We start from the raw sequence: 95,071 nt of genomic DNA on the forward strand, positions 1-95,071 counted from the left end.
TTCAATGCTAAGAGATGGTGTTATGTGGGATACAGATAGCCTCAAAAATTAACTATTGACGCCATAGTCTCTTGTTAGGCGACATTTCTACGTTTAACTTCTTTCTCATACGAAGATTCGTTGTATAACCAGATAGCCCAAAATGTGAAAAACATCCCGATCGTGTAAATTGAGTAATTAAGAGCATTATCCGATAAGAAAATCGTAATGCTTGCCGCATTAGAAGATGGGTAAAGGAAAGTAACATTAAAAATCATGTACAAAATGGCTGTGACGAAAGTGGTTCTAAAAAGCCAATTTAAACATCCTTTCTTTCGAGATTTTTGCCAATTATCAAATGCTTTACCATTCATTAATCCACTCCTTTTCTGTTAACTGAAGCTAGATTCACGCCAAGATACTACCCACTAGTCTATCGTTTGTCTCATGTCGCCTAACGCTTTCTATATGGCGAGATGCCGTATTTATACGTTGATTTATGCCTATTTAATATTTCATGGTCAACATAAGATCAAAGGCTTAAAACGATTTTTGAATGTTAGACGGCAACATGTAGCTTAATGTGATGAGTTGAATTTAACGTAATGTCACTTTGTGCGCATCAAGCCAAAGCCTAATCTTGAGGCAATCCTTTTAGCTAGCGCTATCTTAACCGAAGCGCTAGCTCTCCCAAACTCACTTTGCCATACAAAAAGTAATTTATGAATTGCTAATTTAAGTAGATGCTCTAGCTGATTTCTGTCCAGAAGCGACTTACCAATCCAATTAAAATTTCACTCTCACCGCATAACTATTATTAACGTCACATGAGTTATATTTGGGTAAATTACGACTGATTGAAATCGCAAATTTGTTAGACGAAACCAATAATGGGGCATTTCTGTGTTTCATGCCCCATCAGCAAGCCTCTAGATATAAGTTTTCCTGAGCATCGTTTCTTTAACGTCACACAGAAGGGTGATTTACCATCCACGAATGCAACTGCTGGGCTTTATTTAGTGCGATACTAATTTCTTCCAATACTGAGTCAAAACTCTGTTCTGCGATTGATATTTGAGGTAATGGTGTTTCTATGTTTACTGATTTTCCCGACTTTATGATTCGATATCCACTACGTTCCAAACCTTCAAATTGACTTTTGATATCGGCTTTGTTGCTTAAATCGATGGAACTAAATCAAGAAGCTACGATCTGATCGGCTACACCCATTAATCGTCGTAGCCTCATGCCTAAACCTCGTTACAAAACAACTAACTGGACGCAGTACAACAAAGCCTTAATAAACCGTGGCTCTCTGACCTTTTGGATTGATGAGGAAGCGATAGCCGAGTGGAAGCAAAACAAACAAGGCAAGCGCGGCAGACCTCGCCAATTCAGCGACTTAGCCATTACTACTGCACTGATGGTGAAACGCATATTCTCTATGCCGTTGAGAGCACTGCAAGGATTTCTAGACTCGGTATTTAAGCTGGCTAACATCCCGCTAGTTTGTCCCCACTACACCTGTATAAGCCGTCGAGCTAAGGAAGTTGAGGTTTCATTTAAAACTAAAACCAGAGGTGCGATACAACACCTAGCCATTGATGCCACTGGCCTCAAGGTTTATGGCGAAGGCGAATGGAAGGTCAAGAAGCATGGTACTGACGGGAAGCGTAGGGTTTGGAGTAAGCTGCATATCGCAGTAGATACTAGCACCCACGAAATAGTCGCAGCAGAGCTGAGCTTATCTAACGTAACCGATGCCGAAGTACTTCCCAACTTGCTTAAGCAGACACGCCGTAAAATCATTGAGATATCAGGCGATGGTGCTTATGACACAAGGAATTGCCATGATGCCATACGGCTCAAGCGAGCTGTTCCGCTCATTCCGCCACGAGAAGGGGCAGCCTTCTGGGAACGAGGACATCCTCGCAACTTAGCAGTGGGTTGCCAGAAGCTCTACGGCTCTAACAAGAAATGGAAAAAGCGGTATGGTTATCATAAGCGCTCGCTCTCAGAGACAGCAATGTATCGGGTAAAACAGTTGTTAGGTGGGAAATTAAGCCTGAGGGACTACAACGCTCAAGTTGGTGAGACTTACGCTATGATCAAAGCGCTGAACAAGCTTACAGGGCTAGGTATGCCTGAAACTCAGTATGTTGTTTAAGAACTGAACAACATGGGGCTACCATGTCTTCTCATCGAATTAAGCAACAAAGCCTGTTGTTTTGTTCGAGTCATAAGTAAGAGTCCTGTTTATAGTTATGTACACAAACTTTGTGTGGGCAAATCTGACACAGAAGAGCACTCTCGAAAATCGAACAAGGAAATTTATGAGCGTTCGAGCACAAGTTTGTTAATGTCAAACTCGTTTTTTGTTAATTGGCGCATCATTTTGATCATTTCATCAGTAGGGTTAGTTTTTATCGCGCCATTTTCTAATCAAGAAAACCCTAATAAACTGAGCAATTGCTTATTAAACAAGGCATCATACGTTTTCATTTACCAACAACGTTCTTGACTCCGCTTGCACATCAGACCAGCTCGTTAGCGAATTTATTCCTGTTTTCATCGATTTACATGTAACAAATATGTGCCTAACCCTGTTAAATACCAGCAACATTGTTGGTTAATTTCTCCACACCCACACGAAACAATCACCAAAACTATCAATTTAACGCTCGTTCGCGCTTTTGTGAGCAATATATCGAACGTAAATGATAAAAAAAAACATACTAGTTGTAAGTTTATTAAAGTTGCATAAGGTAAAGGTCATGACGGCTTATCAACGAATGGAAACCGACGTTGTCATCATTGGCGGCGGCGCGACCGGCACAGGCATCATGCGAGACTGCGCATTGCGAGGCATCGCGTGCATTCTGTTAGAGAAAGATGACATCGCCTCCGGCACCACGGGTCGTAACCACGGCTTGCTGCACTCTGGTGCGCGCTATGCCGTCACTGATGCAGAATCGGCCAAAGAATGCATTCAAGAAAACCAAACGCTCAAACGCATCGCTCGCCATTGTGTGGAAGCGACTGACGGCCTATTCATTACCCTGCCTGAAGACGAACTCAGCTTTCAAGACACCTTTATTCAGGCTTGCGGCAATGCCGGTATCGAAGCGACCCGTTTAACGCCAAAAGAAGCACTCGCGCTCGAACCGAACGTGAACCCGGCGCTGATCGGTGCGGTGAAAGTGCCCGACGGCACGCTGGATCCGTTCCGTTTATGTGCCTCGAACGTCCTTGATGCCAAAGAGCACGGCGCGCGCATGTTCAACCGCACCATCGTCACCAGTTTGATTCGCCAAGGCGATACCATACTCGGTGTACGCTGTTTGCAATTGGGCACCAACCAACAGTTTGAAATCTTTGCCAAAGAAGTGATCAACGCCGCGGGCATTTGGGGACAACATATCTGCGAATATGCCGACCTCAACATCAAGATGTTCCCTGCCAAAGGCTCGCTGTTGATCCTCGATTACCGCATCAATAACTTGGTGATCAACCGTTGCCGTAAACCTTCCGATGCCGACATTCTGGTGCCCGGCGACACCATTTCACTTATCGGCACCACGTCCGAACACATTGATTACGACCAGATCGACAACTTGCACGTCACCGAACGTGACGTGGATGTGCTGTTGGCAGAAGGCGCGAAACTTGCGCCGATCATGGCCAATACGCGCGTACTGCGTGCCTACGCGGGGGTACGTCCTTTGGTTTCGGTAGATGACGATGGCAGTGGCCGGAATATCAGCCGCGGCATCGTTTTGCTCGATCACCAAGAGCGCGACGGCCTCAAAGGCCTCACCACCATTACCGGCGGCAAACTGATGACCTACCGCTTAATGGCGGAATGGGCGACCGACTTAGTGGCGAAGAAACTGGGCAACACTCAGGCGTGCGAAACCCACACGCGCCCACTGCCGGGGTCAAACGAAACGCCAAAAGCCATCAAGAAAACCGCCAGCATCGCCAAACCGGTGTATGAATCCGCCATTTATCGCCATGGTGAACGCGCCACGCAATTCTTGTCTGACGATGCCAAGAGCCAAGCGATTATTTGTGAATGTGAAATGGTCACTGCGGGCGAAATTGAATACGCGATTAAACAGCTCGACGTCAACAACTTGGTCGATCTGCGCCGCCGCACTCGCTTAGGCATGGGCCCTTGTCAGGGCGAACTGTGCATCTACCGTGCGGCCAGCCTGTTTTCCGAATATGGTCAGGTCGATGGCTGTCAATCGAGTGAATTGTTGGTCGATTTTCTAGAAGAGCGCTGGAAAGGCATCAAACCCATTTTCTGGGGTGATGCGCTGCGCGAAGCGGAATTCAGCTATTGGATTTACGAAGGATTACTCGGTGCCAGCGACCTGCCCCAGCCCGCTCAATCAGAACACCCTCAAGCAGAACAACAAAAACAGGAGGCGGAATTATGATGCATTATGATGTGGCCGTGATCGGCGGGGGCATTGCGGGTTATACCGCTGCAATTCGCAGCCTGCAAGCTGGCAAAAAAACCGTGCTCATCAATCAGGGTCAAAGCGCGTTACATTTCTCTTCCGGCTCCATTGATGTGCTGGCGAAATTACCAGATGGCAGCGCGGTCACCCACCCGTTTGATGCCCTCGACGCATTACAGCAACAAGCGCCGTCCCATCCGTACAACACGGTGGGTCGTAGCACGCTGCAAAAAGGGCTGGAATGGTTTCGTCAAACGCTCGCCACCGCGAACGTGCCGCTATCGCATCAAGATGATTTGGCCAATCACGGGCGCATCACGCCGCTTGGCACACTCAAAGCGACTTGGCTATCGCAGCCATTTGTTTACCAACACCGCCAAGAAGTTTCGTTTGAGCGTATTGTGGTGGTTTCGATCGATGGCTATCGCGATTTTCAGCCACAAATGCTGAAAGATAACCTTCACCAGCATCCCGATTTTCAAGGTGTGCCGATTCACACGGTCACCCTGTCGATTCCGGGGTTTGACGGATACCGCCGCAACCCAAATGAGCTGCGCTCAATCGACATTGCACGTTTGCTAAAACACGATGCCGCGTGGACCGCGCTATGCGATGGTTTGATGCGTGCAGCCAATCGCAACGACTTGGTGATCATGCCCGCGATCATGGGCAACGGCGATGGCCTAACGCTGCTAACGAAGCTACGCGACACCACGCAACTGCAATTTCACGAAGTGCCGACCATGCCACCATCGCTGCTGGGTATTCGCATTGAAGAGGCGCTCAGTCGCACCTTCCTGCTGCTGGGTGGCATTCACCTCAAAGGCGACAAAGTGGTCAACGGCACGTTTGACGGCGAGCGTCTGGTTAGCCTGCAAACGCAAAACCTGCGCGACATGGCCATCAGCGCCGACAACTACATCATGGCAACCGGCAGCTATTTCAGCCAAGGGTTGCATGCCGAGCAACACGCCATCCAAGAACCGATCTTTGGCTTGCAAGTGACGCATAAACCAGCACGCGTTGAGTGGCGCAATCCGGCCTTCTTTGCCGACCGTTCACACCCTTTTATGGCATTCGGTGTCGAAACCAACGCGCAATTGAACCCACAGCGCAGCGGCGTCACCATTAAAAACTTGTACTGCTGCGGCTCCATGTTGTCGGGATACGATCCCGTGTTTGAAGGGTGCGGTGGCGGCGTCGCGATTGGCACCGCCTACCACGCCATCATGCAATGCCTAGAACCTCAATTGTCAGCGTCTCACCCTAACCCATTCGATCAGGAGGTGCTCGCATGAACGCGCCATTTTCAAAAGCTGCTCCTCTGAATACCAGCTTTGACCAATGTATTAAATGCACCGTCTGCACGGTGTACTGCCCCGTGGCAAAAGCCAACCCAGATTACCCAGGCCCGAAACAGTGCGGGCCGGATGGCGAGCGCCTGCGCATTAAAAACCCGGAATATTACGACGAAGCGCTTAAATACTGCACCAACTGCAAACGCTGCGAAACCGCGTGTCCTTCTGGGGTGAAAATCGGCGACATCATCGCCGTCGCGCGGGGTAAACATGGCAAGAAACCGCTCAATCCGAAACTGATGCGTGACTACGTGCTGAGCCACACCGACCTGTTCGGCTCACTGGCCACGCCATTTGCACCAGTGGTGAACTTCGCCACATCGATGCCATTGGTGAAAAAAATCATGCACAAAACCATCGGCGTGCATGACCACAAAGCGTTGCCGAAATACTCGCACGGCACGTTCCGTCGCTGGTTTAAACAAAATTGCACCAGCCAGCCGCTGTATCAGCGCCAAGTCACCTACTTTCATGGCTGCTACGTCAACTACAACCACCCACAATTGGGCAAAGATCTGGTGAAGGTGTTGAATGCGATGAATATTGGCGTGCGCTTGCTGAACAACGAGAAATGCTGCGGCGTGCCTTTGATTGCCAACGGTTTTCATGACAAAGCGCGTAAAAACGCATTGCTGAACGTGAAGAACATGGAAACTGCGGTCAATGAATATCACACCAAAGTGATTTCAACCTCCTCAACTTGCTCGTTCACGCTGCAACAGGAATACCCGCATGTGCTCGGCGTCGACAACAGCCAAGTGTCCAACGACATTGAATACGTCACGCGCTTCCTGCTGAAAGAGTTTATGAATGGCAATGCGCCGAAAATGAAACCGGTCAACCTCAAAGTGGTTTATCACACGCCTTGTCACTTGGAACGCAGTGGCAACGTGATGTTTACCATTGAGTTACTGCGCATGATTCCGGGCCTAGAACTGATTGTCCTCGATAGCGAATGCTGCGGTTTGGCGGGCACCTATGGCTTTAAAGAAGAGAACTATGACGTGTCGATGAAAATCGGCTCGCACCTGTTTGACTCGATCAAAGCCTCCGATGCAGATTTTGCGATCACCGACTGCGAAACCTGTAAATGGCAAATCGAAGAGAACACCGCGCTGGAAACCATTCACCCGGTCAGCTTGCTGGCGCAAGCACTGGCTTAGTCTTCCAACCCCAAAAAGGCGTCTTCAAAGAAAGTCGTTTCAACGCTCAACGTACAAAAAAGCGGGCATTGCCCGCTTTTCTTCTGTCACTTTCGCTTTTCGTTTGCTGCTGTCTATCGCACCACAGCATGGCGAAGGCTGTCGACCTAACGAATGGTCACGTCAGATAAGCGATACCAGCCCGACGCCTGCAACCCTTCATTGGCCAGATTCACTTCTGCCTCAGCATGGCGATCGACCAAAGCCAACTCAAGGTAGTAATGGCCGGTGGGGATCGTTTCAGGCAAAGTGAAACTGCTGGAGGTCGCGTGTTCACCCGGCAGCCAACGCATGACATCTGCGGTTGAGACGTTGAAAAACGCGGTTTCTTCGTCCTCATTCACCAATCGATACGCCAGATAATGGTGCTGATACGGTGGCGCGTTCCCTTCGTTCACAAGCAAGGCCTGAACCGTCATGGTCGCGCCCGGCGTCAATTCAGCAGGGTGCACCAGTGTGTCTACACGCAGACGATAGCCAATTTGAGCCAACGCATCGTCCAACAAATCACGATACTGAGTCGGCACCACGTGCGATTTCAGGTTCAATGTCGAAGCGTGCTGCGCAATCGCCCAATCCAAGCTTTCTGGTATGGCTACCAATCTGCAAAATCAGCTTGGAAAGGTTCAAGTCACCTAGAGTTGGAAAATTCGGACATTGCCCAGAGTTGGTTAAAAGTCGTTTTAATGGCGATGGCTATCACTTTTTTAAATCCACATGTATATCTGGATACGGTGGTGATACTCGGGGGCGTGACTGCTCAAATGGAACCTGATGAAAAACTATTGTTTGTTATAGGGGCACTGATCGCATCAGGGGGCTGGTTTTATGGATTAGTGTATTTGGCTAACAAGTTGATCCCACTTTTTAGTAAGCCAAGAACATGGCGAATTTTAGATTCTGCGATTTCATGCATCATGTGTGGTATTGCATTGAAGCTGGCAGCACCTTTGTTTAGCCAATACATATAGAGCGTCGCGATGAAGCTGCATTTCTATTAACTAAATTGCTCCTGTTAGATTGGACACTGAGTTTCCATACCAGAAGTTATTCGTCCTTTGCTAATTTAAGTAAATACTCTAAACCATTTCTGTCCAAAAGTTTGCTACAGCGCATGTGATTGTAGTTAAATGCGCTGGCTATGGAGTTCTGAGTAGGGTGATTTATTGCTTTTCAACGTAAATCGCTTGACCACTAACAGTTTGTTCAGATATTGGGATCAAGTACTGATAGTCGGTACCTTGTCCACCTAACATTACAGAGTTATTGCTACCTGTTGCTCCTAGTAAAACCCCATTTGCTCCAAGTTTTGCGGCCTGTTTTTTCAACTCCTCAATTGCATAGTCAATTGACCCTTGATTTGTTAAACCTGCATCACTTGAAGCATTAACTAAAGCAATTGTGTCATATGACTCTGGCGGTTCGATATAGAGGCGTACGTTTTCTGGGGCGATGGGTTCTCTCGCCTCTCCAACTAAAATTGAAGACCCTGAAGCACATCCTGTGAGTGCGAGGATGAACGCAAGTAAAAGTGATTTATAGATTCTCATTTTTAACTATTGATAAACGACTATTGAAGCGAACCATTATACAGTTTATGGTACAGTTTATGGTCAGAATCATGAGAAAAAGTAGCGATGGCCTCTTGCGTTGATAAGGATCACCTAATCGACTTAAACACGGAAAGGGGCATAAATTTGTTAGCTCGAATCGCACAGAGACACAACTGCGTCGTTCTTCGCATTACCTCTGACATGCAAAGTGGCATAGAGAAAGTGGCAAATTTTATTGTCTTCCGGCAATAAGAAACTAGTTCGTGATCTGTTTCGAGTGTACCGAATCGGTACAGTTGAATTAAATCAATAAGTTAAAGATAAATTTGAAGCTCATATTTACGGTTTAGTGATGAAAAAATTACACACTCAAAGCGGCCTTAGTTCAGAATTGGTGGGCAAGACACTTTCACCAGCAGCATAGGATTAAAGACCTAGATGAGTGTGTCCGATTTGGTACAGTTGAATTAAATCAAAAGCTTAATAGGAAAATTGCAGAGCTTGCCGAGGGACCACCGAAAAGAAAGGAAAGTGAACACTGCGAGAACGATCAGAAAAGTGAACACTGAGAGAATGTTCAGAAAGTACGGCCAAACCTAAAGACACCAAGGGATTAACACCGCTCAATAGCCAGCGAAAGAAGCCAAAAAGCGCGAAACAATCAAACTATTCGCGTTCTACGAGTTTAAGTGCCGTTATGCATGATGTTCAATCAAATAGAGGGCGCATTTAGCCGACACATCCACCAGCGGTTCGGGGAGCGCTTGCATTAGCAATTACATATATGCGCGCAACGGGGCGCAAGAGATCGCTAAAGATATTTTCAATAAATACTCTTAGGGCATATGGAGTAAAAGTTAAACTTGAAACTCCATAATACGTTATCGTTGACTTTCATTCCTCGGCTACAGGTAGGTTAATAAAATGGGGATGCGCCTTATATGGGATATGGTCTTATTGATGTTGGTCGTACAACGGCAAACACAGCAGTACTAGGTCTTTCAGACCTGAACAAGCAGGAACAGCAGCGTAAATCAACAAATAAACAACTAAAAGCGCAGTACAAAAACGGCATTGTTTCCGGCGCTGGTGCTGGTGCCGCTGTAGGGGCTTTGGCTTCTGGTCCTGCTGCACCAATTGGAGCAGCCGTTGGTGCCGTTATTGGCGGCCTAGCTGCTTCATTGTTTTAAGGGTTTAAATTGATGATGGATGTAATCGGTAGCTTTAACTGGCTTGGAAGTCAGGATGACTTTTCATTTTAGTATTACCCTAAGTATTACCACCATAAAACCCAAAAACTTAAACCAATAAATAACAACAAGTTAAGGGCACAACTCAGATGCCGCCAGCCCACCAAACGTTTGGAAAAGGCCACCTTCGGGTGGCCTTTTTTGTATCCAACCAACTGCAATTCAATAACTTAATCTCATACTTTCATCTCACTCTGTCTCAAGATATATCATTATATCTTGCATCTTTTTTACCCAATATTTTACCCTATGAATAAGTGCTAACTTCTGTTGGGTAAAAAAATGGGTAGAAAGACTAAGCCACTTACTAAGTTTGAAATAGACAATACTAAGCCAAGAGAGAAGGAGTACACTCTTTCAGATGGACATGGCCTTCAACTCAGAATCATGCCAAATGGCAAAACGAAATCATGGCGTCAACTTTACAGTCATCCAATAACAGGAAAGCCTCAGAAAATCACATTAGGAACATATCCCGAACTTAGCCTAGCTAATGCACGAAAAAAGTCGTCTAACATCCGTAGTTTAGTAGTCCAAGGAATAGACCCTAAAGAGTATGCAAAAACCAAAGTGCTTGAGCATGACGCAAGATACAAAAATACCTTACTGAAAGTCGCGAAAGAGTGGATTGAAGTAAAAAGGAGTCAAGTGTCAGATGAGCACGCTAACGACATCTGGCGTTCTCTTGAGCTTCATGTATTTCAAAACCTTGGTAATACACCCATTGCTGATTTGACTCCTCCAGACGCCATTAAAACACTTAAACCTTTGGCTTCGAAAGGATCTCTAGAGACAGTAAAGAGAGTAGCTCAGCGACTAAATGAGATAATGGTTTTTGCGGTAAATACTGGATACATTCAAGACAACAGACTAAAAACAATTAAAGCAGCCTTCACTCCCCCTAAGAAAAAGAACCTACCAGCACTAGAACCAAGCGAGCTGCCAGAGCTTATGCATAAAATAGCGAATGCCAACATAAAGTTACTAACTCGCTATCTCCTTGAGTTTCAACTTCATACAATGGTTAGACCAAGAGAAGCTGCTTTTGCAAAGTGGGATGAAATTGATTTTGTAAATGAAGTCTGGACAATCCCTGCATCTCGAATGAAGATGAAAAAGAGCATAAAGTTCCTTTAAGCGAAGAAGTGATCGTTCTACTAGATAAAATAAGCGAAATCTCAGGGTTAAGAGAGTATATCTTTCCCGCAGATAGGAATCCTAAGAGCCATATGAATGAACAAACTGCGAATGCAGCCTTAGCTAGAATGGGTTTTAAAGGTAGAACTGTAGCTCATGGCTTCCGAGCACTTGCCAGTACAACTCTAAACGAGCAAGGCGTGTATCCTCCCGATGTTATTGAGAAAGCTTTATCACATGGTGATACAGACAAAGTCCGTGAAGCATATAATAGGAGTGATTATTTTAAGCTCAGAACTGAAATGATGCAGTGGTGGAGTAGCCATATTGTTGAAGCCTCAAAGGGGTACTGTTCAGCAACTGTAGTGAACTTATAAAACAAGTTAACAAGAAGCCTAATGCGTTGTTTAGAAACAAGCTCAAACTAAAGCTATCGTCGTTTCTGAACTACGAATTAGTATATACTGCGAGCATATGATCTTAATCGATGTTCTAAGAATAGCAGATAGCTCATCTGCTCTACATTCCTCATCCAAAATACGCCATACATAGCAATACAACCAATTTCATTTGATATCTTAGGGTAACTATCATAACCTTCTGTAAAATAAGGTATTGATGAGAATTATCAAATGGGAGCTATGATTCGTACTATCTTGAAGTTTGGGCTTGGTTTGTCTGGACTATCAGCACTATTTTTCTTCATGTTGATGAAGCAATGGTTATCGGTTCCTGTGTTTGAAGCCTTGACACCAGATCAAACCTTCTATGCACTAATTGCTTCCTTAGCCGCTATTTTTCTTTTTTTCTTGATATTGTTATCAATTAACTCTTCTAGCAAAGGTATTTCAGCAACTAGCTCAGGTAGTGGACACTCCGTAATTACTACAGGAAAAAACAGTAAAGTTGATATAGGTAAATAGTAATGGAGCTAGGCAGCACAGCAGCAACAACCACAGGGCTTGGTCATGCTATTGTTACTAAGGGCAACAACAGCCCAGTCAATATAACTGCACTCGCAAGAATACCTTCAGTTTTAACACCATTACTTGAAGGAATACTCGAAAGCTACGACCCGATGGCAACAGAGCCTAGTGATGATCATGTGATTCCGCCAAAAACAGAAGATAAAATGAGGTTTAACGATTTAGAACTATATTCCGAAGATATTCGAGAAGCTGCTGGTTTTATGTCAATTGTCGAATCTTCAATAACTTCTATAGAATCCAATTCCATCGATGCTAGCAAGAGATTTTTATGGGCAATAAATAAGAGATATAAAAAAGTCAAAAAGGAAGTATTGTTAGAGAGTGGACTTACTAAATTTGACGAAGAATCCGTACTTAAATATACAAGATGCAAATCTGACCTTATATTTCAGCGAGTAATTAATGATTTCTGTGATGAGATACACACTCCAAAACCATTTGAAAAAGAAACAATTGAAGCGTCGATATTTCTAATAGTTGTATATGGTTTTATTAATTGCAAGATATTGGAAAGACCAACAACATGATTATAAGCAACAGTCAGTCACAAAAATTAAGTTTGATAGTTATAGGCGCTAATATTCTAGCTATACTATCATCAGAAAAAAATAATAACGCATGTCCACTATCGGTATTTGACTTATATATAGAAAAATTCAACGACATCACATTTACATACTTTTCCTATGGCTTAGACTGGCTTTTTATATGTGGCGCAATAGAAATTGACAATGATGGAAATATCATCAAATGCAACTAGTAAACTTAACAATAAAGAATATGGACAACATTATACGTGATATAACGTTTAATGAGGGAATTAACATTATCACTAATTCTGGTCCCGACGGAAATCAAGTTGGTAAAAGCTCTGTTCTAAGGGCAATTAAGTTTTGCTTGGGATCATCTGGAGAGAGCCTTTGGCAAGATCCCGATTCTGGGACAACAAACCAAGTAGTAAAGGAAGCTCTAGTTAGCGGTCAAATAAAGTTTTATCTTACGATAAAAAAAGGTTCTACTAATATAATCATTGAACGTTCTCTTTTATCAAAAAAAAGGCAGAACATATAGACTTGGAAAAATAAACGGTATTTCTTATAACTCAGCCAATAAATTCAAAATTAAGATAGCAGAATTATTCAACCATAATGTAGAACAGCCAACTATAAATACAATATTTAATAGATTCTTCAGGCTAAATAAGCCTACAGTAAATGACCCTTATAAGTTTAATAATACATACACGTCCAATGACATGTATAGTCTCATATATTCTTACTTATTAGGATTCTCCGGCCATGAGTTTTTAGAAAAAGACTATGAGTATAAAATAGAAATAAAATCTCTTGAAGAAAGAAAACGTTCTCTTCTAAATGGCGAGGAACTCATCTTTTATTATGACCGACTTGGAGCTATAGATGATAGAATTTCTAACTTACAAGCTAATGAAGATGCATATGAACTACAAGGCGTACATGAAAGTGTACTTATAAAACTTAAAAATGCTCGTTCAAATATTTCCATACTCTCAACGAAGATTGCGAACATAGATGTACAACTTACGTATAACCAGCGTACGATTGATGAATATAAATCTAAGTCTTACGATTATGACTACAGTGTTATATCCAGAATTTATCAAGAAGCATCAGTATTAATCCCAAATTTAGAAAAAACCTATGAACAATCTGTTGATTTTCACAATTCAATTCTGAGTAGAAAAATTGAATATGTTAGCGAAAGAATGTCTTCTCTAAATCATCAGTTAGAATATCTAAAAGATGAACTTAATTTTTATCTATCCGAAGAAAAAAACATTTTCAAGTCTCTAACTTCACAATCAAATTTGGGTTCATTTTTATTAGTAGCAAAAGAAATTCAGTTAGAAAGAGAAGAGAGAGGCAAGGTTAGCTACGTAATTAGTGAAATAAAAGACATTGACAATAGCTTGATAAATATTGAAGAAAAGAGGAAGATTAATTCAAAAATATTATCTAAACACATTGAAAATTTCGAATTAAAACTTAACTCTTTAAACAAAGCTTGTAAAACTATAAGCAAAGCTACTTTTAAAGATTTTAACTTATTCTTTGCTTCAAATTTTGATGAGAATCAAAAAGAGCTTAAGTTCTCAATAGTGAACTTAAATAGACTTTTTGGTGATGGTTCTCCGAGAGCTGCTTCCATGTGTATTGATATGTCTTTCGTAAAATACGCGAAAGACAATAGTCTAAATCTACCTTACTTCACCCTTCAAGATTACCTAGAGTCTACAGATGAAGATAAACTTGAGAGCCTATTCAATACAGCAAAATCTCAATCTATTCAAACTATCGTATCCATTCTTAATGATAAGCTACATAAGTTGAATATTAATTTAACTGAGGAAAAACCCGTTCTGGTTTTATCAAAACAAGATAAATTCTTTGGCTTATAAAACAAGAAAGGCTAATATTTGTTTATGCTTTAAACATTACTAGCCTTTCATTTTCACTAACAATCAAGGAGTTTGTAGTGTTCTATATAAAGTATACACTATAACCATTAAAAAACACTAAGTTATAAATATACAAAGCTATACAAGCATGGTTTTTATATTATTCTCTTACACTTTTATTTCATCTAAAAACATCATCGTAATATCTAAACAAGAAGGCACTTCTCTTTAACCTGTGCATCAAACATAGTATATCAACAGTTTCTGGAAGATTTAGCCTATACTTTTTAGTCCTAATTTTTTTGTAAATAAAGTCATAATAGTCTAAAACTCGAAAAGATGATAATTTGTATATGTAGCTTACTTGTCTATATGGATTTCTTATAGGTTGCTTACGCACCGGCCTTGCTTCTCTGTGCTTTTTAATATGCTTTTTTTGCTGATTTCCAATTCTTTTTCTGAATTCACGCATCGCCTTTTTATTATGGTTAGTCTCGACATATATGAAATGAACGTGTAGCAACCACACTGAGCACTCTTCGTGAAAATCTAGCTCTACTGCACCAACAATTGGCCCATGCACATTAGAGCGTCTAAGAGTTTGTGCCCACCTAGCCTTGGCATTTCTTGTTATGTCATCATATAGATCCTCACGTCTAACAGATCGCGAATAATCAATGACAGTTAACACTCGACAAGGGACGTCAAGCTTCTTAATTTTTTTAACCAGTGAGTCAACTCTAGCTACCTTATAGCGATGATTGCATATTTTACATGCAGCGCTATTGCAAGGAATATTGTGTTCAGCACATTGATACAATAACTTGCCCAAATTGTGTGCTTCTTCCTTACCACTGCATAGAAGCATTCGGCTTCTCTCGAAATTCTCTTCCACACAATCTTTGAAAGTCTCAAACCATGCCAAGTCAGTAATCGAACGGGTCATATTCACCTCCTGACTTGGTTTCTCTGAGTTCTTCGCTAGGTAAGTCGTCAATCCATGCAATGAGATCTTGAATTTTCCAACGTAGGATCTTCTTTTTACCTGTTGGGTATTTACCTTGAGGAAACTTCCCCTCTTCTCTCAGCCTATTTAGTGTTGCTCTTGATAACGACAATGCCTCAGCGGCTTCATCAAGGGTATACAACAATTTCGTTATTTCGATACTCATGATTTTTACCTATTCAAATGGGTCATGAGCGGAATTACTGTTGTATTTCCTCGATCTCGTTGTTTTCTCTTTTTTATCCCACTTATTTGTGAGACTCACGGTTAAATCATTTAATATCAAAAATTAACTGGTATCACTTTTCTTCCAAAATCGTGAGTCTCACGCGCAAAAATTTCTGAAAATCAATTAGAATGACATTTTCAAGTCAGGCTAGAGAGCTGTAATGGGCGATTCAAAAGATTCAGAAGTAAAGCGGTATGAAAGAGAAAAAAGTACAGATCGTCAAAGGGATATGGCAGACAAAAGACGAGAGTCAGGTTGGAAAGGCTATCGCTTGCAATTTTCCAAGTCAGACTACGCTAAAATTCAAAAATTGGGGAAGAAGTTAAAATACGATATACCGGACGTAAAAGCCTCACTGATTGATATATCTTCTATTGTTAGCCACAGCTTAACGGTAGCTTGCATACATGAAGGATTGTCAGATAAGGATCTACCCAAAACTTCCCAACAAAGGTTGTACCGCCAGCGATTAAAAGAAGTGATAAGACACAGAATCAAGAAAGAAATTAGATGTCGAAAACTTCAAAAAGATGCTGACGAAACCGAGATTTTAGAACTTGTGGCTGAGTTCATGAATAATTCAGGATATACCCTTCCAGTTGTCAGCCACAAAACAAAAATGAAGGTCCCTGAAGAACAACGAGACTCTTGGTGTGTAGCTTGGATTAAAGCTTTAGTAACTAAACAGCGATAGTTCCATCGCTTAATCTTAAATCTATCGGTATGATTTTTTCTAATCTTTATCTCTTAAGCTGAAGCAGGTCATATCATTTCTACCCAATTAAGTACCCAACACAAAAAAACAAAACGATTTTTTCCCATTATTACATATACATACAACATGAATTCAAGAGACGCCAGCCCAAACGTTTGGAAAAGGCCACCTTCGGGTGGCCTTTTTTGTATCAACTAAAATAGTCTCTTTTTTCAAACATTCATGCTTTCTGAAATCTTACTACATAGATTACCGCATACCTTTGGCCCATGTAGGTTTACAAACTCGTTGAGTATTAATCAGTAAACAAGAAGTTCATAAGTACTAATCAAAAAGGCAGAGAGCATGGTACTAAAAGCCCTGCAACTTAAAAGTTTTCTGCTTACCTATCCTTTCTAAGAGATAACTAGATCTAAGTCTAAAGCCTATACTCATCTCCCTCGATGAATTGATTGATGCATTCATTGTTAGTCCCTACTCGCTTGTTTCATTACAACTCTATCGATGTAATGACTACAAATAGTAGTTACAAAAAATAATGTAACTCTAATTACAAAATTAACCTTAGATATTGAATAGAAACACAACATATATAGATTTTTAAATTTCAAAATGAAAGTATTGTTGTGAAAAATTAAGTTGCTGGAATTATTACCGTCATATTAGTGAGCATTGTAATGAATTTTGAAGAAAGTAAATTGAATGACGAACACGTTAATCAATACACACCGAAAATCAATGGTGTGTTAACAAAGAAAGGAAAACCACTTAGTAGCCTGAAGGTTAGCCTTAGTATTGGTTTAAGCACCTCAGGGAAATCAATAGACTTATCAACATTCACAGACAGTACTGGTCGCTTTGAATTTTCTCCAGTCTATGAAAATAAAAACATCATAAGCACTCCTCTTATTGAGCACTATGTAACTATTGTTTTAGTCGCAGAACTCAGTAATGATGAAAGTACTATTATTTGGGAAGGAAGCTTTGATGGTTATAAAATAGAGGATTACGTAAAAAATAACATGGCTAACCTTTCTTGTGACACTGAGAACCCTCTTAAGTACTTTGCTTTTTCAATTGATGATGAAGAAAACGATGACTACTACGTGAACAGTCAATGTAACTTATTTGGTTATATAGACTCTGACTTGTATGGAAATTAAATAATGCACTCATGATGCAACTCCAGTTCCTATGTCTCCTCTTTGGCCATTTACTCACGGTGGTATTGAGTATCGGCTAGATGGAAGTTCTGGCATCTACTTCTGCGCTCATGGACTAGGAAAAAAATCTGTTCCGGGTTATGTCAATACCGCTACAAGTAATGAATGGTCGGCACTACAACCCAAATCTCAAGCTTACCTAGAACGCAACGTATTTCTTGACTTCAACAATAGATATAATGCTCGGATGACTGATGGTTGGGTAAGTAAAATAGTCTCTTCAACTTTGACTTTACTAAGAATTTCAGGTCTGGGTCATATAATACAACAGATGCGACCGTAGGCCTTACTGCTTGGGATCAACTAGCTAAAGCTATGGCGTACATTTCAAAACTAAAAAACGAGTATACAGAACACGTCCGCGGTATTTTAGGTCACATGAATGTAATGTCAGGTAGCGCAGCGATCGACCTATCGAGTATTACTTATAGAGTGATAAAACTTTGTTTTTCGAGACTAGTAAGAAGGTTAGACAGTCATGTTAGAAATGCTCTAAATATAGTAGCGTGACAGTAAAAGACACTAACAATTATTCTAAAAACCGCTCTATTATCCTCAACTAGATTGAGTTCAGAAAAAGCGAAGCTATTTAGGCTTCGCTTTTTATTAGGGCTTAGAGTTGTTAACAATATTAAAATCTATATTCCACACCTAGTGATGCTTGGTTAAAGTCTGTTTCCGTGTTTGCACCGTTCGCGACATTCTCCGCATTGAGTTCTACGTCGTACCACATATATTCTGCGTTAACTAAGAAGTTATCAGTAACTTTAAAACCAACACCGGCACCAGCGAATACACCTTCATCATCTTTGTTGCCTTGGAAGCCCGCAACGTTGTAATCCGTCGAGTACCACATTTGACCGCCTTTTGCGTAAAGGTCGACACGATCAGCAATGGGAGCGGTAACTTTTAGAGCCGCTGTATAGCCGTCCGTTTCGGCATTTGCTAGGTTATTACCATAGCTACCGAAATCAATGTAACCACCTTCCAACGCTAAGTAAGGATTAAAACGGTAACCAACTAAACCTTGAATAACATCGCTGTCATCATCAAAGTCATCTTGTCCATCAACTTTTAAGTAACCGTAGTTGGCGCCAACATATACACCATGATCGTTGGAGTCCGCAGCATGTGATAAAGTACTAAACGTTGCTAAAGAAAAAAGGCTAATCAAAGTAACAACATTGCTTTTCATTTCGTTCTCCTAATATAAGTTCCATTGAAGGTTCGAATAGTAAAGAGCAAATGCAATGCCAACTTTAAATTAATGAAAAATATATTTAATTTTATAGAATACTGACAATACTCTAAAGATCGCCGAACAAAAATAGAAAAAAAGAGCTGTCTGTTTACTTTATATAAACAATACTAAATTGAGGTTAATCGCTGATGTGAAAAAGATTCTTGTTAATTTGTAGATTTTTCAAAGAAATTAAATAAACATCTAAAATACTCTTGTAGATTAATCAGTCAAAAAAAATGCTTAGCTAGTTTTTATAAGAAAGGAAGCTAATCACACATACGTTGCATCTTACTTTGCTTCAAGCCGTGAATATTCTACTCTTTGCCTAAGCAGAGTTTAATGGAACTGAAGTATGTTAAAAGGCAGTGAATACCCTTCTATTCGAGCATTAAGGACGTTTGTCGCGGTCTCTAATTACCTCAGTTTCTCTAAAGCAGCGGATGCCCTATGTATTACGCAAAGCGCAGTAAGCAAACAAATCGCATCGCTGGAGCAATTGGTGGGTTTACCTTTAATACAAAGAGGGGCGAGTGGTATTGAGTTAACCGAAGAAGGCAAGCGTTATCTGCCGCAAGTCACAGAAGCTTTGGAGCTTATTCAGCATGCAACTGCCAACTTAATCCAGTCAGATTCAAAGCAAGAATTACTCACCGTGGACGTAACCCCTTCTTTTGCCAGTCTTTGGTTGATACCTAATATTGATGACTTCCACCAGCAACATCCTAACATCCGAGTAAGAGTCTGTACTGGGGATGGGAACGTCAAAGATTCGAGCAACGAAAGTGACTTACATATTCGCTGCCTTCCATTATCCACGCATTATGAATACAGCCACTTACTATGCGAAGAAATACTACTATTGGTCGGTTGTACTAACGCTCCTGCACTCAAGAATGTGCACGCTGTTAGCGACTATCCGCTGATACCTCAAATCACTCGTCCTCAGTTGTGGGAGCAATTTAAGGCGGCACATGCAGTAGAATCAACCGTTACCTATCACTCTGTAGGCTTTGAACATTTTTACCTAGCTTACGAAGCCGTCAAAATGGGAAAAGGACTCGCCTTACTTCCTGATTTTATGGCGCAGAATTCTATTTTAAGAGGGGATATCCAACATATTCTCAACCTAACTTTACAGAGTGGTTATGGTTATTACGTGATGATCCCGAATTATCGCCTATCGGCTAAGAAAGTGGCGGCGTTTTACGAATGGTTGAAGAGCAAACTAAGCTAATATTGTTTTCTTGAAATGCTTTTGGTAAACCAAAACAACTCAAAGACTTCAGTATCTGTCTGCTCCAAATTGTGGCATTCTCATTAACACTGTTTCAAAAGGATAAATGGATTGAAAGATATGGACAGCAATTCGCCCAAACTCTCATTACGTACCATTGAGCCAACGGATTACCCTGAGCTTGCAGAGCTAATGGACTTAGTGTTTCCTGATGTTGGCGGCTCATGGCCACGGCTGACTATTATGGATCTCATTCATCAGTTTCCTGATGGCCAAATCTGTATTGAAGATAACGGCAAAATAGTCGGTGCAGCATTAACCATTAAAGTGGACTACAACCGCTTTTCTCTTCCTCATCTATATACCGACATCATTACCGAAAACAACGTCATACAGAATCAAGTAACCGGTGATGCAATGTATGGTCTCGATGTATTTGTCCACCCGGACTATCGAGGGCTACGTTTAGGTCGACGTTTGTATGATGCGCGTAAAGAGCTTTGCCGTAGTAAGAACTTCAAAGCAATTTTAGCCGGTGGTCGCATTCCTAATTACCACCAATACGCAGATGAACTGAGCGTTGCAGAGTACATCGACAAAGTAAAACGCCGTGAGCTTCATGACCCTATTTTGTCTTTTCAGCTTGCTAACGACTTCGATGTAAAACGAATCATGCGCGGCTACTTACCAGAGGATAGCGCTTCTAAAGGTTACGCGACACTGCTGGAGTGGGATAACTTTTTCTACGAAGAGGATATTCAATCCGTACACGATGTAGAAAAAACACTGATTCGGATTGGTGTCGTCCAGTGGCAAATGCGCGCGATGAATGACCTGGAGGATTTGCTCGATCAGGCTGAGTTCTTCATCTCTTCTCTTGCGAACTATAAAGCCGATTTCGCCCTATTCCCTGAGTTCTTTAACGCACCGCTGATGGGCTTGCAAAACGACAAAAATTCCGTTGAAGCAATCCGCTTTTTGGCTAGCTTTACAGAAGAGATCAAAAACCGTTTCTCGCAGATGGCGGTCACCTACAACATCAACATTATTGCAGGCAGTATGCCCGTTATCGAAGATGGCAAACTGTATAATGTGGCCTACTTGCTGCAACGAGATGGTGAAATTAACGCTCAATATAAAATCCACATCACGCCTCATGAACAAAGAGACTGGGTGATCGACGGTGGTGACAATGTTCAAGTGTTCGAAACCGATGCGGGCAAAGTCGGCATACTGATTTGTTATGACAGCGAATTCCCTGAATTGGGAAGAATGTTAGCAGAACAAGGCGCACAAATTGTATTCGTTCCTTTCTGGACGGACACAAAAAATGGCTATCAACGAGTACGAATTTGTTCCCAATCGCGTGCCATTGAAAACGAATGCTATGTTGCAATTGGTGGCAGTGTTGGTAACTTACCTCGTGTTGATAACGTGGACATCCAGTACGCACAATCTGCCGTATTCTCACCGTCGGATATCTACTTCCCGCACGATGCGACCTTGACAGAAGCAAGCGCCAACACCGAAATGATGATCTTCGCCGATGTTGATTTGACTAAGTTGAAGCAACTTAATACCGAGGGTTCAGTAACCAACTTACGTCACCGACGCCTTGATTTGTATGGCGCATTCACCAAAGCCAAAGAGTCATAAGGATCTCCCTAGTTCGCCGCTACCAAAGAGCGTGGCGGCGAGTAAAGCCAGCTGCAGGTTGATTCTGCGCAATTATCAGAGGCATGTCAGTTTTTCTCAACGGTGAGAAACAAGAATTGACCCAATAGGACATTCGGAGTATCACTCCAACTTCGTTCCGCTTTTATTAGGGGAAAGCTTTTGGAACATATTAACGAACTTCTCATGTCAATGAAGCCTTTGCTTGAGCAATATGGCTACGTTGCGCTGATTGTCAGTATATTTCTAGAAGGGATAGGTATCCCGATGCCTGGTCAATCACTGATGATCGCGGCATCTTTGCTCTCGTCAGAACAAGTCATGAACCTAAGTATGGTAATGATGGTATCGTGGCTGAGTTGCTTTTTTGGTAATACCTGTGGCTACTTAATCGGTTATTACTTTGAGGGGTGGTTAGATAAAAAAGGCTACATTTCCGGCCCGAAGATGCAAACGCTTCAATTAACTATCCAGAAATACGGCCCTACGTGCTTGGTCGTCAGCCGCTTTATTGAAGGAATGAAGCAATTTATGCCTCTTGCATGCGGTATCGCGAAAATGCCACGTAGAGAGTTTTTGCTCGGTAACGCCCTCGCGGCGACGATTTGGGTATTGGTATTCAGCTTGTTAACTCACTTTGCATTTGAGCATTTAAGCGTGTTGAGCAACCTGTACACCGAATACAAATATCTGGTATGGGCATTTGCTGCTGTCTTATTTACGTGGATGGTTTTAGGTATTGTTAAACGCAAAAAAGCCAAATCAATGCAATAACAACAGTCTCTTCATTAGCGCATAACTAAAGCTCGTGGTATCAGTGAGATACGCAACACGAGCTTTTATCTTTTTCTTTACGTGTAAAATTTAAACAGCCATTTAGACGTCTAGACGTTGACAATGTAGAAATGTGATATTAGTCTGCTCTTCTCTCTTATCATTAACATTGTCGTTTACATGTCCGGTTCCCAACAAACTACTAAAACAGTTGCACCGTCTGCGGTCGCACTGATCCCATTAATTGTATTCCTTGCGCTATTTATTGGCGTAGGCACTTACTTATCTTTGCAAGGCGTGGAATTTGCCTTCTACCAGCTGCCTGCACCCATCGCGGTATTACCAGCCATCATCATTGCGTTTCTTTTAAGTAAAGAGAAACTTAACCGCTCAATCGAACACTTCATGCGTGGTGTTGGCCACCCAGACATAATCGCAATGTGTATGATCTATCTGCTTGCAGGTGCCTTTGCTGCGGTAGCAAAAGCCTCTGGCGGTGTTGATGCAACAGTAAACCTTGGTTTATCCGCTATTCCAACCAGCATGATTTTACCAGGCATTTTTCTGATTTCTGCTTTTATCGCAACAGCAATGGGGACTTCGATGGGTACCATCGCAGCCGTTGCCCCCGTAGCGTTGGGTATTGCTGAATCAGCAGGAATGAGCTTACCGTTAACCGCAGGCGTTGTACTGAGCGGCGCTATGTTTGGTGATAACCTTTCTATCATCTCTGACACCACCATCGCGGCGACACGCTCTCAAGGTTGTGAGATGAAAGACAAGTTTAAAGAGAACATTCGTATTGCTTTACCTGCGGCGTTGATCGCGATTGTAGTGTTCGCTTTCAACAGTACCGCGACTCAAGTGCCTGCAACTGGCGATATTGAGTGGCTAAAAGTCTTGCCGTACATCACTATTTTGATCCTAGCGGTATCTGGTGTGAATGTGTTTGTGGTTCTGTCGATTGGCATTCTTTTGGCTGGCGGCGTGAGCTTGGCATCGATTGACAATTACGGACTGACTAATCTAGCCCAAGACGTTTACAAAGGCTTTGGTAACATGCAAGAGATCTTCTTGTTATCCATGCTGATTGGTGGTTTGAGTGAACTGATGCGTCGCCAAGGTGGTCTTGCTTTTCTAACAAATTTCGTTAGTAGCCTTATCCACGCGTTTGGCTCTAGTCACTCTAAGCATGCGAACAGTCGTGCAAGCGAGCTAGGTATTGCAGGTTTGGTATCAATGGTCAATGGCTGTACGGCAAACAACACCGTAGCCATCATTGTATCGGGCAGCGTTGCTCGCCAACTGGCGGAAGAGAATAATGTCTCTCCTCGCCGCTCAGCAAGCTTGTTAGACATTTTCTCATGCGTGGTGCAAGGCGTGTTGCCTTACGGTGCTCAAGTACTGCTGCTAGGTTCCGTGTTCAACCTCTCGCCACTTGAAGTAGTTGCCAATTCTTACTACTGTTTTGCATTAGCGATAGCGGCTGTTGTCGCGGTGTTTATCAAACACCCCGCTCGTCAACCTGTAGCGCAAACTGAGAACTAACGACAAATACCGAAAAGGCTCCGATGGAGCCTTTTTACTTTCCTTTCTTCTTTTTTTTCTTTTCCGCGAGCAGATTTACTTCAAAGCTGAACGCAAACTTTGCGCACTGTGTAAAGGAATAGCAAAGCGATGCGCCACATCGCGTAGAGCTTCCACCTGAGCCGCGTTACTGATTGCTAATTCGCCTGCCACATCGACGTGGTTATTCTCAAACCCCACTCTCACATCGAATCCAAGTAACATCGCACTCGCTAAACAGTCTTGCTCTCGCGCGCCAAAAGCACAAATGGCACATCGAATTTCTTCCTCGACAAAACGCGCCAAATTCAAACCTCGTAAATCCCATGGCGAAGACTGTTGAGCTTGGTGATAACGCCCTAACACCACTAATGCATGCTGATGCGTTTTAGGTAACACGCCCGCATCACGCAGTTGGAAATAACGTTCAATGTCGGTTGCATCGTAGAGAATAATTTGGCTCACGATGTTGTGTTCTGCCACCCAATGGAAAAAGGCATGCTCTTCTTTCTCACTTGCGCGATCAGGGATTAACTCCCTCAATGCAAAAGAAGCCGCTTCTTTCACGGCATGGTAAATTGCCATGTTGTCGTCGATGTCTAATGAATGACGTCCGTTGGCGTCTCTAGCATGCAAATGGATCATGGCAGCCCCTGCCGTTTGACAAGCGATAGCCTCTGCAACCAGTTCGTCTGTTGTCATGGGTAAGCTGGCGTGATCGTGCTTAGTTTTTCTTGCACCGTTTGGGGCCACGATAATAGCGATAGGCTCTCGTATACATCGATTTTCTAATTCCATTCCTTCGCTACCTCTTTTAGCGTTAATGAGAGTTTGCCAACTAGCTCATCAATATGGTGAGGCTGAATAATGAATGGCGGCGCAAGCAAGATATGGTGCCCATTAACGCCATCAATCGTTCCGCCCATTGGATAGCACATTAAGCCATTTTCCATTGCTCGCTGTTTGATGCGTTTGTCTGCCAATGTGGCTTTACTCAGAGGCGCCTTGCTTTCTTGATCCGCCACCAGCTCAATGCCAAAAAACAAACCTTTACCACGAATGTCGCCAATGTACGGTAAATGGGCCAATGCAGAAGTAAGCTCATTACGCAGCAAAGCACTTTGCCGATTCACCGCCGTTAACAAATTATCTTGGAAGATGGTTTGAATGGTCGCCACGGCAGCAGCGCACGCCACAGGGTGCGCCATAAAAGTATGACCATGTTGGAAAAAACCGCTTCCATCAGCAATAGCTTGATAGACTCGATCATTCGCAACCACCGCGCCAATAGGTTGATAACCCGCACCAAGCCCTTTAGCCATACACACCAGATCGGGTTCTGCCTCTTCTTGCTCAAACGCAAAAAAACTGCCACTGCGTCCAACGCCACACATGACTTCATCCAAGATCAATAACACATCGTATTGGTCGCATATTTCGCGAATACGCTTGAAGTAACCTTGTGTGGCAGGCACAGCTCCAGCGGTGGCTCCCACAATGGGCTCAGCGACAAAAGCCATGACATTATCAGCCCCCAACTCAAGAATTTTTTCCTCTAGCTCATTCGCCGCTCGCAATGAGTAATCCAATTCCGACTCATGACTCTGCTGATAACGATAAGCATAGCAAGGGGCGATATGATGGCTCGGGTGTAAGATGGGTTTGAACGGTTCACGTCGCCATTCATTACCTCCGACAGCCAGAGCCCCCAAGGTATTACCGTGATAACTTTGCTGACGCGCGATGAATTGCTTTTTCTCTGGCTTACCTGATTCCACGAAATACTGCCGCGCCATTTTTAGTGCCGACTCCACCGCTTCTGATCCTCCACTGACTAAATACACATGGTTGAACTGTTCAGGCATATGCTGACAAATCAATTCTGCTAGGCGCTCACTGTTGTCACTAGTAAAAAATCCAGTATGAGCAAATGGCACTCGCTCGATCTGTTCCAACATGGCTTTTTTAACGGCGTGATGACTGTGGCCAAGGTTTGATACCGCAGCACCACCACAAGCATCGAGATACTGCTTTCCATGCTTATCGAATAGATAAACACCTTCACCTCTATCGATGATTGGTAGCGTGGCATGGCAATGACGGTGAAATACGTAAGACATTTGAGTCCCTTCCAATGTGTAATACTTGCACACATCATCAGGAACAAACCCAAACGTGACAAGAGAATAAATCTCACCCTCTATGAGCTTTTGGAATGCCACAAACCAAAAACACCAAAACCCTTGATATTTAAACAATAAAATAAAAATAGGCCAGCTTTTTTAAAGGCTGGCCTATGGGTAACCCAAAGCTAAAAACAGAATCGTTTACGCGTTTAGTGCCTGTTCTAAATCGGCTAGAATATCGTCAATATGTTCAATACCCACCGATAAACGAATCATCTCTGGAGACACACCAGCTTGTTTTTGTTCTGCTTCGCTCAATTGACGATGAGTCGTCGATGCAGGATGACAAGCCAATGATTTTGCATCGCCAATGTTCACCAAACGCTTAAAGATTTTCAAAGCATCATAAAAACGCACACCAGCGTCATAACCATCTTTTAAACCAAACGACAAAATCGCAGAAGGCTTACCTTTCATGTATTTTTCGGCGAGATGGAAGTGTTCAGAACTTGGCAATCCGGCATAACTTACCCAACTGACTTTGTCATTCTGTTCCAAGAATTCAGCCACTTTGAGTGTGTTCTCGGTATGGCGCTCCATACGCAGCGGTAACGTTTCTAGCCCTTGCATAAGCATAAATGCATTCATCGGTGATAATGCGGCTCCGGTATTACGCAGTGGTACGGTACGCGCACGCCCGATAAATGCCGCCTCACCAAACGCTTCGGTATACACCACGCCGTGGTAAGAAGGTTCTGGTTGGTTGAAAACAGGAAAGCGGTCTTTGTGCTGCGCCCAAGGGAATTTACCTGAATCCACAATCACGCCACCCAATGTGGTGCCATGCCCACCAACGTATTTAGTGAGAGAGTGAACTACGATATCCGCACCGAACTCGATGGGTTTGCACAGCACTGGCGTCGCGACGGTGTTATCCACAATCACAGGCACGCCTTGTGCGTGAGCAAGCTCCGCCACACGTTCTAAATCGATGATATTACCTGCAGGGTTACCAATGCTCTCGCAGTACACCGCTTTGGTATTTTCATCAATTAACTCGGCCAAACTTTCTGGCTTGTCATCTTTAGCAAACTTCACCTGAATACCCTGATTTGGCAGCATGTGCGCAAACAAGGTATAAGTACCGCCATAAAGTTGCGGCGTAGAAACGATGTTATCGCCCGCTTGCGCTAAGGTCAGAATCGCATAGTTAATCGCTGCACTCCCCGCACTCACGACCAATCCAGCAATGCCGCCTTCTAACGCCGCCATGCGTTTTTCCAGAACATCGTTAGTCGGATTCATGATGCGAGTGTAGATATTCCCCGGCACTTCCAAGTTAAACAGATCAGCGCCGTGCTGCGCGTTGTCAAACTCGTACGCGACTGTTTGATAAATCGGTGTCGCGACAGATTTGGTGGTCGGGTCAGTTTCGTAACCAAAATGGATGGATAGCGTTTCGTCTTTCATGTTCTTCCCTGTTTTTCATCACTCAAATAGCGGCAAGCAAAGCACTTACCTTGCTTATAAAACTTATATTGCCCAATTTTTCAACAAATAACGTAGGGATGAATCACAGAGATAAAACGCTAATTCAACTGTCCAAGTAACCAGTGACGAAACGTTTCTGTCGCATTCGTACGTGTGTTCATGATCAAGTAATACCCTGCATTGGCAGGAATCGGTTTGAATGGAGAAACCAAACGCTCTGTCGTCAATTCATCCTCAATCAATGCCATTCGAGCCATCGCAATCCCAACGCCAGCTTCGGCTGCAGACATCGCCATATCCGTTCGATTAAAAAAGTGTCCGACATCGGTTTTAAAATCCAACCCCATCGCTGACGCCCAATATAGCCACTCATAGTCACGCGTCGCTTTTTCCCATGGCATCGCATCGTGTAGTAGCGTCGCCTCTTGCCATTGCTTCACTGGCATTGAGTTTTTTTGCTCACCAAACAACGTTTTTAGCCAGCCATGATCCTCAAGGTATTTTGGACTCATCACCGGTAGCAGATGCTCATCCAAAATCAGCTCCGCGTTAGCATTTCTATAAGGATGAAGACCATAGTCAATTGCGGCGTCATAGTCTTTTATCTCACTATTTACCAGCGCACCTTCCGCAAAGATTTGTACTTGGATATCCGGATTATCATGATGGAAGCTTTCGAGCTTTGGGACTAACCATTTGAAAGCAAAAGAAGGCGTCAACTTCAAACGAATTTCATTGGTTTGCTTTTCTACTTTGAGCTCATCAAGCAATTTGCTCAGTTCCGAAAAGTGAAACTGCGTCGCTTGGTGTAACTGAGTGCCTTTTACGGTTAAACGAATACCGCGAGAGTGGCGTTCAAATAAAGTAAAACCTAATAACGCTTCCAAATGAATAATTTGTTGGCTTATGGCACCAGTGGTGAGGTGTAAATGTCTTGCAGCACCAGTAAAGCTGTTGTACTCCGCGACTTGGCTAAATAAACACAAACCACTTATCAGATTACTTTTCATCCTTGAGCCTATAGTTTTTCTAAACGCTGTGTGTAATTTATATCGATTGTTAACAAAAGGTAAAGAAAAGAAACTGAGCACTCTGATAAATGTGTGGAGTGCATCAATGGAAGTCATCGTATTAGGCAGCGGCGTTATCGGCTTAACCTCTGCTTGGTATTTATCTCAAGCAGGCTATCAAGTTACCGTCATTGACCGCCAAGCAAGCAGTGCCATGGAAACGAGCTTCGCCAATGCCGGGCAGATCTCATATGGCTATTCTTCGCCTTGGGCTGCGCCTGGTGTTCCTGTTAAAGCCATTAAGTGGTTAATGGAGGAGCATGCTCCACTTAAAATCAAACCCACTCTGAATGCCGACATGATCCGCTGGGCAAGTAAAATGGTCGCGAACTGCACCCTACCTCGCTATCAAGTTAACAAGGCTCGCATGCTTTCGATCGCCAACCACAGCCGTATTTGCTTAGAACAGTTACGCCAAGAACACGCCATTGAGTATCAAGGGCGTCAGTTTGGGACCTTGCAAGTATTCCGAACACATCAACAGCTGCAAGCTATTGAAAAGGACATGCAGCTCCTTGAACAAAGCGGAACCCGATTTAAGCTAATGGACGTCGAACAATGTATTGAACAAGAGCCAGGGCTTGCACTTGTGAAAGACAAACTGGTTGGTGGCTTGCATCTACCTGATGACGAAACGGGCGATTGCCATCAATTTTGCCAACAACTAACGGAGCTTGCTAAGGCAAACGGTGTCCGATTTGAGTTCGATACTGAAGTAAGCAATTGGGTTACAGTAGGCAAAAAGATCATAGGTGTCCAAACGAACCGAGGACAATTTAAAGCAGACCAATATGTGGTGGCCTCTGGCAGCTACTCTACAGCGCTACTCAAGCAACTCGATATTGATATTCCGGTCTACCCTGTCAAAGGCTATTCACTCACCATCCCGATGGAAGATGAACACTTCTCTCCTCGATCTACTGTGATGGATGAAACCTATAAAGTCGCTATGACTCGATTTGATGACAGAATTCGCGTAGCTGGCACCGCAGAATTAGCAGGGTTTGATACTTCCCTTCCACAAAAGCGCAAAAACACCATCGAAATGGTCATCCGTGATCTTTTTCCTCGTTGTGGTGACTTCAGCCAAGCTGAGTTTTGGAGCGGCTTTAGGCCAATGACGCCTGATGGCACACCAATTATCGGCGCGACTAAATACGATAACCTTTTTACTAACACCGGACACGGAACTCTGGGTTGGACGATGGCTTGTGGTTCAGGTCAATTGCTAGCAAGCGTAATGAAAGGTGAAAAAACAAAAGTGATGGATAATGCGGAGCTTAACCTTTGTCGTTACGCCTGAGGACATGACTGAACAAAAAACAGGCAGACACTTACTCCACAAAATGCATAACCACTGGCATTTTTAACTCATCATAATCGCAGCACATTTAAATGACAATGTGCTGCATAATTAATCATCAGGCAAATCTTCTACCTAAAAGGAGCAAATAAGCAACAAGAACCAAATTTTAACAACTACTCTCCATTCTGTGTTCATCATCACGCTACAAAGGATTTGTAGCTAAAAAAGTTAACAATTGCATTACATAAAGGGTAATGTATTGTGTGAAAAACAACCACAAACACAACTAACAGGGAAAATACTCATGCAGTCATTAGTTGATTTTCTGAATGGAATTATTTGGAGCCCGGTACTGATCTATTTGTGCCTTGGCGCAGGTTTGTTCTATTCAATCATGACGCGTTTTGTACAAATTCGTCACTTCTTTGAGATGTGGCGCTTATTACTTTCAGGGAAGAGTTCAACAAAAGGGATATCATCATTTCAGGCACTTGCCGTTTCACTGTCTGGCCGTGTAGGTACAGGTAACATTGCTGGTGTTGCTGCTGCTATCGGTTTCGGTGGCCCAGGCGCCGTATTCTGGATGTGGGTCGTTGCCTTCTTTGGCGCTGCAACCGCATACGCAGAATCAACACTTGCACAAATTTATAAAGAAGAAGACGAAGGCGAGTTCCGTGGTGGCCCTGCTTACTATATTGAGAAAGCAATGGGACAAAAATGGTACGCTTGGATCTTTGCTATCGCGACCATCTTTGCTTGTGGTGTTCTACTTCCTGGCGTTCAATCGAACAGTATCGGTAACGCAGTAGAAGCCGCATTTGGCTCAGGTGACATGATTGAAACCGCTATTGGTACCTTCAGTTTTGCTAAAATTTTCACTGGTACGGTTGTTTGTGTCATTTTGGCTTTCATCATTTTTGGTGGCGTAAAGCGTATCGCGAACTTTACCCAAGTCGTTGTACCATTTATGGCGTTAGCTTACATCATTACTGCGTTTGTCATCATCCTTCTAAACATTGGTGAGGTTCCGCGCATTTTCGGCATGATTATTGGTGACGCGTTCACACCAATGGCAGGCGTTGGTGCCGCAATCGGCTGGGGTGTAAAACGTGGTGTTTACTCCAACGAAGCAGGTCAAGGTACTGGTCCTCACGCAGCAGCAGCAGCGAGTGTTGATCACCCAGCTCAGCAAGGTCTTGTTCAATCTTTCTCTATTTACATCGATACATTACTTGTGTGTTCAGCAACCGCGTTCATGATTCTTATCACTGGCGCGTACAACGTAAATGGTGCGATTGAAGGTACATTCCTGGTTCAAAACCTACCAGCGGATATTGGTGCAAATGGCCCTGTGTTTACACAGATGGCGATCGAAAGCGCACTACCTGGCGTGGGTAAGCCATTCATCGCAATCGCTCTATTCTTCTTCGCGTTTACGACCATTCTGGCTTACTACTACATTGCAGAAACGAACATTGCTTACATTCGTCGTACGTTCAAAGTAAATGGACTGATGTTTATTCTGAAAGTCATCATTATTTCATCCGTGTTCTACGGAACCGTGAAAACCGCCAACTTAGCATGGGCGATGGGTGATGTAGGCGTAGGACTGATGGCGTGGCTAAACATCATCGGTATTTTGATCATCTTCTTTATGTCGAAGCCTGCACTCAAAGCATTGAACGACTACGAAGAGCAACAAAAACGTGGTGTGACCGATTTTACATTTAACCCTGTTGCACTGGGCATTAAAGGCGCAGATTACTGGGAAGATAAGTACCGACGTAAAACGGGTAAAGCACCAACGGCAGACAGCAATAGCGCAGAAACTGTTGAGCAACCATCAACATAGCGTTATCACATAAATAAGAAAAAGCAGTGGTCCGATTGAGGACATAAAAAAGGGGGATTAACCAATGGTTAATCCCCCTTTCTTCATTATGAGTAACAGCTTAGGCGATAACCGCTTCAACTTTACGAGCGATTTTTGCTTTACCGACAGGTAATACTTCACGACCAAATTCGTTGTTCAGTACTTGCGCCATTGCAAAGTAAATTGCACTTGCGCCACAGAAGATACCCTCGAAGCCAGCGATAGCACCGATCACTTCGCTACCAGTGAAATCACGAGCAGCAAGCAAGAAGAACAGGATAGTTAGAGAACCAAATACCACTTGCTTCGCTGTTGGGTAACATAGAGAACCAATGAACATGAAACCAGTGAAGATGCCCCAAAGCGCTAGGTACCAACCCATAAAGCTTGCAGGGCTTGCAGGAAGACCCATGTGAGGCATTACGATTAGACCAACCAATGTTAGCCAAAATAGACCGTAAGAAGTAAACGCAGTTGTGCCGAACGTATCACCGCGTTTAAAACACATGATGCCAACGATTACTTGGCTAAGGCCACCGTAAAAGATGCCCATCGCTAGAATCATAGAGTCAATTGGGAAAAATCCTGCATTATGAATATTGAGCAGAATAGTGGTCATACCGAAACCCATTAGACCTAGCGGTGCTGGGTTAGCCAGTTTTGTCGACATGTACAAATACCTTTTTTCAAAAATGTTGATAAAAAATGCGCGCGAATTTTAATGGGCTCCAGAACAAAAGAGAAAAGCTGTTATTGAAAACTTAGATTCCATAAATAAACCACTACATATATAAAAAAAGACCCTGCAAAAAAGCAGAGTCTTTATAGATGGTTAGGTTGTTTTTTACTCGATCACTGACAAGAAATCTCGTCCCAGAACCAGTTGCTTTGCGTTGGGCTTTCCCACACTCCTGGGCCATTTTTCGCAACAAAACATTTGTTTTGGTACGTCACTTTATCGCCGTTAGCGACTTGCGTTACACCTGGCTCCCACTGAATAAAATTGCCTGTCACTGGTGGTTCTGGCTCGGTTACTGGCGGCTCAGGTTCTGTGACGGGCGGCTCTGGCTCAGTCACCGGTGGTTCAGGTTCCGTTGTAGGCGGCTCCGTAGGAGTGCCTGAAACCAGCTTCCACGGGTCTCCTTTCGTTGGCTCATTACCTTGTGACCACCATTTCGCTTCGTAAACAGCACCTTGGTAAGAGACTTGTTCCCCCGTGTTATATACTTTGCCAGAATCCCAAGCTGCCACACCACCTACAGGCGGATCGACCGGATCCACTGGATCTAACTTGTCAACTACACGAACTTCTGGCCAACCCGCATGAGATTGGTAGAAGTTAGTTACACATTTCTCATAATCACCCGCAACTAGCGCAGAGTAAGCCGTTTGGAAACCAACAAGTTCACATTCAAAAGAGTGGCCTCCCGGACGATCTGAGTAGTATTTCCAGTTTCCATCCCAGTTGGTGTACAACACGTCTGTCGCACCATTCAGATTTAAGCTACCGTAAGGCGTCTGCTGCCAACAGGTATTGGTCTCATCGGCTTCAATTGGAATTTGATAATGGGCGGCAAGACCTTCCCAATAACGAATACGGTTAACAGGTTGACCTTTATCCTTGTTTTGCTCACCACACTCAATACCACCATTGATCACGTTGATGGTGGTACCAAAGCCGTAACCAATGCCAGCATCAAGCTCACGCTGTGAAGGCACCCAAGTACGGTCAATCACATGTAGCATTGCAGGTTTCGGTGCTTGTGGGGTTAGGAAGAACCAGATAGCCGATGCTAAGTTCAGCCACGAATCCGCAACCAAGCCTGGATTTTTTAGCAATACAGATGCATCACCATCAAACATCACTTCAGAGAACGCGCCATAGTTAAAATGGTAAGAAAGCTGTTTTGCACCACGTCCAAAGTAACCTTGTCCAGGTTCACATGGCCAGCGTTTGTTTTGCCAGTCATTTTGACCACAACCTGTTGTGTAACCTTCTTGCCCTTCAGACCATCCCATTTCTCGCACATGAACCAAAGCTTGCTGCCACTCTTCCAACCCTAGCGGATTATCCGATACGTTATCGATCGAAATATGGCCACCGGTTTCTTGTGCAAAGTGAGCAAACGCTGTCACGATCGATTTTTTACAAATTGCATCCGAATCACGACCGTCTGTGTACTCACCACAGAATGCAGGGAACTTACCAATTGCACGTAGGAAACGCGTGTAAGTGTATTCAGGTGCCGCCATTTGAGTCAGGAAGTCCCACTCACTTTCGGGGAATACACGCTCTACACGCTTCACGTTTTCTGGGTTGGTTGTCGCCCCTGGAACAATCGCTTCAACCACTGAGTTCGGGCGTGTCTCTAATGCTTGTGACCAAATGGCATACATAGGATCAGAAGTTTTGCTTTGCTCTACGGCTTGAACGTCACCACGAGCAATAACATAACCATTCGGATTTTGCGGATCGGGCTGAATATTCATACTCGCATTCACTTGTGCTGCTAAGACACAACTCAATGCAAGAGGAAGATGTTTGAGTGCAAACATGTCTAGTCTCCGGATTTCAACAATACAATATACGAGGAATAACTAGACATATAGTGGCTCATATATACGAAACACCGAGCCAAGTACGTTGATTCTGCGAGACAAAATGAATAAATAGGTCCTCACACACATTTTGTCACAAGAAAAATGTTACCTTGACTCAAAAGAAAAGCGGAGACCCTGTGAGCCTCCGCTTTGTGATGTTTCTCTCTTTATTGTTCTGCCGAAACCACCTCTAGCTTCGCGGTTGACTTTTGTTTAGACAGCACAAAATAAACCACACACTGAGAAATAATTGCGGCAAGCACAATCACTGGTGAGGCGTTGATTCCAGCTAAAAGAAAACACCCCAATGCGATCATTCCATTGAGTAATGCGTAAGGCAACTGTGTACGGAAGTGCTCATACTGTTCACACCCCGCTCCTGTCGACGACAAAATCGTAGTTTCAGAGATGGGAGAACAGTGATCGCCAAACAAGCCACCAGATAATACCGCACCAATACAAACCAACAGTGGTGCATCAATCGCGACGGCAGTTGGGATCACTAATGGCATCATGATGGCAAACGTCCCCCAAGATGATCCCGTAGCGAACGAGATAATACCGGCCAGTAAAAACGCAACCGCTGGCAATAACCAGTAAGGGAAACCGGCTTGAGCTTGTTCAGCAATGTATGCAGCTGCACCTAATTCTTTCCCAACCGAGCTAAGCGCCCAAGCCAATACCAGAATCACCGCCACTGACATCATGTTTGACATCCCTTTCAGATAAACCTGAATACCATCCGAAAGCTTTCTTACGCCATAAAACGCCATCAGCGCAATTAAAGTGAAGGCCGCGAAGAAATATGCAGAAGAAAGTGCAGCCCTAAACGTTGATCCTGCCACTTTTTGAAATGGAAAACCGTGTGGCACGAGGATGGTACATAGAACCACCAGCATAACGAGCAAAGGCGCCCATACAAAACTGGATTTTGCATTTTTATGCGTAAACACATTCATAGACTCCTGTACTTTCCCAAAGTCGGAGCCCTGTTCTGCTAACTGCTCAGCCTTCGCCATCGGTCCGAAATCTAATTTGAAGAAAGAGACAATCGGCACAATCGCGATCGCAAGAAAGGCGTAAAACTGATACGGGATCGCGCCAATGAAAGCATCCCAATCACTCATACTGACATTCAGGGCAGTAAACTCTTTTTGAATCAATCCCATGATGTAAACGCCCCATCCGATAAAAGGGATCAAGATTGCGACGGGAGAGGAAGTAGAGTCGATAATAAAAGCTAATTTTTGGCGTGATACTTTTAACTTATCAAATAAAGGGCGAAAAACAGGGCCAACAATCAGTGGTGTACCAAGGTCTGAGAAGAAAATAACCACACCACCGAACCATGCGGACAGTTGAGCTTGGCATTTACTCGCAACCCATTGAGTAACCTTTTTAGCAAACGCCACACCACCGCCAGATTTCTCCATCAAGGCAACAAAGCCACCAATAAAGACCAAGAGCAAAATGACGCCCGCATTGTAGCTGTCAGTTAATTGCGGCAGTAGATAGCTTTTCATCAATGCACTAAACGAGTCTAGTGGCCCTTTTTCGACAAATGTCCCTTCGAGCATAGCGACACCACTCACCACACCGGCGAATAAACCAACAACGACATTTCTTGTGGTCAGCGCGAGGAAAAGAGTAATAAGGATGGGAATGAGAGAGGTAACGTCAGCCTGTTCCATAGCAATACCATTTATGATAATCAAACAATTAAAATGAATATATATTTAATTTAACCGCATGTATATATCTCTCACAAAAAAGTTGAGCCACCTCTTCACAAACTTGAAGTACAAAAAAACCAGCCCGAAGGCTGGTTCTTATAAACTCAACTGTCTAGAGGAAAATTATTCCCACTCGATAGTCGCTGGTGGCTTACCTGAAATGTCGTAAACAACACGAGAAATGCCATCAACTTCGTTGATAATACGGTTAGATACCTTACCTAGGAAGTCATATGGTAGGTGCGCCCAGTGTGCCGTCATAAAGTCGATGGTTTCTACCGCACGTAGAGACACAACCCAATCGTACTTACGGCCATCGCCCATTACACCAACAGAACGTACTGGTAGGAATACCGTGAACGCTTGAGATACTTTGTTGTATAGATCAGCTGCGTGAAGCTCTTCAATAAAGATAGCATCAGCACGACGTAGCAAATCACAGTACTCTTTCTTGATTTCACCAAGAACACGAACACCTAGACCAGGACCCGGGAATGGGTGGCGGTAAAGCATGTTGTAAGGCAGGCCTAATTCTAGACCAATCTTACGAACTTCATCTTTGAACAACTCACGTAGTGGCTCAACAAGACCCATTTCCATGTCATCTGGAAGACCGCCCACGTTGTGGTGCGATTTGATCACGTGCGCTTTACCAGTCTTAGATGCAGCTGACTCGATTACATCAGGATAAATCGTACCTTGAGCTAGCCATTTCGCGTTTTTCAGCTTCTTAGACTCTTCATCGAATACATCTACGAATACGTGACCGATAGTCTTACGCTTCTCTTCTGGGTCAGACTTGCCTTCAAGTGCTTTTAGGAAGCGTTCTTCAGCGTCAACCTTGATGATGTTCAAACCAAATTGGTCGCCGAACATATCCATTACTTGTTGACCTTCGTTTAGACGAAGTAGACCGTTATCAACAAATACACACGTTAGCTTGTCGCCGATTGCGCGGTGAACCAGCATCGCAACTACCGATGAATCAACACCACCAGATAGACCTAGGATAACTTCGTCGTCACCCACTTGCTCTTTAATGCGAGCAACCGCGTCTTCGATGATAGATTCCGAAGTCCATAGACGCTCACAGCCACATACGCCAAGAACAAAGTTCTCAAGCATTTGTAGGCCACCTTTTGTGTGTGTCACTTCTGGGTGGAACTGAACACCGTAGTATTTCTTCTCTTCGTTCGCCATCGCAGCGTAAGGACAAGTGTCTGTCTCACCAACTTTTACGAAATCGGCTGGGATCTCTACTACTTTGTCGCCATGGCTCATCCAAACGTCTTGAGTTGCTTCAAGGTCTTTAAATAGAGCACATTCACCAGAAACTTTAACCTGAGCGTAGCCAAACTCACGTTCGTTAGAGCCCGCTACTTTGCCTCCTAACTGTTCCGCCATGGTTTGCATGCCGTAACATACGCCAAGCAAAGGAACACCGGAATCAAACACATATTGAGGCGCGCGTGGAGAGTTCTCTTCCGTTACGCTTTCTGGACCGCCAGATAGGATAATGCCATCTGGGTTGAATTCGCGAATATCCGCTTCTTCTACATCCCAGCTCCATAGTTCACAGTAAACGCCGATTTCACGTACGCGGCGTGCTACTAATTGAGTGTACTGAGAACCGAAGTCCAAGATCAGAATACGTTGGTCATGGATATTTTTAGTCATTTTGAGCAGTCTTTTTAAGGCTAAGTGATTAAAACCGAGGCGAGTGTACTCGCCTCTTCTTAATGCTTCAAGGAAAAAGCAAACGTTTCCGTTAGGTAATTAGTTCCCTAGACGGTAGTTCGGCGCTTCCTTAGTAATTTGAACATCGTGTACATGAGACTCTTGCATACCTGCACCAGAGATACGTACAAATTCAGCTTTCGTACGCATATCTTCGATAGTTGCAGAACCAGTTAGACCCATGCTTGAACGTAGACCACCCATTTGTTGGTGTACGATCTCTTTTAGACGGCCTTTGTATGCGATACGACCTTCGATACCTTCTGGTACTAGCTTGTCCGCTGCGTTGTCAGACTGGAAGTAACGGTCAGAAGAACCTTGAGACATAGCACCAAGAGAACCCATGCCACGGTAAGACTTGTAAGAACGGCCGTTGTATAGAATCACTTCACCCGGCGCTTCTTCAGTACCTGCAAACATAGAACCAACCATCACACATGATGCGCCAGCTACGATTGCTTTACAGATATCACCTGAGAAACGGATACCACCGTCAGCAATAACCGGAATACCATAATCATTAGCCACTTCTGCCGCATCTGCGATTGCAGTGATTTGTGGAACTCCCACACCCGTTACAATACGAGTTGTACAGATAGAACCAGGGCCGATACCCACTTTCACTGCGCTTACGCCAGCTTCGATTAGTGCTTTAGCACCAGCACCTGTTGCTACGTTACCACCGATGATGTCTAGATCTGGGTAAGCAGCGCGAGTTTCGCGGATGCGGTTTAGTACACCTTCAGAATGTCCGTGTGAAGAGTCGATAAGTAGAATGTCAACGCCTGCTTCAACTAGAGCAGCAACACGCTCTTCGTTACCAGCGCCAGCACCAACGGCTGCGCCAACACGTAGGCGACCACGCTCATCTTTACATGCGTTTGGTTTACGTTCTGCTTTGTGGAAGTCTTTCGCAGTAATCATACCGGTTAGTTGGAACTCATCATTCACAACCAATACTTTCTCTACACGAGCTTCGTGCATTTTCTCTTGCACTTCTTCTCGTGTTGCACCTTCTTTAACTGCTGCCAACTTCTCTTTTGGCGTCATTACTGAAGATACTTTCTTAGAAAGGTCCGTCACAAAACGAACGTCACGACCAGTGATAATACCAACAAGCTCATTGCTCTCAGTGACAACAGGGAAACCTGCAAAACCATGCTTTTCAGTGAGTGCAACAACATCAGCGATGGTCGCGTCAGGGTTTACAGTAACCGCGTCAGTTACCATACCAGCTTCGAACTTCTTAACTTTACGAACTTCGGCTGCCTGCTGCTCAATAGACATGTTCTTGTGGATAAAGCCAATGCCACCCTCTTGCGCTAGCGCAATTGCTAGACGAGCTTCAGTAACAGTGTCCATAGACGCTGAAATCATTGGGATGTTTAGGGTGATGTTCTTAGTTAGCTGAGTGCGAAGATCAGCTGTGTTTGGGAGAACGGTGGAGTGTGCTGGCACAAGTAGTACGTCATCGAATGTCAGCGCTTCTTTGGCAATTCTTAGCATTTGCAATATCTCACAATTAGAGGAGTAAAAAGAACAATCCAATCTCATCGTTTCGCATAATGAGGGTAACCTGCGTTAGCAACTAGCTACATTTGGATTAGATATTGCGGAGGGATTATACGGTTAACGCAATCGCTTGACCACAAATTTTTTAATTTTTTTCTTGCAATTAGCCCCTTGCTATGTATTATATTGCCGCTAATTTCCATACTCACGTCTAAGAGATTAGCTGTGCTCTCCAAGACCAATCAAAACATCTTTACTGTTTCTCGTCTCAACGCAGAAGTTCGTTTACTCCTTGAAAACGAAATGGGGATCGTTTGGCTCGTCGGAGAGATATCCAACTTTTCAGCTCCTGTCTCTGGTCACTGGTACCTCACTCTTAAAGACTCTCGCGCTCAAGTTAAATGTGCCATGTTTCGTGGTAACAATCGCCGCGTTACTTTCAAACCCGCTAACGGTAATCAAGTCCTAGTAAAAGCTCGTCTGTCTCTTTATGAGCCTCGCGGTGACTACCAATTGATCATCGAAAGCATGCAACCGGAAGGTGATGGCCGTCTTCAACAAGAGTTTGAAGAGCTGAAAATGAAGCTTGCAGCAGAAGGGTTGTTCGCGCAAATCAATAAGCAATCTTTGCCTGAGCACCCTAAACGTGTTGGCGTCATCACATCGAAAACTGGTGCCGCGCTTTACGATATCTTAGACGTATTGAAACGTCGTGATCCTTCCCTACCTGTTGTGATTTATCCGACAGTGGTACAAGGTGAGGACGCAGCCATTCAAATTGCACAAGCCATTGGTCGCGCTAACAGCCGTGATGAATGTGATGTACTAATTGTGGGCCGAGGTGGTGGTTCATTAGAAGACTTATGGTGCTTTAACAACGAGATATTAGCTCGCACGATTGCAGCAAGCCAAATTCCTATTATTAGCGCCGTTGGACATGAAGTTGACGTGACAATAGCTGATTTTGTCGCCGACGTACGCGCGCCTACTCCATCAGCAGCCGCTGAGCTAGTAAGCCGTGATAACAGCCACAAAGATCAAGCTTTAGTTACCCGCCAGCATAAGTTAGCGAGCGCGATGCGTTACTACCTAGCACAACAAAAGCAGCAATCTGCTCAATTAGTGCACCGTCTAGAGAGACAGCACCCAAGCTATCGCTTGCAACGTCAGACGCAACAGTTAGATGAGTTGGACATGCGCTTACAGCGAGCGATGAGTCGTTTTATTGCCTTGCGTCAACAGCGAATCGAGCGTCAACATTATCGGCTGCAATTAAATTCTCCTGTAACACGCCTTGCCGAGCAGAAGTCGAAGCTAGAACGTGTTGAGCAAAAGCTCATGGATGCAATGGATCGCAAATTACTGACTATGCGCCATCAACTCGCGATTGCCGCAGAAAAGTTGGACACCGTCAGCCCACTAGCGACATTGAAACGAGGTTACTCAATTACTCAAACTGAGCAAGGTAAAGTAATTACGCAATCTTCAGATGTAAAGTCGGGAGATGTATTGATTACCCGGTTAGCCGAAGGTGACGTTCGTTCTACCGTTAACTGAATACAAACTCTGGTTAACTGACTTTCTGGAACTCAAATCGGACACGTGATTTTGATTTGAGTTCATTACACACATTACAAAAGTAACTCGCAGCACCGCATGCTTGCAGCTTCTCCAGCTCCGCCTCACAATCAGGGCAAAAACCTACCTTTTTAAAATCCGATTCACACTGTGCACAATGGTATTGTCCTGTCCATTCCAGTTCGACATTGCAAGTCGGGCAAATGTTCTGCTGCATATCCCGTTCCTCTCTCTAAACTAAGCAATTTCGAGTAACGCATGCTACTCAAAATAACGAACAAGTGTGTTGATCTTCATCACCGCCCCAACAAGTTTCACGAGGCGTTAACCATACTTGATACGTAGGATCTTATACTGATCGTCTGATATTTACTCCTTGATCAGCGATCACCCCTTAAAAGAATATTTATATAACCACACACCGAAAGCATAAGTTACATATTCTGCATTCCAATTTAAGACAGAACAAAAAACCCTAGAGAGATTTAATTAAACGAAAAACCAGAATTTAATAAAAAGATCTTATTCAAAAAGCAGTGTTTACATTGGTGTGCATTTCGATAGTTTGAGCGTCGAGCTTAACGAGTTTAACTTGGATAAAAGCAAACTCATTTAAATGGCTCGCATGCGTTCCACCACAAGGGATTACCGCTAATTGACCTTCCCCTAAATCGCACTTCCAATAGCGAGAATCCGTTAATCTATCGCCGTGGCATTCCATGGTGATCATCGCATCTCTTTGAAGCCATTCAACCAGTTGGCCATTCACTTTTTCTGCAATCGCCTGGAGGTCATTCAGCATATCTGCACTGTTTAATCCTCTTTTACGGAGTGTTTTGCCTAAACGGTACGTATCGAGGCACTTGTCTGGAGTGACATAACTAGTAACTTGCGCATAGCTATTAAAGTCATAATAACCATGTGGGTCTTTGCGGTCTGCGTCTTTTCGCCAATAGTCTTCCGATAGTACTTTATTCAACGCCAAATACGCTAAATGTCCTGCAGTGTGGCCTCGACTCACAGCATTTTGATAGTCTTTATCTACCGCTAATGTTACCAAGTCATTAATTGCAAATGATTCCGTACGTGATAAAACATGCACGACGACAAACACCCAACCTTCAGCATCACGCTTTACAGGGATGTCACTACCCACATACAAAGCACCACTCTCCTGCTCCACTGCTCCAACTTGGCAATCTACTACGTCATGCTCAGACCCATTCACCTTCAACGTTCCTTTATCTGCAGGGTGATCCGGCCATATGTGACTAACGGGATGGAACGGCGTGACATCTGTAATAACGTAAGTCACTTCTTCCGTATATTGAACGAGCTGTATTTGTGCTTCTAATTGCCATGTTTGATGACAAAAACGAGTCTTTGTTGCTGTGATAGTCATTTTTACGATTACTTTTGATAAAAAAATACCCAAGTAGAAACTTGGGTATTCGAATTTCATTATTTATTGCGGTTTTTCACCATCGACATCATACGCTTACGTTTACGCTCTTGTGATAGCGTAAGCTTATTCGTACGGTTCTCGTATGGGTTATCACTGTTGTGGAAGTTAATGCGAATCGGTGTTCCCATAATTTCCAGAGACTTACGGAAGTAGTTCATCAGATAACGTTTATACGAATCTGGCAATTCACGAACCATGTTACCGTGGATAACAACGATCGGTGGGTTGTAACCACCTGCGTGTGCGTATTTGAGTTTGATACGACGACCACGAACCATTGGCGGTTGGTGATCATCCACAGCCATCTTCATGATACGCGTCAGTACTGACGTACCCACACGCGTTGTCGCCGAGTTATATGCTTCTTGGATAGATTCAAACAAGTGACCAACGCCAGTACCGTGCAGCGCAGAGATAAAGTGGATACGCGCGAAGTCGACGAATCCTAGACGGCGGTCCAGTTCTTTCTTCACGCTTTCTTTCACGTCACTGTCTAGACCATCCCACTTGTTAACGGCGATGACAATTGAGCGGCCAGCATTCAGTGCAAAACCAAGCAAGCTTAGGTCTTGGTCTGAAATATTTTCACGTGCATCAATCACCAGTAGAACGACGTTTGCATCTTCTACCGCTTTCAGCGTCTTAACAACAGAGAACTTTTCAACCGTTTCATTGATACGACCACGACGACGAACACCTGCGGTATCAATTAGTACGTATTCGCGTCCATCACGCTCCATCGGGATGTAGATAGAATCGCGCGTTGTACCAGGCATATCGTATACAACCACACGTTCTTCACCCAGAATACGGTTAGTCAGTGTCGATTTACCTACGTTAGGACGACCGATGATCGCCAACTTAATCGGCTGCTCTTGAAGGCGTTTGAACTCTGCTTCTGCGTCTTCTTCAGTGTAATCTTCAACAAGAGGCTCTTCGTCTTCGAATCCAGTCAGGTCTTCAATCTCACCTTCTTCAGATTCACTTGTTAGTAGATCATCAAAGAATGGAGATAAAGCACGCTCAAGCAAAGCGGTCACACCACGGCCATGAGCGGCCGCAATCTGGTACATATCATCCACGCCGAGCTGCCAAAAGTCAGCACACGCCGCATCGGCATCAATACCATCGATTTTGTTTACTACCAGCATCGCTGGCTTTTCAATTTTACGCAGATGCGCAGCAATTGCTTCATCTGAAGGTGTCAGACCAGCACGACCGTCAACAAGGAACAATACAACATCAGCCTCATCAATCGCGGCTAATGACTGTTCTGCCATCTTTGTTTCCACGCCTTCTTCTGTGCCATCGATACCACCAGTATCAATCACAATGAATTCGTGCTCTTCACCAAGTCTCGCCTGGCCATATTTACGGTCTCGCGTTAGGCCTGGAAAGTCCGCAACCAACGCGTCACGAGTGCGAGTCAATCGGTTAAATAGTGTAGATTTACCTACGTTCGGACGCCCTACTAGAGCTACAACAGGTACCATAACAACCTCTACAATAATCTTTCTTCTGTAGTTATAGGTAACGACTTGCTCGATGCCAAATCAAACCAGCTTTTTACCTATAACCACGTCAGGGTTAATAAATTCAAACAACAAAACGGCTCCTAGCTGTCACCAGCCAGGAGCCGAATGTGAATTATATCACGATATTATTCGTTAATGGTTAGTTTCTTTACATCGCCGTTGCGAGTTGTAATCACATAACCATCCGACAATAACGTCGGGCCAACTGCCAAGCCACTATCATCGACAAACTGCTGCGCAACAAATTCGCCCGTTGAACGATCCATCCAGTGAAGGTAACCAAGCGTGTCACCGACAACGAGATAATTGCCAACAATAACTGGCGCTGTAAGTTGTCGGTGCTCAAGCAAGCTGTTTTCCCACAACTCAGTCCCGCTTCGTGAATCAACGGCAACAACATGATCTTTTTCCGTTATCACAAAGATGCGACTACCATCTGTAGAAATGTCTGTCGCAGATGAGTAATTACGCTTCCAAATCGGGTTCGCTGAACGCAAGTCAATGGCGATAAGTTGACCATTGTATCCAATGGTGAAAAGAGTACCGCCTAGCACAATTGGCGATGAATCAACGTCAACCAAACGATCAATTTCTGTCGCGCCTTTTGGCGTACCAACAGGCTGTTGCCAAATCAACTGACCACGCTCAACGATAGCAGCTGCGAGTCGGCCATTTGCCGTTCCCCAAAATACACCGCCGCCAATTGCAGTCGGAGTACTGTCGCCACGTAAAGTTAAGTTCGGCACTTCTGTGCTTAATGCCCAGCGTTGCTCACCTGTACTCTCATTAAGGGCAATCAGCATGCCTCGGCTAGTATTGATGATAATAAGGCCTGAATCTGCAACTGGCTTCGCCAGTACCTCACCACCAACTTTTACACGCCAAACAATTTCACCTGTTTCTTGGTCAAGAGAGATGACTTCACCATTCTCAGAGCCAATGTAAAGGTTTCCGTATGCCGCTGTGATACCACCAGAGAGACGAGCAATGACATCTTCTTCTAGGTCCGTTTGCCAACGTTGTTTACCATTCTCAGGATCCAGCGCTTTTACTAAGCCATCACGACTTGCCACGAACAATGTATCATTCGCAAATACAGGGGATAGTTTTGAAAAGTAATGACCGACACCATCGCCAACCGACGTGCTCCACTCACTACTGGTTGTAAACTGACTGTCTACCTGAGGTAGTGGCGCCATTACAATGGTGTCTTTCTCACCTGCACAACCGGCAAGTACTCCCATTGTTAACGCCCCTAGCAAGGCTTTCTTAAAGACTCTTTTCATCCAATGCGGTCCTTATTTCGCCAGATCGTCCAATTTCATTTGTAGTGTCGGGCTTGCATCTGCCGCTTGCTGAGCTTCAGTATACGCAGCGTACGCAGCATCTTTGTCACCTTGGCGAATCGCAATATCGCCACGAAGTTCAGCAATACGACCTGTCCATGCTGTATCAGTGACGTTACTTAGCTCTGCCGTTGCAGCGTCGAAGTTACCCATTTCCGTCTCAATACGCGCAATGCGGTAACTAATCAATGGTAACAACGCAGCATCTTGAGTGTTGCTTTGCGCCCACTTCAGTTGCTCCAATGCAGCAGAAAGGTCTTGAGCTTCAACTTGTGCTTTAGCAAGTTGTAGTGCAGCCAATACTGAATATTCTTTTACTTCATTTGACTCAATGAAAGCTTTCACGTCAGCTTGAGCATCAGTGCCTTTGTCTTGCAAAGCATTCATTGCTGTCGTGTAGCTTTGAGAAGCTGCTTCACTCGCCTGAATCACAGAATCCTGGTAGTAACGCCAGCCAAATAGACCACCTAAACCAACAACCGCACCGATGATGACGGCTTTGCCGTTTTCCTTCCACCAGTCTTTAATGGCTTCAACTTGTTGTTCTTCAGTATCGTAAAGTTCCACTTCCTGTCCTCTTAAAACATGTAAATGGCAGCTTAGCTGCCATTGTTCCTATTTCGTTTAAAGGCTCCACATTTGGGAGCCTTAGCTTACGAACTAGGATGTAATTTTGTTAGATTACTAAAAGACTTAAATCAGTGCTGCGATCTTTTCTGCAACTTCTGCTTGGTTGTAAGTCTCTTGCTCACCACCAGCTAAGTCTTTCAGTACTACAGTGTTATCCGCAACTTCGTTTTCGCCCAGAACCAATGCTACAACAGCACCAACTTTGTCTGCGCGTTTAAACTGTTTCTTGAAGTTACCGCCACCGAAGTGATTCATCACACGAACGCCTGGAACAGACTCGCGAAGCTGTTCTGCTAGCTTCATTCCTGCCATCATGGTGCCTTCACCCGCAGTGACTACGTACACGTCAACACTGCGACGAACGTCTGTCAGTTCCAACGTTTCTAGCATCAGTACTAGACGCTCTAGGCCCATTGCAAAGCCAACCGCTGGTGTTGGTTTACCACCTAATTGCTCTACAAGGCCATCGTAACGACCACCGCCACATACAGTGCCTTGAGCACCTAGGCTCTCAGTGATCCACTCAAATACCGTGCGATTGTAGTAATCCAGACCACGAACTAGACGTTCGTTAACTGTGTATTTGATACCTGCAGCGTCTAAAAGTTCACATAGACCTGCGAAGTGTGCTTTAGATTCTTCACCCAAGTAATCTGAAAGGCGAGGCGCATCACCTAAAATAGCTTGAACGTCTGGGTTCTTCGTATCCAGAACACGCAGTGGGTTCGTGTGCATGCGACGCTTACAATCTTCATCTAGCACATCAATATGTTGCTCAAGGAATGCAACCAGTGCAGTACGGTAGTCTGCGCGGTCTTCTTGAGAACCGATAGAGTTCAGCTCAAGACGAACATGTTCATTGATACCTAGCTCACGCCATAAACGCGCCGTCATCATGATAAGCTCTGCATCAACATCTGGACCATTTAGACCAAACACCTCAACACCACACTGGTGGAATTGACGGTAACGACCTTTCTGCGGACGTTCATGGCGGAACATAGGCCCCATGTACCACAGACGCTGTTCATCACGGTTGATAAGGCTGTTTTGAATACATGAACGTACACAACCCGCCGTACCTTCAGGGCGAAGTGTTAGGCTGTCGCCGTTACGGTCATCAAAGGTGTACATTTCTTTTGAAACGACGTCTGTTTCTTCACCAACAGCGCGGCTGAATAGGTTTGTTTCTTCAACGATTGGCATGCGCACTTCGTTATAACCGTATGCGCTAATTACATTTTTCACTGTGTTTTCTAGTTTTTGCCACAGTGGCGACTGAGTTGGGAGGCAATCGTTCATGCCTCGAATTGCTTGAATTGTTTTTGCCACAATACTTACCGTAATTCTCGTTGAGATTAATCTTGTACTTTAACTTCGATGCGGTTTTCGCCATTCATCATAGCTGCTTTCGCACGGATCTTAGCTTCTAGCTTATTCACAAGGTCATCGTTATCAAAGCGCTCTTTCTGGCGTTTACCATCTTCGTAGAATGCGCTCTTCTTGTTACTACCTGCTAGACCTAAGTGAGAAACTTCTGCTTCACCAGGGCCGTTTACCACACAACCGATGATAGACACATCCATTGGCGTGATGATGTCTTCTAAACGTTGCTCCAGTGCATTCACCGTACCAATCACATCGAATTCTTGGCGTGAGCAGCTTGGGCACGCAATAAAGTTGATGCCTCGAGAGCGAATGCGCAGAGATTTAAGGATGTCGAAACCGACTTTGATTTCTTCAACTGGATCGGCAGCCAAAGAGATACGCAGCGTATCGCCTATCCCTTCAGATAACAGCATACCTAAGCCAACAGATGACTTAACAGCGCCAGCTCGAGCACCACCCGCCTCTGTGATACCTAAATGAAGAGGCTGATCGATTTTCTTCGCCAGCAGACGATATGAATCCACCGCAAGAAAAACGTCTGAAGCTTTCACGCTAACTTTAAATTGGTCAAAGTTAAGACGATCGAGATGATCTACGTGACGCATCGCCGATTCAACCAAGGCTTCTGGCGTAGGCTCACCGTATTTCATCTGTAGATCTTTTTCCAAAGATCCACCATTGACACCAATACGGATCGGGATATTTTTATCGCGAGCGCAATCAACAACAGCGCGAATGCGCTCTTCATTGCCGATGTTACCTGGGTTGATACGTAAACAGTCAACTCCGTACTCCGCCACTTTCAGCGCGATACGATAGTCGAAATGAATATCAGCCACTAATGGTACAGAAACTTGCTGTTTAATCAGTTTGAAAGCTTCTGCTGCGTCTATCGTAGGTACAGAAACTCGAACGATATCTGCGCCGACTTTTTCTAGTGCTCGGATTTGAGCGACTGTCGCTTCTACGTCAGTCGTGCGAGTGTTAGTCATTGACTGTACTGCAATTGGCGCACCATCACCAATTGGCACATCACCCACATAAATACGCGTCGATTTACGACGAATAATTGGAGATTCGTGTTGCATAATTTTTTATAACGGTAGAGTGAATCTAGCTACTTTGCCTGAAGTATACCCAGAAAGGTCGACAGGTTCACTTGCAAATGTCATTGTAACCCCTTCCGGTGCGCCTAATATCACTTTAAATGGCGCTTTTCCGGTAAGTTCTACATCTTGTCCTGGCTTATGAGTACCACTTACCAGCGTTTTACCATTGGTGTCTTTTACTTGAATCCAACAGTCCGCTTTAAACTTCATAGTAAGAAGTGTCATGCCTTCAGGTACTACTGGCGCAGGCTGTTCCTCTTCCGCCGCTTCAATCACGGCAACAGGTTCTTCAGAATCTACGCTTGTTGTATTTTCAGTTTCAGTCAGCAAAGGATCCGCCCCTTGCTCAACGGGTGCTTCAGTCAATTCAGCAACACCTTCATTAGTTGAAGCAACTTCTTCAGGAGTGCTTGCGATTAACTCTTCAGCCGTCATCAAATCGATATCAGCTAATTCTTGAGCAGTGGGCTGCGGCGCTTCAACACTTGAATCCGTTACTTCCTTAGTTAGGCTATTCTCTTGTTGGTTTTGCCACCACCATGCAGCTGAAATGCCAATAATGACTAGCCCGATAACCCAAGTAAGGAGCATAATACGGCTATTGTGCTTCTCGTCTTTTGTTTTACGAGAGAAGCTTTGCATTTCAATTTCTTGCTCTTGAGGCTGAGCATCGGCAGTCTGCTCTAACGCCGTCAAAACCACCTTCTCATCAAGACCTACGAATTTAGCGTAAGAGCGTAAGTAACCACGCGTAAATGTCGCGACTTGTTGAGATTCAAATCGGTTATTTTCAATATCTTCAATCACAGAAATGCGAAGCCTCAGGCGGTCGGCAACTTGCTTTTGGCTCATTCCCAAGGATTCACGTTTGTTTTTCAGTAATGTGCCAGCTTCAATAGAGAGTGGCACTTCATTCGTATTTTCGTGTTCTGTCATAATGGCGGTATTTAATCTGTTTTAGTGGCTAACGTGGTCATGTATTTTCGTTATTGTTCTTAAGCCTCTTTAAAGATAGCTAGCCAAAACGCGTTAACCAAAAATAATAATTTTAAGAAACTCTCAGCGATCTGAGTGCGAATACCCGTTTTGCAAAAATCAGCAAAACGTATGTGAGAAAGTGCTGAGAATTATCGGTGTCATCGTTAGTGTTACATATCATGATAAGCGAATGCGCAACGAAGACAAAAACTCTTTACACTCAAACTAACAGATAGCTCAAGCTTTTGTCCAAACTTTGACAAAGGAATTCGAAATTATACCCAAATAACCTTAGGTTGAAGAGTGATAGTCCCAAATCTTGGCGAAAATGTCCTAAACAATAAACAAAATAGCCAGAGCGAATGGCTCTGGCTATTTTTGAATTCCGGTCGTTTATACAGCTTTCACTTCAATGGTATCGGCACCGCGTGACGCTTTCAGCATTGCCGTACGTTTAGTTCGGTCAATTACATCACCGACCAACTGACCACATGCGGCATCAATGTCATCACCACGTGTTTTACGAACCGTAACTGTGTGCTCGTATTGCATCAATGTTTTTTGGAAGCGATCAATACGTGAGTTACTTGGTTTCTTGTAAGGTGAACCTGGGTACGGGTTAAACGGAATCAAGTTAATCTTACATGGTGTGTCTTTCATCAATTCAGCCAGTTCACGAGCATGGTCCATGTCATCGTTCACATGATCAAGCAACACGTACTCGACTGTTACCTTGCCACGGTTTGCATTCGATGAAGCAATGTAACGACGAACGGATGCTAGGAAATCTTGAATATCCCAACGATCGTTAATTGGCATGATTTCACTACGCAGCTTATCGTTTGGCGCATGAAGAGAGATCGCTAACGCAACGTCGATTTTGCCCGTCATCTGATCAAGACCAGAAACGACACCTGATGTTGATACGGTTACGCGACGCTTCGACAAACCAAAGCCAAGGTCATCCAGCATTAACTCCAATGCAGGAATCAAGTTCTTCATATTAAGAAGCGGCTCACCCATGCCCATCATCACGACGTTCGTAATTGGGCGACGGCCTGTTTCTTTCTCAAGACCAATTTCACGTGCAGCACGCCACACCTGACCGATGATCTCTGAAACTTTCAAGTTACGGTTAAAGCCCTGCTGTGCTGTTGAGCAGAACTTACATTCCAATGCACAACCTACTTGAGAAGATACACAAAGCGTTGCGCGATCATCTTCTGGAATGTAAACCGTTTCTACATCCTGATCACCAACCTTCATTGCCCACTTGATCGTGCCGTCTGAAGAATGCTGAGCTTCTGCTACAGTTGGTGCTTTAATTTCACACTTGTGTAAAAGCTTTTCGCGCAGCTTCTTGTTGATGTTTGTCATTTTTTCGAAGTCATCTACACCGAAATGGTAGATCCACTTCATAACCTGATCGGCACGAAACGCTTTCTCGCCAAGTTCTTCCGCGAAAAACTGACGCATGCCTTTGCGATCAAAGTCGAGTAGATTGATTTTTTCAGTGGTCATGTTGCCTCTCAATGACTGAAACAAGAATAAGGGCGCGAATTGTACAGCCTTTATGCAGCTACAACAAGGGGTGTAAGACCCTGAGTTTGCTAAGGCATTAAAATAAAAACGATTAAATTTTAATCAGACTTTACGGTGAGAATAATGATTAGACAACCGACAGCAAAAGCGTAGAAGTGATACAGAGAAAACAGTGAGAACAAACACACTTAACTAAGCTTTCCCCCCTGTAAGATGCTCAGATTAGCCAACGTCTTCGAGAATAATTACGAATGAACTCGCCGGTGAAATGGAGAACGCGGAATAAAAAACCTCGGACAAATCCGAGGTTGTTACGAACTAGATCATCACGCAAAAGTGATGCATGAACGAGTTAGCGAGAGAAAACTTCTGATTCAGGGAAGAAAAACTCAATTTCACGAGCGGCAGACTCAGGGCTATCGGAACCATGAACTGAATTGTGACGCATGCTGAGTGCGTAATCAGCACGCAAAGTGCCACATGCCGCGTCCTCTGGGTTGGTTTTACCCATTAGCTCGCGGTAACGTGCAATCGCATTTTCGCCTTCCAATACCTGAACCATAATAGGACCAGATGTCATGAACTCTTTTAGAGGAGGGAAAAACTCTTTACCTTCATGCTCTGCATAAAAGCCGCTTGCCTGATCTTCTGTCAGGTGAACCATTTTGGCAGCGATGATACGTAGGCCAGCCTTTTCAATACGATTGTAGATTTCACCAATTAGGTTTCGCTCTACAGCATCAGGCTTAATGATTGAAAATGTTCTTTCTAGAGCCATAAAATTTCCTTTCTGTACTTGTAATAATAGTTGTGCTTTTAAAGTGACTTACTGGGTAAGAGCAGCACTCAAACAAGAGAGTGCTGCAATCAATCTTATTTTCCAGCTTGCTCATTGAGGAAACGAGCAAGTGTACGAACACCCATACCCGTTGCTCCCGCAGCCCATTTATCAGAAGCGGCTTTACGATACGTACCCGCACAGTCGAAATGTAACCAGCCTTTTTTGTAGTCCTCAACGAAGTAAGATAAGAACGCAGCTGCAGTACTTGCACCCGGAGAATAATCACCAGAGCTGATATTCGATAAATCGGCAAAATTAGATGGCAGCATTTCTCGATGGAAATCAGCAAGTGGTAGCGGCCACAAGCCTTCTTTTTCCTGGTTTGCCGCCGTAAGCGCTTGATGCGATAGCTCATCATCAAAGCTCATTAGCGCATGGTAATCGTTACCTAACGCATTCTTCGCTGCGCCTGTTAGCGTCGCGCAGTCAATGATTAACTCAGGCTTTTGCTCACTGGCGTAGATAAGACCGTCTGCAAGCACCAAGCGACCTTCCGCGTCGGTATTCATAATCTCAACGGTTTTGCCGTTTTTGTAAGTGATGATGTCGCCAAGCTTAAGGGCACGGCCAGAAACCATGTTCTCAGCACAACACAAGATCAGTTTTACGCGCTTGTTTAAACCGCGTAGGATAGCTAATCCTAGGCCACCAGTGATAGTACCCGAGCCACCCATATCTGCTTTCATTGCACTCATGAAGGTAGAAGGCTTCAAGCTGTAACCACCGGAATCAAAGGTGATGCCTTTACCCACAAGACATGCGAATACAGGTGCGTTTTCGTCACCAGTTGGGTTGTAGTCTAACTGAAGCATCGCAGAAGTACGCTCAGAACCACGGCCTACTGCGTAAATACCTTCCCAACCTTCTGCCAACAAGTCTTTGTCTTTGACGATACGTGCTGTCACAGTGCCTTTCGGCGCAACAGATTTGATGAATTCAGCAGCCATTGTCGCTAGCTGACGAGGAGCAACTTCTTCTGCCGTTTTGTTGATAATATCGCGGGTAAAATCAGTCGAAGTAATACGAGCTTGAAGCTCTGCTTGATCTTCATCAGACAATGCTGCCCACTCAACTGAGCCATGTTTTTTAGGGTTACGGAACCCTTGGTGGAAAGCCCATACGCTCTCTAGATCCCAGTTATCACCAGAAAGAAAAATAGAACGAATTCCTTGGCCATCTAGCTGACGAGCTGCACGTTGAATTGCGCCGAGATCATGACCTTCACCTAAGTGAATAGTTGCGCCGTTTTCAGCGAATGAAAGCAGTGCTTTTTCACCCCAATGTGGTGCTGCCGACTCTTGACTTAAAAATACAGACATCTGTGTAGACATGGTTTCTCCTTGTCTTATAGCAGCGTTGCCTACGCTGCTTCTTTTTAATAACTCACGGATGTTAGCATTATGTAGGGCAAAAATGTCAATTGGATAAAAAAACGGACCTAAAGGTCCGCTTTTTTTAGTAAGAATTGTTAACTAGGCTGTGTTTTACAGACTTAGTCCGCTTCGTCCATCCAGCACATGATAACGGCTTCTAGAATCTTTTCATTAGAACGGTTTGGCTCATCGTCAAACTCATCTAACTCCATGATCCATTGATGAAGATCGGTAAAACGCACTGTTTTTGGATCGACATCTGGAAACTTGTCACAAAGTTCAATCGCGATATCGCGAGAATCTGTCCATTTCATTGCTCATCTTCCTTTTGCTTCTTCCCTATATTGGGAAGATAGTTTTAGTGATCTTCTGAAGCGTGGTTTAGTGTGTATTTAGGAATTTCTACCACCAAGTCTTCATCAGCAATTCTCGCCTGACACCCTAGGCGTGACTCAGGCTCTAGACCCCACGCTTTATCTAGCATGTCGTCTTCTAGTTCTTCACTTTCTTCAAGTGAATCAAAACCTTCACGGATGATTACGTGGCAGGTAGTACACGCACATGACTTCTCACACGCATGTTCAATACCGATACCGTTTTTTAGCGCTACGTCTAGAACGGTGTCACCAGAGTTTGCTTCCAACACTGCACCTTCTGGGCACAAATCGTCGTGTGGTAATACAATAATCTTAGGCATAACTACTTATCTCTTATATATCGTCTACTGATTGACCTGACAACGCAGCTCGAATCGATTTATCCATACGGCGTGATGCGAAATCTTGGCTCGCTTTATCGGTATCTTTAATGCCCTGCTCTATCGCATCTGCATCATCACCATTACGCAGCTCAATCAAGGCTTCGATGGCTTTAATCAAGTTTTGTTTCTCTTGTTCTGATAGTAAGTCATCACCATCAGCTTGCATCGCTGCAATCAAACCTTCTATCACTCGGTCGGCTTCAACACGCTGTTCAGCTAAGGCACGAGCTTGCATGTCTTCTTTTGCGTGCGTCATTGAATCACGCAACATATCCGCCACTTCATTGTCACTTAAGCCGTAAGAAGGTTTTACTTGAATCTCTGATTGAACACCAGTGCTCTTCTCCATTGCCGTAACAGAAAGAAGGCCATCAGCGTCAACTTGGTAAGTCACGCGAATATGTGCCGCACCCGCTGCCATCGGAGGAATACCTTTTAACGAGAAGCGAGCAAGTGAACGACAGTCATCAACCATTTCACGTTCACCTTGTACCACATGAACACTCATCGCCGTTTGGCCATCTTTGAATGTGGTAAATTCTTGCGCACGCGCAACGGGAATCGTAGTGTTGCGGGGGATGATCTTCTCGACCAAACCACCCATGGTTTCAATACCGAGCGACAGTGGAATCACATCAAGAAGCAACATTTCAGAGTCAGGTTTGTTACCCGCGAGAATATCAGCTTGAATACCCGCACCGATTGCGACGACTTCATCTGGGTTAATGCTTGTCAGTGGTGTACGGCCAAAGAATTCGCCAACCATTTCTCGTACAAGCAATGTGCGTGTTGAGCCACCGACCATGACTACTTCAAGTACATCTTCCGCATCTACATCCGCATCTTTCAGCGCACGGCGGCAAGACATCAGGGTTTTCTTCACTAGCGGACGAATCAGATCTTCGAACTGCTCGCGAGTCACGGTGCCTTTCCAACCAAAAACGTCAACGTCAACACTGTCTTGCTCAGAGAAAGCAATCTTAGCTTCAGTAGCAATGTTCAACAGTGTACGGTTCTTTTCTGCAGAAAGCGGAGCTTCTAGACCCGCTTGCTCCATTAAATAATCGGCAAATAGATGGTCGAAGTCGTCACCGCCTAATGCAGAGTCGCCACCTGTTGCTAATACTTCAAATACGCCTTTCGATAAACGTAGGATAGAGATATCAAAAGTACCGCCACCTAGATCGTAAACCGCAATCACACCTTCTTGACCAGAGTCTAGGCCATAAGCAATTGCCGCAGCGGTTGGTTCATTAAGTAGACGGAGAACATGAAGACCAGCTAATTTCGCCGCATCTTTTGTACCTGCACGTTGCGCGTCATCAAAGTAAGCAGGAACGGTAATAACGACACCAGCTAACTCACCACCTAACGTATCTTCAGCTCGCTTACCCAATACTTTTAGGATGTCCGCAGATACTTCAATCGGGTTTTTGTCACCTTGAGGTGTTTGCAGAATTGGCAGGCCATTTTCACTCTCTTTAAAACGATAAGGAAGTGAAGAGTAACGGGACTTAATGTCCTTTAATGAACGACCGATCAAACGTTTTACAGAGATAATCGTGTTCTCTGGTTCAAACTCTGCTTTGGCTTTGGCTTCGTGGCCGACCGTTAACGTTTCCTCAGCGTAATTAACGACTGAAGGTAAAATAGTACGGCCCTGCTCGTCCGCAAGTGGAGTTGCATCGCCGCTACGTACAGAAGCAACCAAAGAGTTGGTAGTACCTAAGTCGATACCCGCTGCTAACTTATGCTCATGAGGTGCCGAGCTTTGGCCCGGTTCTGCGATTTGAAGTAGTGCCATGATAGGTCCTTGTCACGCTTACTAGCCGAGGAGTTTGTCTTCGACTAGCTCAATTTCGTTCTTTAGTTTGGCAATGAATTTTAGCTTACGAACTCGGTCTGCGGCTTCAGTCCATAGACCATCATCAAGCTCTTGCTCGACGCTTGCCAGATGCTGTTTGTACATTTTGCTGACCTTAGAGTCGAAGTCAAAAAGCGCCGATTCAGGATCGGACTTGTCAGCAATCTCTTCCAGTTCTTCGCGCAGTTCCATTTGCTCCATTAAGAACATCGGATCTTGCATTGTTTGCTGTTCACCTCGGATCTCAACACCTTGCTCTGCGAGGATATACTCGGCGCGAGAAATAGGATTTTTCAGAACTTGATAGGCATCGTTGATTTGCGCCGCCTTTTGCACCGCCATCAAACGGTCACGTTCTGAGCCCGTTGCAAAGTTATCCGGGTGGAAGCGTTTTTGTAGTTCTCGGAACTGAGAAGAAAGAAGGCTACCATCCAGCTTAAACTGACTTGGTAGCCCAAATAATTCAAAGTGATTCATTAAGTTCGGGTCCTAGTAAAGCCTTCCGGACTCGTTTGCCCAGAAGGACAATCAATTAGACGTTGAAGCTTTCACCACAACCACATTCACTTTTCGCGTTAGGGTTGTTGAATTCAAAACCTTCATTCAACCCTTCTTTCACGTAATCCAATTCAGTACCATCTAGGTACACTAAGCTCTTTTGATCGATGATAATTTTCACTCCAGAGAGTTCAAATACTTCGTCTTCTTCATTGAGCTCATCAACAAACTCAAGTACGTATGCCATGCCGGAACAGCCAGTCGTCTTCACTCCAAGACGTAAACCGATACCTTTGCCTCGGTTATCTAGGAATGCTCTTACGCGACTTGCCGCTGATTCTGTCATTGTGATGGCCATACTGCACCTTAGTCTGTCTAAATTTCGATTGGAATGGGAGCGTCAAAGCTCCCATTATATTACGGAATAATTATTCTTGGTGTTTTTTCTTGTAGTCAGCAACCGCTGCTTTGATTGCATCTTCAGCAAGAATAGAACAGTGAACTTTCACTGGTGGAAGCTCTAGCTCTTCAGCAATCTCAGAGTTTTTAATTGCTGCCGCTTCATCAACTGACTTACCTTTTACCCACTCAGTTACTAGTGAGCTTGATGCGATTGCACTACCACAACCGTATGTTTTGAACTTCGCATCTTCGATGATACCTTCAGGTGTCACTTTGATTTGAAGCTTCATTACGTCACCACACGCAGGAGCGCCAACCATGCCGCTACCTACTGATGGATCTTCTTTATCGAATGAACCAACGTTACGTGGGTTCTCGTAGTGATCAATTACTTTTTCGCTGTATGCCATGATAAATTACCTCGAATCCTCTATTTCAATCCCTGAGATTAATGGTGAGCCCATTCAACAGTGCTCAAATCAATCCCTTCTTTGTACATATCCCATAGAGGAGACATGTCGCGTAGCTTAGTCACTGCAACGCGGATTTGTTCAATTGCGTAATCAATTTCTTCTTCAGTCGTGAAACGACCAAACGAGAAACGAACCGAGCTGTGAGCCAATTCGTCATCCATGCCTAGGGCACGAAGAACGTAAGAAGGCTCAAGGCTTGCAGACGTACAAGCACTACCAGAAGATACCGCTAGATCTTTAAGCGACATTAGTAGTGATTCACCTTCTACGAATGCGAAACTGATGTTTAGGTTGTGTGGTACACGCTGCTCAAAGTCACCGTTTACCGTCACTGCTTCTAAGTCTTTCACGCCATCAAAAAGACGGTTACGAAGCGCTAAAGCATGATCGTAATCTTTTTGCATGTCTTCTTTTGCAATGCGGAATGCTTCACCCATGCCTACGATTTGGTGAGTAGGTAGTGTACCAGAGCGGAAACCACGCTCATGACCGCCACCGTGCATTTGCGCTTCAAGACGAATACGAGGCTTACGACGTACGTAAAGTGCACCGATACCTTTAGGACCGTAAACTTTGTGAGCAGAAAGTGAAATTAGATCAACTTTCATCTCTTGAACGTCGATTGGTAATTTACCTGCAGATTGCGCAGCGTCCACGTGGAAAACAATTTTACGCTCACGGCACAGTTCGCCGATCGCTGTAATGTCTTGAACCACACCAATCTCGTTGTTTACATGCATAATAGACACAAGCACGGTGTCATCACGCATGGCTGCTCTAAGCTTCTCTAGATCGATCAAGCCATTTGATTCTGGCTCAAGGTAAGTCACTTCAAAGCCTTCACGCTCAAGTTGACGACATGGGTCAAGAACGGCTTTGTGCTCTGTTTTACAAGTGATTACGTGCTTGCCTTTCTTCGAGTAAAAGTGCGCTGCACCTTTAATCGCAAGGTTGTCTGATTCTGTCGCACCAGATGTAAATACGATTTCGCGAGGATCTGCATTTAGAAGGTCAGCAATTTGCTCACGAGCAGTATCGACCGCTTCTTCTGCCTGCCAGCCGTAACGGTGCGAACGTGACGCTGGGTTGCCAAATGTGCCATCCATTGTCATGTACTGAACCATTTTTTCAGCAACACGTGGATCAACTGGACATGTAGCGGAATAATCAAGATAAATCGGCAGTTTCATTCTCTACTCCAATGTAAAAAGCTGACCGCTAAGAGCGGACGTTTACACCGATGGGCGCGGCGGTTGTATTTTTGTTTGATAGCCCATGGGTTACCGCCAGATCAATGTCCTGACGATCAGAAATTTCGAGTACTTCATTGTCTGTCATCAACTCACCAAGAGTGATGTTATTCAAAAAGTCACTAATGCGAGAGCTTAGGTCACGCCACAGCGTGTGAGTAAGGCAACGTGTTCCACCTTGGCAATCTCCTTTACCTTGGCATTTGGTTGCATCTACTGACTCATCAACGGCAGCAATCACGGTACCAATAGCGATACTGTGAGCGTCGGCACCAAGTCGGTAACCACCACCAGGACCACGAACGCTGGCAACGAGACCTGCTTTACGCAATTTTGAAAATAGCTGCTCTAAGTAAGAGAGCGAGATCCCTTGACGCTCTGAAATATCAGCCAGAGGTACAGGGTTTTGTTGCGAATGCAGTGCCACATCCAGCATGGCTGTCACCGCATATCTTCCTTTAGATGTAAGTTTCATACCACACCGTATCCACATGGTTTGTAATGGTTAAGATTTTTCCATACCTGAGTAATTTGGTCAAGTATTTATTTGACCATTTTACTCAGGTATTCATCCTCACATCTAAAGTGGTTATTATTCACTCAGAACTTCTTTTCTATCGAAGTCAAAACGCCTCGTAGAATATTAAGTTCTTGGGTTTCTGGTCGAGCACGAGAGAACAAACGGCGCAACTTATTCATCACCTGTCCAGGTTGCTCTTTGTTAATAAACTGGGTCTCAACCATCACCTTTTCAAGATGCTCGAAGAACAATTCGAGTTCTCGATGACGCGGGTATTCTTCCGATTCATTTGGGGAAAACTGGCTTTGCTCTAAGTTCAAGTGTGCAACTCGCACTTCGTAACTGAGAGTTTGTACAGCCATCGCTAGGTTAAGCGAGCTGTACTCAGGATTAGCGGGAATACAAACATGGTAGTGGCACTTTTGTAGCTCTTCGTTTGTCAAACCAGTTCTTTCTCGGCCAAACACGAGCGCAACCGGATGCTTTCGGCCTTCAACTGCAAATTTCTCACCGCATTCACGTGGCTCGAGCATTGGCCATTCTAATGTACGAGAGCGGGCGCTAGAACCCACAACAAGGCCACAATCTTCAACCGCTTCTTCTAATGTGCCGACAATCTTTGCATTTTGAGCAATATCACCAGCACCCGCAGCTAAAGCAAGAGTTTGTTCATCCACTTCACATTGTGGATCGACTAATACTAGTTGGTTTAAACCCATCACTTTCATTGCTCGAGCTGCTGAGCCAATATTGCCTGAATGAGAGGTACCTACGAGTACAATTTTTACTTGATCCAACATCTGTGTTTGCTACCTAAATTAAAACCGCAGAATGTTATCATAGTTTTTTAAGACACCCTAGAGGCAAGCAGACCTCTCTTCTCATTCTTGGTTATTGTTCTCGTCCGCAGTATGATCTGTACACTCAGCCGGCCGCAATTAGAGTAAAAAATAACCACTTCCCTTTTTGATTATCTCTGGTATACTCGCCGCCGCTTTCATTTGTTCTTTAACATCCGTTGGGAAATTCGTATGCATCCAATGCTAAACATTGCTATTCGCGCTGCGCGAAAGGCAGGCAATCATATTGCTAAATCATTAGAAAACACTGATAAAGTAGAATCTACTCTTAAAGGCACTAATGACTTTGTCACTAACGTAGACAAAGAAGCAGAATACATCATCATCGATACTATCAAGCAGTCTTACCCTGAGCACTGTATCGTTGCTGAAGAACAAGGTCTTATCGAAGGTAAAGATAAAGACGTACAATGGATCATCGACCCACTGGATGGCACCACTAACTTTGTAAAAGGTTACCCAACTTTCGCGGTTTCTATCGCTGTTCGTATTAAGGGCAAAACTGAAGTTGCTTGTGTTTACGATCCAATGCAAAACGAGCTATTCACTGCACAACGCGGTGCCGGCGCTCAACTAAACAGTGCACGTATTCGTGTTGCTCAACTAAAAGACCTTCAAGGTACTGTTCTAGCAACAGGCTTCCCATTCAAGCAGAAACAACACGCTGAGTCTTACATCAAGATCGTTGGTGCGCTATTCACTGAATGTGCTGATTTCCGTCGTAGCGGCTCTGCTGCTCTTGACCTTTGTTACGTGGCTGCTGGCCGTGTTGATGGTTACTTCGAGCTAGGCCTAAAACCTTGGGATATGGCAGCAGGTGAGCTTATTGCTCGTGAAGCTGGCGCAATCCTAACAGACTTTGCTGGCGGCACTGACTACATGAAGTCTGGTAACATCGTTGCTTCAAGCGCTCGTGGCGTAAAATCTATCCTTAAGCACATCCGCGAAAACGGTAACAGCGCGATCCTTAAGTAAGATTTGAAAGTCATATATAGCCCGTCACGCTGATGACTTTAGAAAGCCCCGCTCATTGAGCGGGGCTTTTTTATTTCGAACAATCAGCCTGTTTGTAGAAACGGTCGTAGTCAGATAAGTGGTCTATTTTTACGTGCTTAACCTTCCATATTTGTTCCTTCATTAAAAACTGCAGCGAAACCGTGACTGGCTGGTATACATCACCAAAGCCGTTTACAGAAAGACATCCAACTCCTCCATCCTCACTGTACTCTTCAAAGTAAGACAGCTCTGTAACCAAACTTGATGGGATAGATGATAAAAATGGAAATTGATGACCAAATTTTATTGGGTGAGACTTAATACTGTTCAGCTCTTCAATCGATAGATTTGGTCCTGCCATAGCTTCTACCACCTCTATATACTGCATCTTGTATAAATTATTACGTATATCAAGGTAAGTATCGTGGAGTGGACTTGCGATGCAGGGCGTTGAAACACTTAGTAAAACCGGAATAGGTAGAATTCTATTTAGCATAACCAACTAAACCCCAGCTTCACGGAGCGCTTGATCAATTTTACTCGGCTTAAATCTGTACTTACAAAGCCCCCACTCGCACTGCTCTAAAAGCTCACGGACATTTACCTGCCCAGTAACTCCAAAGGAAACAACACCAAAAAGAGAAACACTCCCACTGTATGTCAAAACACCATCACGAGTAGTTTTAAAAGTAACAGAAACGGCTTTTAATTTTATGCCCAGCTCTTCAACCATTTCTTTTGAAACTTCAAACTTAGTAAATCCAAGCTCACCAGATAAAGTTACTTTACCTGACTCATCAACTGCTAACTTGAACCTTTTCCCTCCAGTAACTAGCTTGGTGGTAACACCTTTATTGTGCTTGTAAGAAATCTCTACAAACTTCAGTAACTGTACTTTTATTTCAGCTTGCCTTGACATTATTTCCTCCCGAAATTGTTGAACATACTTCCGATATTCAACTCAATCAAAAAACTACAATTCAAGCTGGAAGTACCTCAAAAAAAAATGAAACTTTCAAATCTATCAGGCATAAAAAAACCGCTGATTGTTCAGCGGTTTTTGTTTTCGGTTCTCAATCTGCCTTATGGCATTTCGTCGAACTCTGCACCCTCTTTTTCTACTTGAGGTGGCATCAAGTGCTCTTTCTGGATACCCAGTTTTAGAGCCAGTGCTGATGCTACGTAGATAGAAGAGTAAGTACCTACAGTGATACCGAGTAAAAGTGCGGTTGCAAAGCCGTGAATCATAGCACCACCCTGCATGAACAGTGCAATTACCACGAACAACGTCGTACCAGATGTAATCAATGTACGGCTCAACGTTTGAGTGATTGAGGCGTCCATAATGTCTGAAGGTTCACCCTTACGCATCTTACGGAAGTTTTCACGAATCCGGTCAAATACAACGATGGTATCGTTGAGTGAGTAGCCCACAACCGTCAGTAGCGCAGCTACGATAGTCAGGTCAACTTCAATTTGTAGAAACGAGAAGACACCTAGCGTGATAATTATATCGTGAGCCAATGCCATTACCGCACCAGCCGCTAGACGCCATTCAAATCGCATCGATACATAAAGCAGAATACAGATCAGCGATACCAAGATCGCTAGACCACCAGCTTCTGTTAGCTCATCACCAACGTTGGGACCTACGAACTCAATACGACGCATTTCTACGCTTTCGCCAGTACCATCTTTGATAGCACCAATGATTTGGTTACCTAGCGTTTCACCAGAAACGTCATCACGTGGACGAAGACGAACCATGACTTCACGAGCACTACCGAAGTTTTGTACTGTCGCATCGCCAAAGCCTTTTGAATCTAGTGCTGCACGAATCTCTTCAAGGTTTGCTGGCTGTTCAAAACCGACCTCGATAAGAGTACCGCCAGTGAAATCTAGACCCCAATTAAGCCACTTGGTTGACAAAGTGAAGATAGAAGCAGCAATCATTATAATTGAAAAAACGAATGCTACTTTCGACCAACGCATAAAGCCGATCGTCTTCTCTGCTTTTAGAATTTGAAACATATTAATTCCCAGCCTTAGATCGACAATTTATCAACGCGTTTGCCACCGTAGATCAGGTTCACGATACAACGTGTACCAATAATGGCGGTGAACATTGAAGTTAAGATACCGATAGATAGAGTAACTGCGAAACCTTTCACCGCACCTGTACCGACCGCAAATAGAATGATTGCAGTAATTAGTGTTGTGATGTTCGCATCAGCAATCGTGCTGAATGCATTCGCGTAACCTTGGTGAATCGCTTGTTGTGGACTACGTCCATCACGAATTTCTTCACGGATACGCTCGAAGATCAGTACGTTCGCATCAACTGCCATACCGACTGTTAACACGATACCGGCTATCCCCGGAAGCGTCATGGTAGCGCCTGGAATCATCGACATAACACCAATGATAAGCACTAAGTTTGCCATTAGAGCAATGTTTGCAATCAAACCAAAGCCGCGGTAGTAAAGCAGCGTAAATAGCATTACGGCAACCATACCCCAGATACATGCTTGGATACCCATATCGATGTTTTGCTGGCCCATTGATGGACCAATGGTACGTTCTTCAACGATAGAGATAGGTGCAATCAGTGCACCAGCACGTAGTAAAAGTGCTAGGTTGTGTGCTTCTGCAGCAGAGTCGATACCTGTGATACGGAAGTTACGACCAAGAGCCGATTGAATCGTTGCTTGGTTGATGACTTCTTCATGCTTATCCAGAATAACTTTGCCTTCAGGCGTACGACGGCCACTGTCTTTGTATTCTGCAAACACGGTAGCCATTAGCTTACCAATGTTCTTCTTAGAGAACGCAGACATCTTATTACCACCTTCGCTGTCTAGCGAGATGTTAACTTGTGGACGACCATATTCATCAACACTTGAGCTTGCATCTGTGATGCTTTGACCGCCAAGAATAACGCGCTTCTTAAGCACAACTGGGCGACCATCACGGTCCATCTTGATTTCACTACCTGCTGGCGCACGACCATTTGCCGCTGCCGATAGGTCAGCTTTATCATCAACTTCACGGAATTCAAGCGTTGCCGTAGCTCCGAGAATTTCTTTTGCACGAGCAGTGTCTTGAACACCAGGCAGTTCAACTACAATGCGACTAGCACCTTGACGTTGAACCAATGGTTCCGCAACACCTAGTTCGTTGACACGATTACGTAAAATCGTAATGTTTTGCTCAACAGCATAGTTACGGATCTCTTGTAAACGTTGCTCAGTAAAGGTTGCAGTAAGAGCGTAACGGCCATTTGAATCAGAATCGACAAAAATCATGTCCGGGTGATTCTTTTCTAGCGTTGCTTTCGCTTCTGCTAATTGCTCTTCGTTACGCAACAACACTTCTACCGCTTCTTTTCCAGAAGGGCGGATTGCACGGTAACGAATCTTGGCGTCACGAAGTTCGCTACGGAAAGCTTCTTCTTGTTGACCAATAAGCTTTTCCATCGCTGCATCCATATCCACTTCCATTAAGAAGTGAACACCACCGCGAAGGTCAAGACCTAGCTTCAATGGTGACGCGCCAATCGCTTCTAGCCAATCGGGTGTAGAAGGTGCAAGGTTAAGTGCAACAATTGTGTCTTTGCCTAGCGCTTCGCTGATGACATCACGAGCACTGATTTGTGTGTCAGTGTCGTTAAAACGAACAAGAATTGATCCATCTTCGAGAGCAATGGATTTATGAGAAAGTTGCTCTTTGTTAAGAGCAGTAGTGACAGCATCCAGCGTTGACATATCTACAGAGGCGCCACGCGCCCCTGTAACTTGAATAGCCGGATCTTCACCGTAGATATTTGGAAGTGCGTATAACGCAGCGGTGATGATGGCAAAAAGCACCATCAAGTACTTCCATAATGGATAACGGTTTAGCACAGCGAGGATCCTTTAGCTGTTTTATAGAGACTTAAGCGTACCTTTTGGTAGCACTGCAGTGATGAAGTCTTTCTTGATTACTACTTCATTGTTCGCGTTAAGCTCAATTGAAATGTAGTCATTGTCTTCAGCAATCTTAGTGATTTTACCCACTAGGCCACCGCTAGTTAAAACTTCGTCGCCTTTGCCCATAGAAGCCATTAGGTTTTTGTGTTCTTTTACGCGTTTCGCTTGTGGACGGTAAATCATGAAGTAAAAGATCACTGCGAACATGCCAAGCATGATTAGCATTTCAAAACCACCGCCTGCTGGCGCGCCTTCTGCTGCTGCGTGAGCCTGAGAAATAAACATTAAAACATCCTCATTATATTTTATTGATAATCAAACAAATTGGGCTTTCGCATTTTAGATTCAAGTCTGAGAGTAACTAATAGAGATCGCTCTCTCAAAAATAACGTGCGTTAGCCTACTTTATTAGCAAAAGCCTCTGGCGACATGCCAAAGGCTTTAATTCTTTTAGTTTTTCAATTACTGCTCTTTTGCTAGTGGTGGCACTTCACGGCCACGACGCTCATAGAACTCAGTAACAAATTCATCGAAGCGATCTTCATCAATTGCTTTACGAATGCTTTCCATCAGACGCTGGTAGTAACGCAGGTTATGGATTGTATTCAAGCGAGCGCCTAAGATTTCATTACAACGCTCTAAATGGTGAAGGTACGACTTGCTGTAGTTTTGACAAGTGTAACAGTCACAATGCGGATCCAATGGTGTTGTATCCGTTTTATGTTTCGCATTACGGATCTTGATCACACCACCAGTCACAAATAAGTGACCATTACGTGCGTTACGCGTTGGCATTACACAGTCAAACATGTCGATACCACGACGAACACCTTCAACCAAGTCTTCTGGCTTACCTACGCCCATCAAGTAGCGAGGTTTGTCTTCAGGAAGTTGAGGACAAGTATGCTCAAGAATACGGTGCATGTCTTCTTTAGGCTCACCTACTGCCAAACCACCAACCGCGTAACCGTCAAAACCGATTTCCGTTAGACCTTTTACCGACACATCACGTAAATCTTCGTAAACACCACCTTGGACAATACCAAATAGGTTGTTCGGGTTTTCTAGCTTCTCGAAGTGGTCACGTGAACGCTGTGCCCAGCGTAATGACATTTCCATCGATTTCTTCGCTTCATCGTGTGTCGCTGGGTAAGGCGTACACTCGTCAAAAATCATAACGATGTCAGAGCCCAGGTCTTTTTGAATTTCCATCGACTTTTCTGCGTCCATGAAAATCTTGTCACCGTTTACTGGGTTACGAAAGTGAACACCCTCTTCAGTGATCGTACGCATCTTACCAAGGCTGAATACTTGGAAGCCGCCTGAATCAGTAAGAATAGGACCGTGCCAGTTCATAAAATCGTGCAGGTCACCGTGCATTTTCATCACTTCTTGACCAGGACGTAGCCACAGGTGGAACGTATTACCTAGCAGAATTTCTGCACCAGTACCTTTTACTTCTTCTGGTGTCATACCTTTAACGGTACCGTAAGTACCTACTGGCATGAACGCAGGAGTTTGAACAGTGCCGCGTTCGAAAGTCAGTTGACCACGACGTGCATTGCCGTTTTTCTTCTTAAGATCGAATTTTAATTTCACGATGCCTCCGGGTGTCAGAGAAACAGTCTGACTGAGTGTTTAGGGCTCTACCCTACTTTAAGGAGCGGTCGCTTTTCCTTGCGAGAGACAAAGCAATGGATGCTTTATTTCCTAGCTTACTGCTAGCACTCGTAAATCTATTTTTAACTACGCCGTTTTCTTCTTGATGAACATTGAATCGCCATACGAGAAGAAACGGTATTTGTTTTCCACCGCATGTTTGTAAGCATTCATGGTGTTCTCGTATCCAGCAAATGCACTCACCAACATGATCAGTGTTGATTCAGGCAAGTGGAAGTTTGTGATCAAGCAATCCACCAACTGATATTCGTAACCAGGGAAAATAAAGATTTCTGTATCGCCAAAGAATGGGGCCAGCTCAGTCCCTTTTTGCAATGCGTCTTGCGCTGCACTTTCAAGTGAACGCACAGATGTTGTACCAACAGCAATAATTCGTCCGCCACGCGCTTTCGCCGCTTTAATTGCTTCGACGACTTCTTGTGGTACTTCTACGTACTCGGCATGCATGTGGTGATCGTTGATATTTTCCACTTTTACTGGCTGGAATGTACCCGCCCCAACGTGCAAAGTAACGTAAGCAAACTCTGCACCTTTCGCTTTGATTTTCTCCAAGAGAACATCATCAAAGTGAAGGCCCGCCGTCGGTGCCGCAACCGCACCTGGCTTTTGATTATATACCGTTTGGTAACGCTCTTTATCTGCATCTTCGTCTGGACGGTCGATGTAAGGAGGAAGCGGCATATGGCCGATTTCTTCCAGAATTTCTAGTACCGTCTTATCAGAACTAAATTTCAGTTCAAATAAAGCATCATGGCGTGCAACCATTTCTGCTGAATATTCATCATTCTCGCCAACAATAATGGTTGTACCTGGTTTTGGTGATTTAGAGCAACGAACGTGCGCGAGGATGCTTTTCTCATCCAACATGCGCTCCACTAGCACTTCTAATTTACCGCCCGACTCCTTGCGGCCAAAAAGACGAGCAGGAATAACACGAGTATTATTAAACACCACTAAGTCACCGGGTTGAACTTGGCCCAATACATCAATAAATGTGCCATCAATGAGCTCTCCGGTATTGCCGTCCATTTGCAGCAGTCGGCTAGCGGTACGCTCTGGTTGAGGGTAGCGAGCGATGAGTTCATCTGGAAGGTCGAAATGGAAATCTGATACTTGCATGTTACTTGTCTTATCTATTGGTCAAATCACGTCTAGGCGACGATAAAATTGCGACGAGTTTTTCGCAGCAGACTAGTATATGTTTACATGCTGCAATAGCAAGCAAATCACCAGAATATAGCAGTAAAAGCCATGGTGAAGAGTGTAATAAAACGTGAAAAGCCTCGATTACTTGGCACTATTTTTAATTTGAGCCCAAAAGAGAAAACATGAAAAAAGCAAAGCAGCGTATACCGCTGCTTATTAGTTTGGCATTCCAATCGCCCTATCAAACCTCACGCTTTCGCCACAAGAATAACGGCACGAATAAACCCAATAACCAAAACCCTAGACTGCCACCTTCATCATCTGAGCCTTTGAAATCACAGTTATTGGTCGCAATGCCATCGTGACACTCTTTATTGTCACCACTTTCATTGTTAGCACTTTTGATAAAATTCGGCGCAATGATGTAACGACTTGGTGGCGCATCGGCAGTGATGTAAGACTGTACCCAGTCGTAATAGTGGCTCACCTTGGTGTAGAAACTTGGGATCGTCAAAGAGCCACACGTTGGTAGAATAAGGGGGCCGCCACTAACAATACCAATTTGTTTGCCGGTCGCCACATCGACCAACGGGCCACCACTGTCACCTTTACATGCAGAGTTGCCATATTGAGTATGGCTATCTGGCTCCAATACATGGTTTTGTGTTGGTAGCGTACAAATTTTGGTTTGGTTGTCTCTTGAATCAATGATCCCCGGAAAACTGCTGCCAATTTCTAAACGCTCATAACATTTGTCGATGGGTAAAAATGTGCTAATGGTGGTTTTGAGCGTATTAGAAGGTTCAGAAGCATCCGGCTGAGTAGCCCCCCATCCAAACACTTGCACATTTTCGACACGTTGATTGGTCAGGTAATTATCGTTCCAATCCGCCACCAAACGTGCTTCGATACTCTCCATGTCAACTTTACTCGCTAGGTCAGCAAAGTTCGCGTTTGCCACTGGGCGCGTGAGATACAGCAACGCGATGTCTGAATCTAAACCGGTTTGGATAGGTTTCACGTTGCCATTACTGTCGGTCTCAGCTTTTGAAATCCGGGTGTAATCCGGATGAACCACAACGTGAGACACCGGATAAAAGTTATCAAGCCCTGCAGAATTAAGTTCATACGCATTCGCATTCACCGACAGCTCACCCGGCGGGGTCACATAGTAGGTTGCTTCATTGGTTCCTTGTCCCATCACCACACAGTGCGCCGCAGTCAGTACCCATTGCTCTGTCAGCATCGTTCCACCACACAGCGGAAACTCTGCCATGTTACTTGCTCGCAAAGTAACGCGGTCAACAGGATCGGTTTGTTCATCTCCTAACACAATCGCCTGTGTTGATGGCACACTGAATGCCGCCACTGCCAGCGCAATAAGTTTGTTACACGTTGTTCGTTTCATCTAGGTTGCTGTCTTCAATTTGGTAAGCCTGGACGTATCTTCTTCGAGAGAAGAATCTTGGAAAATCCAGCGAATAAAAATGTGCGATTCAATTCATTGGATTACCTTGGGAACACATTCAATATCAACTAAAAATGCCAACTGACTCGCACACAAACCGACTTATTCAAATTAATAAAAACACCAATAAAACACAGATTACGCAGCCCATCAGCATTGTGCTATTTAATTGATGAAAAACGAGTTAGCTCCCAGATATACAGAAAAATATTCTCTATATTTAAGAGAAGGACAATGCCGCTGGAGGTCTCTATGATCAAGGTTGAAGACATGATGACTCGTAATCCTCATACCTTACTGCGCACGCACACCTTGCGTGATGCAAAAAGCATGATGGATGCGCTTGATATTCGACACATTCCGGTTGTTGATGCCAATAACCACTTACAAGGCTTGGTGACTCAACGCGACATTCTTGCTGCTCAAGAATCGAGCTTGCACCCAGATGAGGCTGAACAATCTTTTACTTTAGACACACCGCTCTACGAAATGATGCACACCAATATCATGACGGCAGAGCCTATCGCGGGGCTCAAAGAGAGCGCTATCTATATGCAAAAGCATAAAGTTGGCTGTCTACCTGTTGTCACCAAAGGTCGATTGGTCGGCATCATTACTGACAGTGACTTTGTGACCATTGCGATTAACTTATTGGAACTGCAAGAAGAAGTGGAACCTGAAGAAATCGAGCAGGAAGAGTAGTACGCAAGCGTATTCTCTTTGTTGTAAGTTTCGTTTTTACACCGGTTAAACGAAAAAAGAGCGGCAGGGTTGCCGCTCAAAATGCCATTACTGACGCTGATTAAGGAAGTGTTTCTCTGCCAATTAGAATTGGTCTTCTTCGGTCGAACCTGTCAATGCTGTCACTGAAGAGTTACCACCTTGGATAGTATTGGTCATTCTATCGAAGTAACCTGTACCTACTTCTTGTTGGTGCGCAACAAACGTATAGCCTTTTTCAGCTGCTTGGAATTCAGGACGCTGAACTTTCTCAACATAATGACGCATACCTTCACCTTGAGCGTAAGCGTGCGCCAGTTCAAACATGTTGAACCACATGTTGTGAATGCCTGCTAGCGTGATGAATTGGTACTTGTAGCCCATGTCTGCAAGCTCTTGTTGGAACTTAGCAATGGTTTCTGCATCTAGGTTTTTCTCCCAGTTGAATGAAGGCGAGCAGTTGTACGCCAACAATTGATCTGGGTATTCAGCGTGAATTGCTTCTGCAAACTTACGTGCTTCTTCCAAACATGGCGTAGCCGTTTCACACCAAATCAAGTCTGCATATGGTGCGTAAGCCAGGCCGCGAGAGATAGCTTGGTCGATACCCGCGCGAACGCGGTAGAAACCTTCTTGAGTACGCTCACCTTCGATGAAGTCTTTATCATATGGGTCGCAATCTGAAGTAATGAGATCCGCCGCATTCGCATCAGTACGAGCAATAACTAATGTTGTTGTACCCGCTACGTCAGCAGCCAAACGAGCTGCAACGAGCTTTTGTACCGCTTCTTGCGTAGGAACTAATACCTTACCCCCCATATGACCACACTTTTTCACCGATGCTAACTGGTCTTCAAAGTGAACGCCCGCGGCACCGGCTTCGATCATCGATTTCATTAGTTCGTAAGCGTTAAGCACACCACCAAAGCCCGCTTCAGCATCCGCTACGATAGGTAGGAAGTAATCAATACCACCTTCATCTTCAGGCGTCTTACCAGCAGCCCACTGAATTTGGTCTGCACGACGGAATGAGTTGTTGATACGCTTTACTACTGACGGTACAGAATCTACTGGGTAAAGAGATTGGTCTGGATACATCGTCGAAGCGGTGTTGTTATCCGCCGCTACCTGCCAGCCTGACAGATAGATCGCTTCAATACCTGCCTTAGCTTGTTGAACGGCTTGACCACCCGTTAGCGCACCAAGACAGTTTACGTAACCTTTTTTCGCACTACCGTTGACCAGTGACCAAAGTTTGTCTGCACCACGTTGTGCAATTGTGTTTGCAGGCACCATAGAGCCACGCAGTTCCACCACTTCCTCGGCAGTGTAAGTACGCTTCACATTTTTCCAGCGTGGGTTAGTTGCCCAGTCTTTTTCCAGAGCTTCAATTTGTTGGCGGCGAGTTAAGTTAGTCATTGGTCTATCCCTCTTTATAATTTGCACTTTATGCGTGTGCGTTGAGTTTCCGTTCTCAGGCAGTACTTCCCTATCTGCCTTGAAAATCCTTCACGTTATTGGTGTTACAGTTATTCTTTATTAATCCAGGTAGTCATAACCAGGAACTGTCAAAAAGTTGGTCAGTTCATCGCTCGTCGTGAGCCTTGCCATTAAGTCTGCTGCTTCTTCAAATCGACCCGCATGGTAGCGCTGCTCGCCAATTTCTTGCTTCACGACTTCAATCTCCTCTTTGAGATAGAGCTCGAACAGCTCTTTAGTGACCTTTAATCCGTTGTCTAGCGACTTGCCGTGTTGAATCCATTGCCAGATAGAGGCACGGGAGATTTCTGCCGTTGCTGCGTCTTCCATCAGTCCGTAAATCGGCACACAACCATTGCCAGAAATCCAAGCTTCGATGTATTGCAGCGCAACGCGAATATTGTGGCGCATTCCGCCTTCAGTGCGCTCGCCTTCACAAGGCTCAAGCAGTTCAGCGGCTGTAATAGGCGCATCCTCTGCACGGCTCACATCCAACTGGTTGGTGCGTTCACCCAGCACAGCACTAAAGACTTCCATAGCAGTGTCAGCCAAACCTGGATGAGCCACCCAAGTACCGTCGTGGCCGTTGTTAGCTTCTAACGATTTGTCAGTCTGGATCTTGTCTAATACTTTTTGATTCTCTTTCGGGTCTTTAGCTGGGATAAATGCGGCCATTCCTCCCATCGCGAAAGCACCTCGTTTATGGCAAGTACGTACCAATAATCGCGAGTAAGCGTTTAAGAATGGCTTGTCCATCGTTACCACTTGGCGATCTGGCAGTACTCGGTCTGAGTGTTTTTTCAATGTTTTGATATAGCTAAAGATGTAATCCCAGCGACCACAGTTCAAACCAACGATGTGTTCTTTGAGCGAGAACAGAATCTCGTCCATTTCGAATACCGCTGGTAAGGTTTCAATCAGCACAGTCGCTTTGATGGTGCCTGTATCCAAACCGAAGTAGTCTTCCGTGAAATGGAACACTTCGCTCCACCACTTCGCTTCGTGATGCGATTGCAGTTTTGGAAGGTAGAAATAAGGGCCACTGCCTTTTTGAAGTAACGCTTTGTAGTTGTTATAGAAATACAGAGCGAAATCGAATAGCGCACCTGGAATGATCTGACCGTGCCACGTAACGTGTTTTTCTTTTAAATGAAGGCCGCGAACACGGCAGATCAACACCGCTGGGTCATCTTCCAGCTGATAATGTTTGCCATTGCCAGGATTGGTGTAACTGATGGTGCCATTAACAGCATCGCGCAAGTTAATTTGACCATCTAGCACTTTACTCCATGCAGGAGACATTGAATCTTCGAAGTCTGCCATGAACACTTTTACATTCGCATTCAGTGCGTTAATCACCATCTTGCGGTCAGTTGGTCCGGTAATCTCCACACGGCGATCTTGCAGATCTTGTGGAATTCCTAGGATCTTCCAACTTCCTTCACGGATGTCTTGTGTCTCTGGTAGAAAATCTGGTAGCTCACCAGCATCAATACGTGCTTGCTTCTCTTCTCTTGCTTCCAGCAACTGTTCAACACGTCCGGCAAATTTTTCACACAGTAGAGATAAAAAGGTTTGGGCTTCAACAGGGAAAATTGCTTGATGTTCTGGAGCAACGACTCCATTCACCTCAAGCATGCCTTGGGTTTGCTTTAGTTGTTGTGTTTTTTGTTCTGTCTGAGCAAGCATAATCATTCATCCTTAACGTGCTTTATCAATCTTGGGCAGTCAGCGTAAAGCTACATTTGTAAGTTATGAACAACAAATTACATCCTTTAACTTTGTGTTCAACTCGTCTAGCCATGCCGATAGATTGCGTAATGCTACGTGTATTTTCAATCTAGACATAAGTCGTATCGGCCTTTAAATAAGCTATATCAACAAAGGGTTTAGTGAAACCCCTAATATAAACAAAACAGAAAATTCAAAGTTTTATTCCGCAAGGTAAAAACCATCTATCAAGCGCCTTATTTTGTAAGTTATTACGTAATAAAATTACATTAAATTTAAAGTCGTTTTATCATTTCAAACAAGCGTATGAATATTGACAGGTAAACAAACACCTTGTATTCACAAGGGCTGAAGAGATGGATTTAAACAGGGGTCAAACAAGACATGCAGGGCTTTGTGTAAAATTAACATTGTGAAATTTCACTATTTTATGAAAGCTTCATCAAAGAAGAGCTGTAAAATTTTACAAGTCAAAGTTTACCAGCAGAATAAAATACTAGAAAGCGCACTGTTTCCAGTGCGCTTTTAGATAAATAATGGAGAAGTAAGGGCTAATACTAATAGCTAAAGCAGCTCTGAAACGACTTCTGCAAGTTGATTAAATGTTTTCGTTCTTGACGAGCTCGGACGCCAAACTAAGCCGATTTCGCGATAAGCTTGTTTACCTGGAGGATCGATCACGACTAAATTCTGGTTATGCAGCAAGCCATGGTCGATAGCCATTTGAGGAATGAACGTTGTTCCCAAACCATTCGCAACCATTTGCACCAGTGTATGGAGGCTGGTTGCCGTAAACGGATTGATTTTTTCTTTGTCTGTTAATTTACACGCTGATACCGCATGTTCCGTTAAGCAATGTTCTTTCTCTAGTAGAAAGACGGATTCGTCAGGTAAATCCGCGTAACGAATCGGCACAGGGACCGATTGGGCTTGATTAGCGCTTATAACCATTCGAAACGGATCCTTACCCACTACTCGGCTTTCCATGCCATCAATTTCGACTGGTAACGCTAAAATAAGCACATCCAGCTCACCATGTCTGAGCGCTTGAAGTAAGTTTGTCGTCGTGTCTTCTCTTAATAAAAGATTCAGTTGTGGAAAACGGTAGTTCACCTCTTGTACCAAATCACACAGTAAAAACGGAGCAATTGTTGGTATACATCCTACTTTTAGCTGGCCTTGCATATCGTCGCCTTGGCACATACGTCCAAGCTCGACCAAATCTTGCCCTTTTGCTAACAGCTCTCGCCCCTGCTTTACTACCATTTCTCCTGTTTGGGTAAAAACCAGTGGACTTTTCTTGTCTTTCTTTTCATATAATGGACAGCCAATCAACTCCTCTAAGTTTTGAATACCCTTACTTAAAGTCGACTGACTGACAAAACAACGCTCTGCAGCGTCACTAAAATGTCTTGTTTCATGCAGTGTGACTAAATAGTGTAACTGCTTCAAACTGGGCCATTTATTCATAATTGTATTTGTATCTACCGCCGTTCCAGTGATCGAGTTAAGAGTTTTGTTATTATCGTTTTTTTCGATTAACTCAATCTATTTATTTCGCTTTTTTCAATACTACAATCTGTACTATAGTTTGTCTCGTACAAACACGAACCAAACCGACACAACTGAATTCGGTTTGGAGCTAACCATACTTTTTAGGAGCTAAAAAATGGTACTAGTAGGTCGTCAAGCCCCTGATTTTACTGCAGCAGCTGTTCTAGGTAACGGTGAAATCGTTGAAAACTTCAACTTTGCAGAGTTCACTAAAGGTAAGAAAGCAGTAGTATTCTTCTACCCACTAGATTTCACTTTCGTTTGCCCATCTGAGCTAATCGCATTCGACAACCGTCTAGCTGACTTCCAAGCTAAAGGTGTTGAAGTAATCGGTGTTTCTATCGATTCTCAGTTCTCTCACAACGCATGGCGTAACACTGCTATCGAAGATGGCGGTATCGGTCAAGTTAAGTACCCACTAGTTGCTGACGTTAAGCACGAAATCTGTAAAGCTTACGACGTTGAGCACCCAGAAGCAGGCGTTGCTTTCCGTGGTTCTTTCCTAATCGACGAAGAAGGCGTTGTACGTCACCAAGTAGTTAACGACCTACCACTAGGCCGTAACATCGACGAAATGCTACGCATGGTTGACGCTCTTAACTTCCACCAGAAGCACGGCGAAGTATGTCCTGCACAATGGGAAGAAGGTAAAGCAGGTATGGACGCATCTCCAAAAGGTGTTGCAGCGTTCCTATCTGAGCACGCAGCTGACCTAGGCAAAAAATAATAGACCTTCACCCTAGCTCAACGGGTGTGATGGTTGGATGTATATAAAGCAATAAGCTAATGCGGAAAACCGCAAACGCCAATCAGTCTAAGTAAAGTCCTATCAAAGCCCAGAGCCTCTGCTCTGGGCTTTCTTTTTCCTTCAGATAAACCGCCAAATGAGGTAACGCTTCAGCGTAAACTTTACCTCTATTTATCATCCCCTCCATACAGATTCTGCTTACTGGCCCTGTTAATATCTTAGCCACAACACTTATTTGTAACGTTAGCAGGATGAATGAACGTGGTTACTCACCTAGAAGTCTGTATTGATAATATTGAATCTCTGCACTACGCCATTGCTGGCGGCGCCACTCGGATTGAACTTTGCTCCTCTTTGGCTTTAGGCGGACTAACACCCAGTTATGGCTTTATGCAGCAAGCGGCTAAGCTTTCGAGTGTTCCAGTTTATGCCATGACCCGCCCACGCCAAGGTGACTTCTTCTACAATGAAGAAGAGATCGAAATGATGCGTTGGGATATTGAAGCCGCTAAACAAGCTGGCTTGAATGGTGTCGTGCTCGGCGTGCTCACTCAAGACGGCGACATTCATATGCCGTACGCAACGGCACTGTGTGAATTTGCTCAAGCGCTTGGCTTAGGCGTGACTTTCCATCGTGCCTTTGACCAGTGTCGTGACGCTGAAAAAGCTTTGGAAGAAGTGATCAGCTTAGGCTGTGAACGTATTTTGACTTCCGGCCTTGCGCCTTCTGCACCGCAAGGTATCGATGTGCTTAAAGCCTTAGTTGAGCAAGCGCAAGGACGCATTGCGATCATGGCGGGGGCTGGCGTTAATGCGAGTAACGTACGTGCGTTAGTAGAAGACACTCAAGTTCCTGAAATCCATCTGTCAGGCAAAACCACACGCCCTAGCCAAATGACCTTTGTTGCTGAACAAAGCAAAATGGGCGCATCCGATGTCGATGATTTTTTAATCCCCATCACAAGTACACAAGCCATTACCGATGTCGTAGCAGCTCTCAAATACACGACCGTAACCTCACACGCATAGCTTTTGAGTGCTAACATATTGTTTATCAAGGAGTGAGGAAATGTGTATGTCTAAATTGAAGAAAAAGGAATACGAAAAGGAGCTCAAAAACCTTCAAGTTGAGCTCGTAAAACTTCAAGAGTGGGTCAAACACAAAGGGTTAAAAGTGGTGGTTCTGTTTGAAGGACGTGATGCTGCGGGCAAAGGCGGAGTGATAAAGCGAATTACAGAAAAGCTAAACCCGCGTGTTTGTCGCGTAGTGGCTCTGCCTGCACCGACAGAAAAAGAAAAAACGCAATGGTACTTCCAACGTTACGTCGCTCATTTACCATCTGCTGGTGAAATCGTTTTATTTGACCGAAGTTGGTATAACCGAGCAGGTGTCGAAAAAGTCATGGGGTTCTGTACTCCAGACGAATACGAGGAGTTTTTACGCTCTTGCCCTGAATTCGAGAGAATGTTGCAACGATCTGGGATTATTCTGATTAAGTATTGGTTTTCGGTTTCAGACGAAGAGCAGGAAAAACGTTTTCTAGGTCGAATTAATACGCCGATCAAACGTTGGAAATTCAGCCCAATGGATTTAGAGTCACGTCATTGCTGGGCGGAGTATTCGGAAGCAAAAGATAAGATGTTTGCCTATACAGACACGAAAAACTGCCCTTGGTGGGTCGTCCCTTCTGATGACAAAAAGAAAGCGCGCTTGAACTGTATCAGTCATTTACTAAGCCAGATTGACTACAAAGCACTTGAGTACTCACCCATCGAATTACCTGAACTCAATAAAGAAGGTTACGTCAGAGCGCCCATTGATGATCAGACCTTCGTTCCTGATAAATATTGACGTGCTTTCCTTCTCTCTAATAAATAGGCCAGCCTAAAAGCTGGTCTATTTGTTGAAGTCAGTTACTTCAGTACGTCATCAATACTTTGATCACCTAGGTGGCGTACATCTTTCCCTTTCACAAAGTAAATAATGTATTCACAGATGTTCTGGCAGCGGTCCCCCACGCGTTCAATCGCGCGTGCAGACCACATCACTTGCAGAATATTAGGGATATTTTTTGGATCCTCCATCATGTAAGTCATCAACTGACGAATCACCGCTTCATACTCGGCGTCTAGTTTGTCATCTTGTTTGTGCACCTCTGCTGCCGCTTCTACATCCATACGGGCAAACGCGTCTAAAACCTGATGCAGCATATTAATTGCCTGACGGCAGAGAGGCTCTAACGACACTTGGAATTGTCGTTCTTTTGATGATGGGCTTTCAATGGCAACGTAAGCAATGCGTGTCGCCACATCACCGATGCGTTCTAAATCCGTGATCGTTTTGATGATAGCCATGATTAAGCGCAAGTCTTTTGCCGTTGGCTGACGCTTAGCAATAATGCGTGTACAGGCGTCATCGATCGAGACTTCCATCGCATTCACTTTATGATCGTCACGCACAACCTTACGCGCCAGTTCGATGTCTTCTTTATGCAAGGCTTGAATAGCATACGAAAGCTGCTGCTCTACCAAGCCTCCCATGGTTAATACATGAGTACGAATCGATTCTAGCTCTACGTTAAATTGTCCTGAAATATGACGTCCAAAGTGCATGATGTTCCTTATTCCGTATAGAGTCGCGACTTAACCGTAGCGACCCGTAATGTAATCTTCGGTCTGTTTCTTCATTGGCGAAGTGAAGATCGAGTCCGCGTCAGAGTATTCAATTAACTTACCCATATGAATGAATGCAGTATGATCGCTCACTCTCGCCGCTTGTTGCATGTTATGGGTAACGATAACGACAGTATATTGAGTCTTCAGCTCATTGATAAGCTCTTCAATAGTTAAAGTTGAGATTGGATCCAACGCTGATGTTGGCTCGTCCAATAACAGGACTTCCGGCTCAATCGCCACCGCACGCGCAATGACCAAGCGCTGTTGCTGACCACCAGATAAACCAAATGCGTTCTCATGCAAGCGGTCTTTTACCTCATCCCACAACGCCGCCGAGCGCAAGGATCGCTCCACTGCGTCATCTAAACTGCGGCTGTTTTTTACACCTTGTAAGCGTAAGCCATAAACTACATTTTCATAAATAGACTTAGGAAATGGATTGGGTCTTTGAAACACCATCCCCACTCGGCGTCGAAGTGTCGCAACATCAACATTAGGATGATAAACATTCTTGCCATGGAGACGCACTTTGCCTGTGACTCGACACCCTTCCACTAAGTCGTTCATGCGATTGATGCAACGTAATAACGTCGACTTTCCACACCCTGAAGGACCGATAAAAGCGGTGACTCGCCCTTTGGGAATTCGCATCGAAATATCATGCAGCGCCTGAGTTTGACCATAGAACAGATTAAGGTTCTCGATTGAGATGGCTGTTTGTTCATCCGTTAAATTATGAACATCCAATGGTGGCTCATAACCTAATGTACTATCAAAATTAAACATACTTAATCTTGTCCTAACGTTCTGTATTTTTCTCGTAAATTATTGCGAATACTGATTGCTGTTAAGTTTAGCCCGACAATCACTGTCACGAGTAAGAAAGAGGTAGCATAAACTAATGGTCGCGCCGCTTCGATGTTGGAGGTTTGAAAGCCAACATCGTAAATGTGAAAACCTAAATGCATGAACTTTCTATCCAAATGCACATAAGGGAATTGTCCGTCAACCGGTAAACTGGATGCCAATTTCACGACCCCCACCAGCATCAGTGGCGCTACTTCGCCAGCTGCACGTGCAATCGCAAGGATCAAACCTGTGATAATAGCTGGCGTCGCCATAGGTAAAACCACACGCCATAGTGTTTCGAACTGAGTTGCACCAAGCGCCAGAGAACCATGTCGTACTGAGCTCGGAATACGAGTTAAACCTTCTTCAGTAGTCACAATCACAACTGGAAGCGTCAGCACGGCAAGAGTTAGTGCAGACCATAACAAACCCGGCGTACCAAAGGTTGGTGCCGGTAGCTTCTCCGCATAGAATACGTTGTCGATAGAGGCACCAATCGTATAAACGAAGAAACCTAAACCAAACACGCCATAAACAATCGATGGAACACCCGCTAGGTTTATAACCGCAATACGAATAACTCTGGTTAGAGCGTTATTCTTAGCGTATTCATGTAGATAGATAGCGGCGATCACCCCGAGTGGCATCACAATGATCGACATGATGAGTACTAAGAAAACCGTACCAAATATCGCAGGGAACACGCCTCCTTCGGAGTTAGACTCTCTTGGATCTTCAGATAAAAACTTCCAAACCTGTTTTCCCCAATGCATGACTTTATCAGGCAGTGACATTTGGTTTGGATACCAGTAGTCCAAAATGTCTTCGAGCGGAATCGATACTTGTGACCCCGTCATATCCTCGGCAATCAAGGCATAGTCAGAGAGCTGAAGTCGTAAACCATCAAGTTGCAAATCTAACGTCGCAAGCGCTTTTTCTATCTGCTCTTTTTTCGTCTGATTTTCCTTTAAGAAGCTTTCTGTCAGCGTGTCATTCAATTCATGCTTGCGCTTTTCTAATCGCAACTGCTCTAGCTTCCAACCAAGCTCTTTAAGCTGATCGACCACCAAAGAATCAATCTCATGGCGCAGAGTTTCTGCATCATCAAGCTTTTTATTTAGTATCGATTGAATATCACTGGTGTATATATTATCGCCATCTTGAAACGCCACCAGCTTACCAAAGAAATAACCACCGCTACTGCGCTCTATCACCGCCCACTCTTTTGGCGTCGTGGGCTCATCCAACTGCATTTGCAATACGGAGATAAAATCGGCGGGATACAACTCTCGGTTAGCGATTTTGATGTTGAGTCGCGTGGCAAAATCTTCATCGTCTTCTAACTGTTGTGCTGCGCTTTCAGGCAAATAACTCTTCGGTACAAAGCTGCGCTCATACACTTGACCAATCAGAATAGTATTTTCATGTAGCACTTCGCCTTGTACAGGAGTCAGCGCTGCAACATTCCACTGATACAAGGGCGCTGGCCAAAAGTAAGTCAGGCCTTTCCAGCCGATAAGGAGTAACAACCCTAATACCGACAACAAACTGATGCTGACTGCACCGCCTGTTAGCCATATCCACGGTGCGCCAGAACGAATCCAATTTAACACGTTATTACTCGCTCTTTATTCAAACCATTATTACAACGCACGGTACTTATCTCTCAGTCTCTGACGAACCCACTCCGCAAGCGCGTTTACTGCAAACGTAAACACAAACAAAATCAATGCAGCTAGGAACAGCAGGCGATAATGCGAACTTCCAACTTCCGACTCTGGCAACTCAACGGCGATGGTCGCCGACAGGCTGCGCAATCCTTCCAAAATATTCCAATCCATTAATGGCGTATTGCCCGTTGCCATTAACACAATCATGGTTTCGCCAACAGCGCGTCCCAGGCCCATCATAATGGCAGAAAAAATACCTGGGCTTGCAGTAAGCAAGACAACATAGATTAAAGTTTGCCAAGGCGTGGCCCCTAATGCCAAAGAGCCATCCGATAAATGCTTCGGTACAGAGAAAATAGCATCTTCGGCAATGGTAAAAATCGTCGGGATAACAGCAAACCCCATCGCTAGCCCCACCACCAATGCATTGCGTTGATCGTAACCAATACCATGCTCGGTTAAGAATAAGCGCATATCGCCACCAAAGAACGTCTGCTCAATCGTAGGCGAAATCCACACTCCAAGCCCAATCAGTACCAATATGACAGGCATGAGCACTAAAGCATGCCAACCATTAGGCAGACGATTCCGCAAAGGTTGCGGTATTAATGCCCATAGCCCGCCCATAATCATGGTGCTCAAGGGCAAAACAAACAGCATAACGACGATCGTAATCAGGTGATCTTCGACAATAGGCGCGAACCACAATCCCGCGAGGAAACCAATGATCACCGTCGGCAGTGCTTCCATTAGCTCAATCGACGGTTTTACGACACGACGCATGCGTGGCGACATAAAGTAAGCCGTATAAATAGCGCCTAGCACTGCGAGCGGTACTGAAAACAGCATCGCAAACATCGCCGCTTTTATCGTTCCAAACGCAATAGGTACTAGGCTGAACTTAGCCTCAAAGTTATCGCTCGCCGAAGTCGATTGCCACACAAATTCAGGCTCAGGATACCCTTCGTACCACACTTCTTGCCATAATGAAGACAATGAAATTTCCGGATAGGCATTGTCCACTTCCGCAACATTTAACGCATTATTTTGCCAAGTGATTAAGTAGCGTTCATTGTTAGACATTGCTGCGATTGCGGGCGCTTGATTGTACGCACGCTTAAACAACACCAGTTTTTCACTGGTTGTATAATGGCTTTGCAACGTGCCGTTGGTGTAAAAGCTATAAAATCCTTTTCGATGAGAATCCGGCAACAAATACTTAAGCTCTGATGCCAATTTAAAATCACGAATATGCGTTAACGTGCGTTTTTCTTCTTGCAGCGTATCAAACCATTGCGACACCCGACCATCGTTGTGCGTCACCAAAAGCGAGTAAGCACCAGCCAATAAGTCTATCGTACGAACGGAATGCTTCTTATCACCTTGAGTGAGATCGACCACCTCTCGCACAGCAAATTTACGTGCGGTTTTCTTTAACACGATCAACTCAGAGCCATCGCGCAAATAAAGCGTTTCACCGTCAGGTGTCAACAACATTTGCTGAGGCGTATTAAAGCCTGAAGAGAACGTAAAATCGATCGTTGTAGGAGGCGTACCCAAAGACGAAGCCACTTGCCAGCGAGCTTTCACTTCACCGCTTTGCTTCTGCCAAACAATCGTTGGTAAGGGCGTCGAAGCTGCAAATACAAACTGAGTCACAGGATCTTGAGGCGTACTTAGTGTCAGATCCATGCTGGTGTCTAGCTCAATCACTTCCGGAGGACGTGTATTTTCTCTCAATGTGGCATTAAATTCTGGCTTGAAAAGGTTCGCTTTACCCTGCCCATCAACAAATCCATACCAACCTAGCCCAGGAGCAGATTGAGAGAAAGCGACGGGTTTCTGGACGATTTGCTGTGTATACACCGCAGGTTTCGTAGGATCGTCCATCGACAAATATTGAATCTCACCACTTTGGGTTAGAACGAACGCGAGCTGAGCGTAATCATCCACTGAAATCGCAAGTGGTGTTTCAATATGAGTGGCTCGAATGGCTTGGTTGGTTTTGATCTCCGCATCAGAAAAAAGCGGAATGATCACCATGGCGAGGTAGACAAAGATCAAAATAAGCGCCGCGAGTACGCCGACACCACCGGATGTCACTGCAAGTCGAACTAAACGATCTTTTATCAGTCGTTTCTTATCTTTTTCCTGCAATGAAAACTCGGCTTGTGCCATTTATATCTCTACCTTTTTTGACTTAGTACTAGAATATGTCGTTAAGATGACAATTATATTACAGATCACATTAAACACCTGAAAAGAATACAACTCTTATGCAATGCGTGGTATGAAATAAATCTGTAATGAAAATCTCATAATGTTCTCACTCATCCATTTTTCCAAGATGAGTACGTAATACTTCACTTTTGGCTAGGTAAGGTTATGAGCGCAGAAAAACTATATATAGAAAAAGAGCTGAGTTGGTTGTCTTTCAACGAACGAGTATTACAAGAAGCTGCCGATAAAACCGTCCCTTTGATCGAACGTATTCGCTTTCTTGGGATCTTTTCCAACAATTTAGATGAATTTTACAAAGTACGCTTTGCGGACGTGAAGCGCAGAATCCTAATCAGCCAAGAGCGCGGTGGCAGTGATAGCCCTAAACGACTGTTAACCAAAATGCAGTCGAAAGCACTAAAGCTTAACGAACAATTTGATGAGCTTTACAGCGAGTTGATTCGAGAAATGGCGCGACGTCGCATTTTCTTGGTCAACGAGCAACAACTGGATGAATCGCAACAAAAGTGGATCGCGAAATACTTCCGTAGAGAGGTAATGCCGCATATCACTCCCCTCCTAATGAAAGACGAGATCGATGTTCTGCAATTTCTCAAAGACGAGTACGCTTACATCGCCGTGGAACTGCGTAAAGAAGAACATTACCAGTATGCTCTGATCGAAATTCCGACCGATCACCTTCCCCGCTTTGTGATGGTACCAGAACAGAAAGGAAAGCGTCGAAAAACCATCATCTTACTTGATAATATTATCCGCCACTGTTTGGACGAGCTGTTCAAAGGCTTTTTTGATTATGATGAGCTTAGCGGCTATGCGATGAAAATGACGCGTGACGCTGAATACGATTTACGCAATGAAATCGAGTACAGCTTGCTTGAACAAATGTCAGAGGGTGTCAATCAGCGACTGACAGCAAAGCCCGTTCGCTTCGTCTACGAACGCGATATGCCGCCTCAAATGTTAGAGTTTCTGTGTAACAAACTTAATATCTCTAACTACGATAACCTTATCCCCGGCGGACGCTATCACAACTTTAAAGACTTCATCGGCTTTCCAAATGTTGGACGAGAGTATCTTGAAAATAAACCTCTCCCGCCAATGAAATGTGCCGATTTCGAAGGTTATGCCAACAGCTTTGACGCGATTAAAGCGAAAGATATTCTGCTCTATTATCCCTACCACACTTTTGACCACATTAGTGAGTTAGTGCGCCAAGCCTCCTTCGATCCCAAAGTACTTAGTATCAAGATTAACATTTATCGCGTCGCGAAAGATTCTCGCTTGATGAACTCTTTAATTGATGCGGTGCACAACGGCAAAAATGTCACTGTGGTCGTCGAACTGCAAGCTCGCTTTGATGAAGAAGCCAATATCGAATGGTCAAAAGTATTAACCGAAGCGGGTGTGCACGTCATCTTTGGTGCGCCTGGTCTTAAGATTCACTCAAAGCTACTGATGATTAGCCGCCGCGAAGGTGAAGAAATTATTCGCTACGCACACATCGGCACAGGCAACTTCCATGAGAAGACGGCACGAATTTATACCGACTTCTCCCTGCTTACGGCAGATCAAGAAATCACTAATGAAGTCCGTAATGTCTTCGGTTACATTGAGAATCCATACCGACCAGTGAAGTTCAATCACCTTATGGTATCTCCTCGTAATTCTCGAACCCAAATCTACCGCTTAATCGATAATGAAATTGCGAATGCCAAGCTAGGGAAAAAAGCCGCTCTTACGATCAAGGTCAATAACCTAGTCGATAAAGGCATCGTCAATAAGCTTTATGGAGCAAGTACTTCCGGTGTAAAAATAAACATGATAATTCGAGGCATGTGCTCATTAGTACCGGGCATTGAGGGGATCAGCGACAATATTCGCATCATCAGTATTGTTGACCGCTTTCTTGAGCACCCTCGCGTGGTGATCACCCACAATGATGGCGATCCGCAAGTTTATATCTCCTCCGCAGACTGGATGACAAGAAATATTGATCACCGTATCGAGGTAGCAGTACCAGTCCGTGATCCACGTTTGAAACAGAGAATTATTGATATAACGAATATCCATTTTACCGATACAGTAAAGGCTCGTTTAATAGATAAAGAAATGAGTAACGCTTACGTACCACGAGGTAATCGCAAAAAAGTTCGCTCTCAAATCGCTATCTATGACTATCTTAAAAATATAGAAAAGCAAACTAGAAAACAAAATTCAGATGCCTCAAATACTTGAACAAGATACTCGCTACATTGCCGCGATAGACCTCGGCTCAAACAGTTTCCATATGGTGGTGGCCAAAGTTGTCGGCAGTGACCTACAACTGGTTAGTCGTCATAAACAACGTGTTCGCTTAGCATCAGGACTCGACAGTGAATTGAACTTAAGTCACGCCGCAATGGAGCGTGCGCTAGAATGCTTAGCCATGTTCGCTGAAAGGTTGCAAGGGCTTGATGAGTCAAATGTACGTATCGCCGCCACACACACACTAAGACGCGCTAAAAATGCCCACCTTTTCATCGAGCGTGCGAAAGAAGTGATGCCTTTCCCAATAGAAATTATCCCCGGAGAAGAAGAAGCCCGCCTGATTTACTTAGGCGTCGCGCACACTCAAGTAGAATCCAACTCCAAACTAGTCATCGATATCGGAGGCGGCAGTACCGAGATGATTATTGGACAAGAATTTGAGCCTGAGCTTCTCAACAGTAAACAGATGGGATGCGTCAGTTTTACAGAGCAATACTTTAAAAACGGCAAACTGTCAGGAAAAAACTTCAGCAAGGCGATGTTAGCGGCCGAACAAAAACTCGAGTCCATCGCTTCAACATATCGTAAAAAGGGCTGGGATATTGCTCTCGGCTCATCAGGAACCATCAAAGCGATTCAAGAAGTGCTAGTAGGATTAGGTTTTGAAGATGGCCTGATCACAGCGAGTCGACTGGATACACTTATCGAAACTCTGTGTAAATTTGATTCCATTGAAGATATTGAGCTGGCGGGTCTAACAGAAGAACGTAAACCCGTATTCGCAGCAGGCGTAGCGATTTTGTCCGCGATTTTCAAAGCGCTTCGCATTGAGCAAATGTTTTTCTCCGATGGTGCTCTACGCGAAGGCCTGTTGTACGAAATGGAAGAGCGTTTTGCACGCTCCGATATTCGCATGCGCACCACAGAAAATTTAGCCAACAAGCACCGAGTCGACTTAGAGCATGCCGCTCGTGTTAAGGGGCATGCACGTGAGATGTTATGTCAGGTACGCTCTGAACTAGGCATTAAGAAAAAGAGTGAATTATTTGACTTACTAGAGTGGGCAGCGTTGCTTCATGAAGTCGGATTAAGTATCAACTTGCGTAGTTTCCATCGCCACTCTTTTTATATTCTGTTGCACTCCACCCTACAAGGCTTCAACCGTGAGCAGCAATTAGTGCTTGCAACATTGGCTCGCTTCCAGCGTAAAGCGCTCAAATTGCAAGAACTACCAGATTTCAACCTCTATAAACAGAGTAACGTTATAAGCCTCATCAAAATATTACGACTTTCTATCGTATTAAATGGGCAGCGTAATGAAGATCCATTGCCTGATATCACCTTATCTATCAAAAATGACGAATGGATTCTCACATGCACAGATGAAGCATGGCTAGAAAACAATAAATTACTTCACGCGGATTTACAGGAAGAACAAGAACGTTGGGACAGCGCGAAGTGGACACTCACTTTCTGATCTCGTACTGCCCATACCTAAATAAAAAGTCGGCTTACAGGCCGACTTTTTTTAACTCTTCTTCTGCAAAGTCTGCCGTAATGGGCACATAACCATCTTTCTCAACCAACGCTTGTCCCTGAGCAGAAAAGATAAAGCGAATAAATTCAGCTTCAATTGGTGTTAATGGGTAATCAGGGTGCTTATTCACGTAAACATATAAGTAACGTGATAGTGGGTACTTACCACTAACAATATGTTCTCGCGTTGGAGTCACGTAGTCATTTCCCATTTTAGCCACAGGGACTAAGCGCACACCTGCCACTCGATAACCGACACCGGAATAACCAATTCCACTGATGGTTGACGCTACAGCTTGCACAACTGACGCGGAGCCTGGCTGCTCGTTAACTCGGGTCTTGAAATCGCCGCCACACAAGGCATTACTTTTGAAGTAACCATAAGTTCCAGAAACGGAGTTACGACCAAACAACTGTACGTTTCGCTTTGCCCACTGTGATTCAAGACCGAGTTGCTGCCAGTTTGTGACAAATTGACTTTCACCACAGCGTAGCGTGGCAGAAAACAAAGCATCTAATTGACTAAAGTTAAGACCTTGAATTGGATTATCTTGATGAACAAAAATACCGATTGCATCGATGGCTACCCTAAGCGCCGTTGGCTTGTAGCCATGTTCACGTTCAAACGCTTCAACCTCTCTTAAACGCATAGGGCGGCTCATGGGACCAAACTGAGCTGTTTGTTCGGTCAATGCTGGAGGGGCAGTAGAAGAGCCAGATGCTTGGACTTGCGCATTAATATTCGGGTAAATGGATTTAAACTCTTCAACCCAAAGCGTTGTCATACCCGCAAGTGTATCGGAGCCAACAGAGAGCAAGTTCCCGACAATCCCCGTCGTTTTATGATAACTCGGCAATGGTTTATCTTGAGCGCCAGCCATACAGGAACAAACAAGCGCGAATAAACTGAATGTTTTTGCCAATCGTAACGCCATTATTTCACCACCAAACGCTCAGGCAATACGAAAGAAAACTTACTGCCCACGCCTACTTCACTGTGAATTTCTAAATGAGAGTCATGGTGACTCAGCGCGTGTTTTACAATGGCTAGCCCTAAACCACTTCCTCCAGTATCACGTGATCTTGCTTTATCTACTCGATAAAAACGCTCGGTAAGTCGGTGTAGGTGCTGAGGTTCAATACCATCACCGCTATCTTCCACCTCTAAGCATGCGCCTTGAGAGGTCTGGAACCAACGAACATTAATGTTCGCACCAGGTGGTGTGTATTTGACGGCGTTATAAACGAGGTTAGAGATAGCACTACGTAACTGGTCATCATCGCCCAACACGCGTAGGCTTGCATCAACATCAAATTTCAATTTATGTTGGTTGTCCCCACTAAGGCTAACCGCCTCTTTTTCTAACACTTCAAGCATCGCGGGCACATTCACGACTTCCTCAAGCTCATGCATAGGTGCCGCTTCAATTTTAGATAGTGTCAGTAGTTGGTTCACCAAACTGTTCATGCGGTTAAGCTGCTCCGTCATGACACCATGAGCTTTGCTCCACATTGGACCCACGACCATATCAGGGTCTTCTGTCATCTCAAGATAACCTTGTAGCACCGTCATTGGTGTACGCAGTTCATGAGATACGTTGGCAAAGAAGTTGCGACGCATTCCCTCAAGTTGTTTTAACTGGCTAACATCACGCACCACCATCAAATGTTCACCTTCGGTATACGGTACGATACGTAGTTCTAGCATGCGTTCGACATTGAGTGGTGAACGCATTTCTAATGGCTCTGAAAAGTCTTTCTTGTTGAGGTACTTGATAAAATCAGGTGTACGAATGAGATTGGAGATAGGTTGACCTGAATCTTCTGGCCAATGGAAGCCCAGTAAGTGCTGAGCCAGCTTGTTGCACCAAACAATATTGCCTTCAGCACGGAATACCACTACCGCATCGGGTAGCGATTCTGCACCATTTCGGAATCGACGAATAAGATTAGTAAGCTCTTTTCGTTTGCGGCGTTGGCGCTGTTGTAAGCGATACAACCCATTGAACAAAGATTCCCAGTTACCGCTACCAGATGGTGGCGTGAGGCGTTTTTCATCCCATAACCAAGAAGATAAACGTACTTGGTTATGCAAATGCCACACAAGCTGCAATGCCGTAGCTGCCAAAAGCAACCACGGCATATAACCGAATATCCAACCTACTATCACCCATGGGGTGTAAAAAAAAGCCAGCTCCCAGGCCAGCTTTTTCCACGTTAATCTTTCAACCACTCATAACTCCAGAAATGGTACCGATAAGCTGCGTGTTAATTTATGCCTTCGTCGAGAAGCGATATCCAGCACCACGAACAGTTTGGATCAGCTTATCATGCCCTGCAGTTTCCAATGCTTTACGCAGGCGGCGAATGTGAACATCGACCGTACGGTCTTCGACATACACGTTAGTGCCCCAAACATTGTTTAATAGCTGCTCACGGCTGTATACGCGTTCTTGATGCGTCATGAAAAAATGAAGCATCTTAAATTCTGTTGGGCCCATGTCTAATGGCGCATCATTAGCCGTAACACGGTGCGATACAGGGTCAAGCTTCAATCCCTGTACATCAATTACATCTTCTAGTGCAGTAGGGGTAACGCGACGAATCACCGCTTTTAGGCGTGCAACCAACTCTTTAGGAGAGAATGGCTTAGTAATGTAGTCATCCGCACCGACTTCTAAACCGCGCACTTTATCTTCTTCTTCACCACGAGCGGTAAGCATCACAACTGGAATGTTGCGCGTTAATTCCTCTCGCTTCATATGTTTGATGAAGTTAATGCCACTACCGCCTGGTAACATCCAATCCAGTAAAACTAAATCAGGGAAGGGTTCAGCCAGTTTGGTTACTGCAGTATCGTAATCTTCCGCTTCTACCGCTTGGTAACCTTTCTGCTCAAGTACGAAGCACAGCATTTCGCGAATAGGAGCTTCGTCTTCAACAACCAGAATCCTTCTAGACATAATTGAGTAACCTTATGTTCGTTGAGCTAATGAATTTAAGAGACAAAGCGCCTCTCTTTGCATAAGCATTATCACTACCAATTATGACACTTTTGTGACCTTTGAAAACAAATTTTCATATAACTTTCTTTTGAGGTTCATTCGGATATTTTTCATTTCTATTAAGACATCAGCACAAAAATTCCCTATGATTAGTCCCTTGTCATCAAGCCTAGAGAAGATTTATGTGGTTTAAAAACTGTCTGGTATACCGCGTTAACCGCGAGGTTACTTTTAACGCCGAACAACTAGAAACTCAGCTGTCTGAATTCCGATTCACCCCGTGTGGCAGTCAAGACAAACAGAAATTTGGCTGGGTCAGTGCAATGGGTAGACATGGCGATATGATGACTCACGTGTCAGAAAACCGCATTCTGATTTGCGCCAAGAAAGAAGAGAAAATGCTACCTGCCTCTGTGATCAAAGAATCATTGAATGCAAAAGTAGAAGCAATGGAAGCGCAAGAAGGTCGTCCTCTGAAGAAGAAAGAGAAAGACAACCTGAAAGATGACATCGTAATGGATTTACTGCCGCGCGCATTCAGCCGCAGCAGCCACACTCACGTGCTCATCATGCCAAAAGAAGGTTTTATCCTTGTTGATGCAAGCAGCTATAAAAAAGCAGAAGATGTATTAGCATTGCTTCGTAAAACCATGGGTAGTCTACCTGTTGTTCCTGCTATTCCAGAAGTGGCGATTGAAACTACGCTAACCGAGTGGGTGAAAAGCGGTGACACACCTCAAGGTATCAGCATGATGGACGAAGCTGAGCTAAAATCCGTACTTGAAGAAGGTGGTGTGATTCGCTGTAAGAAGCAAGAGCTAACCACTGATGAAATCCGCAACCACATCGCTGCGGATAAAGTCGTGACGAAACTTGCGCTTAATTGGCAAGATCGTATTGAGTTCATTATGACGGAAGATGCAGGCATCAAACGTCTAAAATTCTCTGATGAATTGAAAGATCAAAACGATGATATTCCACGTGAAGATCAAGCAGCTCGATTTGATGCAGACTTCTCTCTAATGTGTGGAGAGTTCAGTGCTTTCCTTCCCAACCTATACGATGCGCTAGGCGGCTTACCGAATCCTAACGCTTAATTTTGTATAAAGGTTAACCATAACGCCCTCACTTTTTTTGAGGGCGTTTTTCTATCTGAAGCACAATTACCCTAGTCACAGTTCACATTTTGACGTAAAATTTGCGCCCCATTTCCATTAGGTGGAATTGGCCTGACTTGTGATCAGATAAAAGAGAATTGAGCAATGACAACTGAGAAAGCATTCGTGCCTGAGCTACTATCTCCAGCGGGCAGCCTGAAAAACATGCGTTACGCATTCGCCTACGGGGCAGATGCAGTTTACGCTGGCCAACCTCGCTACAGCCTTCGCGTACGTAACAACGAGTTTAACCACGAGAACCTAAAAATCGGTATCGATGAAGCCCACGCCCTAGGCAAAAAGCTTTATGTGGTATGTAACATTCAACCACACAACTCGAAGCTAAAAACGTTCATCCGTGATCTTAAGCCAATCGTAGAGATGGGTCCTGACGCATTGATCATGTCAGATCCAGGCCTAATTATGATGGTTCGTGAAGCTTTCCCAGAAATGCCAATTCACCTTTCTGTACAAGCAAACGCTGTAAACTGGGCGACCGTTAAGTTCTGGGCAGCGAATGGCGTGGAACGTGTGATCGTTTCTCGCGAGCTGTCACTAGAAGAAATCGAAGAAATTCGTGAGCATTGCCCTGAAACTGAGCTTGAAGTATTCGTTCACGGTGCATTATGCATGGCTTACTCAGGTCGTTGCCTACTTTCTGGCTATATCAACAAACGTGACCCTAACCAAGGCACTTGCACTAACGCATGCCGCTGGGAATACAAAGTTGAAGAGGGTAAAGAAAACGACGCTGGTGATATCGTAGAGAAATTCGACCCGACTGAAGCACAGCCTGTCGAAGTACAAGACGAGCGCCCTGAAACCACAATTGGTCGCGGCAAACCAACAGATGAAGTCGTTCTGCTTTCTGAAGCGCACCGTCCAGAAGAAAAAATGGCGGCCTACGAAGATGAGCATGGTACTTACATCATGAACTCTAAAGACCTACGAGCGGTTCAGCACGTTGAACGCTTAACTAAGATGGGTGTTCACTCATTGAAAATTGAAGGTCGTACTAAATCGTTCTACTACTGCGCACGTACCGCTCAAGTTTATCGTAAAGCAATTGATGATGCTGTAGCAGGTCGACCATTCGATGAAAGCCTAATGGGTACACTAGAAAGCCTAGCTCACCGTGGCTACACTGAAGGCTTCCTACGCCGTCATACACACGACACTTACCAAAACTACGATTACGGTTACTCAGTCTCTGATGCTCAACAGTTTGTTGGTGAATTCACTGGCCAACGTCGTGGTGACATGGCTGAAGTAGAAGTAAAAAATAAGTTTCTTGTCGGTGATAGCCTTGAACTAATGACGCCAAAAGGCAATATTGTTTTCACACTAGAGGCAATGGAAAACCGCAAATCAGAGTCTATTGAAGACGCGAAAGGAAACGGTCACTTTGTATTCATTCCAGTACCAGCAGAGCTAGATTTAGAATATGGCCTATTAATGCGTAATCTAAACTCAGGGCAGGACACCCGTAACCCGACTGGTAAGTAACCATGGCCTTGCTCATTACTGACAAATGCATTAACTGCGACATGTGTGATCCCGAATGCCCCAATGGGGCAATCAGTATGGGAGAGAGCATTTTCGAAATTGATCCAGCGCTATGTACAGAGTGTAAGGGGCATTACGAAAAGCCGACCTGTCAGTCAGTGTGTCCAATTACAAAATGCATAATCAATGATCCGAACCATGTCGAAACTGAAGAGCAGTTGCTTGAAAAATTCGTGATTATTCAAGGGTTAGCATAAGAGCAATTAGGTTCAACTTTGGCATCAAAGTTGAACCTTTTCTCAACCTGATTTTTCAATAGGGATAATATTGCAGAATAGCTCTTTTTCAAAATGATACTCTAGTCTCTCACGCCAATTTTCCGCTTGAGAAACAGGTATTAAATAAAAGTTTTCTCGGCTCGTATCAGTAACGAAAGCCATTCCATATTGCATCAGCTCATAATGCACATCATTAACAAAACCCGGATCAAGGCGTTGACGCCCAGTCAGGTGATTCACATCCTCTCGAGTCAAAGAGACTCCTTTAGTATCACTGCTAAATCTGTGTCTTAACCACTCTGCAAATTCTTTTGCACAAATCATAGTCATGGTTTTGTCCTTGATTTACTCTTCTAACAGGAAAAGGGTATATCCCTGCCTTACACACTTGTCTGCGTTGTTATTGCTTTTTAGCCAACTGACAGACATATTGCTAAGAAACCAGAGTATCGTGACGAAAGATCTTTTTCTAAACAGAGAAGTTACAACTTACCCATACTACAACTCTTTGTTTAATTTAGATTTCTATAATATGTCCCCAAAACTGATTGGGTTAGTTTTTGTATTGGTACTATTCAATGTAGACAAAAGTATGATGTTTCTCCAGTTTCATAAAAGAGATCACCAAGTACAGATAAACCTGAAGAGTAACACTAATTAGGATTGATAAGCGGCAAGCATTGAGGTGGAACGACTTTTTTTCGTTTGGGCTTAGAGGTTGTTTTTACCCGTGGAGGGGTATCAATAGGTTTTGCTTTCGGGGCCCAACTTGCGAGCTCAACACCGCAGCCATCGCCTACTGGAGGTGGTGCTTGATCAACACAATAGTCGCTCGAATCAGGACAAGACAACCTGACGTGAAAGTGGTAATGATGCCCCCACCATGGACGCACTTTACGTAACCAAGAACGATCTTTGCCGTTTTCTTGCAAACAAAGTTGCTCCTTAATAACAGGATGTACAAAAATTCGTGCAACATCCTTACTTTTTGAAGCGTACCGAATTAGCTTAAAGTGCCGCTCTTCCCAGCGATGATTAAGTATGGAATAACCTTTTAAATCCACCACACTCATGGGTTTAGGAAGTTGTAATTCGTTATAAGAAAGCGGTTGGTCAGCAAGTCTTAACCAGATATCGATATCTAACCCGGTTTGATGACTAGAATGACCAGAGGAGAACCTTCCACCTCTAGGTAAAGACAAATCACCAATTAGCAGAGTGGTGTTGAGATTTTGATGAGCTTTAAGCGCCAGATTTTCAATAAACTCTATCGTTTTAGGGTGCCCATAGTAGCGCTTCGTTTTACTACGTAAGACTTGATAACCAACGCCATCGAGAGGCAAGGGTAATGCACCATCTAAACAACCGTTAGCATAACTACCAATAGAGGAGGAAGAGTTTCGGGTAGGATTAACCGCAGACTCCCAAGGAGTAGAACATACTGAAGCTGAGAAACATAAACCCAAAGTTACAATGAAACTCAGCCTCATAGCCTTTAACCTTTAGTAGTGTTCGCCATTATCGTAATAAGCTTTAGGAGATAAGGCGGAAAAGATAACTGCAACATCAATATCGGCACCAGCGATACCGCGCACTTGTTGCGTAATAAGCTTGGCAACTTCATCTTGCACTTCCTGGCCACGGTCGAACCAAAGCACTTCGACAAAAGGATATGCAGCACTCACCTCACCCTCATTGAAAAACGTAGTGTAGATATACTCAAAAGTAAAATCCTCACGCGGACAGTCCATTAGAGGCTGAAGTTCATCCGTAAGGGGTTTTGATAATGCCTGAACAGCTTGTGGCTCTACAGCACGGAATCGAAAATGTGGCATAAACTTACTTCCTAATTATTAGCATTAATGCATGATGATAACAGGAACCAAGTCAGTAATCATCCAAGCCAATGTAACCACTGACCTTTCAATAGATTGTGAATCAGATGTGCTCGATAACGAAGAAAAAGTGTTATGAAATTCGAAGGTAAAACAGAAAGAGCAAAGCGATACATCAACATTTAGTAATTACATTACTAGAAAATAAAACTATATGAAGCAAAGATATGCCATATTCGTTGGATCAACATACACCTGACGTTGAAACTATACGTTAGGAATAAAAGACATATTCGTTAGAAATAAAAGAGCCCCTGACCTAAGCCAGAGCTTATGAATATGGGGGATAGGTGAAGTGGACCAATATCCCGGAGATATGAGCTTTCAATCCCCCCGATACTTTGGTATCAGAGGAATCGACAACTCTTCCAACTAGTCAGCTTCTCTTTTCTTCAGATGCAAAAAAGCCCCAGCATTACTGCTGAGGCTTTAGAGTATGGCAGGGGTGGAGAGATTCGAACTCCCAACACGCGGATTTGGAATCCGCTGCTCTGCCAATTGGAGCTACACCCCTGTAATTCGTGTTTATTGAGACGACGCTCAAATAAGTGGCGGAGTGGACGGGACTCGAACCCGCGACCCCCGGCGTGACAGGCCGGTATTCTAACCAACTGAACTACC

The 95,071-nt window shown here is 44.3% G+C and carries 85 protein-coding genes, 1 tRNA gene and 1 pseudogene; 30 read left to right on the top strand and 57 right to left on the bottom strand.

Annotated features, from left to right (window positions below; genetic code table 11):
- Positions 1–74: 74 nt before the first annotated feature.
- The gene (locus R7F64_RS19820; protein WP_017633714.1) at positions 75–353 is read right to left on the bottom strand and encodes a hypothetical protein; all 279 of its coding nucleotides are present in this window, start codon (positions 351–353) and stop codon (positions 75–77) included.
- 872 nt (positions 354–1,225) lie between these two features.
- On the opposite strand from R7F64_RS19820, the gene R7F64_RS19825 reads away from it, so the two are divergent.
- The 4 genes from R7F64_RS19825 to glpC all read left to right on the top strand — a co-directional run bounded on the left by R7F64_RS19825 (position 1,226) and on the right by glpC (position 6,969).
- Positions 1,226–2,146: an IS5 family transposase gene (locus R7F64_RS19825; protein ID WP_025594252.1), complete on the top strand. Its 921-nt coding sequence runs from the start codon at positions 1,226–1,228 to the stop codon at positions 2,144–2,146.
- 607 nt (positions 2,147–2,753) lie between these two features.
- Complete coding sequence (gene glpA, locus R7F64_RS19830) at positions 2,754–4,424, top strand: anaerobic glycerol-3-phosphate dehydrogenase subunit A (RefSeq protein ID WP_025594253.1); 1,671 nt, start codon at positions 2,754–2,756, stop codon at positions 4,422–4,424.
- Positions 4,421–5,746, top strand: coding sequence for a glycerol-3-phosphate dehydrogenase subunit GlpB (gene glpB, locus R7F64_RS19835; protein ID WP_318072027.1), 1,326 nt, complete (start codon positions 4,421–4,423; stop codon positions 5,744–5,746). Before glpA ends, glpB begins: the two co-directional genes overlap by 4 nt.
- On the top strand, positions 5,743–6,969 hold the full coding sequence (gene glpC, locus R7F64_RS19840) for an anaerobic glycerol-3-phosphate dehydrogenase subunit GlpC (RefSeq protein WP_004726856.1): 1,227 nt from the start codon (positions 5,743–5,745) through the stop codon (positions 6,967–6,969). Before glpB ends, glpC begins: the two co-directional genes overlap by 4 nt.
- A 146-nt stretch (positions 6,970–7,115) precedes the next feature.
- Here glpC and R7F64_RS19845 read toward each other — a convergent pair whose 3' ends face one another.
- Entirely contained in the window at positions 7,116–7,589 is a 474-nt protein-coding gene (locus tag R7F64_RS19845; RefSeq protein ID WP_025594143.1) for a DUF4832 domain-containing protein, read from the bottom strand.
- Here R7F64_RS19845 and R7F64_RS19850 point away from each other — a divergent pair.
- On the top strand, positions 7,566–7,979 hold the full coding sequence (locus R7F64_RS19850) for a LysE/ArgO family amino acid transporter (protein WP_025594145.1): 414 nt from the start codon (positions 7,566–7,568) through the stop codon (positions 7,977–7,979). The genes R7F64_RS19845 and R7F64_RS19850 overlap by 24 nt on opposite strands.
- A 192-nt stretch (positions 7,980–8,171) precedes the next feature.
- Here the strand turns inward: R7F64_RS19850 and R7F64_RS19855 are convergent, their stop codons facing one another.
- Positions 8,172–8,558 carry a hypothetical protein gene (locus R7F64_RS19855; RefSeq protein WP_065274216.1) on the bottom strand — a complete coding sequence of 129 codons (387 nt, stop codon included), beginning with the start codon at positions 8,556–8,558 and terminating at the stop codon, positions 8,172–8,174.
- Between the two features lie 944 nt (positions 8,559–9,502).
- On the opposite strand from R7F64_RS19855, the gene R7F64_RS19860 reads away from it, so the two are divergent.
- The 6 genes and pseudogenes from R7F64_RS19860 (at position 9,503) to R7F64_RS19880 (ending at position 14,374) form a co-directional block, all read left to right on the top strand.
- On the top strand, positions 9,503–9,751 hold the full coding sequence (locus R7F64_RS19860) for a hypothetical protein (protein WP_065274215.1): 249 nt from the start codon (positions 9,503–9,505) through the stop codon (positions 9,749–9,751).
- A gap of 342 nt (positions 9,752–10,093) precedes the next feature.
- Positions 10,094–11,325 (top strand): annotated as a pseudogene (locus tag R7F64_RS19865) (tyrosine-type recombinase/integrase).
- A gap of 255 nt (positions 11,326–11,580) precedes the next feature.
- Positions 11,581–11,871, top strand: coding sequence for a hypothetical protein (locus R7F64_RS19870; RefSeq protein ID WP_318072028.1), 291 nt, complete (start codon positions 11,581–11,583; stop codon positions 11,869–11,871).
- A 2-nt stretch (positions 11,872–11,873) separates the two neighbouring features.
- On the top strand, positions 11,874–12,464 hold the full coding sequence (locus R7F64_RS19875; RefSeq protein ID WP_318072029.1) for a hypothetical protein: 591 nt from the start codon (positions 11,874–11,876) through the stop codon (positions 12,462–12,464).
- Positions 12,461–12,697: an ABC-three component system middle component 6 gene (locus tag R7F64_RS24555; RefSeq protein WP_412034471.1), complete on the top strand. Its 237-nt coding sequence runs from the start codon at positions 12,461–12,463 to the stop codon at positions 12,695–12,697. Before R7F64_RS19875 ends, R7F64_RS24555 begins: the two co-directional genes overlap by 4 nt.
- A 270-nt stretch (positions 12,698–12,967) precedes the next feature.
- Entirely contained in the window at positions 12,968–14,374 is a 1,407-nt protein-coding gene (locus tag R7F64_RS19880) for a DUF2326 domain-containing protein (protein WP_318072030.1), read from the top strand.
- A 181-nt stretch (positions 14,375–14,555) separates the two neighbouring features.
- Here the strand turns inward: R7F64_RS19880 and R7F64_RS19885 are convergent, their stop codons facing one another.
- Together R7F64_RS19885 and R7F64_RS19890 are read right to left on the bottom strand one after the other, a co-directional pair.
- The gene (locus tag R7F64_RS19885; RefSeq protein ID WP_318072031.1) at positions 14,556–15,320 is read right to left on the bottom strand and encodes a hypothetical protein; all 765 of its coding nucleotides are present in this window, start codon (positions 15,318–15,320) and stop codon (positions 14,556–14,558) included.
- On the bottom strand, positions 15,301–15,546 hold the full coding sequence (locus R7F64_RS19890) for a helix-turn-helix domain-containing protein (RefSeq protein WP_318072032.1): 246 nt from the start codon (positions 15,544–15,546) through the stop codon (positions 15,301–15,303). The genes R7F64_RS19885 and R7F64_RS19890 overlap by 20 nt, the downstream gene beginning before the upstream one ends.
- Positions 15,547–15,769: 223 nt before the next feature.
- Between R7F64_RS19890 and R7F64_RS19895 the strand changes: the two genes are divergently transcribed.
- Together R7F64_RS19895 and R7F64_RS19900 are read left to right on the top strand one after the other, a co-directional pair.
- The gene (locus tag R7F64_RS19895) at positions 15,770–16,303 is read left to right on the top strand and encodes a hypothetical protein (RefSeq protein WP_318072033.1); all 534 of its coding nucleotides are present in this window, start codon (positions 15,770–15,772) and stop codon (positions 16,301–16,303) included.
- Between the two features lie 698 nt (positions 16,304–17,001).
- Complete coding sequence (locus R7F64_RS19900) at positions 17,002–17,487, top strand: DUF6795 domain-containing protein (RefSeq protein ID WP_047102125.1); 486 nt, start codon at positions 17,002–17,004, stop codon at positions 17,485–17,487.
- 691 nt (positions 17,488–18,178) lie between these two features.
- On the opposite strand, the gene R7F64_RS19905 is transcribed toward R7F64_RS19900, so the two are convergent.
- The gene (locus R7F64_RS19905) at positions 18,179–18,742 is read right to left on the bottom strand and encodes a porin family protein (protein ID WP_005381668.1); all 564 of its coding nucleotides are present in this window, start codon (positions 18,740–18,742) and stop codon (positions 18,179–18,181) included.
- 400 nt (positions 18,743–19,142) lie between these two features.
- Between R7F64_RS19905 and R7F64_RS19910 the strand changes: the two genes are divergently transcribed.
- The 4 genes from R7F64_RS19910 to R7F64_RS19925 all read left to right on the top strand — a co-directional run bounded on the left by R7F64_RS19910 (position 19,143) and on the right by R7F64_RS19925 (position 24,020).
- The gene (locus R7F64_RS19910) at positions 19,143–20,024 is read left to right on the top strand and encodes a LysR family transcriptional regulator (protein WP_047102126.1); all 882 of its coding nucleotides are present in this window, start codon (positions 19,143–19,145) and stop codon (positions 20,022–20,024) included.
- Between the two features lie 120 nt (positions 20,025–20,144).
- Complete coding sequence (locus R7F64_RS19915; RefSeq protein WP_005391488.1) at positions 20,145–21,680, top strand: bifunctional GNAT family N-acetyltransferase/carbon-nitrogen hydrolase family protein; 1,536 nt, start codon at positions 20,145–20,147, stop codon at positions 21,678–21,680.
- Positions 21,681–21,884: 204 nt separating this feature from the next.
- Positions 21,885–22,472, top strand: a complete 588-nt coding sequence (locus R7F64_RS19920) for a DedA family protein (protein ID WP_318072034.1) — start codon at positions 21,885–21,887, stop codon at positions 22,470–22,472.
- Between the two features lie 180 nt (positions 22,473–22,652).
- The gene (locus R7F64_RS19925) at positions 22,653–24,020 is read left to right on the top strand and encodes a Na+/H+ antiporter NhaC family protein (protein WP_115385756.1); all 1,368 of its coding nucleotides are present in this window, start codon (positions 22,653–22,655) and stop codon (positions 24,018–24,020) included.
- Positions 24,021–24,095: 75 nt separating this feature from the next.
- Here R7F64_RS19925 and R7F64_RS19930 read toward each other — a convergent pair whose 3' ends face one another.
- The 4 genes from R7F64_RS19930 to R7F64_RS19945 all read right to left on the bottom strand — a co-directional run bounded on the left by R7F64_RS19930 (position 24,096) and on the right by R7F64_RS19945 (position 28,665).
- A complete protein-coding gene (locus R7F64_RS19930) occupies positions 24,096–24,836 on the bottom strand; it encodes a 3-keto-5-aminohexanoate cleavage protein (RefSeq protein WP_318072035.1) in 741 nt (246 codons plus the stop codon).
- On the bottom strand, positions 24,827–26,158 hold the full coding sequence (locus R7F64_RS19935; RefSeq protein WP_318072036.1) for an aspartate aminotransferase family protein: 1,332 nt from the start codon (positions 26,156–26,158) through the stop codon (positions 24,827–24,829). Before R7F64_RS19935 ends, R7F64_RS19930 begins: the two co-directional genes overlap by 10 nt.
- 207 nt (positions 26,159–26,365) lie before the next feature.
- Positions 26,366–27,634: an O-acetylhomoserine aminocarboxypropyltransferase/cysteine synthase family protein gene (locus R7F64_RS19940; RefSeq protein ID WP_005381677.1), complete on the bottom strand. Its 1,269-nt coding sequence runs from the start codon at positions 27,632–27,634 to the stop codon at positions 26,366–26,368.
- Between the two features lie 119 nt (positions 27,635–27,753).
- A complete protein-coding gene (locus R7F64_RS19945; RefSeq protein WP_005381678.1) occupies positions 27,754–28,665 on the bottom strand; it encodes a LysR substrate-binding domain-containing protein in 912 nt (303 codons plus the stop codon).
- A gap of 106 nt (positions 28,666–28,771) precedes the next feature.
- Between R7F64_RS19945 and R7F64_RS19950 the strand changes: the two genes are divergently transcribed.
- Positions 28,772–30,028 (top strand): D-amino acid dehydrogenase, encoded by a 1,257-nt coding sequence (locus tag R7F64_RS19950; RefSeq protein WP_318072037.1) that lies wholly within the window; start codon positions 28,772–28,774, stop codon positions 30,026–30,028.
- A gap of 307 nt (positions 30,029–30,335) precedes the next feature.
- Positions 30,336–31,883 (top strand): alanine/glycine:cation symporter family protein, encoded by a 1,548-nt coding sequence (locus tag R7F64_RS19955; RefSeq protein ID WP_005381681.1) that lies wholly within the window; start codon positions 30,336–30,338, stop codon positions 31,881–31,883.
- A gap of 100 nt (positions 31,884–31,983) precedes the next feature.
- On the opposite strand, the gene R7F64_RS19960 is transcribed toward R7F64_RS19955, so the two are convergent.
- From R7F64_RS19960 to guaB, 5 genes are all read right to left on the bottom strand, one after another.
- Positions 31,984–32,574: an acetate uptake transporter gene (locus tag R7F64_RS19960; protein ID WP_005381682.1), complete on the bottom strand. Its 591-nt coding sequence runs from the start codon at positions 32,572–32,574 to the stop codon at positions 31,984–31,986.
- A 182-nt stretch (positions 32,575–32,756) separates the two neighbouring features.
- The gene (locus R7F64_RS19965) at positions 32,757–34,460 is read right to left on the bottom strand and encodes a chitinase (RefSeq protein ID WP_206949575.1); all 1,704 of its coding nucleotides are present in this window, start codon (positions 34,458–34,460) and stop codon (positions 32,757–32,759) included.
- Between the two features lie 212 nt (positions 34,461–34,672).
- Positions 34,673–36,196: a Na+/H+ antiporter NhaC family protein gene (locus tag R7F64_RS19970; RefSeq protein WP_005381684.1), complete on the bottom strand. Its 1,524-nt coding sequence runs from the start codon at positions 36,194–36,196 to the stop codon at positions 34,673–34,675.
- A gap of 165 nt (positions 36,197–36,361) precedes the next feature.
- Complete coding sequence (gene guaA / locus R7F64_RS19975; protein WP_005381685.1) at positions 36,362–37,915, bottom strand: glutamine-hydrolyzing GMP synthase; 1,554 nt, start codon at positions 37,913–37,915, stop codon at positions 36,362–36,364.
- A 99-nt stretch (positions 37,916–38,014) separates the two neighbouring features.
- Complete coding sequence (gene guaB, locus R7F64_RS19980; protein ID WP_017633908.1) at positions 38,015–39,481, bottom strand: IMP dehydrogenase; 1,467 nt, start codon at positions 39,479–39,481, stop codon at positions 38,015–38,017.
- A gap of 231 nt (positions 39,482–39,712) precedes the next feature.
- On the opposite strand from guaB, the gene xseA reads away from it, so the two are divergent.
- Positions 39,713–41,044 carry an exodeoxyribonuclease VII large subunit gene (gene xseA, locus R7F64_RS19985; protein ID WP_017633909.1) on the top strand — a complete coding sequence of 444 codons (1,332 nt, stop codon included), beginning with the start codon at positions 39,713–39,715 and terminating at the stop codon, positions 41,042–41,044.
- Positions 41,045–41,057: 13 nt separating this feature from the next.
- On the opposite strand, the gene R7F64_RS19990 is transcribed toward xseA, so the two are convergent.
- The 20 genes from R7F64_RS19990 to trmJ all read right to left on the bottom strand — a co-directional run bounded on the left by R7F64_RS19990 (position 41,058) and on the right by trmJ (position 59,840).
- Positions 41,058–41,282 carry a zinc ribbon domain-containing protein gene (locus R7F64_RS19990; protein ID WP_005381691.1) on the bottom strand — a complete coding sequence of 75 codons (225 nt, stop codon included), beginning with the start codon at positions 41,280–41,282 and terminating at the stop codon, positions 41,058–41,060.
- Positions 41,283–41,591: 309 nt separating this feature from the next.
- Complete coding sequence (locus R7F64_RS19995; RefSeq protein ID WP_213915320.1) at positions 41,592–42,467, bottom strand: alanyl-tRNA editing protein; 876 nt, start codon at positions 42,465–42,467, stop codon at positions 41,592–41,594.
- Positions 42,468–42,526: 59 nt separating this feature from the next.
- Positions 42,527–44,023 (bottom strand): ribosome biogenesis GTPase Der, encoded by a 1,497-nt coding sequence (der, locus tag R7F64_RS20000; protein WP_017820569.1) that lies wholly within the window; start codon positions 44,021–44,023, stop codon positions 42,527–42,529.
- Between the two features lie 167 nt (positions 44,024–44,190).
- Entirely contained in the window at positions 44,191–45,351 is a 1,161-nt protein-coding gene (bamB, locus tag R7F64_RS20005; protein ID WP_005381696.1) for an outer membrane protein assembly factor BamB, read from the bottom strand.
- Between the two features lie 12 nt (positions 45,352–45,363).
- Entirely contained in the window at positions 45,364–45,978 is a 615-nt protein-coding gene (locus R7F64_RS20010) for a YfgM family protein (RefSeq protein WP_005381697.1), read from the bottom strand.
- Positions 45,979–46,104: 126 nt separating this feature from the next.
- Complete coding sequence (hisS, locus tag R7F64_RS20015) at positions 46,105–47,373, bottom strand: histidine--tRNA ligase (RefSeq protein ID WP_005381698.1); 1,269 nt, start codon at positions 47,371–47,373, stop codon at positions 46,105–46,107.
- Between the two features lie 26 nt (positions 47,374–47,399).
- Complete coding sequence (gene ispG / locus R7F64_RS20020) at positions 47,400–48,518, bottom strand: flavodoxin-dependent (E)-4-hydroxy-3-methylbut-2-enyl-diphosphate synthase (RefSeq protein ID WP_318072038.1); 1,119 nt, start codon at positions 48,516–48,518, stop codon at positions 47,400–47,402.
- Between the two features lie 6 nt (positions 48,519–48,524).
- Positions 48,525–49,475 carry a cytoskeleton protein RodZ gene (gene rodZ, locus R7F64_RS20025; RefSeq protein ID WP_005383707.1) on the bottom strand — a complete coding sequence of 317 codons (951 nt, stop codon included), beginning with the start codon at positions 49,473–49,475 and terminating at the stop codon, positions 48,525–48,527.
- A 435-nt stretch (positions 49,476–49,910) separates the two neighbouring features.
- Positions 49,911–51,038: a bifunctional tRNA (adenosine(37)-C2)-methyltransferase TrmG/ribosomal RNA large subunit methyltransferase RlmN gene (locus R7F64_RS20030; RefSeq protein WP_017633913.1), complete on the bottom strand. Its 1,128-nt coding sequence runs from the start codon at positions 51,036–51,038 to the stop codon at positions 49,911–49,913.
- Between the two features lie 373 nt (positions 51,039–51,411).
- On the bottom strand, positions 51,412–51,837 hold the full coding sequence (gene ndk, locus R7F64_RS20035) for a nucleoside-diphosphate kinase (protein WP_005381702.1): 426 nt from the start codon (positions 51,835–51,837) through the stop codon (positions 51,412–51,414).
- Positions 51,838–51,932: 95 nt separating this feature from the next.
- Positions 51,933–53,231, bottom strand: coding sequence for an aminopeptidase PepB (pepB, locus tag R7F64_RS20040; protein WP_005381709.1), 1,299 nt, complete (start codon positions 53,229–53,231; stop codon positions 51,933–51,935).
- Positions 53,232–53,392: 161 nt separating this feature from the next.
- Entirely contained in the window at positions 53,393–53,587 is a 195-nt protein-coding gene (gene iscX / locus R7F64_RS20045) for a Fe-S cluster assembly protein IscX (protein ID WP_005381711.1), read from the bottom strand.
- 44 nt (positions 53,588–53,631) lie between these two features.
- Positions 53,632–53,970 carry an ISC system 2Fe-2S type ferredoxin gene (gene fdx / locus R7F64_RS20050; protein WP_005381713.1) on the bottom strand — a complete coding sequence of 113 codons (339 nt, stop codon included), beginning with the start codon at positions 53,968–53,970 and terminating at the stop codon, positions 53,632–53,634.
- A gap of 13 nt (positions 53,971–53,983) precedes the next feature.
- The gene (gene hscA, locus R7F64_RS20055) at positions 53,984–55,837 is read right to left on the bottom strand and encodes a Fe-S protein assembly chaperone HscA (protein WP_005383703.1); all 1,854 of its coding nucleotides are present in this window, start codon (positions 55,835–55,837) and stop codon (positions 53,984–53,986) included.
- A 21-nt stretch (positions 55,838–55,858) separates the two neighbouring features.
- Entirely contained in the window at positions 55,859–56,374 is a 516-nt protein-coding gene (gene hscB / locus R7F64_RS20060) for a co-chaperone HscB (protein ID WP_005381716.1), read from the bottom strand.
- A 55-nt stretch (positions 56,375–56,429) separates the two neighbouring features.
- On the bottom strand, positions 56,430–56,753 hold the full coding sequence (gene iscA, locus R7F64_RS20065; RefSeq protein ID WP_005381717.1) for an iron-sulfur cluster assembly protein IscA: 324 nt from the start codon (positions 56,751–56,753) through the stop codon (positions 56,430–56,432).
- Between the two features lie 70 nt (positions 56,754–56,823).
- Positions 56,824–57,207: a Fe-S cluster assembly scaffold IscU gene (gene iscU, locus R7F64_RS20070; protein WP_005381718.1), complete on the bottom strand. Its 384-nt coding sequence runs from the start codon at positions 57,205–57,207 to the stop codon at positions 56,824–56,826.
- A gap of 38 nt (positions 57,208–57,245) precedes the next feature.
- The gene (locus R7F64_RS20075; protein WP_005381719.1) at positions 57,246–58,460 is read right to left on the bottom strand and encodes an IscS subfamily cysteine desulfurase; all 1,215 of its coding nucleotides are present in this window, start codon (positions 58,458–58,460) and stop codon (positions 57,246–57,248) included.
- Positions 58,461–58,488: 28 nt separating this feature from the next.
- The gene (iscR, locus tag R7F64_RS20080) at positions 58,489–58,995 is read right to left on the bottom strand and encodes a Fe-S cluster assembly transcriptional regulator IscR (protein ID WP_005381720.1); all 507 of its coding nucleotides are present in this window, start codon (positions 58,993–58,995) and stop codon (positions 58,489–58,491) included.
- A 125-nt stretch (positions 58,996–59,120) separates the two neighbouring features.
- Positions 59,121–59,840: a tRNA (cytosine(32)/uridine(32)-2'-O)-methyltransferase TrmJ gene (trmJ, locus tag R7F64_RS20085; protein WP_017633919.1), complete on the bottom strand. Its 720-nt coding sequence runs from the start codon at positions 59,838–59,840 to the stop codon at positions 59,121–59,123.
- 231 nt (positions 59,841–60,071) lie between these two features.
- On the opposite strand from trmJ, the gene suhB reads away from it, so the two are divergent.
- A complete protein-coding gene (suhB, locus tag R7F64_RS20090; RefSeq protein ID WP_005381722.1) occupies positions 60,072–60,875 on the top strand; it encodes an inositol-1-monophosphatase in 804 nt (267 codons plus the stop codon).
- 70 nt (positions 60,876–60,945) lie between these two features.
- Here the strand turns inward: suhB and R7F64_RS20095 are convergent, their stop codons facing one another.
- The 8 genes from R7F64_RS20095 to R7F64_RS20130 all read right to left on the bottom strand — a co-directional run bounded on the left by R7F64_RS20095 (position 60,946) and on the right by R7F64_RS20130 (position 69,098).
- Positions 60,946–61,257 (bottom strand): hypothetical protein, encoded by a 312-nt coding sequence (locus R7F64_RS20095; RefSeq protein WP_017633920.1) that lies wholly within the window; start codon positions 61,255–61,257, stop codon positions 60,946–60,948.
- A 141-nt stretch (positions 61,258–61,398) separates the two neighbouring features.
- Positions 61,399–61,815 carry a hypothetical protein gene (locus R7F64_RS20100; RefSeq protein WP_017633921.1) on the bottom strand — a complete coding sequence of 139 codons (417 nt, stop codon included), beginning with the start codon at positions 61,813–61,815 and terminating at the stop codon, positions 61,399–61,401.
- A gap of 164 nt (positions 61,816–61,979) precedes the next feature.
- A complete protein-coding gene (gene secF, locus R7F64_RS20105) occupies positions 61,980–62,927 on the bottom strand; it encodes a protein translocase subunit SecF (protein WP_005383689.1) in 948 nt (315 codons plus the stop codon).
- A gap of 14 nt (positions 62,928–62,941) precedes the next feature.
- Positions 62,942–64,798 (bottom strand): protein translocase subunit SecD, encoded by a 1,857-nt coding sequence (secD, locus tag R7F64_RS20110; protein ID WP_080960089.1) that lies wholly within the window; start codon positions 64,796–64,798, stop codon positions 62,942–62,944.
- Between the two features lie 21 nt (positions 64,799–64,819).
- On the bottom strand, positions 64,820–65,149 hold the full coding sequence (gene yajC, locus R7F64_RS20115; RefSeq protein WP_005381725.1) for a preprotein translocase subunit YajC: 330 nt from the start codon (positions 65,147–65,149) through the stop codon (positions 64,820–64,822).
- Between the two features lie 177 nt (positions 65,150–65,326).
- Entirely contained in the window at positions 65,327–66,463 is a 1,137-nt protein-coding gene (tgt, locus tag R7F64_RS20120; RefSeq protein ID WP_005381727.1) for a tRNA guanosine(34) transglycosylase Tgt, read from the bottom strand.
- Positions 66,464–66,610: 147 nt separating this feature from the next.
- Entirely contained in the window at positions 66,611–67,663 is a 1,053-nt protein-coding gene (gene queA, locus R7F64_RS20125; RefSeq protein ID WP_047102150.1) for a tRNA preQ1(34) S-adenosylmethionine ribosyltransferase-isomerase QueA, read from the bottom strand.
- 268 nt (positions 67,664–67,931) lie between these two features.
- Complete coding sequence (locus R7F64_RS20130) at positions 67,932–69,098, bottom strand: trypsin-like serine protease (RefSeq protein WP_017820563.1); 1,167 nt, start codon at positions 69,096–69,098, stop codon at positions 67,932–67,934.
- Positions 69,099–69,410: 312 nt separating this feature from the next.
- Between R7F64_RS20130 and R7F64_RS20135 the strand changes: the two genes are divergently transcribed.
- A complete protein-coding gene (locus R7F64_RS20135) occupies positions 69,411–69,860 on the top strand; it encodes a CBS domain-containing protein (RefSeq protein WP_017820562.1) in 450 nt (149 codons plus the stop codon).
- A 123-nt stretch (positions 69,861–69,983) separates the two neighbouring features.
- Here R7F64_RS20135 and aceA read toward each other — a convergent pair whose 3' ends face one another.
- The 3 genes from aceA to R7F64_RS20150 form a co-directional block, all read right to left on the bottom strand.
- The gene (gene aceA, locus R7F64_RS20140; protein WP_005381733.1) at positions 69,984–71,297 is read right to left on the bottom strand and encodes an isocitrate lyase; all 1,314 of its coding nucleotides are present in this window, start codon (positions 71,295–71,297) and stop codon (positions 69,984–69,986) included.
- Positions 71,298–71,417: 120 nt separating this feature from the next.
- Positions 71,418–73,046 (bottom strand): malate synthase A, encoded by a 1,629-nt coding sequence (gene aceB, locus R7F64_RS20145; RefSeq protein WP_017820561.1) that lies wholly within the window; start codon positions 73,044–73,046, stop codon positions 71,418–71,420.
- Between the two features lie 606 nt (positions 73,047–73,652).
- Positions 73,653–74,558 (bottom strand): hydrogen peroxide-inducible genes activator, encoded by a 906-nt coding sequence (locus R7F64_RS20150; protein ID WP_005383681.1) that lies wholly within the window; start codon positions 74,556–74,558, stop codon positions 73,653–73,655.
- Positions 74,559–74,757: 199 nt separating this feature from the next.
- Here R7F64_RS20150 and R7F64_RS20155 point away from each other — a divergent pair, with 199 nt between their 5' ends.
- From R7F64_RS20155 to ppk2, 3 genes are all read left to right on the top strand, one after another.
- The gene (locus tag R7F64_RS20155; protein ID WP_005381738.1) at positions 74,758–75,369 is read left to right on the top strand and encodes a peroxiredoxin C; all 612 of its coding nucleotides are present in this window, start codon (positions 74,758–74,760) and stop codon (positions 75,367–75,369) included.
- A 282-nt stretch (positions 75,370–75,651) separates the two neighbouring features.
- On the top strand, positions 75,652–76,419 hold the full coding sequence (locus R7F64_RS20160) for a copper homeostasis protein CutC (RefSeq protein WP_412034472.1): 768 nt from the start codon (positions 75,652–75,654) through the stop codon (positions 76,417–76,419).
- 46 nt (positions 76,420–76,465) lie between these two features.
- On the top strand, positions 76,466–77,242 hold the full coding sequence (ppk2, locus tag R7F64_RS20165; RefSeq protein WP_171344849.1) for a polyphosphate kinase 2: 777 nt from the start codon (positions 76,466–76,468) through the stop codon (positions 77,240–77,242).
- A gap of 62 nt (positions 77,243–77,304) precedes the next feature.
- Here ppk2 and phoU read toward each other — a convergent pair whose 3' ends face one another.
- From phoU to R7F64_RS20185, 4 genes are read right to left on the bottom strand one after another with little or no spacing between them, the layout of a single operon-like run.
- Positions 77,305–78,003 (bottom strand): phosphate signaling complex protein PhoU, encoded by a 699-nt coding sequence (phoU, locus tag R7F64_RS20170; protein ID WP_005381744.1) that lies wholly within the window; start codon positions 78,001–78,003, stop codon positions 77,305–77,307.
- A 30-nt stretch (positions 78,004–78,033) separates the two neighbouring features.
- Positions 78,034–78,852 (bottom strand): phosphate ABC transporter ATP-binding protein PstB, encoded by an 819-nt coding sequence (pstB, locus tag R7F64_RS20175; RefSeq protein WP_005381745.1) that lies wholly within the window; start codon positions 78,850–78,852, stop codon positions 78,034–78,036.
- A 2-nt stretch (positions 78,853–78,854) separates the two neighbouring features.
- Positions 78,855–80,528 carry a phosphate ABC transporter permease PstA gene (gene pstA, locus R7F64_RS20180; protein ID WP_025768855.1) on the bottom strand — a complete coding sequence of 558 codons (1,674 nt, stop codon included), beginning with the start codon at positions 80,526–80,528 and terminating at the stop codon, positions 78,855–78,857.
- A gap of 30 nt (positions 80,529–80,558) precedes the next feature.
- The gene (locus R7F64_RS20185; protein ID WP_053302966.1) at positions 80,559–82,763 is read right to left on the bottom strand and encodes an ABC transporter permease subunit; all 2,205 of its coding nucleotides are present in this window, start codon (positions 82,761–82,763) and stop codon (positions 80,559–80,561) included.
- Between the two features lie 207 nt (positions 82,764–82,970).
- Here R7F64_RS20185 and ppk1 point away from each other — a divergent pair, with 207 nt between their 5' ends.
- The gene (ppk1, locus tag R7F64_RS20190; RefSeq protein ID WP_005381748.1) at positions 82,971–85,061 is read left to right on the top strand and encodes a polyphosphate kinase 1; all 2,091 of its coding nucleotides are present in this window, start codon (positions 82,971–82,973) and stop codon (positions 85,059–85,061) included.
- On the top strand, positions 85,045–86,550 hold the full coding sequence (gene ppx, locus R7F64_RS20195; RefSeq protein ID WP_318072040.1) for an exopolyphosphatase: 1,506 nt from the start codon (positions 85,045–85,047) through the stop codon (positions 86,548–86,550). Before ppk1 ends, ppx begins: the two co-directional genes overlap by 17 nt.
- A 34-nt stretch (positions 86,551–86,584) precedes the next feature.
- Here the strand turns inward: ppx and R7F64_RS20200 are convergent, their stop codons facing one another.
- The 3 genes from R7F64_RS20200 to phoB are packed head-to-tail and all read right to left on the bottom strand — an operon-like array spanning position 86,585 to position 89,572.
- Complete coding sequence (locus R7F64_RS20200) at positions 86,585–87,544, bottom strand: PstS family phosphate ABC transporter substrate-binding protein (RefSeq protein ID WP_017821959.1); 960 nt, start codon at positions 87,542–87,544, stop codon at positions 86,585–86,587.
- Complete coding sequence (gene phoR, locus R7F64_RS20205; RefSeq protein ID WP_005383667.1) at positions 87,544–88,842, bottom strand: phosphate regulon sensor histidine kinase PhoR; 1,299 nt, start codon at positions 88,840–88,842, stop codon at positions 87,544–87,546. Before phoR ends, R7F64_RS20200 begins: the two co-directional genes overlap by 1 nt.
- 40 nt (positions 88,843–88,882) lie before the next feature.
- Positions 88,883–89,572 carry a phosphate regulon transcriptional regulator PhoB gene (phoB, locus tag R7F64_RS20210; protein WP_053350234.1) on the bottom strand — a complete coding sequence of 230 codons (690 nt, stop codon included), beginning with the start codon at positions 89,570–89,572 and terminating at the stop codon, positions 88,883–88,885.
- 224 nt (positions 89,573–89,796) lie between these two features.
- On the opposite strand from phoB, the gene rdgC reads away from it, so the two are divergent.
- The 3 genes from rdgC (at position 89,797) to R7F64_RS20225 (ending at position 92,534) form a co-directional block, all read left to right on the top strand.
- Positions 89,797–90,711: a recombination-associated protein RdgC gene (gene rdgC, locus R7F64_RS20215; RefSeq protein WP_005381753.1), complete on the top strand. Its 915-nt coding sequence runs from the start codon at positions 89,797–89,799 to the stop codon at positions 90,709–90,711.
- 165 nt (positions 90,712–90,876) lie between these two features.
- Positions 90,877–92,277, top strand: a complete 1,401-nt coding sequence (gene yegQ / locus R7F64_RS20220; protein WP_053306549.1) for a tRNA 5-hydroxyuridine modification protein YegQ — start codon at positions 90,877–90,879, stop codon at positions 92,275–92,277.
- Between the two features lie 2 nt (positions 92,278–92,279).
- A complete protein-coding gene (locus R7F64_RS20225) occupies positions 92,280–92,534 on the top strand; it encodes a YfhL family 4Fe-4S dicluster ferredoxin (RefSeq protein ID WP_053306550.1) in 255 nt (84 codons plus the stop codon).
- Positions 92,535–92,576: 42 nt separating this feature from the next.
- Here R7F64_RS20225 and R7F64_RS20230 read toward each other — a convergent pair whose 3' ends face one another.
- From R7F64_RS20230 to R7F64_RS20245, 4 genes are all read right to left on the bottom strand, one after another.
- The gene (locus R7F64_RS20230) at positions 92,577–92,885 is read right to left on the bottom strand and encodes a hypothetical protein (protein WP_005381765.1); all 309 of its coding nucleotides are present in this window, start codon (positions 92,883–92,885) and stop codon (positions 92,577–92,579) included.
- Positions 92,886–93,208: 323 nt separating this feature from the next.
- A complete protein-coding gene (gene mepA / locus R7F64_RS20235) occupies positions 93,209–94,045 on the bottom strand; it encodes a penicillin-insensitive murein endopeptidase (RefSeq protein ID WP_017633932.1) in 837 nt (278 codons plus the stop codon).
- Positions 94,046–94,057: 12 nt separating this feature from the next.
- The gene (locus R7F64_RS20240) at positions 94,058–94,390 is read right to left on the bottom strand and encodes a DUF1904 domain-containing protein (RefSeq protein WP_005381768.1); all 333 of its coding nucleotides are present in this window, start codon (positions 94,388–94,390) and stop codon (positions 94,058–94,060) included.
- A 497-nt stretch (positions 94,391–94,887) separates the two neighbouring features.
- A tRNA-Trp gene (locus R7F64_RS20245) sits at positions 94,888–94,964 on the bottom strand.
- Between the last annotated feature and the right edge of the window lie 107 nt (positions 94,965–95,071).

This window comes from Vibrio sp. Vb1980 (assembly GCF_033338615.1).
Lineage (GTDB): Bacteria > Pseudomonadota > Gammaproteobacteria > Enterobacterales > Vibrionaceae > Vibrio > Vibrio alginolyticus.

Excerpts from the sequence above, each read along its gene's own strand:
- iscR (WP_005381720.1), bottom strand. The coding sequence starts at position 58,995 with ATGAAACTTACATCTAAAGGAAGATATGCGGTGACAGCCATGCTGGAT.
- ndk (WP_005381702.1), bottom strand. The coding sequence starts at position 51,837 with ATGGCTCTAGAAAGAACATTTTCAATCATTAAGCCTGATGCTGTAGAG.
- R7F64_RS19875 (WP_318072029.1), top strand. The coding sequence starts at position 11,874 with ATGGAGCTAGGCAGCACAGCAGCAACAACCACAGGGCTTGGTCATGCT.
- iscX (WP_005381711.1), bottom strand. The coding sequence starts at position 53,587 with ATGAAATGGACAGATTCTCGCGATATCGCGATTGAACTTTGTGACAAG.
- R7F64_RS19885 (WP_318072031.1), bottom strand. The coding sequence starts at position 15,320 with ATGACCCGTTCGATTACTGACTTGGCATGGTTTGAGACTTTCAAAGAT.
- R7F64_RS19965 (WP_206949575.1), bottom strand. The coding sequence starts at position 34,460 with ATGTTTGCACTCAAACATCTTCCTCTTGCATTGAGTTGTGTCTTAGCA.
- R7F64_RS20200 (WP_017821959.1), bottom strand. The coding sequence starts at position 87,544 with ATGGCGTTACGATTGGCAAAAACATTCAGTTTATTCGCGCTTGTTTGT.
- fdx (WP_005381713.1), bottom strand. The coding sequence starts at position 53,970 with ATGCCTAAGATTATTGTATTACCACACGACGATTTGTGCCCAGAAGGT.
- trmJ (WP_017633919.1), bottom strand. The coding sequence starts at position 59,840 with ATGTTGGATCAAGTAAAAATTGTACTCGTAGGTACCTCTCATTCAGGC.
- pepB (WP_005381709.1), bottom strand. The coding sequence starts at position 53,231 with ATGTCTACACAGATGTCTGTATTTTTAAGTCAAGAGTCGGCAGCACCA.
- R7F64_RS20185 (WP_053302966.1), bottom strand. The coding sequence starts at position 82,763 with ATGGCACAAGCCGAGTTTTCATTGCAGGAAAAAGATAAGAAACGACTG.
- iscA (WP_005381717.1), bottom strand. The coding sequence starts at position 56,753 with ATGGCCATCACAATGACAGAATCAGCGGCAAGTCGCGTAAGAGCATTC.
- rodZ (WP_005383707.1), bottom strand. The coding sequence starts at position 49,475 with ATGACAGAACACGAAAATACGAATGAAGTGCCACTCTCTATTGAAGCT.
- ppx (WP_318072040.1), top strand. The coding sequence starts at position 85,045 with ATGCCTCAAATACTTGAACAAGATACTCGCTACATTGCCGCGATAGAC.
- guaA (WP_005381685.1), bottom strand. The coding sequence starts at position 37,915 with ATGACTAAAAATATCCATGACCAACGTATTCTGATCTTGGACTTCGGT.
- yajC (WP_005381725.1), bottom strand. The coding sequence starts at position 65,149 with ATGTTTATTTCTCAGGCTCACGCAGCAGCAGAAGGCGCGCCAGCAGGC.
- R7F64_RS20240 (WP_005381768.1), bottom strand. The coding sequence starts at position 94,390 with ATGCCACATTTTCGATTCCGTGCTGTAGAGCCACAAGCTGTTCAGGCA.
- queA (WP_047102150.1), bottom strand. The coding sequence starts at position 67,663 with ATGCAAGTATCAGATTTCCATTTCGACCTTCCAGATGAACTCATCGCT.
- hscA (WP_005383703.1), bottom strand. The coding sequence starts at position 55,837 with ATGGCACTACTTCAAATCGCAGAACCGGGCCAAAGCTCGGCACCTCAT.
- R7F64_RS19990 (WP_005381691.1), bottom strand. The coding sequence starts at position 41,282 with ATGCAGCAGAACATTTGCCCGACTTGCAATGTCGAACTGGAATGGACA.
- R7F64_RS20075 (WP_005381719.1), bottom strand. The coding sequence starts at position 58,460 with ATGAAACTGCCGATTTATCTTGATTATTCCGCTACATGTCCAGTTGAT.
- R7F64_RS19995 (WP_213915320.1), bottom strand. The coding sequence starts at position 42,467 with ATGACTATCACAGCAACAAAGACTCGTTTTTGTCATCAAACATGGCAA.
- aceA (WP_005381733.1), bottom strand. The coding sequence starts at position 71,297 with ATGACTAACTTAACTCGCCGCCAACAAATTGAAGCTCTGGAAAAAGAC.
- R7F64_RS19955 (WP_005381681.1), top strand. The coding sequence starts at position 30,336 with ATGCAGTCATTAGTTGATTTTCTGAATGGAATTATTTGGAGCCCGGTA.
- R7F64_RS19925 (WP_115385756.1), top strand. The coding sequence starts at position 22,653 with ATGTCCGGTTCCCAACAAACTACTAAAACAGTTGCACCGTCTGCGGTC.
- R7F64_RS24555 (WP_412034471.1), top strand. The coding sequence starts at position 12,461 with ATGATTATAAGCAACAGTCAGTCACAAAAATTAAGTTTGATAGTTATA.
- glpA (WP_025594253.1), top strand. The coding sequence starts at position 2,754 with ATGACGGCTTATCAACGAATGGAAACCGACGTTGTCATCATTGGCGGC.
- R7F64_RS19910 (WP_047102126.1), top strand. The coding sequence starts at position 19,143 with ATGTTAAAAGGCAGTGAATACCCTTCTATTCGAGCATTAAGGACGTTT.
- der (WP_017820569.1), bottom strand. The coding sequence starts at position 44,023 with ATGGTACCTGTTGTAGCTCTAGTAGGGCGTCCGAACGTAGGTAAATCT.
- R7F64_RS20100 (WP_017633921.1), bottom strand. The coding sequence starts at position 61,815 with ATGTCAAGGCAAGCTGAAATAAAAGTACAGTTACTGAAGTTTGTAGAG.
- R7F64_RS19860 (WP_065274215.1), top strand. The coding sequence starts at position 9,503 with ATGGGATATGGTCTTATTGATGTTGGTCGTACAACGGCAAACACAGCA.
- hscB (WP_005381716.1), bottom strand. The coding sequence starts at position 56,374 with ATGAATCACTTTGAATTATTTGGGCTACCAAGTCAGTTTAAGCTGGAT.
- R7F64_RS19900 (WP_047102125.1), top strand. The coding sequence starts at position 17,002 with ATGAATTTTGAAGAAAGTAAATTGAATGACGAACACGTTAATCAATAC.
- R7F64_RS19920 (WP_318072034.1), top strand. The coding sequence starts at position 21,885 with ATGTCAATGAAGCCTTTGCTTGAGCAATATGGCTACGTTGCGCTGATT.
- ppk2 (WP_171344849.1), top strand. The coding sequence starts at position 76,466 with ATGTCTAAATTGAAGAAAAAGGAATACGAAAAGGAGCTCAAAAACCTT.
- R7F64_RS19940 (WP_005381677.1), bottom strand. The coding sequence starts at position 27,634 with ATGAAAGACGAAACGCTATCCATCCATTTTGGTTACGAAACTGACCCG.
- R7F64_RS20030 (WP_017633913.1), bottom strand. The coding sequence starts at position 51,038 with ATGACCACTGAAAAAATCAATCTACTCGACTTTGATCGCAAAGGCATG.
- R7F64_RS19820 (WP_017633714.1), bottom strand. The coding sequence starts at position 353 with ATGAATGGTAAAGCATTTGATAATTGGCAAAAATCTCGAAAGAAAGGA.
- iscU (WP_005381718.1), bottom strand. The coding sequence starts at position 57,207 with ATGGCATACAGCGAAAAAGTAATTGATCACTACGAGAACCCACGTAAC.
- yegQ (WP_053306549.1), top strand. The coding sequence starts at position 90,877 with ATGACAACTGAGAAAGCATTCGTGCCTGAGCTACTATCTCCAGCGGGC.
- R7F64_RS19960 (WP_005381682.1), bottom strand. The coding sequence starts at position 32,574 with ATGTCGACAAAACTGGCTAACCCAGCACCGCTAGGTCTAATGGGTTTC.
- bamB (WP_005381696.1), bottom strand. The coding sequence starts at position 45,351 with ATGAAAAGAGTCTTTAAGAAAGCCTTGCTAGGGGCGTTAACAATGGGA.
- R7F64_RS19905 (WP_005381668.1), bottom strand. The coding sequence starts at position 18,742 with ATGAAAAGCAATGTTGTTACTTTGATTAGCCTTTTTTCTTTAGCAACG.
- R7F64_RS20230 (WP_005381765.1), bottom strand. The coding sequence starts at position 92,885 with ATGACTATGATTTGTGCAAAAGAATTTGCAGAGTGGTTAAGACACAGA.
- R7F64_RS19950 (WP_318072037.1), top strand. The coding sequence starts at position 28,772 with ATGGAAGTCATCGTATTAGGCAGCGGCGTTATCGGCTTAACCTCTGCT.
- R7F64_RS19935 (WP_318072036.1), bottom strand. The coding sequence starts at position 26,158 with ATGTCTTACGTATTTCACCGTCATTGCCATGCCACGCTACCAATCATC.
- guaB (WP_017633908.1), bottom strand. The coding sequence starts at position 39,481 with ATGCTAAGAATTGCCAAAGAAGCGCTGACATTCGATGACGTACTACTT.
- R7F64_RS20150 (WP_005383681.1), bottom strand. The coding sequence starts at position 74,558 with ATGAATAAATGGCCCAGTTTGAAGCAGTTACACTATTTAGTCACACTG.
- R7F64_RS19870 (WP_318072028.1), top strand. The coding sequence starts at position 11,581 with ATGGGAGCTATGATTCGTACTATCTTGAAGTTTGGGCTTGGTTTGTCT.
- glpC (WP_004726856.1), top strand. The coding sequence starts at position 5,743 with ATGAACGCGCCATTTTCAAAAGCTGCTCCTCTGAATACCAGCTTTGAC.
- R7F64_RS20225 (WP_053306550.1), top strand. The coding sequence starts at position 92,280 with ATGGCCTTGCTCATTACTGACAAATGCATTAACTGCGACATGTGTGAT.
- R7F64_RS19825 (WP_025594252.1), top strand. The coding sequence starts at position 1,226 with ATGCCTAAACCTCGTTACAAAACAACTAACTGGACGCAGTACAACAAA.
- R7F64_RS20095 (WP_017633920.1), bottom strand. The coding sequence starts at position 61,257 with ATGGCAGGACCAAATCTATCGATTGAAGAGCTGAACAGTATTAAGTCT.
- suhB (WP_005381722.1), top strand. The coding sequence starts at position 60,072 with ATGCATCCAATGCTAAACATTGCTATTCGCGCTGCGCGAAAGGCAGGC.
- rdgC (WP_005381753.1), top strand. The coding sequence starts at position 89,797 with ATGTGGTTTAAAAACTGTCTGGTATACCGCGTTAACCGCGAGGTTACT.
- R7F64_RS20135 (WP_017820562.1), top strand. The coding sequence starts at position 69,411 with ATGATCAAGGTTGAAGACATGATGACTCGTAATCCTCATACCTTACTG.
- R7F64_RS19915 (WP_005391488.1), top strand. The coding sequence starts at position 20,145 with ATGGACAGCAATTCGCCCAAACTCTCATTACGTACCATTGAGCCAACG.
- aceB (WP_017820561.1), bottom strand. The coding sequence starts at position 73,046 with ATGCTTGCTCAGACAGAACAAAAAACACAACAACTAAAGCAAACCCAA.
- glpB (WP_318072027.1), top strand. The coding sequence starts at position 4,421 with ATGATGCATTATGATGTGGCCGTGATCGGCGGGGGCATTGCGGGTTAT.
- phoB (WP_053350234.1), bottom strand. The coding sequence starts at position 89,572 with ATGTCTAGAAGGATTCTGGTTGTTGAAGACGAAGCTCCTATTCGCGAA.
- R7F64_RS19890 (WP_318072032.1), bottom strand. The coding sequence starts at position 15,546 with ATGAGTATCGAAATAACGAAATTGTTGTATACCCTTGATGAAGCCGCT.
- phoU (WP_005381744.1), bottom strand. The coding sequence starts at position 78,003 with ATGCACTTTGGACGTCATATTTCAGGACAATTTAACGTAGAGCTAGAA.
- ispG (WP_318072038.1), bottom strand. The coding sequence starts at position 48,518 with ATGCAACACGAATCTCCAATTATTCGTCGTAAATCGACGCGTATTTAT.
- R7F64_RS20155 (WP_005381738.1), top strand. The coding sequence starts at position 74,758 with ATGGTACTAGTAGGTCGTCAAGCCCCTGATTTTACTGCAGCAGCTGTT.
- R7F64_RS19970 (WP_005381684.1), bottom strand. The coding sequence starts at position 36,196 with ATGGAACAGGCTGACGTTACCTCTCTCATTCCCATCCTTATTACTCTT.
- pstB (WP_005381745.1), bottom strand. The coding sequence starts at position 78,852 with ATGTTTAATTTTGATAGTACATTAGGTTATGAGCCACCATTGGATGTT.
- R7F64_RS19895 (WP_318072033.1), top strand. The coding sequence starts at position 15,770 with ATGGGCGATTCAAAAGATTCAGAAGTAAAGCGGTATGAAAGAGAAAAA.
- mepA (WP_017633932.1), bottom strand. The coding sequence starts at position 94,045 with ATGAGGCTGAGTTTCATTGTAACTTTGGGTTTATGTTTCTCAGCTTCA.
- R7F64_RS19945 (WP_005381678.1), bottom strand. The coding sequence starts at position 28,665 with ATGAAAAGTAATCTGATAAGTGGTTTGTGTTTATTTAGCCAAGTCGCG.
- ppk1 (WP_005381748.1), top strand. The coding sequence starts at position 82,971 with ATGAGCGCAGAAAAACTATATATAGAAAAAGAGCTGAGTTGGTTGTCT.
- R7F64_RS20130 (WP_017820563.1), bottom strand. The coding sequence starts at position 69,098 with ATGAAACGAACAACGTGTAACAAACTTATTGCGCTGGCAGTGGCGGCA.
- R7F64_RS19930 (WP_318072035.1), bottom strand. The coding sequence starts at position 24,836 with ATGGAATTAGAAAATCGATGTATACGAGAGCCTATCGCTATTATCGTG.
- secF (WP_005383689.1), bottom strand. The coding sequence starts at position 62,927 with ATGTTTCAAATTCTAAAAGCAGAGAAGACGATCGGCTTTATGCGTTGG.
- R7F64_RS19855 (WP_065274216.1), bottom strand. The coding sequence starts at position 8,558 with ATGAGAATCTATAAATCACTTTTACTTGCGTTCATCCTCGCACTCACA.